This window comes from Caballeronia sp. A2-2 (assembly GCF_057612605.2).
This window is the reverse complement of record NZ_CM172587.1, coordinates 2,736,525-2,851,867: the sequence shown is the minus strand read 5'-3', so window position 1 is coordinate 2,851,867 and position 115,343 is coordinate 2,736,525. Positions and strand designations below refer to the sequence as shown.

General features: G+C 61.7%; 103 protein-coding genes and 1 tRNA gene (1 of these 104 only partly in view). 61 read left to right on the top strand and 43 right to left on the bottom strand.

The window, feature by feature from the left end; translation table 11 throughout:
* Nucleotides 1–605, bottom strand: the 5' portion of a protein-coding gene (locus ACZCWR_RS13530) for a sugar ABC transporter substrate-binding protein (protein ID WP_487301253.1). Its footprint begins 448 nt before the window's first position; only the first 605 of its 1,053 coding nucleotides appear in the window; its start codon is at nt 603–605; the stop codon falls past the left edge of the window.
* Nucleotides 606–836: 231 nt separating this feature from the next.
* Here ACZCWR_RS13530 and ACZCWR_RS13525 point away from each other — a divergent pair, with 231 nt between their 5' ends.
* From ACZCWR_RS13525 to ACZCWR_RS13510, 4 genes are all read left to right on the top strand, one after another.
* Nucleotides 837–1,712 (top strand): MurR/RpiR family transcriptional regulator, encoded by an 876-nt coding sequence (locus tag ACZCWR_RS13525; RefSeq protein ID WP_487301252.1) that lies wholly within the window; start codon nt 837–839, stop codon nt 1,710–1,712.
* Nucleotides 1,702–2,706, top strand: coding sequence for an inositol 2-dehydrogenase (iolG, locus tag ACZCWR_RS13520; RefSeq protein WP_487301251.1), 1,005 nt, complete (start codon nt 1,702–1,704; stop codon nt 2,704–2,706). Before ACZCWR_RS13525 ends, iolG begins: the two co-directional genes overlap by 11 nt.
* On the top strand, nt 2,703–3,719 hold the full coding sequence (locus tag ACZCWR_RS13515) for a Gfo/Idh/MocA family oxidoreductase (RefSeq protein ID WP_487301250.1): 1,017 nt from the start codon (nt 2,703–2,705) through the stop codon (nt 3,717–3,719). Before iolG ends, ACZCWR_RS13515 begins: the two co-directional genes overlap by 4 nt.
* Before the next feature lie 926 nt (nt 3,720–4,645).
* On the top strand, nt 4,646–4,873 hold the full coding sequence (locus tag ACZCWR_RS13510) for a sulfurtransferase TusA family protein (RefSeq protein ID WP_487301249.1): 228 nt from the start codon (nt 4,646–4,648) through the stop codon (nt 4,871–4,873).
* A 62-nt stretch (nt 4,874–4,935) separates the two neighbouring features.
* Here ACZCWR_RS13510 and galU read toward each other — a convergent pair whose 3' ends face one another.
* A complete protein-coding gene (gene galU, locus ACZCWR_RS13505; RefSeq protein WP_487301248.1) occupies nt 4,936–5,817 on the bottom strand; it encodes a UTP--glucose-1-phosphate uridylyltransferase GalU in 882 nt (293 codons plus the stop codon).
* A 118-nt stretch (nt 5,818–5,935) separates the two neighbouring features.
* Nucleotides 5,936–8,803, bottom strand: a complete 2,868-nt coding sequence (locus ACZCWR_RS13500; protein ID WP_487301247.1) for a valine--tRNA ligase — start codon at nt 8,801–8,803, stop codon at nt 5,936–5,938.
* Between the two features lie 207 nt (nt 8,804–9,010).
* Here ACZCWR_RS13500 and ACZCWR_RS13495 point away from each other — a divergent pair, with 207 nt between their 5' ends.
* The 9 genes from ACZCWR_RS13495 to ACZCWR_RS13455 all read left to right on the top strand — a co-directional run bounded on the left by ACZCWR_RS13495 (nt 9,011) and on the right by ACZCWR_RS13455 (nt 17,333).
* Entirely contained in the window at nt 9,011–11,383 is a 2,373-nt protein-coding gene (locus ACZCWR_RS13495; RefSeq protein ID WP_487301246.1) for a UvrD-helicase domain-containing protein, read from the top strand.
* On the top strand, nt 11,380–12,123 hold the full coding sequence (locus ACZCWR_RS13490; protein ID WP_487301245.1) for a 5'-methylthioadenosine/adenosylhomocysteine nucleosidase: 744 nt from the start codon (nt 11,380–11,382) through the stop codon (nt 12,121–12,123). Before ACZCWR_RS13495 ends, ACZCWR_RS13490 begins: the two co-directional genes overlap by 4 nt.
* Before the next feature lie 86 nt (nt 12,124–12,209).
* Nucleotides 12,210–12,461: a hypothetical protein gene (locus ACZCWR_RS13485; RefSeq protein WP_487301244.1), complete on the top strand. Its 252-nt coding sequence runs from the start codon at nt 12,210–12,212 to the stop codon at nt 12,459–12,461.
* Nucleotides 12,458–12,952 (top strand): hypothetical protein, encoded by a 495-nt coding sequence (locus ACZCWR_RS13480; protein ID WP_487301243.1) that lies wholly within the window; start codon nt 12,458–12,460, stop codon nt 12,950–12,952. Before ACZCWR_RS13485 ends, ACZCWR_RS13480 begins: the two co-directional genes overlap by 4 nt.
* A 79-nt stretch (nt 12,953–13,031) precedes the next feature.
* Nucleotides 13,032–14,975: a propionate--CoA ligase gene (locus tag ACZCWR_RS13475; protein WP_487303325.1), complete on the top strand. Its 1,944-nt coding sequence runs from the start codon at nt 13,032–13,034 to the stop codon at nt 14,973–14,975.
* 177 nt (nt 14,976–15,152) lie between these two features.
* Nucleotides 15,153–15,692, top strand: a complete 540-nt coding sequence (locus ACZCWR_RS13470; RefSeq protein ID WP_487301242.1) for an STY0301 family protein — start codon at nt 15,153–15,155, stop codon at nt 15,690–15,692.
* Between the two features lie 298 nt (nt 15,693–15,990).
* Entirely contained in the window at nt 15,991–16,464 is a 474-nt protein-coding gene (locus ACZCWR_RS13465; protein ID WP_487301241.1) for an Hcp family type VI secretion system effector, read from the top strand.
* A gap of 16 nt (nt 16,465–16,480) precedes the next feature.
* Complete coding sequence (locus tag ACZCWR_RS13460; RefSeq protein ID WP_487301240.1) at nt 16,481–16,984, top strand: STM2901 family protein; 504 nt, start codon at nt 16,481–16,483, stop codon at nt 16,982–16,984.
* A complete protein-coding gene (locus ACZCWR_RS13455; protein WP_487301239.1) occupies nt 16,956–17,333 on the top strand; it encodes a DUF1493 family protein in 378 nt (125 codons plus the stop codon). Before ACZCWR_RS13460 ends, ACZCWR_RS13455 begins: the two co-directional genes overlap by 29 nt.
* A 38-nt stretch (nt 17,334–17,371) precedes the next feature.
* Here the strand turns inward: ACZCWR_RS13455 and ACZCWR_RS13450 are convergent, their stop codons facing one another.
* The gene (locus tag ACZCWR_RS13450) at nt 17,372–18,592 is read right to left on the bottom strand and encodes an MFS transporter (protein ID WP_487301238.1); all 1,221 of its coding nucleotides are present in this window, start codon (nt 18,590–18,592) and stop codon (nt 17,372–17,374) included.
* A gap of 238 nt (nt 18,593–18,830) precedes the next feature.
* On the opposite strand from ACZCWR_RS13450, the gene ACZCWR_RS13445 reads away from it, so the two are divergent.
* Nucleotides 18,831–20,489: a methyl-accepting chemotaxis protein gene (locus ACZCWR_RS13445; RefSeq protein WP_487301237.1), complete on the top strand. Its 1,659-nt coding sequence runs from the start codon at nt 18,831–18,833 to the stop codon at nt 20,487–20,489.
* A 168-nt stretch (nt 20,490–20,657) separates the two neighbouring features.
* Entirely contained in the window at nt 20,658–21,116 is a 459-nt protein-coding gene (locus ACZCWR_RS13440; protein ID WP_487301236.1) for a hypothetical protein, read from the top strand.
* Between the two features lie 830 nt (nt 21,117–21,946).
* Here the strand turns inward: ACZCWR_RS13440 and ACZCWR_RS13435 are convergent.
* Both ACZCWR_RS13435 and ACZCWR_RS13430 read right to left on the bottom strand, forming a co-directional pair.
* A complete protein-coding gene (locus ACZCWR_RS13435) occupies nt 21,947–23,419 on the bottom strand; it encodes an HDOD domain-containing protein (protein WP_487301235.1) in 1,473 nt (490 codons plus the stop codon).
* Nucleotides 23,420–23,527: 108 nt separating this feature from the next.
* Entirely contained in the window at nt 23,528–25,414 is a 1,887-nt protein-coding gene (locus ACZCWR_RS13430) for a putative bifunctional diguanylate cyclase/phosphodiesterase (protein WP_487301234.1), read from the bottom strand.
* A gap of 461 nt (nt 25,415–25,875) precedes the next feature.
* Here ACZCWR_RS13430 and ACZCWR_RS13425 point away from each other — a divergent pair, with 461 nt between their 5' ends.
* The 4 genes from ACZCWR_RS13425 (at nt 25,876) to ACZCWR_RS13410 (ending at nt 29,489) form a co-directional block, all read left to right on the top strand.
* The gene (locus tag ACZCWR_RS13425; protein WP_487301233.1) at nt 25,876–27,168 is read left to right on the top strand and encodes an EAL and HDOD domain-containing protein; all 1,293 of its coding nucleotides are present in this window, start codon (nt 25,876–25,878) and stop codon (nt 27,166–27,168) included.
* A 35-nt stretch (nt 27,169–27,203) separates the two neighbouring features.
* A complete protein-coding gene (locus ACZCWR_RS13420) occupies nt 27,204–27,764 on the top strand; it encodes a peroxiredoxin (RefSeq protein ID WP_487301232.1) in 561 nt (186 codons plus the stop codon).
* 31 nt (nt 27,765–27,795) lie between these two features.
* Nucleotides 27,796–28,269 (top strand): hypothetical protein, encoded by a 474-nt coding sequence (locus tag ACZCWR_RS13415; RefSeq protein ID WP_487301231.1) that lies wholly within the window; start codon nt 27,796–27,798, stop codon nt 28,267–28,269.
* A 377-nt stretch (nt 28,270–28,646) separates the two neighbouring features.
* Entirely contained in the window at nt 28,647–29,489 is an 843-nt protein-coding gene (locus ACZCWR_RS13410; protein ID WP_487301230.1) for a TIR domain-containing protein, read from the top strand.
* Nucleotides 29,490–29,610: 121 nt separating this feature from the next.
* Here the strand turns inward: ACZCWR_RS13410 and cydB are convergent, their stop codons facing one another.
* Nucleotides 29,611–30,618: a cytochrome d ubiquinol oxidase subunit II gene (gene cydB / locus ACZCWR_RS13405; protein ID WP_487301229.1), complete on the bottom strand. Its 1,008-nt coding sequence runs from the start codon at nt 30,616–30,618 to the stop codon at nt 29,611–29,613.
* A 28-nt stretch (nt 30,619–30,646) separates the two neighbouring features.
* Nucleotides 30,647–32,095: a cytochrome ubiquinol oxidase subunit I gene (locus ACZCWR_RS13400; protein WP_487301228.1), complete on the bottom strand. Its 1,449-nt coding sequence runs from the start codon at nt 32,093–32,095 to the stop codon at nt 30,647–30,649.
* 256 nt (nt 32,096–32,351) lie between these two features.
* Here ACZCWR_RS13400 and sugE point away from each other — a divergent pair, with 256 nt between their 5' ends.
* The 6 genes from sugE to ACZCWR_RS13370 all read left to right on the top strand — a co-directional run bounded on the left by sugE (nt 32,352) and on the right by ACZCWR_RS13370 (nt 38,009).
* On the top strand, nt 32,352–32,672 hold the full coding sequence (gene sugE, locus ACZCWR_RS13395; RefSeq protein WP_487301227.1) for a quaternary ammonium compound efflux SMR transporter SugE: 321 nt from the start codon (nt 32,352–32,354) through the stop codon (nt 32,670–32,672).
* A 285-nt stretch (nt 32,673–32,957) separates the two neighbouring features.
* Entirely contained in the window at nt 32,958–33,584 is a 627-nt protein-coding gene (locus ACZCWR_RS13390; RefSeq protein ID WP_487301226.1) for a DUF4126 domain-containing protein, read from the top strand.
* Nucleotides 33,581–36,172: an ABC transporter permease gene (locus tag ACZCWR_RS13385; protein ID WP_487301225.1), complete on the top strand. Its 2,592-nt coding sequence runs from the start codon at nt 33,581–33,583 to the stop codon at nt 36,170–36,172. The genes ACZCWR_RS13390 and ACZCWR_RS13385 overlap by 4 nt, the downstream gene beginning before the upstream one ends.
* A gap of 19 nt (nt 36,173–36,191) precedes the next feature.
* Nucleotides 36,192–36,599, top strand: coding sequence for a group II truncated hemoglobin (locus ACZCWR_RS13380; RefSeq protein WP_487301224.1), 408 nt, complete (start codon nt 36,192–36,194; stop codon nt 36,597–36,599).
* An 82-nt stretch (nt 36,600–36,681) separates the two neighbouring features.
* The gene (locus ACZCWR_RS13375) at nt 36,682–37,413 is read left to right on the top strand and encodes an alanyl-tRNA editing protein (protein WP_487301223.1); all 732 of its coding nucleotides are present in this window, start codon (nt 36,682–36,684) and stop codon (nt 37,411–37,413) included.
* Nucleotides 37,410–38,009: a DUF924 family protein gene (locus ACZCWR_RS13370; protein ID WP_487301222.1), complete on the top strand. Its 600-nt coding sequence runs from the start codon at nt 37,410–37,412 to the stop codon at nt 38,007–38,009. The genes ACZCWR_RS13375 and ACZCWR_RS13370 overlap by 4 nt, the downstream gene beginning before the upstream one ends.
* Nucleotide 38,010: 1 nt before the next feature.
* Here ACZCWR_RS13370 and ACZCWR_RS13365 read toward each other — a convergent pair whose 3' ends face one another.
* The 10 genes from ACZCWR_RS13365 to ACZCWR_RS13320 all read right to left on the bottom strand — a co-directional run bounded on the left by ACZCWR_RS13365 (nt 38,011) and on the right by ACZCWR_RS13320 (nt 45,340).
* Complete coding sequence (locus ACZCWR_RS13365; protein ID WP_487301221.1) at nt 38,011–38,757, bottom strand: SDR family oxidoreductase; 747 nt, start codon at nt 38,755–38,757, stop codon at nt 38,011–38,013.
* Between the two features lie 13 nt (nt 38,758–38,770).
* Nucleotides 38,771–39,355, bottom strand: a complete 585-nt coding sequence (locus ACZCWR_RS13360) for an LOG family protein (RefSeq protein WP_487301220.1) — start codon at nt 39,353–39,355, stop codon at nt 38,771–38,773.
* Nucleotides 39,356–39,357: 2 nt separating this feature from the next.
* Nucleotides 39,358–40,086 carry a TetR/AcrR family transcriptional regulator gene (locus ACZCWR_RS13355; RefSeq protein ID WP_487301219.1) on the bottom strand — a complete coding sequence of 243 codons (729 nt, stop codon included), beginning with the start codon at nt 40,084–40,086 and terminating at the stop codon, nt 39,358–39,360.
* 140 nt (nt 40,087–40,226) lie between these two features.
* Nucleotides 40,227–40,793: a diacylglycerol kinase gene (locus tag ACZCWR_RS13350; RefSeq protein WP_487301218.1), complete on the bottom strand. Its 567-nt coding sequence runs from the start codon at nt 40,791–40,793 to the stop codon at nt 40,227–40,229.
* A complete protein-coding gene (locus ACZCWR_RS13345) occupies nt 40,790–41,821 on the bottom strand; it encodes a glycosyltransferase family 4 protein (protein WP_487301217.1) in 1,032 nt (343 codons plus the stop codon). Before ACZCWR_RS13345 ends, ACZCWR_RS13350 begins: the two co-directional genes overlap by 4 nt.
* A gap of 59 nt (nt 41,822–41,880) precedes the next feature.
* Entirely contained in the window at nt 41,881–42,888 is a 1,008-nt protein-coding gene (locus ACZCWR_RS13340; protein WP_487301216.1) for a UDP-2,3-diacylglucosamine diphosphatase, read from the bottom strand.
* A 96-nt stretch (nt 42,889–42,984) separates the two neighbouring features.
* Nucleotides 42,985–43,497, bottom strand: a complete 513-nt coding sequence (locus ACZCWR_RS13335) for an RDD family protein (RefSeq protein ID WP_487301215.1) — start codon at nt 43,495–43,497, stop codon at nt 42,985–42,987.
* A 16-nt stretch (nt 43,498–43,513) separates the two neighbouring features.
* Nucleotides 43,514–44,272, bottom strand: a complete 759-nt coding sequence (locus tag ACZCWR_RS13330; protein WP_487301214.1) for a DUF3106 domain-containing protein — start codon at nt 44,270–44,272, stop codon at nt 43,514–43,516.
* Nucleotides 44,273–44,333: 61 nt separating this feature from the next.
* On the bottom strand, nt 44,334–44,780 hold the full coding sequence (locus ACZCWR_RS13325; protein ID WP_487301213.1) for a DUF3619 family protein: 447 nt from the start codon (nt 44,778–44,780) through the stop codon (nt 44,334–44,336).
* The gene (locus ACZCWR_RS13320) at nt 44,777–45,340 is read right to left on the bottom strand and encodes an RNA polymerase sigma factor (protein WP_487301212.1); all 564 of its coding nucleotides are present in this window, start codon (nt 45,338–45,340) and stop codon (nt 44,777–44,779) included. The genes ACZCWR_RS13325 and ACZCWR_RS13320 overlap by 4 nt, the downstream gene beginning before the upstream one ends.
* 406 nt (nt 45,341–45,746) lie before the next feature.
* Between ACZCWR_RS13320 and ACZCWR_RS13315 the strand changes: the two genes are divergently transcribed.
* The 5 genes from ACZCWR_RS13315 (at nt 45,747) to pssA (ending at nt 50,858) form a co-directional block, all read left to right on the top strand.
* Nucleotides 45,747–47,510, top strand: a complete 1,764-nt coding sequence (locus tag ACZCWR_RS13315) for an acetolactate synthase 3 catalytic subunit (RefSeq protein ID WP_487301211.1) — start codon at nt 45,747–45,749, stop codon at nt 47,508–47,510.
* A 106-nt stretch (nt 47,511–47,616) separates the two neighbouring features.
* Complete coding sequence (gene ilvN, locus ACZCWR_RS13310; RefSeq protein WP_035939651.1) at nt 47,617–48,108, top strand: acetolactate synthase small subunit; 492 nt, start codon at nt 47,617–47,619, stop codon at nt 48,106–48,108.
* Between the two features lie 28 nt (nt 48,109–48,136).
* Nucleotides 48,137–49,192, top strand: a complete 1,056-nt coding sequence (gene ilvC / locus ACZCWR_RS13305) for a ketol-acid reductoisomerase (RefSeq protein WP_487301210.1) — start codon at nt 48,137–48,139, stop codon at nt 49,190–49,192.
* 115 nt (nt 49,193–49,307) lie between these two features.
* Complete coding sequence (locus ACZCWR_RS13300) at nt 49,308–49,952, top strand: phosphatidylserine decarboxylase (RefSeq protein ID WP_487301209.1); 645 nt, start codon at nt 49,308–49,310, stop codon at nt 49,950–49,952.
* Between the two features lie 39 nt (nt 49,953–49,991).
* Nucleotides 49,992–50,858 carry a CDP-diacylglycerol--serine O-phosphatidyltransferase gene (gene pssA / locus ACZCWR_RS13295; RefSeq protein ID WP_487301208.1) on the top strand — a complete coding sequence of 289 codons (867 nt, stop codon included), beginning with the start codon at nt 49,992–49,994 and terminating at the stop codon, nt 50,856–50,858.
* A 71-nt stretch (nt 50,859–50,929) separates the two neighbouring features.
* Here the strand turns inward: pssA and ACZCWR_RS13290 are convergent, their stop codons facing one another.
* The 3 genes from ACZCWR_RS13290 to prfB form a co-directional block, all read right to left on the bottom strand.
* Nucleotides 50,930–51,691 (bottom strand): glycine zipper 2TM domain-containing protein, encoded by a 762-nt coding sequence (locus ACZCWR_RS13290; protein ID WP_487301207.1) that lies wholly within the window; start codon nt 51,689–51,691, stop codon nt 50,930–50,932.
* 277 nt (nt 51,692–51,968) lie between these two features.
* On the bottom strand, nt 51,969–53,495 hold the full coding sequence (gene lysS / locus ACZCWR_RS13285) for a lysine--tRNA ligase (protein ID WP_487301206.1): 1,527 nt from the start codon (nt 53,493–53,495) through the stop codon (nt 51,969–51,971).
* An 88-nt stretch (nt 53,496–53,583) separates the two neighbouring features.
* Nucleotides 53,584–54,688 (bottom strand): peptide chain release factor 2 gene (prfB, locus tag ACZCWR_RS13280; protein ID WP_487301205.1). Its coding sequence is split into 2 segments (ribosomal slippage): nt 53,584–54,606 and nt 54,608–54,688, totalling 1,104 coding nucleotides; the frame shifts between segments, so codons are not numbered across the junction.
* 253 nt (nt 54,689–54,941) lie between these two features.
* Between prfB and ACZCWR_RS13275 the strand changes: the two genes are divergently transcribed.
* Nucleotides 54,942–56,072: an IS481 family transposase gene (locus tag ACZCWR_RS13275; protein WP_487301204.1), complete on the top strand. Its 1,131-nt coding sequence runs from the start codon at nt 54,942–54,944 to the stop codon at nt 56,070–56,072.
* Between the two features lie 865 nt (nt 56,073–56,937).
* Here ACZCWR_RS13275 and recJ read toward each other — a convergent pair.
* Together recJ and ACZCWR_RS13265 are read right to left on the bottom strand one after the other, a co-directional pair.
* Nucleotides 56,938–58,644: a single-stranded-DNA-specific exonuclease RecJ gene (gene recJ, locus ACZCWR_RS13270; RefSeq protein WP_487301203.1), complete on the bottom strand. Its 1,707-nt coding sequence runs from the start codon at nt 58,642–58,644 to the stop codon at nt 56,938–56,940.
* 14 nt (nt 58,645–58,658) lie between these two features.
* Nucleotides 58,659–59,741: a regulator gene (locus ACZCWR_RS13265; RefSeq protein WP_487303324.1), complete on the bottom strand. Its 1,083-nt coding sequence runs from the start codon at nt 59,739–59,741 to the stop codon at nt 58,659–58,661.
* Nucleotides 59,742–60,064: 323 nt separating this feature from the next.
* On the opposite strand from ACZCWR_RS13265, the gene ACZCWR_RS13260 reads away from it, so the two are divergent.
* The 9 genes from ACZCWR_RS13260 to ftsB all read left to right on the top strand — a co-directional run bounded on the left by ACZCWR_RS13260 (nt 60,065) and on the right by ftsB (nt 71,088).
* Nucleotides 60,065–61,318: a lipoprotein-releasing ABC transporter permease subunit gene (locus ACZCWR_RS13260; protein WP_487301202.1), complete on the top strand. Its 1,254-nt coding sequence runs from the start codon at nt 60,065–60,067 to the stop codon at nt 61,316–61,318.
* Nucleotides 61,311–62,024, top strand: a complete 714-nt coding sequence (gene lolD, locus ACZCWR_RS13255) for a lipoprotein-releasing ABC transporter ATP-binding protein LolD (protein WP_487301201.1) — start codon at nt 61,311–61,313, stop codon at nt 62,022–62,024. The genes ACZCWR_RS13260 and lolD overlap by 8 nt, the downstream gene beginning before the upstream one ends.
* Before the next feature lie 21 nt (nt 62,025–62,045).
* Nucleotides 62,046–62,834, top strand: a complete 789-nt coding sequence (locus tag ACZCWR_RS13250; protein WP_487301200.1) for a TatD family hydrolase — start codon at nt 62,046–62,048, stop codon at nt 62,832–62,834.
* 69 nt (nt 62,835–62,903) lie between these two features.
* Nucleotides 62,904–65,420, top strand: coding sequence for a DNA internalization-related competence protein ComEC/Rec2 (locus ACZCWR_RS13245; RefSeq protein WP_487301199.1), 2,517 nt, complete (start codon nt 62,904–62,906; stop codon nt 65,418–65,420).
* A gap of 39 nt (nt 65,421–65,459) precedes the next feature.
* Nucleotides 65,460–66,281, top strand: coding sequence for an alpha/beta fold hydrolase (locus tag ACZCWR_RS13240; protein ID WP_487301198.1), 822 nt, complete (start codon nt 65,460–65,462; stop codon nt 66,279–66,281).
* A 106-nt stretch (nt 66,282–66,387) separates the two neighbouring features.
* Nucleotides 66,388–68,085 carry a CTP synthase gene (gene pyrG / locus ACZCWR_RS13235; protein WP_487301197.1) on the top strand — a complete coding sequence of 566 codons (1,698 nt, stop codon included), beginning with the start codon at nt 66,388–66,390 and terminating at the stop codon, nt 68,083–68,085.
* Nucleotides 68,082–68,936 (top strand): 3-deoxy-8-phosphooctulonate synthase, encoded by an 855-nt coding sequence (kdsA, locus tag ACZCWR_RS13230; RefSeq protein ID WP_487301196.1) that lies wholly within the window; start codon nt 68,082–68,084, stop codon nt 68,934–68,936. Before pyrG ends, kdsA begins: the two co-directional genes overlap by 4 nt.
* Before the next feature lie 304 nt (nt 68,937–69,240).
* Nucleotides 69,241–70,524: a phosphopyruvate hydratase gene (gene eno / locus ACZCWR_RS13225; protein WP_487301195.1), complete on the top strand. Its 1,284-nt coding sequence runs from the start codon at nt 69,241–69,243 to the stop codon at nt 70,522–70,524.
* A 111-nt stretch (nt 70,525–70,635) separates the two neighbouring features.
* A complete protein-coding gene (ftsB, locus tag ACZCWR_RS13220) occupies nt 70,636–71,088 on the top strand; it encodes a cell division protein FtsB (RefSeq protein WP_487301194.1) in 453 nt (150 codons plus the stop codon).
* Nucleotides 71,089–71,166: 78 nt separating this feature from the next.
* Here the strand turns inward: ftsB and ACZCWR_RS13215 are convergent, their stop codons facing one another.
* The 3 genes from ACZCWR_RS13215 to ACZCWR_RS13205 form a co-directional block, all read right to left on the bottom strand.
* Nucleotides 71,167–71,529: a hypothetical protein gene (locus ACZCWR_RS13215; protein WP_487301193.1), complete on the bottom strand. Its 363-nt coding sequence runs from the start codon at nt 71,527–71,529 to the stop codon at nt 71,167–71,169.
* A gap of 115 nt (nt 71,530–71,644) precedes the next feature.
* Nucleotides 71,645–72,595 (bottom strand): Hsp33 family molecular chaperone HslO, encoded by a 951-nt coding sequence (gene hslO / locus ACZCWR_RS13210; RefSeq protein ID WP_487301192.1) that lies wholly within the window; start codon nt 72,593–72,595, stop codon nt 71,645–71,647.
* A gap of 48 nt (nt 72,596–72,643) precedes the next feature.
* Nucleotides 72,644–73,168 carry a gamma carbonic anhydrase family protein gene (locus tag ACZCWR_RS13205; protein WP_487301191.1) on the bottom strand — a complete coding sequence of 175 codons (525 nt, stop codon included), beginning with the start codon at nt 73,166–73,168 and terminating at the stop codon, nt 72,644–72,646.
* A gap of 116 nt (nt 73,169–73,284) precedes the next feature.
* On the opposite strand from ACZCWR_RS13205, the gene ACZCWR_RS13200 reads away from it, so the two are divergent.
* The 10 genes from ACZCWR_RS13200 (at nt 73,285) to ACZCWR_RS13155 (ending at nt 82,346) form a co-directional block, all read left to right on the top strand.
* The gene (locus tag ACZCWR_RS13200) at nt 73,285–74,112 is read left to right on the top strand and encodes a ferritin-like domain-containing protein (protein WP_487301190.1); all 828 of its coding nucleotides are present in this window, start codon (nt 73,285–73,287) and stop codon (nt 74,110–74,112) included.
* Nucleotides 74,113–74,130: 18 nt separating this feature from the next.
* Nucleotides 74,131–75,015, top strand: coding sequence for an alpha/beta fold hydrolase (locus ACZCWR_RS13195; RefSeq protein ID WP_487301189.1), 885 nt, complete (start codon nt 74,131–74,133; stop codon nt 75,013–75,015).
* 79 nt (nt 75,016–75,094) lie between these two features.
* Nucleotides 75,095–75,925, top strand: a complete 831-nt coding sequence (locus tag ACZCWR_RS13190) for a 3',5'-nucleoside bisphosphate phosphatase (protein ID WP_487301188.1) — start codon at nt 75,095–75,097, stop codon at nt 75,923–75,925.
* A gap of 141 nt (nt 75,926–76,066) precedes the next feature.
* On the top strand, nt 76,067–76,705 hold the full coding sequence (locus ACZCWR_RS13185; protein WP_487301187.1) for an L-threonylcarbamoyladenylate synthase: 639 nt from the start codon (nt 76,067–76,069) through the stop codon (nt 76,703–76,705).
* A 109-nt stretch (nt 76,706–76,814) separates the two neighbouring features.
* The gene (locus ACZCWR_RS13180) at nt 76,815–77,480 is read left to right on the top strand and encodes a site-2 protease family protein (RefSeq protein ID WP_487301186.1); all 666 of its coding nucleotides are present in this window, start codon (nt 76,815–76,817) and stop codon (nt 77,478–77,480) included.
* A 4-nt stretch (nt 77,481–77,484) separates the two neighbouring features.
* Nucleotides 77,485–78,687, top strand: a complete 1,203-nt coding sequence (locus tag ACZCWR_RS13175; RefSeq protein WP_487301185.1) for a tryptophan--tRNA ligase — start codon at nt 77,485–77,487, stop codon at nt 78,685–78,687.
* Entirely contained in the window at nt 78,687–79,280 is a 594-nt protein-coding gene (locus ACZCWR_RS13170) for a class I SAM-dependent methyltransferase (protein ID WP_487301184.1), read from the top strand. The genes ACZCWR_RS13175 and ACZCWR_RS13170 overlap by 1 nt, the downstream gene beginning before the upstream one ends.
* Nucleotides 79,281–79,343: 63 nt before the next feature.
* Nucleotides 79,344–80,261: a 4-hydroxy-tetrahydrodipicolinate synthase gene (gene dapA, locus ACZCWR_RS13165; RefSeq protein ID WP_487301183.1), complete on the top strand. Its 918-nt coding sequence runs from the start codon at nt 79,344–79,346 to the stop codon at nt 80,259–80,261.
* 150 nt (nt 80,262–80,411) lie between these two features.
* Nucleotides 80,412–81,554 carry an NlpB/DapX family lipoprotein gene (gene bamC, locus ACZCWR_RS13160; RefSeq protein ID WP_487301182.1) on the top strand — a complete coding sequence of 381 codons (1,143 nt, stop codon included), beginning with the start codon at nt 80,412–80,414 and terminating at the stop codon, nt 81,552–81,554.
* An 18-nt stretch (nt 81,555–81,572) separates the two neighbouring features.
* On the top strand, nt 81,573–82,346 hold the full coding sequence (locus ACZCWR_RS13155) for an MBL fold metallo-hydrolase (RefSeq protein ID WP_487301181.1): 774 nt from the start codon (nt 81,573–81,575) through the stop codon (nt 82,344–82,346).
* 667 nt (nt 82,347–83,013) lie between these two features.
* On the opposite strand, the gene ACZCWR_RS13150 is transcribed toward ACZCWR_RS13155, so the two are convergent.
* Entirely contained in the window at nt 83,014–84,246 is a 1,233-nt protein-coding gene (locus ACZCWR_RS13150; protein WP_487301180.1) for a JmjC domain-containing protein, read from the bottom strand.
* A gap of 33 nt (nt 84,247–84,279) precedes the next feature.
* On the opposite strand from ACZCWR_RS13150, the gene ACZCWR_RS13145 reads away from it, so the two are divergent.
* A complete protein-coding gene (locus ACZCWR_RS13145; RefSeq protein ID WP_487301179.1) occupies nt 84,280–84,831 on the top strand; it encodes an FKBP-type peptidyl-prolyl cis-trans isomerase in 552 nt (183 codons plus the stop codon).
* Between the two features lie 50 nt (nt 84,832–84,881).
* On the opposite strand, the gene ACZCWR_RS13140 is transcribed toward ACZCWR_RS13145, so the two are convergent.
* From ACZCWR_RS13140 to ACZCWR_RS13120, 5 genes are all read right to left on the bottom strand, one after another.
* Entirely contained in the window at nt 84,882–86,162 is a 1,281-nt protein-coding gene (locus ACZCWR_RS13140) for a hypothetical protein (RefSeq protein WP_487301178.1), read from the bottom strand.
* Nucleotides 86,149–88,851: a DNA mismatch repair protein MutS gene (gene mutS, locus ACZCWR_RS13135; RefSeq protein ID WP_487301177.1), complete on the bottom strand. Its 2,703-nt coding sequence runs from the start codon at nt 88,849–88,851 to the stop codon at nt 86,149–86,151. Before mutS ends, ACZCWR_RS13140 begins: the two co-directional genes overlap by 14 nt.
* Nucleotides 88,852–89,058: 207 nt before the next feature.
* Entirely contained in the window at nt 89,059–89,427 is a 369-nt protein-coding gene (locus tag ACZCWR_RS13130) for an ElaB/YgaM/YqjD family protein (protein ID WP_487301176.1), read from the bottom strand.
* 190 nt (nt 89,428–89,617) lie between these two features.
* Entirely contained in the window at nt 89,618–90,916 is a 1,299-nt protein-coding gene (gene lplT, locus ACZCWR_RS13125; RefSeq protein WP_487301175.1) for a lysophospholipid transporter LplT, read from the bottom strand.
* A gap of 168 nt (nt 90,917–91,084) precedes the next feature.
* The gene (locus ACZCWR_RS13120; protein ID WP_487301174.1) at nt 91,085–91,888 is read right to left on the bottom strand and encodes an inositol monophosphatase family protein; all 804 of its coding nucleotides are present in this window, start codon (nt 91,886–91,888) and stop codon (nt 91,085–91,087) included.
* 243 nt (nt 91,889–92,131) lie between these two features.
* Between ACZCWR_RS13120 and ACZCWR_RS13115 the strand changes: the two genes are divergently transcribed.
* Nucleotides 92,132–92,902 (top strand): RNA methyltransferase, encoded by a 771-nt coding sequence (locus tag ACZCWR_RS13115; protein ID WP_487301173.1) that lies wholly within the window; start codon nt 92,132–92,134, stop codon nt 92,900–92,902.
* A gap of 120 nt (nt 92,903–93,022) precedes the next feature.
* Entirely contained in the window at nt 93,023–93,805 is a 783-nt protein-coding gene (cysE, locus tag ACZCWR_RS13110) for a serine O-acetyltransferase (RefSeq protein ID WP_487301172.1), read from the top strand.
* Between the two features lies 1 nt (nt 93,806).
* Here cysE and ACZCWR_RS13105 read toward each other — a convergent pair whose 3' ends face one another.
* The 4 genes from ACZCWR_RS13105 to ACZCWR_RS13090 all read right to left on the bottom strand — a co-directional run bounded on the left by ACZCWR_RS13105 (nt 93,807) and on the right by ACZCWR_RS13090 (nt 96,520).
* On the bottom strand, nt 93,807–94,604 hold the full coding sequence (locus ACZCWR_RS13105; RefSeq protein WP_487301171.1) for a UDP-2,3-diacylglucosamine diphosphatase: 798 nt from the start codon (nt 94,602–94,604) through the stop codon (nt 93,807–93,809).
* Between the two features lie 9 nt (nt 94,605–94,613).
* Nucleotides 94,614–95,105, bottom strand: a complete 492-nt coding sequence (locus ACZCWR_RS13100) for a peptidylprolyl isomerase (protein WP_487301170.1) — start codon at nt 95,103–95,105, stop codon at nt 94,614–94,616.
* 69 nt (nt 95,106–95,174) lie between these two features.
* Complete coding sequence (locus ACZCWR_RS13095; protein ID WP_487301169.1) at nt 95,175–95,762, bottom strand: peptidylprolyl isomerase; 588 nt, start codon at nt 95,760–95,762, stop codon at nt 95,175–95,177.
* A gap of 47 nt (nt 95,763–95,809) precedes the next feature.
* Nucleotides 95,810–96,520 carry a tetratricopeptide repeat protein gene (locus ACZCWR_RS13090; protein ID WP_487303323.1) on the bottom strand — a complete coding sequence of 237 codons (711 nt, stop codon included), beginning with the start codon at nt 96,518–96,520 and terminating at the stop codon, nt 95,810–95,812.
* A gap of 540 nt (nt 96,521–97,060) precedes the next feature.
* On the opposite strand from ACZCWR_RS13090, the gene cysS reads away from it, so the two are divergent.
* From cysS to ACZCWR_RS13060, 6 genes are all read left to right on the top strand, one after another.
* The gene (gene cysS / locus ACZCWR_RS13085) at nt 97,061–98,458 is read left to right on the top strand and encodes a cysteine--tRNA ligase (RefSeq protein ID WP_487301168.1); all 1,398 of its coding nucleotides are present in this window, start codon (nt 97,061–97,063) and stop codon (nt 98,456–98,458) included.
* A gap of 47 nt (nt 98,459–98,505) precedes the next feature.
* The gene (locus ACZCWR_RS13080) at nt 98,506–99,501 is read left to right on the top strand and encodes a DNA-3-methyladenine glycosylase family protein (protein ID WP_487301167.1); all 996 of its coding nucleotides are present in this window, start codon (nt 98,506–98,508) and stop codon (nt 99,499–99,501) included.
* A gap of 117 nt (nt 99,502–99,618) precedes the next feature.
* Nucleotides 99,619–100,590 (top strand): acetyl-CoA carboxylase carboxyltransferase subunit alpha, encoded by a 972-nt coding sequence (locus ACZCWR_RS13075; RefSeq protein ID WP_487301166.1) that lies wholly within the window; start codon nt 99,619–99,621, stop codon nt 100,588–100,590.
* A 25-nt stretch (nt 100,591–100,615) separates the two neighbouring features.
* A complete protein-coding gene (gene tilS, locus ACZCWR_RS13070; RefSeq protein WP_487301165.1) occupies nt 100,616–102,046 on the top strand; it encodes a tRNA lysidine(34) synthetase TilS in 1,431 nt (476 codons plus the stop codon).
* Between the two features lie 284 nt (nt 102,047–102,330).
* Nucleotides 102,331–103,581 (top strand): aspartate kinase, encoded by a 1,251-nt coding sequence (locus ACZCWR_RS13065; RefSeq protein ID WP_487301164.1) that lies wholly within the window; start codon nt 102,331–102,333, stop codon nt 103,579–103,581.
* A gap of 163 nt (nt 103,582–103,744) precedes the next feature.
* Nucleotides 103,745–103,837: transfer RNA gene (locus ACZCWR_RS13060), tRNA-Ser, on the top strand.
* A 934-nt stretch (nt 103,838–104,771) separates the two neighbouring features.
* On the opposite strand, the gene ACZCWR_RS13055 is transcribed toward ACZCWR_RS13060, so the two are convergent.
* Together ACZCWR_RS13055 and ACZCWR_RS13050 are read right to left on the bottom strand one after the other, a co-directional pair.
* On the bottom strand, nt 104,772–105,983 hold the full coding sequence (locus tag ACZCWR_RS13055) for an MFS transporter (RefSeq protein ID WP_487301163.1): 1,212 nt from the start codon (nt 105,981–105,983) through the stop codon (nt 104,772–104,774).
* A gap of 31 nt (nt 105,984–106,014) precedes the next feature.
* Nucleotides 106,015–107,124: an alkene reductase gene (locus tag ACZCWR_RS13050; RefSeq protein ID WP_487301162.1), complete on the bottom strand. Its 1,110-nt coding sequence runs from the start codon at nt 107,122–107,124 to the stop codon at nt 106,015–106,017.
* A 282-nt stretch (nt 107,125–107,406) separates the two neighbouring features.
* Here ACZCWR_RS13050 and ACZCWR_RS13045 point away from each other — a divergent pair, with 282 nt between their 5' ends.
* The gene (locus ACZCWR_RS13045) at nt 107,407–108,507 is read left to right on the top strand and encodes a Gfo/Idh/MocA family protein (RefSeq protein ID WP_487301161.1); all 1,101 of its coding nucleotides are present in this window, start codon (nt 107,407–107,409) and stop codon (nt 108,505–108,507) included.
* Nucleotides 108,508–108,589: 82 nt separating this feature from the next.
* A complete protein-coding gene (locus tag ACZCWR_RS13040) occupies nt 108,590–109,516 on the top strand; it encodes a LysR family transcriptional regulator (protein ID WP_487303322.1) in 927 nt (308 codons plus the stop codon).
* Here the strand turns inward: ACZCWR_RS13040 and ACZCWR_RS13035 are convergent.
* The 5 genes from ACZCWR_RS13035 to ACZCWR_RS13015 all read right to left on the bottom strand — a co-directional run bounded on the left by ACZCWR_RS13035 (nt 109,494) and on the right by ACZCWR_RS13015 (nt 115,242).
* On the bottom strand, nt 109,494–110,711 hold the full coding sequence (locus tag ACZCWR_RS13035) for a c-type cytochrome (RefSeq protein WP_487301160.1): 1,218 nt from the start codon (nt 110,709–110,711) through the stop codon (nt 109,494–109,496). The two genes, ACZCWR_RS13040 and ACZCWR_RS13035, sit on opposite strands and share 23 nt — an antisense overlap.
* 46 nt (nt 110,712–110,757) lie before the next feature.
* Nucleotides 110,758–112,494 carry a methanol/ethanol family PQQ-dependent dehydrogenase gene (locus tag ACZCWR_RS13030; protein ID WP_487301159.1) on the bottom strand — a complete coding sequence of 579 codons (1,737 nt, stop codon included), beginning with the start codon at nt 112,492–112,494 and terminating at the stop codon, nt 110,758–110,760.
* 209 nt (nt 112,495–112,703) lie between these two features.
* A complete protein-coding gene (gene pqqD, locus ACZCWR_RS13025) occupies nt 112,704–112,967 on the bottom strand; it encodes a pyrroloquinoline quinone biosynthesis peptide chaperone PqqD (protein ID WP_487301158.1) in 264 nt (87 codons plus the stop codon).
* 67 nt (nt 112,968–113,034) lie between these two features.
* Nucleotides 113,035–113,109 (bottom strand): pyrroloquinoline quinone precursor peptide PqqA, encoded by a 75-nt coding sequence (pqqA, locus tag ACZCWR_RS13020; protein WP_087655517.1) that lies wholly within the window; start codon nt 113,107–113,109, stop codon nt 113,035–113,037.
* Nucleotides 113,110–113,286: 177 nt separating this feature from the next.
* On the bottom strand, nt 113,287–115,242 hold the full coding sequence (locus tag ACZCWR_RS13015) for a sigma-54-dependent Fis family transcriptional regulator (protein WP_487301157.1): 1,956 nt from the start codon (nt 115,240–115,242) through the stop codon (nt 113,287–113,289).
* Between the last annotated feature and the right edge of the window lie 101 nt (nt 115,243–115,343).

Sequence of the window (115,343 nt, the reverse complement as noted above, 5' to 3'; positions counted from 1 at the left end):
GGGTCCTGTCCCGAGTCGATGGTCGAGGCCTTGTAGTCGATGCCTAATGCATCCGCGAAACCCTTGCAGCGGTCGAACGACACCGTGTTCGTCGCAATGTGGTTCACGCACAGGAACGACTTCACGCCCGCGGCCTTGGCTTTCTTGCCGGCCTCGTTGCCCGCCACGTATTCCGGCTGGCCGATATGCATGATCGCGCCCAACTGCGCGCTTTGTTCTTCCGTGCCCGAGTTGATCGTCACGAGCGGAATCTTCTTCGCGGTGACCTTGGTGAGCGAGCTTTTCAGCACGTCGAAATCGGCGATGGTGGTGATGACGCCATCGTAATTGCGCGCGGCGGCCTGCTCGATCAGACGCGACATATCCGCGATATCGCCGTTGGGCGGATTGCGGTAATCGGTCTGCACGTTGAAGTCTTCATCCGCCTGCTTGATGGCGTTCTTGATGGTGTTCCACCACGAGTCCGAGTCCGGCGCGTGGCTGATCAACACGAACTTGGCATCCGGCGCCGCCTGAGCGGGACTCGCCGTCATCAATGCCGCGCCGCACAGGGCGGCTGCCGCCACGAGCGCGCGCAAGGCGCCCCGACCGTTGTAAAGGGTCATTGTCTCCACCTATCTCGGTTGTTGTCTGGTGTGATGTTTTGGTGAGCCTGCGGCGGATTGGAAAATTCCCCGGCGCTGACTCAGGACCAAGATTAGGTCAGTTTTCGGCGCTCTGCAATAGGAATTTCACGCATACGAAAAATGGAAAATACATTCCATTTTGCTTGCCGCCTTCCTATAATCGCTTCCACGGCGACCCGCTCGCGGACGCATCACGACACAGGCATTGGAATGGATGAAAGCAGCACGGACGTGCAGAGCGTGGACGAACTCATGCAGCGGATCACCGATGCCTACGATTCCCTGCCGCGCCAGTTGAAGAACGTGGCGACGTATATCGAGCAGCATCGTCCGAGCGTGATGATGGACCGCACGAGCGATATCGCGACGGCGTGCGGCGTGCATCCGTCGGCGGTGGTGCGCTTTGCGCAGCGCTTCGGGTTTTCGGGCTTCTCGGACTTGCAGGCGGTGTTCCGGCAGGCGTACACGGGCGCGGGTGCATCGCAGAGTTATCAGCAGCGCATTCGACGGTTGATCGATGAGAAGGCGGGCGACCCGTCGGGCGTTTCTGTGGCGCGTGAGTTCATCGCGGCGAGCCGCACCGGGCTCGACGAACTCGAAGCCGGTCTGGATGACGAACAATTCGAAGCCGCCGTGGACATGCTTTCGCAGGCGGAAAACATCTATGTGATCGGCGTGCGCCGCTCGTTCGCGGTGGCGAGTTACATCGTGTATGCGTTGCAGCATACGAGAAAGCGCGTGCATCTCATCTCGGGCTTTGGCGGCATGTTCCGCGAGCAGGTCCGAAGCGTGAAGAAGGGCGATGTGGTCGTCGCCATCAGCTTCGCGCCCTATGGCAAGGAGACGCAGTATTGCGCGCGCGCCGCGCAGCATCACGGCGCGAAGACGCTGGTGATTACCGATAGTCAGCTTTCGCCGCTCGCGCGACATGCGAGCGCCAGTTTGTTCGTGAAGGAGGGGAGCGCGTTCGCGTTTCGCTCGCTCACGAGCACCATCTGCCTGTGCCAGGCGTTGTTTATCGCGCTTGCGTACCGGCTGGAATTGAACGTCGAAGAATCCAAGGAGACAGGCGGCTATGACGATTGATGTGGCGGTGTTTGGTGCGGGTCGCATCGGCAAGATCCATGCGGCGAATCTGGCGCGGCAGCCGGGCGTGCGGCTCAAATACGTGGTCGATGTGAACCGCGAGGCGGCCGCCGCGCTCGCGGGCCAATACGGCGCGCAGGTCGCGGATGTCGATGGCGCGATGGGCGATGCATCGGTCGGTGCGACGGTCGTGTGTTCGAGCACGGATACGCATGCGGATCTGATCGTGGCATCCGCCGCGCAGAAGAAGCATGTGTTCTGCGAGAAGCCGGTCGATCTCGCGCTGGATCGTGCGCGCGCCTGCGCGGACGCGGTGGCGAAGGCGGGCGTGGTCTGCATGATCGGCTTTCAGCGGCGCTTCGATCCCACGTTCTCCGCGTTGAAGGCGCGCATTGTCGCGGGCGAGATTGGCGAGCCGGAGATGCTGATCGTCACGAGCCGCGATCCAGGCGCGCCGCCGGTGGAGTACATCAAGCATTCGGGTGGCATCTTCAAGGACATGCTGATTCACGATTTCGACATCTTCCGCTGGATTCTCGACGATGACGCCGACACGCTGCACGCCACGGGCGGTTGCCTGGGCGATCCGGCCATCGGCGAGGCGGGCGATATCGATTCGACGGCGGTCACCATTCGCACGAAGCGCGGGCGGCTGTGCCAGATCAACACGTCGCGGCATGCGGCGTATGGCTACGATCAACGTTTCGAACTCCTTGGCAGTCTTGGCATGTTGCAGGCGGGCAATGTGCGGCCCACCGAAGTCACGGCGTACTCGAAGACCGCTGTGTCGAACGATGTGCCCGAAGCGTTTTTCCTCGAACGCTATCGCGCGGCGTATGCACTCGAAATCGCGCATTTCTTCGATGCGGTCAATACCGGCAAGCCGGTGCGCACCACCGTCGCCGATGGTTTGAAGGCACTGGAGCTGGCCGAAGCGGCCACCGTGTCGTGGCGTGAGAAGCGCATCGTCAAGCTGGGGGAGAACGCTGCATGAATACGATTCGCTTCGGTATCGTGGGGCTGGGACGGCTCGGTCGCCGGCATGCGGAGAATCTTGCGTGGCATGTGCCGGGGGCGCGGCTGGTTGCGGCTTGCAGCCCTGTGCAGGAGGAGCGTGAGTGGGCGCGGTCTCGGTTTCAGGAAGTCGATCTTCATTCGGATTACTTGCAATTGCTCGCTGATCCTCTTGTCGATGCGGTGTGGCTTGTCACGCCGACGTCGCTGCACGCGCAGCAGATCATCGCCGCGTTGCGGGCGGGGAAGCATGTGTTTTGCGAGAAGCCGCTTTCCTTGAGTCTCGACGAATGCGATGCGGTGATTGAGGAGCATGCGCGGTATCCGCATCTCAAGGTGATGATTGGATTCGTGCGTCGCTTCGATGCGAGTTATCGGGATGCGTTCGAAAGAGTTTCTTCCGGGTCGGTGGGGCGGCCGTTCATGGTGCGCTCGCAGACTTGCGACAAGAATGATCCGGATGGGTTTTTTGTGCGGTTTGCGCCGACTTCAGGCGGGTTGTTTTTGGATTGCAGCGTGCATGATATTGATCTTGCGCGGTGGCTGTTGGGGAATCCTAAAGCTAAGCGGGTCTATGCCAGTGGGGTTATCGCTATTCACGAAGGGCTGAAGGAGTGCGGCGATATCGATAACGGTGTGGGGACGATCGAGTTTGAAGACGGGAGGATTGCGGTGTTGTATGCGTCGAGGACGATGGCGCATGGGCATGATACGCAGACCGAGGTTATCGGGACGGAAGGGGTGGTTGCTGTGGGGCGGAATCCGCGGGCTAATCGGGTGGAGGTTTTTGATGAGCATGGGGTTCGGAATCTTTGTACGCCTACTTTCTTCGAGCGCTTCGAGGATGCGTTTTTGCGGGAAGCGCAGGCTTTTGTGGGTGCGCTTTTAGCGGGGGAGGAGACCGGGTTGACGCTCGCGGATGCGAGAGAGGCTACGAGGATTGGGATTGCGTTGAGGGAGGCTTTGCGGCTGGGGCGCTCGGTTGAGTTGTGAGGTCTTTCTTGTCGTGCCATGGTCTGCTGTTGTTTGTTTTGTTGATTCAGTAGCCGCCTCCCCGGCGGGGGGATCACTTTCTTTGCTGCTGCAAAGAAAGTAATCAAAGAAAGCAGCTTTTTCAACCAGACAGTGCAGCTTGAAAGGGCAAGTGGATTAAGGCTTGCCCTTGGTGACAATAGTTACCGGCCTCGGAGGCCTGCCCGGCCTGTACGGGGCTTGGTACGCAACGAGTACTGACCTCTCTTGGTCAAACGAAGTGGTCCGCAGTCATACGCGCGGCGTTTTTGGCGCTCACGCGCCTTCGCCGTAGGGGTCTGCATGTGAACCCGGCAGGTTAGCAAGGCTCGCGACTCATCAAATGTCGTCGCTCTAACGCTATTCGGCCCTACCGTTACTTTGAGGTGGTCAGTTAAGAAGCGCCAAACACCTTTGGTCAATAAATCTTCGGCCTCAACATTGCATTAAGATCGTCAGCAAAGAAGCGCTAAACATGGTTGGGCCGAATAGCATTAAAGCGAGGACATTTGATGAGTCTTGAGCCTTGCTGATCTGCCGGGTTCCTTTGCAGACCCCTACGGCGAAGGCGCGTGAGCGCCAAAAACGCCGCGCGTATGACTGCGGACCACTTTGCTTCACGGATGGAGGTGCGTAATCTTTGCATACCAAGCCCCGTGCAGGCCGGGCAGGCCTCCGAGGCGGATAACTATTGTCACCAAGAGCGACCATTAATCCCCTTGCCGCCTCAAGCTGCAGTGTCTGGTTGAGAAAGCTGCTTTCTTTGATTACTTTCTTTGCAGCAGCAAAGAAAGTGATCCCCCCGCCGGGGAGGCGGCTACTGAATCAACAAAACAAACAACAGAAGCCCTTTCCACGAACCCGCTAAAATCCCACAATCAAGAACCCCAGACAAAGAACCCCAAAAAATGGAAGTCCACAAAGAAGTCGACGCCCGCGGCCTGAACTGCCCGCTCCCCATCCTACGAGCGAAAAAGGCCCTCTCCGACATGACCTCAGGTCAGATCCTGAAAGTCTTAGCCACCGACCCCGGCTCCCAACGCGACTTCGCCGCTTTCGCCAAACAAACCGGCAACGAGATCGTAGAAGTCACCACACACGAAAAAGTCTTCACCTTCCTCATGCGCCGGCGATAAAAAAAGGCCCGTCACATCCGCAACGGGCCTTTCCAAACAGCAAAACCAAAAACCAAAAAACTTCAACCCTCAAGAATCGGCGCCCGCGTCCGAAGATATTCCTCGAACTCATCCTTAACCTCAGGATGCCGCAGCGCAAACTCGACAGTAGCCTTCAAATACCCGAGCTTGCTGCCGCAGTCAAACCGCGTCCCGTGATACTTATAGGCAAGAACCTGCTCATCGGAAAGCAAGGACTGGATAGCATCCGTGAGTTGCAACTCACCGCCCGCACCCGGCTTGAGCGCACGAATGTGGTCGAAAACTCGCGGCTTGAGCACATAACGCCCGACCACACCGAGATTAGAGGGAGCCACAGCCGGCTCCGGCTTCTCGACAATCCCCGACAGCTTGAAAATATTGTCTTCCCATTCCTTGCCGTCGATCACCCCGTAGGACTTCGAATCCTGCGGCGGAATTTCTTCCACACCGATAACCGACGAATGGTAATGATCGAACACCTCGATCATCTGCGACATCACGGGCGGCTTGCCGTACAGCAAATCGTCCGCGAGGATGACCGCGAACGGGTTGTCGCCGACGAGCTTTTCAGCGCACAACACCGCGTGGCCGAGACCCAGCGCTTCAGCCTGACGCACGTAGAAACAATCCACATGACTCGGCTTGATGCTGCGCACGAGTTCGAGCAGTTTGTCCTTGCCGCGCGCTTCCAGCTCCGCTTCGATCTCATAGGACTTGTCGAAGTGATCCTCGATGGCTCGCTTGCTGCGGCCCGTCACGAAAATCATCTCGGTGATGCCGGCCGCCATCGCTTCTTCGACCGCGTATTGAATCAGCGGCTTGTCCACGACTGGCAGCATTTCCTTCGGGCTGGCCTTGGTCGCGGGCAAAAACCGCGTGCCAAGACCGGCGACCGGGAATACCGCTTTGGTAACTTTTAGCATGTGATAACCCTGATCCTCTTCATCATTTAGAACATCGAGTCTTTGGGGTTTCAGCAGCACCGGCACGACAGGCGTCATGCCGGTGAACGCGTCGAAAAAATTGCTTCGACGCCCCAAATCAAGCCGGCAGGCGCAAGATTTGCGCCTGGAGCTTCTCGATCGTGGTTTCGTATTCTGCCAGCCTTTTGCGCTCCTGTTCAACGACGGCCGGCGGCGCTTTTGAAACAAAGCTTTCGTTTCCGAGCTTCGCGTTACATTTGGAAATTTCGGTGGTCAAACGGTCCACTTCCTTGGTAAGACGCTCGCGCTCGGCCCCCACATCGATTTCAACCTTCAGCACCAGCTTGCTGCCGCCGACGATCGCCACGGGCGCGCCTTCTGCCTGCGCGTCGAGTGCGGCTTCGTCATCGATGATCGTTACATCCGAAAGTCGTGCGAGCGCGGCGACGTACGGCGCGAACGTCGAGAGACGCGCTGCATCGCCATGTGCGAGCAAAGGCACCTTCGTCGCGGGCGACAGATTCATTTCGCCACGCAGATTACGGCACGCATCGACCACGGATTTCAATTCGGCGGCCCACTGCTCGGCGGACTCGTCGATCTTTTTCGGCTCGGCGCGCGGGTAGGGCTGCGTCATGACGGATGCTTCGCCGTCCTGCGCACCCAACGGGTACGCGTCCGTCAGCGGCGCGACCTTCTGCCAGAGCGCTTCCGTGATGAACGGAATGACCGGGTGCGCCAGCCGCAACACGGTTTCCAGCACGCGCAGCAAGGTGCGGCGCGTGGCCGTCTGCTGTTCCGGCGTGCCGGTCTGAATCTGCACCTTGGCGAGTTCGAGATACCAGTCGCAGTACTCGTCCCACACGAACTTGTAAATGGCGCTCGCGATGTTGTCGAAACGGTAATCCGCGAAACCTTTCTCGACTTCCGCTTCCACGCGCTGCAAGAGCGAGACGATCCAGCGATCCGCCTGCGAGTAATCCGTGTAGCCGCCGGGACCGCAATCGCCCGGCTTGCACACGCCGGGATTCGCGAAACCGCAATCGTGGCCTTCGCAGTTCATCAACACGAAACGCGTGGCATTCCAGAGCTTGTTGCAGAAGTTCCGGTATCCCTCGCAGCGTGCCAGATCAAAATTAACATTGCGACCGAGCGTGGCCATCGAGGCCATCGTGAAGCGCAATGCATCCGTGCCGAACGCGGTGATGCCTTCGGGAAACTCGCGGCGCGTCTTCTTTTCGATCTGCGCGGCCGCCTTCGGATTCATGAGGCCGGTCGTGCGCTTGGCGACCAGCGCTTCGAGGTCGATGCCATCCACGATATCGATCGGGTCGAGCGTGTTGCCCTTGCTCTTCGACATCTTCTGGCCTTCGGCGTCGCGCACGAGACCGTGCACGTAGACCGTGTGGAACGGCACCTTGCCGGTGAAATGCGTGGTCATCATCACCATCCGGGCGACCCAGAAGAAGATGATGTCGAAGCCGGTCACGAGCACCGTGGAGGGCAGAAACGCTTTCAGTTCCTTCGTTTCGTTCGGCCAGCCGAGCGAGGAGAAGGGCACCAGCGCGGACGAGAACCACGTGTCGAGCACGTCCGCGTCGCGCCTGAGCGCGCCCTTGTAGCCTTGCGAATCGGCTTCCGCGCGGGCTTCGTCTTCCGTCTTCGCGACGAAAATCTCGCCATTCTCGCCATACCACGCGGGAATCTGATGCCCCCACCACAACTGGCGCGAAATACACCAGTCCTGAATGTTTTCGAGCCACTGGTAGTAGGTCGTCTGCCAGTTCTCCGGCACGAACTTGATCTGCCCGCTGCGCACGACATCGAGCGAGGTTTCGGTGATCGACTTGCCCGGATTGAACGTGCCTTCGGGCGCGGCCTTCGTCATGGCGACGAACCACTGATCCGTCAGCATCGGCTCGATGACCACGTTGGTGCGGTCGCCGCGCGGCACCATCAGCTTGTGCGGCTTGACGGATTCGAGCAGGCCGAGCGCTTCGAGGTCCTTCACGACGGCCTTGCGCGCATCGAAACGATCCATGCCGCGATACTTTTCGGGCGCGTTGTCGTTGATCTTCGCATCCAGCGTGAGGATTTCGATCTGCGGCAGCTTGTGGCGCTGGCCGACGGCGTAGTCGTTGAAGTCGTGCGCGGGCGTGACCTTCACCACGCCGGTGCCGAATTCGCGGTCCACGTAGTCGTCCGCGATCACCGGAATTTCGCGGTCGCCCAGCGGCAGCACCACCGTCTTGCCGATCAGATGCCGATACCGCTCGTCCTCCGGATGCACCATCACCGCGACATCGCCGAGCATGGTTTCCGGGCGCGTGGTCGCAACCGTCAGATGCCCCGAGCCGTCCGGCAGCGGATAGCGGATATGCCACAGGCTGCCGTCTTCTTCCTCGCTCACCACTTCCAGGTCCGACACGGCCGTGCCGAGCACCGGGTCCCAGTTCACGAGCCGCTTGCCGCGATAGATCAGCCCTTGTTTGTAGAGCGTGACGAAGACATCGCGCACGGCGGCGGACATCTTGTCGTCCATCGTGAAATATTCGCGCGACCAGTCGATCGACGCGCCCAGCCGCCGCACCTGACCCGTGATGGTGTTGCCCGACTGCTGCTTCCATTCCCACACGCGCTTGAGGAACTCCTCGCGGCCGAGATCATGGCGCGAGACGCCTTTCGCATCCAACTGACGTTCGACGACGATCTGCGTGGCAATGCCCGCGTGGTCCGTGCCCGGCACCCACAGCGTGTTCTCGCCGAGCATGCGGTGATAGCGCGTGAGGCCATCCATGATGGTCTGGTTGAACGCGTGCCCCATGTGCAGCGTGCCGGTGACGTTCGGCGGCGGCAACTGGATGGAGAAATTCTTCGCGCCGTCCTTGAATACGGGGGCGGCATAGCCGCGTTTTTCCCATTCGGGGCCCCATTGGGACTCGATATTCTGAGGCTCGAAGCTCTTCGCAAGCGTGTTGTCGCTCATTGTTGAATCTGCCGAAAAATGCGTGAAAAGATGCGGGGAATCCCCAATTATAAGGTTCGGCGCGCCCGTCGGAGGAATTCGGCCGGGTTCGCAGCCAAGGCGCGCCGAACGCCGCCATCGGCGCGGTCTTATAATGACCGGCCGGTCTTTGCCGCTTTTTCGCCGCATCTTCGCCGCCGTCCTTCATTGCCGTCCGACCGACTTCTCATGCCCGACCTGCTCGCGAACCTGAACCCCGAACAACTCGCCGCCGTGACCTTGCCCGACGAACCCGCGATGATTCTCGCGGGCGCGGGCAGCGGCAAGACGCGCGTGCTGATCACGCGCATCGCGTGGCTGATCCAGAAGGGTTACGCGTCGCCGCCGACCGTGCTGGCCGTGACCTTCACCAACAAGGCCGCGCGCGAGATGATGTCGCGTCTCTCCGCGCTCCTGCCGATCGACACGCGCGGCATGTGGATCGGCACCTTCCACGGCCTCTGCAACCGCATGCTGCGCGCGCATTACCGCGACGCGGGCCTGCCGCAGACCTTCCAGATTCTCGATACCGCGGACCAGCTTTCCGCCATCAAGCGGCTGATGAAGGGCCTGAATATCGACGACGAGAAATATCCGCCGAAGAACCTTCAGTACTTCATCAACAACGCGAAGGAACAAGGCCTGCGCCCGAAAGATGTCGATGCCACCGACGACTTCAACCGCAAGTTCGTCGAGCTTTATCTGGCTTACGACCAGCAATGTCAGCGCGAGGGCGTGGTCGATTTTCCCGAGCTGTTGCTACGCTGTCATGAACTGCTCGCGCACAATCCGCCGCTGCGCGCGCACTATCAGGCGCGCTTCCGCAATATCCTCGTCGATGAGTTTCAGGACACCAACAAGCTGCAATACGCGTGGCTCAAGCAACTGGCGGGCGAGCACAACGCCATCTTCGCGGTCGGCGACGACGATCAGTCCATCTACGCTTTCCGTGGCGCGAACGTCGGCAACATGCATGATTTCGAGCGCGAATTCCGCGTGCGCAATCTCATCAAGCTGGAGCAGAACTACCGCTCGCACGGCCATATTCTCGATGCCGCGAATTACCTGATCGCCAATAACGCGCGGCGGCTGGGCAAGAATCTGCGCACCGATGCCGGCCACGGCGAGCAAGTGCGCGTGTATGAAGCCGCGACGGATTCGCAGGAAGCGGGCTGGATCGTCGAGGAAATCAAGGCGCTGATTCATACCGGCACCGCGCGCGGCGAAGTGGCCGTGCTGTACCGGAGCAACGCGCAGTCGCGGACCATCGAACATACGCTGGTGAACGCGGGCATTCCGTATCGCGTGTATGGCGGGCTGCGGTTCTTCGAGCGGCAGGAAGTGAAGCATGCGTTGGCGTATCTGCGGCTGATCGACAATCCGAACGACGACACCGCCTTCGCGCGCGTGGTGAATTTTCCGACGCGGGGCATCGGTGCGCGTTCCATCGAGCAAGTCGCGGATGCCGCGCGTCTCTACAACTGTTCGATGGCCGCCGCCGTGCCTTATGTCACCGGCAAGGCGGGATCGAGCTTAGGCGCGTTTGCCACGCTCGTCGCGAAGATGCGCGCCGAAACGCAGCAGATGAGCTTGCCGGAAACGGTCGAGTATGTCGTGCGCGCGAGCGGTCTCGCTGCGTTCTATGAAACCGAGCGCGAAGGTCAGGACCGGCTGGAGAACTTGCAAGAACTCGTGAACGCGGCGGCGGCTTTCGTCAGCGAAGAAGGCTACGGCCTCGACACGCCCGCGCGTTCCATTCCGCTTCGGCCGGGCGCGAGCGCCGCGCCCGAAATCGCGGCGGTCAGCGAGGACGGCGAAATCGAAGTGCTCGATGCACCGGGCGTCACTGATCCCGCGCAGAATCCGGACACCATGACGCCGCTGGCGGGCTTTCTGTCGCATGCCTCGCTCGAAGCCGGCGACAATCAGGCGCAAGCCGGTCAGGATGCCGTGCAGCTCATGACCGTGCACGCGGCGAAGGGATTGGAATTCACGGCGGTGTTCATCACCGGGCTGGAAGAAGGGCTGTTTCCGCACGAGAACAGCGCGCAGGAAACGGACGGACTGGAGGAAGAACGGCGGCTGATGTACGTGGCGATCACGCGCGCGAAGGAGCGCTTGTATCTCTCGTTCGCGCAAAGCCGCATGCTGCATGGCCAGACGCGCTACAACATCCGCTCGCGCTTTTTCGATGAACTGCCCGAGGGCACGCTCAAGTGGCTCACGCCGAAGATGGAAGCGGGCGCGCGCTGGGGTGGCCGTTCGGACAACGCGGGCTGGGGCCGCGACTGGTTCGCGCGTCCGGGTCAGGAGCGCGGCACCTACTTCGAAAACGGTCAGACGGCGACGCCCGCGCCCGCCTTGCCTTCGTTCGCCAACGATCAGCGCGCGGCGGAAGCGGGCTTCAAGGTCGGACAAGCCGTGTTCCACACGAAGTTCGGCGAAGGCACCGTGACCGCGCTCGAAGGTTCCGGCGGCGATGCCCGCGCGCAGGTCCGCTTCAAGCGGCACGGCGAGAAGTGGCTGGCGCTTGCGGTGGCGAAACTTCAGGCGGTGGAATGAAGCGTCTGGGCATCATGGCGGCGCTGCCGCAGGAACTGGGCGATCTGATCGCGCAGATGCGGGACGTGCAAACCATCGCGCTCGGTCAGCGCGAGTATCACGTCGGCGTGGCGCATGGCGTGCCGGTCGTGGTGACGCTTGCGCGCATCGGCAAGGTCGCGGCGGCGGCCACGGCCAGCGCGCTCATCCACGTGTTCAAGGTCGATGCCATCGTGTTCAGCGGCGTCGCGGGCGGCGTGCATGCGGGCGTGCGCGTGGGCGATGTCGTCGTCGCGAATACGCTTTTGCAACACGATCTCGATGCCTCGCCGCTGTTTCCGCGCTACGAAGTGCCGCTGCTCGGCCGCGCACGTTTCGATGCCGACACCGCCTTGTCCGGTGCACTCGCCCGCGCCGCCGATGCCTTCCTTGCGCAGGAGCGCGACACGCTCGCCGCGCGATTCGCGCTCGATGCGCCGCGTGTGCATCGCGGCATGGTGGTGAGTGGCGATCGGTTCATCGCGAGCGGTGAAGCCGTGCAAGCCCTGCGCGATGCCTTGCCGGATGCGCTCGCCGTCGAAATGGAAGGCGCGGCGCTCGCGCAAGTCTGCTACGAACATAGCGTGCCATGCGCCGTCGTGCGCACGATCTCCGATACCGCGGATGCCACCGCGCCCGAGTCCTTCACCGATTTCCTGACCTCCATCGCTGGCACGTATTCGTCCGGCATTCTGCTGCGTTTGCTCGAAGCGCTGGCCTGAGCGCATCAACCCTCCATCCGTCGAAACCCCGCTTGTAATTGAGAATGATTCTCAATACAATGAGTTCGCACGTAGGGAGGGATGACATGACGACCGATTTCATCGCGGCCGCGCCGCGCGCCGAGACGGAGCTAAAGTCAAAAAACGTAATCGCCGTAAATGCAGAAAAGGTGCTGGAAACGACGCGCCACGCGTGGAGCGAGGCCCGTGTTCAAGCGCCCGAACCGGCGACGCGCCGCTCACCGCGCGCCGCGCAGAAGAAACGTGTCGTGGCGCGGCGGTCCCGCTGGCCGAGTCTCATCGCCGCGTTGAATTACTGGAGCCCGAAACCGCTGTGAATGCCGCCAACCTGATCCTCACGCCCGACACGCTTGCGAAATCCGCCATCGATATCGAAATCGATGTGGACGAGCGCATCTTCGACGCCAGCCGTTTTCCGCTCGTGCGCCTGCGCCGGCGCGCCGTGACGCCGGGCTATGCCTTCGGCTGGAGCGCGCAGATGCGCCGTCTCTTGAAGCTGGCGACGCCGTTCGTCATCGTCGCGGAGCATGCGGCGGAGGAAACCGCCGACGATCTGCGTCTGCGGACCGCGTGGTTTCGCACGCATCGCGCGCAACTGGCGGCGCATTGCCGGGGCGTCATCGTGATCGAACCGCGTATCGAGGCGCGCGCGACGACGCGTGAATCCCTGCGCGCGTTGACAGAAGGAAGCGGCGTGCGGACGGTGGTCGTGTCGAGCATGCGCGTGGCGGGTGAACTCGCGCCGGTGCTGCTCAAGCACGCAGCAGCCGTTCCCGCCGAGCCTGCGGTACGAACGCGGGCCATTTGAAGGATCGATCAGGGCGCGCCCTGTCTGGCAGGGGGCGGCAGGCTGTTCTATGCTGTGAGGCCGATATTCATTTCGGTTCATTGCATACCAGCCACCCGCCACCTTCCCCAGAGGACAGAGGACGCGCATGCCGACTTACCGAGAAGCGTATCGCCGGTCGATCGAGGAACCCGAAGCGTTCTGGGCCGAACAGGCGCGCCGCATCCACTGGCAGACGCCTTTCGGGCAAGTGCTCGACCGCAGCAATCCGCCGTTCGCGCGGTGGTTCATCGGCGGAAAGACGAACCTGTGTCATAACGCGGTGGATCGTCATCTCGCTTCGCGGGCGCAACAGGATGCGCTCGTGTATGTCTCGACGGAAACCGGCATCGAGCGTCGTTACACCTACGCCGAACTGCATGCGGAAGTGAACCGCATGGCCGCCGTCATGCGCTCGCTGCATGTGAAGAAGGGCGACCGTGTGCTGATCTATCTGCCGATGATCCCCGAAGCGCTGTTCGCCATGCTCGCGTGTGCGCGCATCGGCGCGGTGCATTCGGTCGTGTTCGGCGGCTTCGCCGCGCCCAATCTCGCTGCGCGCATCGACGATGCCGAGCCTGCGCTGATCGTCACCGCCGATGCCGGTGCGCGCGCGGGCAAGGTGATCGACTACACGCCGCTCGTCGACGAAGCGTTGTCGCGTGCCGAATACAAGGTGCCGCAAGTGCTGCTGATCGACCGGCAGCTTGCCCCGGAACGCTTGCAGGCCAACTATCTGGTCTCCTACGAACCGCTGCGCGAGCAATTTTTCGATGCGCATGTGCCGTGCGAATGGCTCGAATCGAACGAGCCGTCTTACGTGCTTTATACGTCCGGCACGACTGGCAAGCCGAAGGGCGTGCAGCGCGATGTCGGTGGTTATGCGGTGGCGCTGGCTGCATCGATGGAACATATTTTCGAGGGCAAGCCGGGCGACACGATGTTTACCGCGTCGGACGTCGGCTGGGTGGTCGGTCATAGCTACATCATCTATGCGCCGTTGATCGCCGGACTCACGACCGTGATGTACGAAGGCACGCCGGTGCGGCCCGATGGCGGCGTCTGGTGGCGGCTCGTGCAGCAATACAAGATCGATTTGATGTTCACCGCGCCGACCGCGATCCGCGTGTTGAAGAAGCAAGACCCGGCGCTGATGGAGAAGTACGACCTGTCGAGCCTGCGCACGCTGTTTTTGGCGGGCGAACCGCTCGATGAGCCGACCGCGCAGTGGATTCAGAGCGCGCTGAAGCGGCCGGTCATCGACAACTATTGGCAGACGGAGACTGGCTGGCCGATGATCGCGATTCCGCGCGGCATCGAGGAATTGCCGTCGAAGCTGGGCTCGCCGGGCGTGCCGTCGATGGGCTTCAACCTCACGCTGCGCAACGAAGCGACCGGCGAGATTTGCGCGCCGGGCGAGAAGGGCGTGGTGGCACTGGATTACCCGCTTCCGCCGGGCTGCATGCAGACGGTTTGGCGTGACGACAAACGGTTCGTCGAGACTTATTGGAAAAGCGTGCCGGGGCACATGCTCTATTCGACGTTCGATTGGGGCGTGCAGGACGAGGACGACTACGTGTCGATTCTCGGCCGCACCGATGACGTCATCAACGTGGCGGGGCATCGGCTGGGCACGCGCGAGATCGAGGAAGCGTTGTCGGCGCATCCGGCGGTGGCGGAAGTGGCTGTCGTCGGGATTGCGGATAGCGTGAAGGGTCAGGCGGCGGCTGCGTTCGTCGTGCTGCGGGATGCGGATCGGATCAATGCGCCCGGTGCGCGTGAGGGGATGGAGGCGGAGTTGTGCCACGCGGTCGATTCGCAGCTTGGCGCGATTGCGCGGCCGGCGCGCGTGCATTTTGTTTCGATGCTGCCGAAGACACGGTCGGGGAAGTTGCTTCGGCGCGCGATTGCGGCGCTGGCGGAAGGGCGTGATCCGGGGGAATTGCCGACGATTGAAGATCCGGGGGCGTTGATGCAGGTTCGGGAGGCGTTGGGGGAGGGGTGATTGCGCGAATGCATGGACTTTCGGTCGTTGGCTGATTATTGCCGCTCGATTACTTTAAAAGGCGTTCTATTGGCATTCGTTAAGCGCGCGAGCGTTGAAAACTTATTAGCTCGCGAATGCCCCGGCGCGTGCCACTGAATTATCATCTGGATCCCTAAGTCAATCCCGATGATATTCATGTCTTATCGCTATGCAGATGTTCTATTACTTGAAGAAGCGCCGCTCATCGCTTCAGGACAACGCGTAGATTTAGGCAAACATCGCGCAAAAAGCCTCTGCCAGAGTAAGTCGCATATGAAGCATCTGATCCTAACCACTTTGGTCCTGTGTGCATTTTCTGCGAAATCCAGCCTTGCGGTAAAAATCCAGTGCCCCGCCCGGATCGATATGCAACGGGTGCAACTGAACGACATTCCCGATGGTTGGCTTTCCGCCCAGACAGCGACCTCTCTTCCAGTCTGGAGCGTGGACATTTCGGTCGGGCCGCCAGTCGAGCGCGCGGTTTTGAAGCCGCAAGTCGTAAATGAACAGGGCGAAAAAGTGCTTAGGTGGACATTCGTTGAGACCGAGAACGAAGAAGGTCTATGGCTTTCGTGCTCATACGGCGGTTCGCCCGTCTTATTAACCACAAGGCTGCCGAAGAGACTTTCGAATTGTGAGGCGCGCGAACCCGTCCTACAAAATCACGCTCGGAAATTAATAGTGACCTGCCGGTGATCGACGCTGCGCGACTGCGCCCGACCACACGTCGGAGGACATGATCCGCAACACGAGCAAAGAATCTGGCGCGGCCTGCATTGAAGGTCCGAACTTGCTGACAGACAAAACGCGAATTCGGTCTTTTAGTTCGGTCCTGCGCATCGACGCGCCAGACGTTTGAGAATATGTCAGAGTCCCACGCATGTATTTGATAATCGGCAGACATTCGTGATTGCTGTCTTTGGTTTCACCTTCTTTTGCAAATTTAAATGAGGAATTCGAAGTATGATTTTCTACTAATTTCCAGAGAGACGAAATGAGCAGTGCTTTCATGAAAATTGATGGTGTCTCCGGTGAGTCCGGAGACTTAGCTCATCCGGGCGAAATCGAAGTTTTAAACTGGGAATGGGCTGTTGAAAGAAAATACGACGCGCGTAGCGGGTCGTGGGACAACACGGACTCAACCACGATAGCAGACCTTAACTTTACTCACCGAATTGACCGCGCAAGTCCAAATCTATTGATCTGCGCACTACGAGGGCAACATATTCCGACAGCCAAACTAACCGTGCGCAGAGCCGACGGTGCTCGGCCTGAACATCTGACGATCGCGCTTTATAACGTGAAAGTTACGCATATCGAGTTGGCGGCGGGTGGAAATATCGCCTTGGAGCATGCGAGGCTATCCTTCACGCGTTTGAGACTGGAATACACCGTGCAAAATGTGCCTGGGAGTAGTCAAGGCGCGGTGACGTCAATTTTTGACGTAGATAAGAAACAGACAATATAACTGCGGAGCATGGCTAGTGAATGTATATGAAACTCTGATCGGCAACGTACCGACCTCGGCGAAGCGATACGCGTACGGCGGTCGGGCCAACTTAACTACTCAAGAGTTGCTTTTCTGTGTGACATTGGAAGAAGCCCTCAAACACTTCGGTGTTAAAGGGTATAGCGGCGTGGTGGCTGTGGCTTTAATTTTGATCGGCCAGCCTTTGATCCCAACTCGAGTCAAGCCAATGGGAGCTACGGAAGGTACGTCGCTAGCATCTCTCGCCCTTCGCGCACTTATTGACGTTAATTTCGAAAGAGCAGTACTTCCAACGTTGACCAATCAATCGATGTTGCGTTTTCGCTTTGCGATGACCCGGAGTTTAGGTGGATTTATAGGACGGTGGGTTCCTCAGATTGGCGTCGTGATTGGTGTTTATGATGTTGTGCAAATAGCGGCGCGGTCAATCATGCGTTACAACCAAATGGTCATTCCCGAGGATCGATTAAATGACGCAACAAGCGGAAGTTTCGGCTGAACTCGAAACATTCATTCGGACCGAGGCAGGTCTCCATAAAAAATCAAAAATCTCGGGATCGACCACCCTCGAAGCCGACTTGGGCATCACCGGCGACGACGCCAGTAACCTGATGATCGCCTATTTCGAGCGCTTCAAAGTCGAAGGTGGAGACTTCGATTTCCATCGATACTTCGCCATGGAAGGCTTCAGCGTGTGGCCGTTCTCGATCCTGACGAATTGGCTTCATCGACGTTGGGGTATAAGACAATACGAACATCGAGAACCGCTAACCATTGGAATGCTTCAACACGCCATCGAGCTTGGGCAATGGGAAAGCGAGCGTTTAAGCGCATCAGCGAAAGAATGAAAAACAAGGCCCGCACAAACGCGGGCCTCTGTCCAACCTCAAACCCTCTCCTGCCCCTTAGGCAAAAACACCGTCAACACCCCAATCAGCGGCAAGAACGCACAAACCTTATAAACATAATCAATGCTCGTAGCATCCGCGAGATGCCCTAAAACCGCGGCTCCGACACCCCCCATCCCAAACGCGAAGCCAAAGAACAACCCCGCCACCATCCCAACCTTCCCCGGAATGAGTTCCGTGGCATAAACCAGAATCGCGGAAAACGCGGACGCCAGCACCAAACCGATAATCACCGACAACACGCCAGTCCAGAACAGATTCGCATAAGGCATCAACAAGGTGAACGGCGCGACGCCGAGAATCGACACCCAGATCACCGCCTTGCGCCCGACACGATCGCCCACCGGCCCGCCGATGATCGTCCCCGCCGCGACCGCCGCCAGAAACACGAACAGATGAATCTGCGCGGCCTGCACCGACAGCCCGAATTTGCTGATCAGATAAAACGTGAAATAGCTCGTGATGCTCGCCAGATAAAAGTACTTCGAGAACACGAGCAGCACGAGCACGCTCATCGCCATGAGAACGGTATTGCGCGGCAACGTGGCATGCGCGACCGTCGCGCGTCCCTTCTTAGTCGCGGGATGCCGCTTGTACCAGCGTCCGATATTCGCGAGCACGAACATGGCGACCAACGCCGCCGCCGAAAACCACGCAATGCTGCGCTGTCCATGCGGAATCACGATCAACGCCGCAAGCAACGGCCCGAGCGACGACCCCGCATTCCCACCGACCTGAAACAGCGATTGCGCCAGCCCATGCTTGCCGCCCGATGCCATGCGCGCCACCCGCGAGGACTCCGGATGAAACACCGACGACCCGCATCCCACCAGCGCAGCGGCGATCAGCAGCACGCCGAAACTACCCGCCACCGACATCAGCAAAAGCCCGCACAACGTGAATCCCATGCCGACCGGCAACGAATACGGCTTCGGATGCTTATCCGTGTAGAGCCCGACCAGCGGCTGCAACAGCGATGCGGTGACCTGATAAGTCAGCGTGATCAGCCCGATCTGCCCGAAGCTCAGCGCGAATTCGCTCTTGAACATGGGATAGATCGCCAGGATCAGCGACTGGATCATATCGTTGAGCAAGTGCGAAAAACTGATCGCGCCCAACACGGAATACACGGTGCGTTGCGCGCCGGTCTTGGGCGCGGCGGCGGGCGACAGGGCGCCCTCGGTCGTACTCGTCTGCATGATGAATTCGAAGTTGGCTGAAAGAAACGGTGTCCCGATTATCTTGTTCAGTACGCGATTCATGCGCGAACCGAATTTCAGAAAGTTTAGGCTGTCCGCGTTGCGTTGTCCTGCCAAGGTTTGTCGCGAATCGGACACGACGATTCAAGTATCGGCCGATGCCTGCCGTAAGCAACGAGATGCGGTGTAACGCGCGAAAGACGCGTCACCGATGACTCATCCATTCGGGGATCGATCGATGAAACTGTTCTCGCCGCGCGCATCGAGCGACGCGGGTTTTCTTCCGCAAGCCGGCGCTGCATCGGCGCATGGAAAGGGCGCGCATACGGCGCATGGCCCGAGCGTCAAGACTTCGCTGCGCATCGCGTTTGGCGTGCTGGTGGCGGGCACGCTCGTCATCGGCGCGATTTCGCTCACGCAGATCACGCGTCTGAAGGGCACCACCGAATCCATCTACACGCAAGGCGTGGTCGCGAGCCGCGCGGCGGAAGAAGCGCGCGCCGACCTGCTGCGCGCGAGCCGTTCGCAGAAAATGCTGCTGACCGCATCGACAGCGAAGGAGCGCGACGAACTCGGCAGCCAGATCGAACAGGCGCTCACGGCGATCGCGAACGATCAGACACAGCTTGCGCATTTCGTCGATGCCACCGACACCGAAGCCCTCACGCAACAAAAGCGTTTCGCCGATGCCCTCGCCAAGTGGAGCGACAACCTGCGCGCGTTCGTGAAGCTCGTGAAGGAGCAGCCGCTCGATCTTTCGCAGATGAACTGGCAAGTCGGCACGCAGGACGTGTCGCTGCTGGTGGAAACCGGCAAGCTGGAAAAGACTGTCGATGACCTCGTCGCGCGCCGTGCGCAGGCCGCGAAGGCGACCATCGACGCGGCAGGTTTCATCTTCCATTCGTCGCTGGTGATGCTGACGGTGCTCACGCTGGCGCTGTTTGTACTTGCGACGGTGGTGTCCGAATGGGTCGTGCGGCGGCTTTCGCGGCAACTTGGCGGCGAGCCGGGTTATGCGAAGAACATCGCGCGGCGGATTGCTTCGGGCGATCTGTCGTACCGCATCAAATTGAAGAAGCGCGATGACGGCAGCGTGCTGCACGCGTTGTCCGTGATGCAGTCGGGTCTGTGCGTGACGGTCGGCGAAATCGCGGAGAGCGCGGGGGCGATTGCATCGGCATCGACGCAAATTTCGACGGGGAATATCGATCTGTCGCGCCGCACGGAGGAGCAGGCGAGCGCGCTGGAGAAGACTGCGGCGAGCATGGAAGAACTCACGTCCACCGTGCGTCAGAATGCCGACAACGCCGTGCAGGCCAGCAATCTCGCGCGCAATGCCTCGCAGATCGCGGAGAAGGGCGGCGCGGTGGTCGGCCGCGTGGTCGAAACCATGCAGCGTATCGATGCGAGCGCCAAGAGTATTGGCGACATCATTGGCGTGATCGAGGGCATCGCGTTTCAGACGAATATCTTGGCGCTGAACGCGGCGGTCGAAGCGGCGCGCGCGGGCGAGGAAGGGCGCGGTTTCGCGGTGGTCGCGGGCGAAGTGCGTGGACTCGCGCAACGATCGTCGGCGGCGGCGAAGGAGATCAAGCAGTTGATCGGTGCGTCTGTTGCGCGTGCATCGGATGGCTCGGCTTACGCGCAGGAAGCGGGTGCCACGATGGAGGAAGTCGTGCGCGCGGTGCGTCGTGTGACGGACATCATGAACGAGATTTCGGCGGCGTCGGCGGAGCAGAAGACGGGCATCGAGGAAATCGGCCACGCGGTTTCGCACATGGACGCGGGCACGCAGCAGAACGCGGCGCTTGTCGAGGAAGCGGCTGCTGCCGCGCAATCGCTTGACGATCAGGCGCGCGCGTTGAAGGATTTGGTTGGCAAGTTTCAGTTGTCTTGACGACTTGCATCGGTTTAGAATCGCGGTCGGGTGCGACAGGGCGCCCGTTCTCGCGAAAGCCTTCCGCATCTGTCGTGTTGTTCGAAGCGTGTCTTGATGTTCCGAAGGCGCGCATCAACTGGATCGAACCATAACGTCGAACCTTTTCAGCCGCAGCGAGAACGGCTCATGCAAAGGAACAACGTCATGTGGTCTACATCCTGTCCGATTTCTTCTTCCGTTTCCAATAGCGATTATTTGCGCGAGCATGCGAGGCGTTTGCTGCGTCTGGTGCGTGATGGGGATACTGCTGCTTCCATGCCTGTGTTGCGGAGGTTGCTTGCATCGCAGATCACGCCTTTGCGAAGGCTCGCTGATCTCAATGCGACACGCGGCGCGCTGCAACTGAAGCATCTTTTGGCGATGCTCGCCGTCGAGCTTGGTTATGCGAATTGGGATGCCTGCAAGTCTGATATCGATATGCAACCGGTAGCGTGCATTGACCGTTATCGGCTGGATGCGGGTGCGTTTAATGACTTCGAGAAGAACTGGTTTGCTAGCGAGGTTGAGGCGCTGGCTTGGCAGCGGGGTAATGGGGGGTATGTTGTGCGGTATGGGGATCAGGCGGTGGCGATTTTGACTTGCTGATGTTTATTGGCTGTTTTGTCGTGCAAGGGGCTGCTGTTGTTTGTGTTTTTATTGCAGTAGCCGCCTCCCCGGCGGGGGGGTAACTTTCTTTGCTGCTGCAAAGAAAGTCACCAAAGAAAGCAGCTTTTTAACCCATGCACGATGGCTGGAAAGGGTTGGTCTGGATTAACGGATGCAGTGGCCGCAATAGGATGCCCTACGTTTCGTTAAGCGTGTGGGCAACCTTGCGATTTCGCGCTCGAATCCTTTGGTCTCAGTGGACCGCATTCATTCCTTCGGCCATGCGCTACGCGCGCCGAGAGCTTTAGAACGGAACCCCGCAGCCTATAAGCGCCCAGCCACATCACGCTTCCCCGCAAGATTGCTATTCGGTCCTACCTTGGTTAGTGCTCCGACTAAAGTGATTTGCGTTGGGAGGTGCACTTTGCCCAGAAGCGCTTACCAAGGTAGGGCCCAATGGGAGAGGTGCGATGCGGTGTGATGTGGCTGGGCGCTCATACGCTGCGGGATTCCGTTCTTAGGTTCTCGGCGCGCGCAGCGCATGGCCGAAAGAATGAATGCGGTCCACTAAGACTCAAGGATTCGAGCGCGAAATCGCGAGGTTGCCCATGTGCTTAGGCAAACGAAGGACGTCCTATTGCGACCACTGTCTCGTTAAACCAGACCACCCTTTCCAGCCAGCGTGCATGGGGGTAAAAGCTGCTTTCTTTGGTGACTTTCTTTGCAGCAGCAAAGAAAGTTACCCCCCCGCCGGGGAGGCGGCTACTGCAATAAAGACACAAACAACAGCAGCCCTTTGCACGAGAAACAAAACCAAAAACACCCGCGCTTCAAATAAGCGCCACTTCCTTCCAATCGGACCCAGCAAAAAACCGCCCAAGCTCCCGCGTCATTTCATTAAGCGAACTCATTTCAGGCGCAGAAATCTTCCGCACATTCTGAGGATTAGTCCAATCGCCATACACGAGCGCAACCGTGTTGTCGTTCATCTTCACGGGTAGCAGCACGAAGGCCTGCGCCTCCCCGAGCGTATCCTTGTACCACTTCGGCAAGCGCGCATCGATCCGCGCATCGTGTGCATTCTCGATGAAAATCCCCACCGGATGCGTGATGGCCAGATGAAACACATCCGGCCGGAAATCGCCGGAAAAGCGCAATTCCGATTGCATCGCTTCAAGGCCCGCACCAATGGCCACACGCGCCTGAAACTCATGATTCGGCTGACGCACAAACACCACCATGCGCGAAAGATGCAACCCCGCGAGCATCGCTTCCGACGCCAACGCGAGCGCGTTCGGCAACGCATTCTTCGATGGCATCGTCCGTAAATCCGCCGTGCTCGCGTTGATGCGCACCTCCGCCGAAATATCCACGCGCGCCATGGCGTCCGCGTTGGCCTTCAGTTCGGTGATCTCGTTCATCACGCCTTCCGCGCCTTCCTCGTTGGCGAGCGCGAGGCTCATCGAGGTCAGCACGTCGACATCGGTATTCAGCGCGCCGCTGTAGCGTTGCGCGATCTCGGAGAGCACCGGCTCGCGGCGTTCCTCGGTCGTGCTTTGCGCGATGAGCGCATCCGCGACTTCGGACGAATAGTTGGAAATGGCGCGCAGCCAGCGCACGTGCTTCGGCACGGATTCGTCTTCGGGCGCGGCCGGATCGGTCGCGCGCATGCCTTCGCGGATGGTCTCCGGCAAGCGCCAGCGCTCGGCGGCTTCGAGACCGATTTCATCGAACGTCACGCCCAGCAGTTCCGAACACGCGTGGCTGTCGCTGATGTTCTCGGCCGCAGCCTTGCGGCGCAACTGATCCCATTCGTGTTCCAGATAGAACGCGACCAGCAGCTTGCCGATCTGCCGCATCAACGTGCAGACGACCGCTTCCTCGGCGGAACGCATGTCCTTGTGTTCGGTCAGTTGCCGCGCGACCGCGCCCGAAAGCAACGTGCGGTTGAGTTCCAGTTTCGCGTCGATGCGGCGCGGCGCGCTCTGATGGAAGTGATCGACCAGTTTGAGGCCCACGACCAGATGACCGACCGCGTCCATGCCGAGCACCATGAGCGCCCGCGTGACGGTGGTGATGTCGCCGCCGAAGGCCACGTACATGGCCGAGTTGGCGAGGCGCAGCACCTTCTGCGTGAGACCGACGTCCGACAGCACGACCTGCACGAGGGACGTGAAGTCGAGGTCGTCGTCGTTCATCGCGGACACGGTCGTGCGCAGCGCCTGAGACAGCATGGGGAAATCCCCGCGCTCGCTCATGCGCCCCCACAACTTGTCCAGTAGTTCGGCCTTGGTGCGTGCCATGCGTGAAAAAGAACCTATCGTTGCGCGACGGTCGCCCGTCACGGCCCTGCTCAACCTGCTAATTCGGCATCCCGCGCCGGAACGCTACCGGCATCGGGACATGGCCGCTCATGATGTCTCGTGCAGCACCAGCGAGTGCGACTGGAACGACGACGCCAGTTCGTCCGACGGCAACGCCCGGCTGATCAGCCAGCCCTGAATGTATTCCGCGCCCATCGCGGCGAGCAGATCGCGCTGCTCCTCCGTCTCCACGCCTTCCGCCACGATCTCAAGCCCGAGCGACTGCGCCAGCCCCACGACGGCGCTCACGATCGCGCGATCGTTGTGGGACGTAATCAGGTTCACGACAAAGCTGCGGTCAATCTTGAGCTTTGAAAGCGGAAAGCGCTGCAAATAAGCGAGGCTCGAGTAACCCGTACCGAAATCGTCGATGGCGAAGCGAATGCCGAAGGCCGTCATTTCTTCCAGCAACCGCCGGGCTTCCTCCGGGTCGTGCATCAGCAAGCTTTCGGTGATTTCGAACACCAGCCGTTCCGCGCCGATGCCCGTCAACGCCAGCGCTTCCTTCACACCCGCGACGAAACGCTTGTCGCGGAACTGCTGCGGCGACACGTTGACCGACACGTAATCCAGCCGGATGCCGATCGAATCCCACTGCACGATCTGCATGCACGCGGCCTTCAGCACCCAGTTGCCCAGATAGTTGATGAGTCCGATGGCTTCCGCGAGCGGGATGAAGGTCGTCGGCGGCACCAGCCCGTGCACCGGATGATGCCAGCGCATCAGCGCTTCCACACCGACCACCGCGCTCGTATCCGTCTTCGTGATCGGCTGGAAGTGCAGCGAGAACTCGCCGTTGCGCACGGCTTCGTACAGGTCGGCTTCGAGCTTCAGGCGTTCGGCGTCGGCGGGGTCTTCGTCGGCGGTATGGAACACGAGCGTGTTGCCGCCCGCTTCCTTGGCCTGCGCCAGTGCGTGATCGGCCATGCGCAAGAGACTCGCGTCGATGCCGCGCCGCGCGCGCCCCGGCTTGTCGGCGGCGGCGTAGTCGGGATACAGCGCCACGCCCACGCTCGCCGACAAATGCGTGTGCTGGCCGCGAAAGCGGTACGGCTGCGCGATGGCCGTCAACAGCCGCCGCCCGAGTTGCTCCGCTGCTTCCGCCGATGCCCCGGCGGGCAGCAGCACCGCGAATTCATCGCCGGAAATGCGTGCCACGCGCTCGCCGTGTCCCGCCGCGTGCTGGATGCGCCGCGCGGTTTCGCGCAGCATGTCGTCGCCCGCGTCATAACCCAAGGCGCGGTTGATGCGTCGATATTCGTCGAGATCGAGCAGCACGAGCGCGGTCTGCGTGCGCGTGCGTTCGGCTTCGGCCTGTTCGTTTTCGATGTCCACGGTCAGCGCGGCGGCGTTGGGCAGACCCGTCAGCGCGTCGTGGTTGAGCGTGTGCAGCAGATTGGTTTCGCGCTCGCGCCAGTGCGTGACGTCGAACGCGGCGAGCGCGAAGCCGGGCGTGCCGGACGCGGCAGTCGAAACGAGCCGCAGCTCGACGCAGATCGGATAGGTCAGCGACTTGACCACATGCAGCGTCGCGGATTCGAGCTTGCCGCTGGCGCGTGCGCGCACGACCAGCGCATGCAGTTCGTCGGCTTCCTCGGACGGCACGAGATCGTGCAGCGTCAGCATGCTCAGATAGTCGCGGTGATAGCCGATAAACGCGATGCTCGCATCCGAGACGTGAACGAAGCGCAGGGCATCGTCGAGCTGGGCGAGGAAATCGACCGCGCCCAGGGCGGCGTCGAGTGCGGGCGCGGTTTTTTGAATGACGGCGGCGGGCGTGACTGGAAGCACCGGCGCTGGCGGCGCAACGCTTTCGGGCGCTGCCGCCGCTGCCGGACGCCGGTCACGCGCGGCGCTCAGCCAGACGCGACGCAGCGCATCGAGTGCGGTGCGCCAGTTCGGGCGGCGAGAGACAGTGATCCGGTTCGCTTGCATGGTCTGTTAGGTTCTGACGGCAACGCACGCCCCGGGTTGACCGAAGGCGGCGCGGCAAACCCCTTTACAGGGCTTGCAGGCCGGGACGCCACCGCAGTCATGCGGCGCGCTCTATCAGGCGGATTAACGGCGAACCGTGTGTTTTCTTTAGCGGGACAAAGCGCTCGTGCCGCTTTGCAGCATGACGTGTCGATAATTTGTCGATTTGACTTGCGTATGATGTCCGCTGTGAAATAGACGTTTAATCCACGCCTATTTCCGGATGCAGCGTCCAACCGGCCTTTTTGCGCGGAAAACCCTTAAGGAGCACGCATCGTCGTCCGATAAAGAGAAGCGTTCGGCTCGACTCAAGTCATGACAGCTCACCTCACATCGCCGGCCCGCGTGAAAGCGCCTGCGCCGGATTCTTCGCCCGATGCCGCATTCGCGCGCCGGTTGCCTGACCTTTTGCGCGTCATGTCATGCCTCACACTCAGTTGAAGCGCGCGGGCGCCGATCCGCAAGGCGAGCGCGTCTATGTCGGACGTCAGCCCATTCTCGATGTCAACGGCGCGCTGATCGCCTACGAACTGCTGTTCCGCGACAGCCCCGAAAACCGCGCGCAGTTTCATGACGACGTGCAGGCCACCGCCCATGTCGTCGCGCGCACGGTGGGCGAACTCGGCGTGTCGGCGGTGCTGGGCACGCATCTCGGCTACGTGAACATGAGCCGCGAACTGTTGTTCGACGACATCGTGCATCTCATGCAGCCGCAGCGCTTCGTGCTGGAACTGCTGGAAACCATCGAGTTCGACGATGCCTTGCTGCGTCGCCTCGAACAGTTGCGTGGCGCAGGCTTTAGTCTCGCGCTGGACGATGTGGTCGGTATCGATGCCACGTTTTTACGCGTGCTGCCGCTGGTGGACATCGTGAAGGTGGATCTGCTGGGTATCGACCGCGCGAAGCTGCCGGAACTGGCGCGTACCGTTAAGCGCGCGGGCAAGCGGCTGCTGGCGGAGAAGGTCGAGACCACCGAAGAATTCGCGCATGTCAAACGGCTGGGCTTCGATTACTTTCAGGGGTATTTCTTCGCGCGTCCGCAGGTGTTGTCGGCGCGTCGGGCGAGTCCTGCGCGCGGCGCGTTGATGCGCCTTTTGTCCGTGCTCGTCGCCGATCCCGGCATGCATGAACTGGAAGCCGAACTCAAGCGCAATCCGGATATCGTCGTGCAATTGATGCGTCTGGCCAATTCGAGCGCGTTCTCGCGCGGGCGGGTGATCTCGTCGTTGCGCGAGGCGATCGCGGCGACCGGCACGCGTCAGCTCACGCGCTGGACGCAGTTGTTGCTCTACGCCGAAGGCCGCAATCTGCCGTGGCGCTCGGACCCGCTGCTGCAACTGGTCGGCACGCGCGCGCGTTTCATGGAACTGCTGGCGCGCGCCTTGCGCGAAACCGATGACGCGTTCGCCGAAGCGGCCTTCATGACTGGCATCTTTTCATTGGTCCATGTCGTGCTGAACATGCAGCCGGCCGAAATTCTCGATAAGCTCCATCTGGCAGCGCCGATCCGCGCCGCGATTCTCGATGGCGAAGGTGAACTCGGCGCGCTGCTCAACATCGCGCAGGCAGCGGAGCGTGGCGATGCCGCCGCCATCGATGCGGTGCGTCTCGCGTATCCGGCGCTCGACACGGTCACGCCTGCGGCGTTGGCCAATCTTCAGGTCGATGCGGCCGAGTGGTTCGCGAAGCAGCAAGCGGAGCAGGATTCGGCCTGAGCATGCAAACGACATCGTAAGGAGTTCGGATGAACATGAAACTGGCAAAGGTTGGATCGGCCATCGCGGCGCTCGGTCTGGTTTGGGCGCTGTGTCCGCTCACGGCATCCGCCACGCTCAAGCCGGGCGATGCTGCACCGGCATTCAGCGCGCCGGCATCGCTCGGCGGCAATGTGTACGACTATTCGCTCGCCGATGCGCTCAAGAAAGGCCCGGTCGTTCTGTACTTTTACCCGGCGGCGTTCACCAAGGGCTGCACGATCGAGGCGCATGAATTTGCCGAGGCCGTCGATCAATACAAGGCTGAAGGTGCGACGGTGATCGGTGTATCGCATGATGACATCGACACGCTCAAGAAATTTTCCGTGAGCGAATGCCGCAGCAAATTCCCGGTCGCCGCCGATGCGGATTCGAAGATCATCAAGTCGTATGACGCTTCTTTGCCGATGAAAGCGTCGATGGCGAATCGCGTGTCGTATGTGATCGCGCCGGATGGGAAGATCATCTACGAATACACGAGTTTGTCGCCGGATCAGCACGTGGCGAACACGTTGCAGGCGTTGCGCGACTGGAATGCGAAACACAAGGCGCAGTAACGTTCGTGAAGATGTGACGGGGGATTGAGACATGCCGATCGTCGTCGGTCTGGTGGTCGTGGCGTTGGTGATTTACGGCGCGGTGTGGTCGTTCGATACGATCCACGCGCATTTCGGTTTGGGTGTGGCGGTGGGCGCGGCGGTCGTGGCGATTGCGATTGTCGCCGCCGCGATCATGCGGTGGCTGGCGAGCCGGCGGGAGATCGCGCCGAATGTGCCCAAAGGGAGCAACGGGGACTGGACGCATGAGTTGAAGCGCGAGTGGGGCGGGGTGCGGGTGGCATCGCAAAAGCGTCTCTGCGATGTGCGTCTGCGCGATGAAACCGGCAGCTATATCTTCGCGGATTTGCGCGGTGCGCGTGCGGAGGAAGCGGGTGGTGCTTGGCGCGTTTTGCTCGATGTTAAGGATGCGAAGCACGCTGAATGGGTGTTGCCGATGGAGGATCGCGGAGAGGCGCATAAGTGGGCGCGGATTTTGGGGCTGGCGGCGGCGGAGAGGCTTTGAGGATGTGCATCGCTTAGACCATGTCGCAGCGATTAGCATGATCGAGCGTTTTACGAGAGTTAAGACTTGGCGTGCAATGATAAAGAAATTGTTTAATGTTGGTGTCATCATTGCTTCTGGCCAAAGAAAAGTCCGCTTTCATCCTATTGGGACCGTGTGTCGACACGATAACTGCCTAGCTTAAGCGACCAGTCTTCTGAATCCGGTGACTTTGTTAAGAAATATTGCGTGAGTGATAGATCAATATAATCCTGCCCCTCAGCAGTATTGTTGAGGTTTGTCGTACGCGCTTGGTTCCGTTATAGTTACGCGGCGTAAGCATCTCGGTTGGACCGGCAGCATGCTTGCAATTTCCATAACGGACGAGTGCCTATCAGATGTATTACCACATAATTGTAGAAACGGATGAAAAAGATGGCAAAGGAAGATATGCTATTCGCTACGAGTTTGATGGTACGGATCTCGAAGAAATTAAAAAGTTGGTCGTCATTCCATACAAAAATGGTGGCCACATCTACATTGATGGACGTTATATAAAGCGCGATCAAATCCGATCGCTAAAGCTGAAGATGTCGGAAAAAAAGATGGACGATCTCCTTCGCGTGGCTCAGTCGAGGGTTTCGCCAGGCGTCCTGCTTGTTTATACGAAAGCACTCGTCGTAGCAAACGACAACTTTGTTTTCGATGTCACCAAAAAAGTTCTGAGTTCAGTTGGTGAAATCCTTGATTTCCCTGCTCAACTTGAAGTGCCCATCCGAGATAAGCCGGCTTCTCGAAGCGAGTTGAAAAACATATTTATCGTTCATGGCAGAGACGATTTTGCGAAAATTGAAACTGCGCGCTTTGTTGAAAAACTTGGATTTACTGCAATTATCTTGCATGAACAAGCGAGTGGCGGGAAGACGATCATCGAGAAAATTGAATCGTACACAAATGTTGGTTTTGCGATTGTTTTATATACACCGTGCGACGTCGGTGGACTATATGGTCAAAGCGATCAAAGGTCGCGTGCCAGACAAAACGTTGTTTTCGAACATGGGTTTCTTATAGGTAAACTCGGACGCGACCGCGTCTGTGCACTAGTCAAAGATGCTATCGAAACTCCGAACGATATTAGTGGTGTAGTCTATGTTCCGTTTGATACATTTGGTGCTTGGCGCTACCAACTGGCTAGGGAACTCCGTCAGGCTGGTTACTCGGTTGATTTGAACAGCATCTAAAAATGAAACCGGGGTAACGCGAAAACACTGAGACATAAAGCATTGACCTCATCAGTTCTCGCCGAAGCAACTAACATTTTACTGTTGACATCCGGCGAATAAGCTCTGAGCGCGTGCGGGTTTATTCGGCGTGATACCCCATATCCCCCCTTACTTTCCCCCGAAAAACCCAATACGACCAAATCACATAAATAATCAACACAGGCAGCAAAAACATCGTCCCAATCAACAAAAACTGATGCGACAACGGCGCCGCCGATGCCTCCCACAAAGTAACCGACGGCGGCGCGATAAACGGCCACAAGCTAATCACCAGCCCCGTGAACGCCAAAAAGAACAGCCCGATCGAACAAAGAAACGGCAGCACCTCACGACCCTTCGCCAGACTCGACCAAAGCGTCCACGCCAGCAAGGCAGTCAACACCGGCACCGGCGAAAACGCCAGACTTTGCGGAAACCCAAACCACCTCGCCGCGATACGCGCATCCTTCAACGGCGTCCAAAGGCTAATCAGCAAAACAAACGCAATCACCCCGAGCAACGCATAACGCGCCATCCCCCGCGCCCATTGCTGCAAATCGCCTTCGGTTTTGAGCACGAGCCACGTCGTGCCCTGCAGCGAATACCCAAAGATCAGCCCGACGCCCACCAGCAGCGGAAACGGCGCGACCCAATCCCAACTCGTCCCAACAAACGCACGCCCTTGAATCGGGAAACCCTGAATGAACATGCCGAGCACGCAACCCTGCGCAAAAGTCGCCAGCAGCGAGCCGACGCCGAACGCCGCGTCCCAGATCCACTTGCGCGCATCGATCACTTCGCGGAATTCGAAAGCCACGCCCCGGAAGATCAACCCGAGCAGCATGAACAGAATCGGAAAATAAACCGCCGGCACGATGATCGCGAACGCCAACGGAAACACCGCGAACAGCCCGCCGCCGCCAAGCACGAGCCACGTCTCGTTGAAGTCCCACACCGGCGCGACCGAGTTGATCATGAGATTGCGCGATTCGGGATCACGCCGCAGCAGGAACATCATGCCGACGCCCAGATCGAAGCCATCCAGCAACACGTACATGAACACCGCCAGCGCGAGAATGGCGGCCCACAACGGCACGAGATCGAGCATCGCGTTCTCCGGTTTTTGCGTTTGTGTTTTATGAGCGCGGCGGGACGATATCGTCGCTCGATGCCACCGCGCCCGCGCGGCCGCTGCCCGCCGAAACCGCAGACAATGGCCGCGCCGCCCGCGACTTCGGCTCCAGTTGCGCGCTTTCGTGCCCGTGCGCCGCTTCCGTCGGACCGATGCGAACGATCCGCCGCAACAAAATCAGCCCCGAACCGAAGATGACAAGGTACGCGAGCATGTAAAGAAGCCACGACAATCCGACATCGGCGGCGGTGAGCGAGGGCGTGACTGAATCGCGCGTGCGCAAGAGACCATAGACCGTCCACGGCTGACGGCCCGCCTCGGTAGTCGTCCATCCCGCCACCACGGCGATGAAACCGAGCGGCATGCACCACGTCGCGAAGCGCAGCCAGCGCGTGCTCGCCTCGAGCTTACCCCGTGCGAACAACACGATGCCCGACAGCACCAGCAAGAACATCAGCAGCGCAATGCCGACCATGATATGGAACGCGAAGAACACCACGGCCACGGGCGGCCGATCTTCACGCGGAAAGTCCTTGAGACCGCGCACGTAACCGTTCGGATCGTGCGTGAGATAGAGGCTGCCGAGTACCGGAATCGAAATCTCGAAGTGGTTGCGTTCTTCGTCCTGATCCGGAATGGAAAAGATATTGGCCGGAATGCGCGTGCCGGATTCCCACAAGCCTTCCATCGCCGCGAGCTTGGCGGGCTGATGCTGGAGCGTGTTGATGCCGTGCGAATCGCCGATCACCATCTGCACCGGCACCATGATGATGAGGAAGATCAGCGACATCTTCACCATCACGCGGCTTTCTTCGAGCGCGCGTTGCTGCCGCAAGTACATGGCGCCGACGCCGAGAATCACGAAACCCGCGGTGACCAGAAACGCGCTTACCGTATGGCCTAGCCGGAAGGGAAAGGAGGGCGTGAAGATGGCATCGAAGAAACTCGTTACTTCGAAGCGGCCATCGGGCAGGATCTTGTAGCCGCGCGGCGTCTGCATCCAGCTATTGACCGCGAGAATCCAGAACGACGAAATCACCGTGCCCGCCGCCACGAAAATGGCCGACATCACATGCGCCCATTGCGGCACGAGCTTGCGCCCGAACAGCAGCACGCCGAGAAACGCGGATTCGAGAAAGAACGCGGTGATGACCTCGTAACCCATCAACGGGCCGATGACGTTCGCCGTCATATCGGAAAACCGGCTCCAGTTGGTGCCGAACTGAAACGGCATGACGATGCCCGACACCACGCCCATGCCGAACGACACCGCGAAAATTTTCAGCCAGAACGCGGACAACCGGCGATAGACATCGCGCTTGGTGACCCACCAGTTGAATTCGAGCGTGGCGATAAAGCACGACAGCCCGACCGTGAAGGCGGGCAGCAAGATATGGAAGGCGACGACCCAGGCGAACTGAAAACGGGAGAGCAGGACTGCATCGACACCCATGAATGCTCCTTGAGTTCGGAACTTCGGAAATTCGGGCCATCTCGAGCGCAGCGTCGAAAACGTTCCGTGCACGGCGGTTCGTTTCACTTTAATACAGGTTTTCTACGAAAACGGCAGGAAGCGTGCGGCACCGCGTCACGGGATCGACCAAAAGTTGACGTTTTTTGTTAGAATTTCAGACTGCTTACAGCCACGCGGACGACCGCGTGTGCATCTTTTCTGTTGGGGACGGCCCCATTTTCACGGGAGTCTCTCCATGTCCTGGTTTCTGCTATTCATCGCCGGTTTGCTCGAAGTGGCGTGGGCCGCCGGTCTCAAGTCGTCCGATGGCTTCACGCGGCTCGGGCCATCCGTCTTTACCATCATCACCGCCATTGGCAGCTTCGTGCTGCTCGCCATCGCGATGAAACAACTGCCGCTCGGCACGGCCTATGCCGTCTGGACGGGCATCGGCGCGGTCGGCGCGTTCGTGTTCGGCATCGTGTTCATGGGCGAGGCGCTGTCGGCGGCGCGGATCATGAGCGCCGTGCTGATCGTGGCCGGACTGATCGGGCTCAAAATGTCTTCCGGCCACTGAAGCCGACTTTCCCCGCCGTTCCCTGTTGTTTCGATGCCGAAAACCATCGTGCGCCAGCCCACCGGGAACGGCAATCGCTTTTCTTCTTGCTGCACCGCCCGCTTTTGCGTGGATATAATGATCTGACATGCCCGTCCGGCGCGGTTTGTCAATAGGTGTACGCTTATCGTGCGCTGCATTTCCGGGCGGGTGATCTACCGAGTGGATTTTTAGCAAAAGGCCGCGGCAAGCGACCGATCTGGCTGGCGCAGCGAACGCCGGCATCTGGCGCACCAGGAGGCGGCAATGCTTGAATCACTTTCGCTCGCAGCGGGCCTTTCGTGGGCGAGCGGTCTGCGCCTGTATCTGACGGTGTTCATCGCCGGTCTGTTCGAGCGCATGGGTCTGATCCACCTGCCGGATTCGCTGGCGGTGCTGGGTTCGCCGTGGGTGATCGGCGCGGCGGCCGTGCTCGCCATCGTCGAATTTCTGGCCGACAAGATTCCCGCCTTCGATTCGCTCTGGGACGCCGTTCACACCTTCATCCGCATTCCGGCCGGCGCGGTGCTGGCCGCCGGTTCGCTCGGCCACGCCGATCCCGTCATGCTCACCATCGCCGCGCTCGCGGGCGGCACGCTCGCCGGGGCATCGCATTTTGCGAAGGCGGGGACGCGCGCGCTCATCAATCTGTCGCCGGAGCCGGTGTCGAACTGGGCGGCATCGGCGACCGAGGATGTCGGCGTGCTGGCGGGCATCGCGCTGGCGCTGTTCGTTCCGCTGCTGTTCCTCGTCATGTTGATCGTGTTTCTGGTCGCTGCTGGCTGGGCGTTGCCGCGTCTGGTGCGCGGCGTGCACGGCGGCGTTTCACGCATGGCCAAGCATATGTTGCCCTCGCATACGTCGATGAACCGGCTCGGGAGCAAGCACGATTGAGCACGGCTTCCCGTAACGACCCGGCGTCATTCAAGGCAGACCACGCTCATCCGGCCATCCGGCTAGGTTTCATGCAGATCGCGCGTCAGGCATGGCGGATGACCGCGCGCGACTGGCGCGCGGGCGAACTCACCATGCTGCTGCTCGCGCTGGTGCTGGCCGTGGCGGCGCTGGCGAGCGTCGGTTTTCTCGCTGACCGCATGCGCCAGGGATTGGCGCGCGATGGCCGTCAAATGATCGCGGCGGATTTCGTGGTGCGCGCCGATCATCCCGTCGATGCCATGTTCTCCGACGAAGCCCGCACGCTCGGCCTCGACACCGCCGGCACGACCATCTTCCCGAGCATGATCAGTTCGACCGCGCCGGAGCCGGTGTCGCGGCTCGCGGCGGTGAAGGGCGTCACGGCGGGTTATCCGTTGCGCGGCGCGTTGCGCATCGCGCCGGGCGTCGACAAGCCGGATGCGCCCGCGACAAGCATCCCCGCGCCGGGCACGGTCTGGGTCGATCCCGCGCTGCTCGACGCGCTCAAGACGCAGGTCGGCGGCACCGTGAAAGTCGGCACCAAGACGCTCACGGTGGCGGGCGTCATTACGCGGGAAATGGATCGTGGCTTCTCCTTCGTGAGCTTTTCGCCGCGTCTGATGATGCGCGCCGATGAAGTCGCGGGCACCGGCCTGATCGGCTACGGCAGCCGCGTGACTTATCGATTGTTGGTCGCCGGACCGGACGCGCAGGTCGCCAAGTTCGCCGATTTCGCGCGCGCGAAAACCGATGGCGGCAAGCTGCGCGGCGTCGGGCTGGAATCGCTGTCGGACGGGCAGCCGCAGGTACGGCAGACGATCGATCGCGCGAGCCACTTCCTTGTGCTCGTGTCGCTGTTGACGGCGCTGCTGGCGGCGGTCGCCATCGCGATGGCGGCGCATCGGTTCGCGCGGCGGCATCTCGACGGCTGCGCGCAGATGCGTTGTCTCGGCGTCAGTCAGCGCACGCTGCGCGCGTTGTTCTTCAACGAGTTCCTGGCGATCGGGCTGATCGGCAGCGTGGCGGGCGTGGCGCTCGGTTTCATCGGCCATCTCGTGCTGCTGAACTGGCTCGGTTCGCTCGTCGATGTCGAATTGCCGCAACCCACGGTCTGGCCCGCGCTGCAAGGTATCGCGATGGGTCTCGTGCTGCTGCTCGGCTTCGCGTTGCCGCCGCTCTTGCCGCTCACGCGCGTGCCACCGGTGCATGTGATCCGCCGCGAAATCGGCGATGCACAGCGCGTCGCGTATGCGGCTTACGGCGTCGGCGTGCTGCTGTTCGGCGCGCTGCTCGTGCTCGCGGCGGGCGAACTGAAGCTGGGCGGCATCGTCGCGGGCGGGTTTGCGGCGGGGCTAGTGCTGTTCGGCGCGATTGCGCGCGCGGCGCTGTGGGCGGCGGCGCGCTACGTGCGGCGTGAGCGCAGCCGCGCGGGCGTGGGCTGGCGTTATGCGCTTGCGTCGTTGGAGCGCCGCAGCGGGTCGAGCGCGTTGCAGATCACCGCGCTCGGCATCGGATTGATGTGTTTGTTGCTGATCGGCATGACGCGCAACGATCTCATCAAGGGATGGCGCGACGCCACGCCGCCCGATGCGCCGAACCAGTTTCTCATCGACATTCAGCCGGACCAGTCGAAGGGCGTGCTCGATTATCTGCACGCCCACGGTCAGCCCGACACCGTGCTCGCGCCGATGATACGCGGGCGGCTCGTCGCCATCGACGGCAAGCAGATCGATCCCGATACCTACGCCAACGCGGATGCCAAGCGCCTCGTCGATCGCGAATTCAATCTCTCGTACACGACGCAGCTTCCCGACGACAACCGCGTGACGCAAGGCGCGTGGTTCGGCACGGACAAGAAGCCGCAGGTGTCGATCGAAGAAGGCATTGCCAAAACGATTCGCGTGAAGATGGGCGATACGCTGCGCTTCGACGTGGCCGGCATTCCGGTGGAAGCGCCGGTCACGAGCGTGCGCAAGGTCGACTGGAATTCGTTCAAGGTGAATTTTTTCGTGCTGCTGCCACCTGAAACGCTCGCCGGATTGCCCGCCACCTTCATCACGAGCTTTCATCTGGCGAGCGACCAGCAACGCGTGATCGATGGCCTGATCGCGCAATATCCGAACATCACCGCCATCGACACCACGCCGATCCTCGCGCAGATTCAGCGCACGCTCGCGCAGGTGATCGGCGCGGTGCAGTTCCTGTTCCTGTTCACGCTCGCGGCGGGCGTGCTCGTGCTGTACGCGGCGCTTGCCGGCACGCGCGACGAGCGCATGCGTGAATCGGCGCTCCTGCGCGCGCTGGGCGCATCGCATTCGCAGGTGCGTTCGGTGCAGGTGGCGGAATTCGTCGCGGTGGGCGCGCTGTCTGGGCTGATGGCCGCGCTCGGGGCGCAGGGCATCGGTTACGTGCTGGCTTCGCGCGTGTTCGAATTCCATATCGATTTCAATCCGTGGCTCGTGCCGACGGGCATCGTCGCGGGCGTGGCCTGCGCGGCCCTGAGCGGCTGGTTCAGTCTGCGGCGCGTATTGGCGCGTCCGGCACTCCAGTCCTTGCGCGATGCCTGAGTTTTCCTAAGCGTTTTCAATGACCGAAGTGAATGACGAAGCAGCCAGGCCGACCGCGTTCGAACTGATCGGCGGCGAAGAACGCGTGCGTGCGATGGTGGACCGCTTCTACGATCTGATGGATCTGGAGCCGGAATTCGCGGGCATCCGCGCGCTGCATCCGCCGACGCTCGATAACTCGCGCGACAAGACTTTCTGGTTTCTGTGCGGCTGGATGGGCGGGCCGGATCACTACACCAGCCGCTTCGGGCATCCGCGTTTGCGGGCGCGGCATCTGCCGTTTGCCATTGCATCGAGCGAGCGCGATCAGTGGTTGCGCTGCATGGTTTGGGCGATGCAGGACGTCGGCATCGACGAAAATTTGCGCGAACGCCTGCTCACGTCCTTCTTCGATACCGCCGACTGGATGCGCAACCGTCCCGGTTGAATCGCGCGGATTTGTATCGGGCGAGCGGGGCGGGATCTGCTGCATCATCGCAAGAAACCCCACACAGCAAGGAATCGATGCAATGAGCACACGCGCACTCTTTCGCGAGGACGCCTATCAAACGCGCTGCGACGCGACGGTTATCGCCATCGACGAAACCGGCATCCGGCTGGATCAGACCGTGTTCTATCCGCTCGGCGGCGGTCAGGCGGGCGATGTTGGCACGTTCACCCTCTCGGACGGCACGCCGCTCGCGATTGCCGATACACGCAAAGCCAAGTTCGAAGGCGCGACGCCCGACGATGCCGTTCACGTCCCCGCGCCCGGTCAGGACGAAGCGCTTGCGAAACTCAAAGTGGGCGACCGCGTGAGCGCCGAAATCGACTGGACGCGCCGTTACCGGCACATGCGCCTGCACACGGCGAGCCATCTCATTTGCGCGGTGTTGCCGTTTCCGGTCGATGGTTGCAGCATCACGGCGGATTACGCGCGGCTGGATCTGGCGACCGTCGAGCCGATCGAGCGTGAAGCGGTGGAAGCGAAGCTCAACGCACTGACCGGCGCTTCGCACGCGGTGCGTACCGAATGGATCACCGATGACGAAATGGCCGCGCGTCCCGAACTCGTCCGCACGATGAGCGTGAAACCGCCGATGGGTCTGGGCCGCGTGCGTCTGCTGCGCATCGAGGATGTGGATTTGCAGCCGTGCGGCGGCACGCATGTGCGCAACACGGACGAGATCGGCGTGCTGCGTATCGCGAAGCTGGAGAAGAAAAGCGCGCGCACGCGTCGGCTGGTGCTGGAACTCGCGTGACGTTTCGAGCGCTCATCGATCCGCGTGCGCAGGCGGTGCTCGACTTCTGGTTCGGCGCGCCGGGTTCCGCGGAATCCGGCACGGAGCGAAAAGTTTGGTGGAAGAAAAAGCGCACCTTCGATGCCACGCTCACCGAACGATTCGGCGCATTGCTCGACGAAGCGCACGCGGGCAGCTTGCAATCGTGGGAACGCGAGCCGCTTTCGACGCTTGCGTTGATCGTCGTGCTCGATCAGTTCTCACGCAACTGCTACCGGAATACGCCGCGTGCGTTTGCATGCGATGCGCGTGCGTTGGCATTGGCGCGCAGGCTGGTTGAAGCGGACGACGATCTGCGCATGCCGGACGCTTACCATCGCGCGTTTCTCTACATGCCGTTCGAGCACGATGAAACCATCGAGAGTCAGCGCGAATCCGTGCGTTTGTTCGAGCGGCTTCAGGAAGAGACTGGCGTCGTCGAATCCATGCTGCGTTACGCGCGCGAACATGCCGATGTGATCGAACGCTTCGGGCGCTTTCCGCATCGGAACCGCATTCTCGGAAGGGAAACCACGCCCGACGAAGCGGCGTGGCTTCAACAGCGCGGCGGCTTTTGAATCAACGCCCGCCCGCCACATCCAGCAACGCGCCCGTCACATACGACGACGCATCCGACAGCAGCCACACGACCGATTCGCCGACTTCATCCGCCGTGCCCGGCCGGCCGATGGGCGTCGTCACGCCAAGCGTCTGTGCGCGGTCCGGCTTGCCGCCGCTCGCGTGAATATCCGTGTCGATCAGGCCCGGCCGGATGGCGTTGACACGCACGCCTTCACGGCCCAATTCCTTCGCAAGCCCGATGGTGAGCGTATCGATCGCGCCTTTCGATCCGGCGTAATCCACATACTCGCCCGGACCGCCGAGCCGCGCCGCCGCCGACGAAATGTTCACGAGCGATCCGCCCTTGCCGCCGCGCGCCGTGGACAGCCGCCGCGCTGCTTCCCGCGCGACGAGATACGCGCCGAGCACGTTGGTATCGAAGATGCGCTTCATCCGCGCGATATCCATATCCGCCAGCGCCGAACCGGGCGCGACGATACCCGCGTTGTTCACCACGCCATCGAGTTTGCCGAAGGCTTGCTCGGTGGCATCGAACATGGCGATGATCGCGGCTTCGTCACTGACATCGCCCTGAATGGCGATGGCGCGCCCGCCAGCCGCCTGCACGGCGGCGACGGTGTCGTTCGCGGCGTTCTGGTTGGCCGCGTAGTTCACGCCGACGGACCAGCCGCGCGCGCCCGCGAGAAGCGCCGCCGAGCGGCCGATGCCACGGCTCGCGCCGGTGATCAGGATGACTTTGGACATGCGTTTGTTTTCCTTAAACGGCGTTGCGTTTCTCGGACCACTTATCGTTGGCGGGCGGGATATAACGCGTGAGTTTGTCCAGCATCGCGTCAGGCTCCGCCGCCACCTGAATGATGTCCAGATACGGCGCGCGCATGAAGCCTTCCTCGACGGTGTGACGCAGCATCGCCATGAGCGGATCGTAGTAGCCGTTCACATCGAGCAAACCGACCGGCTTCTGGTGATAGCCCAGTTGCGCCCACGTATAGACCTCGAAAAACTCTTCGAACGTGCCGACTCCGCCGGGCATGGCGACGAACGCATCCGCGAGATCGGCCATTTTCTTTTTGCGCTCGTGCATGTCGGGCACGACGATCAGTTCCGTCAGATCGGTGTGGCCCACTTCCTTGGCGAGCAGCAATTCGGGAATCACGCCGATGGCGCGTCCGCCCGCGGCCAGCACTTCATCGGCGATCAGGCCCATGAGGCCCACGCGACCGCCGCCATAGACCAGCGTGAGATCGCGCGCGACGAGTGCGCGGCCGAAGGCTTTCGCCGCTTCGGCATAGACAGGGCGCGCTCCGTTGGAGGAGCCGCAATAAACGCAGACAGCTTTCATGCTCAGGAATCCTTGGGTGTTTCGTTCTTCGATGTATCTTCGCGCGGCGCGGACAGAAAATCCGCGAACTCGCGCTTCGGCAATTTACCGGAAACGAGGTCGTCGAAGATTTGTCGCGAACGTCCGCGCAGATAGGGCGCCATGATCGAGATGATATTCAGGCTCGCCTGATGCAGCTCCGCGCGGATCGCATCCTGATCGTTGTATTTGCGCGGGTTCATCACGTACTGATAGGACAGCCAGTACGTGGCGAGCAGCCCCATGTTGGTCGCGATGACTTCGATTTCCTCGGGCGTCGCGACCATCTCGGCATCGGCCACCAGGGCATCGCACAGTTGCCGCGCGAAGCGAACCTTGTGCGTGATGATCTGCTTGAAGTGCGTTTCCAGCGTGCGGTTGCGCGCGAGCAGGTCGTTCAGATCGCGATAAAGAAAGCGGTAGGCCCACAGAAAATCGGCCATGTATTGCAGATACGACCACATCTCGTCGATGGTCGGACGATGATCGTCCGGAAAGCGCAGGCGCTTTTGAATCTGCTGTTCGAACTGCGCGAAGATGCTGTTGATGATGTCGTCTTTGTTGCGGAAATGGTAGTACAGGTTGCCCGGACTGATTTCCATCTCCTCGGCGATCGTCGTCGTGGTGACGTTCGGCTCGCCGATATCGTTGAACAGCTTCAGCGATAGTTCGAGTATCCGTTCGCGGGTGCGGCGGGGTGGTTTGGCTTCCATGTCGTCCGGCCTTGGCATCGGCTGCGGTTGCTCAAATCAGCATGCGCGCGTCCGCTTGCGTGGGTAATTTTGAGAATGTCGGACGATTATAAACCGGTCGTTCGGCAGCACCCGCGCGGCTTGCGAGCCACGCGTCGCCTTTACAAGATACGCGAGACGAACGCGGATGCAAGTGGCCAGAGAATCAATGCCCACGTCAGCACGCACACGCCGAGCGCGACCATGACCGCCGCGCTGCCGAAATCCTTCGCGCGCTTGGAGAGTTCGTGCCGCTCCAGCGAGATACGATCGATGGCCGCTTCCACGCTCGTATTGAGCAATTCGACGATCAACACCAGCAGCACGGACGCAATCAGCGCGACGCGTTCGACCGGCGAGACCGGCACGAACAGACTGCACGGCAGGAGGATGGCCGCGAGCGTGAGTTCCTGACGGAACGCGCTTTCCTCGCGAATGGCGACGCGAAAGCCGTTGATCGAATTCTTCATCGCGTGCCAGGCGCGCGTGAAGCCGCGATTGCCCTTGTACGGGTTGAAGGGCAGATCGTCGGGGCCGAGCGGCTCGCGGGTCTCGGTACTCGTTTCGTCCATGTCTTCGAGGTCGTCGTCGAACGGGTCTTGCGCGCGCGGGCCTTGCGGTCTCATTCGTCCCGAGCCGCCGCGCGATTCCGAATCCGCGCGCTCCAGCGCCTGCGCGCGTCGCGTCATGCGGCCGCCCGGTCGGTGCTCGGCGCGGTCGGTCCGAACTGCCGCAAGTGCGATGCGAATTGTTCCGATGCCGCGCGCCATGAGAAACGTTCGGCCCATGCGCGGGCATCGGCGCGTTCGATTTTAAGCGCTTCGAGGCACGCTTCGCGCAGATCGTTGTTGAGCGCGCCGGGGCCGTCCGTGCCGAGCACGTCGATCGGGCCGGTCACCGGATAGGCCGCGACCGGCGTGCCGCAGGCCATGGCTTCGAGCAGGACGAGACCGAAGGTATCGGTGCGGCTCGGGAACACGAAGACATCGGCGGCGGCATAGACCTTCGCGAGTTCCGGCTGCGAGAGCACGCCGAGATAGTTCACGTTCGTGTAGCGCGATTTCAGTTCGGCCAGCGCCGGACCTTCGCCCGCGACCCATTTCGAGCCGGGCAGGTCGATCTTCAAAAACGCCTCGACGTTCTTTTCCACCGCCACACGTCCCACGTAAAGGAAGATGGGCCGCGCGGTGTTGAGCACTTTCGAATCCATTGGCTGGAAAATGTCGAGATCGACGCCGCGCGTCCACAGCACGACGTTGGTGAAGCCGTAGCTTTCGAGGTCGGTCTTGACGACGGGCGTGGGCGCCATCACCGCCTGCGAATGCTTGTGGAACCAGTGCAAAAAGCGATACGTCAGCGAAAGCGGAATGCCGAAACGCGCTTTCACGTACTCCGGAAAACGCGTGTGATACGCGGTCGTGAACGGCAGCTTGTGACGCAGCGCATACGAACGCGCGGCCATGCCGAGCGGTCCTTCGGTCGCAATATGCAGCGCGTCCGGCTCGAAGGCATCGATGCGCTCTTTCACGTGGCGGCCCGGCATCAGCGAGAGGCGAATCTCGGGATACGTCGGGCACGGAATGGTCTTGAATTCGAGCGGCGTGAGCAAATCCACCTGGTGTCCGAGCGCGGTGAGTTCGCGCGTGGTGTTCTTGAGCGTGCGCACGACGCCGTTCACTTGCGGCTCCCATGCGTCGGTAACGATCATGATTTTCATCAGCTTGTGGCCCGGTGTGGAGTTGTTGTTGCGATCAGTTGCGATGAGTTGCGGTGATTTCAGACGGTGGCGCGCGCTTTGGTCACGCGTTCCTGCGGCGAATGCATGACCGTCCAGTAGACGATCTTCAGTTCTCCGTCGTAAGTTTCGACGAGCGCCGAAAGGCTTTCGACCCAATCGCCGTCGTTGCAATAGAGCACGCCGTCGATGTCGCGAATCTCCGCCTTGTGGATGTGTCCGCAGACCACGCCATCGCAGCCGCGGCGGCGCGCTTCGTCGGTCATCACGCGCTCGAACTGCGAGATGAAGTTGACCGCGTTCTTCACCTGATGCTTGAGATACTGCGAGAGCGACCAGTAGTTCAGCCCGAGCCGCGTGCGCACGCGATTGAACCAGCGGTTGAGCAGCAGGATCATGGTGTAGGCGGTGTCGCCGAGATAGGCGAGCCATTTGGCGTGCTGGATCACGCCATCGAACAGATCGCCGTGCACGATCCACAGGCGCTTGCCCGCGAGCGTGGTGTGGAACGCTTCGCCGCGCACGTGGATATCACCGAACGCGAGATCGCAGAACTGGCGCGCGGCTTCATCGTGATTACCGGGGATGAACACGACCTGCGTGCCCTTGCGCGCCTTGCGCAAAATTTTCTGCACCACGTCGTTGTGCGCCTGCGGCCAGAACCAGCCTTTGCGCAACTGCCATCCATCGATGATGTCGCCCACCAGATACAGATATTCCGACTCGTTGTGACGCAGGAAATCCAGCAGATACGGCGCCTGGCATCCGCCCGAACCGAGATGGATATCGGACAGCCAGATGGTGCGATAGCGCTGCGGTTCGTCGCTTGTATCGGTGTCCTGATCGGGTGCGTTCAGGCGCGCGTCCGCGAGTTCGGGTTCGTTCGCCGATGCGCTTGCTTCCGCGCTATCGGGCCAGTCGGAGGGTTTGAGTGCGAAAGGCGCGGCGCGGAAGTCGGGAAGGCTGGAATGGCTGGAATGGCTGGAGTGCCGTGAGCGTGGGGTCGTGGTCGGCTCGATTGCCGGAGTGACTGTCGAGTTCAAGGCCATTGGCTCGCGCGTCGGGTTGCGGTAAGCGCATTGCGCCACGCGGCCGTGACCGAGCCATGACAGTCATGAGAAGTTCTTATTAACGGCGTCGATCCGTTATTTTTTGACGACAGGTTCCACGGCGACGATACGCGTGCCCGCTAATCTGTCATGCAGGAACTGACGCGCCGGATCGAGATAGATGGTGAGCGCCCACAACACGGCCCATATCACGAAGATGATGAGCGTTTGCGGCACGGCAAGCGAGAACAACGGATGCAGCGCGAGCGGCGGCAGGAACCACAACCATGCGAGCACGTAACGCACGAGTGCGCGCAGCGGCTTGATGGGCTGGGCGCGGCTATCGACGATCTTGAGCCGCCATGTTTTCATCGGCAATGTCTGGCCGCCGTGCGTCCAGAACCACACGAAATACGCGGCGAGCACGAGACCGACCCACGACATCAGCCAGTTGTGATGCGTGAGGCCATTGCGTTGCTGCGTGAGCGTGCTGAAGAGATAAGCCGCGATGAACACGACGCCGAACAGAATGACGGCTTCGTAGAGCATCGTCGCGAGACGGCGGCGCAGGGACGGGGCGCGCATCGGCGCATCGACGAGGGCGCTCATGCGGTGGCGGCGCGGCTCAGGAGCCGTTGTACATCGACGGCGCCTGCTGCGGCGACACCGGAATCGGCGTGGCCGGCACGATGCTCGCCGCATTCGGCACCGCAGGCGTGGTCGCCGCCGACGAAGGCGCGAGCGCGGCGGGTGCAGCCGAGCCGGCCTGCGCATGCGAACCATGCCCTTGTTCGCGCTGCGCCACGAGCCGGTTGATGTCCTTCACTTCCGTCTTGCCCGTGGGCGGCGCGGAAACCACGGTCGGCCGCCGCGTATGTTCGCTCGCGGCGAGTTTCTTCTTCTGTTCTTCGGGCAGCTTTTGATACGCGTCCCATGCCTTCTCGCGCTTGTCGAGCGGCACGGACTTGGACACCTGATAATTTTCGCGCGCGACTTTGCGCTCGTCGGGCGTCATGCGCGCCCATTCTTCCATCCGATGATGCAGCCGCTCCTGCGCTTCCGGCGACATCTTGTGATAGCGCGATGCGATCTTGAGCCACTTCTGCTTGCGTTCATCGCTGAAGGAATCCCACAGCTTGGCGAAGGGCGCGAGCGCGATGTGTTGCGCTTCGCTGAGTCGATTCCACGCCAGCGGACTTTCAGACGTGAGCGCGCCAAGCGGCGAGGTGCTTGCATCCGCGCCGGCACTCGCGCCACCGGGCGCGGCAGCCACGACCGAGGGCGCGGCGGAAGGGGAATAAAAGCGCGGATATGTGGCGGCGAACGCGACCAGACCGGCAATCGCACTACCAAAGACAATCGCGAGGCCGCGCTTGTAACTCACCCGAACTTTCTCCCGCCCGACTGGCGTAATTTGACTGTGACCGAACTGAAAGCTTTGCAGCTTAATGATTGCGTGTGAGATACGCGTTGAAACCGTGATCGAGATAGGCATCGAGCGGCAGGCTGTCGGAGAGCATGGCGGCGTCGATATCGGCGAGTTCCGCCTTGCGCTGCTGATCTTCCCAATACGCGATGCCCGCAATGCCGATCGCCAATGCCGCCAACGGCCACACGAGACCCAGACCGCCGAGCTTGCCGAACAGACCACGACGCGCGTTTCGATCCCCACCGCCCATTGCAACGGATGCACCGCCCGCACCGGCAAGCACCGGCGTGAAAGCGGGCGCGGCAACCGCCACTGTCTCCGGCTTTTTCCGCGCGATGGCGCTCCGGCGCGCTTGCGCCAGACGATCGACCGCGGCGGCCGGAATGTTCGACGAGCTTTCGTCCAGCGCACGGACGATTTTTAGCGCGAACTCGTTTTCCTTCGATTCAAGACTTGAACTCATAGCGTGATCCCCTTCGCTTTCAGGGCTTGGGCGAGTGAGTGCGTTGCGCGAGAGCAGTGCGTTTTCACACTGCCCTCGGAGCAGCCCATCGCGGCGGCCGTCTCTGCGACATCCATATCTTCCCAGTAACGCATGAGAAAAGCTTCTCGTTGACGCGCCGGCAACTTCTGGATTTCCGCGTCGATCAGATTGAGGACCTGTTCGCGCTCCAGTTGATTTTCGCTGCTTTCGACGCGCGTGGCGCCATCTGCCGATTCGAAAGTTTCGAGCGGATCGAATTCGTCGTCGTCGGCATTGCCGAACGAGGAAAAGAGGGTGATCCAGGTATTGCGAACCTTCTGGCGACGGAAATAGTCGTGCGTCGCGTTCTGAAGGATACGCTGGAACAAAAGAGGGAGTTCGGACGCCGGACGGTCGCCGTACTTTTCGGCCAGCTTGATCATCGCGTCCTGCACGATGTCGAGCGCCGAGTCGTCGTCGCGCACGGTGTAGACGGTTTGCTTGAACGCGCGTCGCTCGACGCCCGCCAGGAAATCGGCAAGTTCCTTGTCTGAAGCCATCCGTGGGGAGCCGGCGCAACAGGGTTGCGTCGAAAGAGATCGTGAAGTTCTGAGGAAACCTGCGGATGCTAGCAAATTTTCGCCACTGCCGGGACTTTTGAGCAGATTTCTTGCATTTCGAGGGTGCGTGCTGATTGCTTGTAAAGCGTTGTTGCTGCTGAAAGTCAGGCGTTATTCGCCCCGAAACAGTGCGCAGAAAGCCGCTCGGAGCTTTCCTACACTTTTTGCTTGACCCTTCGAGCGCCAGACTGTTACATTTTCTGACTCGCATCATCCAGTGAAATGTCTGCTTTGAGGCGAGCCCAAGAAGCACGCCTGTAAACCTAGACGCGCCGCTTGAACCCGAGCCATAAGCCCGGCAGAGAGCACCCGATCAATTTTTTGCCGAAAATTCGAAAGGTGATGAATGAACATGCCCAGCGCGGAATTCTCCACGTCGGATACGACTCCCTCTCCTGAAGCCGACTCCATCGGCGGCACCGTGCTCATGCGCGCACTGGCCGATGAAAACGTCGAATTCATCTGGGGCTATCCCGGCGGCTCGGTACTCTACATCTACGACGAGTTGTACAAGCAGGACGAGATTCAGCACATCCTCGTGCGCCACGAACAGGCCGCCGTCCACGCCGCCGACGCCTACGCGCGTTCCACCGGCAAGACGGGCGTGTGCCTCGTGACTTCCGGCCCCGGCGTCACCAATGCGGTGACGGGCATCGCCACGGCGTATATGGATTCCATCCCGCTCGTCATCATCAGCGGGCAGGTTCCGACCGCGGCCATCGGGCTCGATGCCTTCCAGGAGTGCGACACCGTTGGCATCACGCGGCCTTGCGTGAAGCACAACTTCCTCGTGAAGGACGTGCGCGATCTCGCCGCCACCGTCAAGAAAGCGTTCTACATTGCCCGTACCGGACGTCCCGGCCCGGTGCTGATCGACATTCCCAAGGATGTGTCGAAGGCCCCGTGCAAGTACGAGCCGCTCAAGAGCGTGTCGCTGCGTTCGTACAATCCGGTGACCAAGGGCCACTCTGGCCAGATTCGCAAGGCGGTGCAACTGCTGCTGTCGGCCAAGCGCCCGTATATCTACACGGGCGGCGGCATCATTCTGGCCGATGCCTCGCGCGAGCTGAATCAGTTCGCCGATCTGCTGGGCTATCCCGTCACCAACACGCTGATGGGCCTCGGCGGCTATCGCGCGTCCGACAAGAAATTCCTCGGCATGCTCGGCATGCACGGCACGTACGAAGCCAACATGGCGATGCAGCACTGCGACGTGCTGATCGCCATCGGCGCGCGCTTCGACGACCGCGTGATCGGCGACCCGAAGCACTTCGCGTCCTCGCCGCGCAAGATCATCCATATCGACATCGATCCGTCCTCCATCTCTAAGCGCGTGAAGGTGGATATTCCGATCGTCGGCGACGTGAAGGAAGTGCTCAAGGATCTGATCGAGCAGCTTCAGCACGCCGAGCACGGTCCGGACACGCAGGCGCTCGCCAAGTGGTGGGACGAGATCGAAACGTGGCGCGCGAAGGATTGCCTGGCGTACGACCGCAAGAGCGAGATCATCAAGCCGCAGTACGTGGTGCAGAAGCTTCACGAACTGACCGATGGCGAAGCCTTCGTGTGCTCGGATGTCGGCCAGCATCAGATGTGGGCGGCGCAGTTCTATCCGTTCAACAAGCCGCGCCGCTGGATCAACTCGGGCGGTCTCGGCACGATGGGCTTCGGCCTGCCCGCCGCGATGGGCGTGAAGATGGCCTATCCCGATGAAGAAGTGGTCTGCATCACCGGCGAAGGCTCCATCCAGATGTGCATTCAGGAGCTCTCGACGTGCAAGCAGTACAACACGCCCGTCAAGATCATCTCGCTGAACAACCGCTATCTGGGCATGGTGCGCCAGTGGCAGCAGATCGAATACAAGAAGCGCTATTCCAGTTCGTACATGGACGCGCTGCCCGACTTCGTGAAGCTCGCCGAAGCGTATGGCCACGTTGGCATTCGTGTCGAAAAGACCGCGGACGTCGAACCGGCGCTGAAGGAAGCGCTGCGTTTGAAGGATCGCACCGTATTTCTCGACTTCCAGACCGATCCGACCGAAAACGTATTTCCGATGGTGCAGGCAGGTAAAGGCATCACGGAAATGCTGCTCGGTTCTGAGGATCTATAACGCGGGTTTGTCTCGCGAGGCTCGCGCGCGCCTGTCTTCACAAAGGACATGTGTCGCGCGCGGGTTTTAAAGACTTGCTCATCTGGATATTCATCGGGAAAAGACAATGAAACACATCATCTCCGTGTTGCTGGAAAACGAGCCGGGCGCGTTATCGCGCGTCGTCGGCCTGTTTTCGGCGCGCGGCTATAACATCGAAACGCTGACGGTGGCGCCGACCGAAGACAGTTCGCTGTCGCGGCTGACCATCGTCTCGATTGGCTCGGACGACGTGATCGAACAGATCACGAAGCACCTGAACCGCCTGATCGAGGTGGTGAAAGTGGTCGACCTGACAGAGGGCGCCCACATCGAGCGCGAGCTGATGCTCATCAAGGTAAGGGCGGTCGGCAAGGAACGCGAAGAGATGAAGCGCATGGCGGATATCTTCCGCGGCCGCATCATCGACGTGACCGAGAAGACCTACACGATGGAACTGACGGGCGCGTCCGACAAGCTCGACGCGTTCATTCAGGGGCTCGACGCCACCGCGATCCTCGAAACGGTTCGCACGGGCAGCTCCGGCATCGGCCGGGGCGAGCGCATCCTCAAGGTCTGACGGCCTTTCCACCAAGTTAGCAGCGCAAGTGGCACACCATATTCACGCATCTGGACAAGGAACCAACATGAAAGTTTTCTACGACAAAGACGCCGACCTCTCCCTCATCAAGGGCAAGCAAGTCACCATCATCGGTTATGGCTCGCAAGGCCATGCACACGCGCTGAACCTGAAGGAAAGCGGCGTGAACGTGACGGTCGGCCTGCGGAAAGGCGGCGCTTCGTGGAGCAAGGCCGAGAACGCCGGCCTCAAGGTCAAAGAAGTGGCCGAAGCCGTGAAGGGCGCGGACGTCGTCATGATGCTGCTGCCCGACGAGCAGATCGCCGAAGTCTACAAGAACGAAGTGCACGGCAACGCCAAGCAGGGCGCGGCGCTGGCGTTCGCGCACGGCTTCAACATCCACTACGGTCAGGTCATCCCGCGTGCGGATCTGGATGTCATCATGATCGCGCCGAAGGCGCCGGGCCACACGGTGCGCAACACGTATCAGAACGGCGGCGGCGTGCCGCATCTGATCGCGGTGGCGGCCGACAAGTCGGGTTCGGCACGCGATGTCGCGTTGTCGTATGCCGTCGCCAACGGCGGCGGGCGTGCGGGCATCATCGAAACCAACTTCCGTGAAGAAACGGAAACCGATCTGTTCGGCGAACAAGCCGTGCTGTGCGGCGGTACGGTCGATCTGATCAAGGCCGGCTTCGAAACGCTGGTGGAAGCGGGTTACGCGCCGGAAATGGCGTACTTCGAGTGCCTGCACGAACTCAAGCTGATCGTCGATCTGATCTACGAAGGCGGCATCGCCAACATGAATTACTCGATCTCGAACAACGCCGAGTTCGGTGAGTACGTGACGGGCCCGCGCGTCATCACGGATGAGACCAAGAAGGTCATGAAGGAAGTCCTGAAGGACATCCAGACCGGCGAATACGCGAAGAACTTCATTCTGGAAAACCGCGCCGGTGCGCCGACGCTGCAATCGCGCCGCCGCATCACGGCGGAACACGAGATCGAAGTCGTCGGCGCGAAGCTGCGCGCGATGATGCCGTGGATCGCCGCGAACAAGCTCGTCGACCAGTCGAAGAATTAATTCGAAGCATTAATTCGCTGCGTCACGCTTTTTGCTGGAATAAAGCCGCCCTGAAGCCCAGTGCTTCGGGCGGCTTTTGCTATCCTACGGTTTTCATAATAGGCCGAACCCGTACATGAACTATCCCCATCCGATCATTGCCCGCGAAGGCTGGCCGTTTATCGCCATCGCGGCTGTCGTGGCCATCCTCGTGCAAGCGCTGGGCGGCTTCGGCTTCGCCTGGATTTTCTGGCTGATCGTGATCTTCGTCGTGCAGTTTTTCCGCGATCCGCCGCGTCCCATTCCGAGCCAGCCGAACGCGGTGCTGTGTCCCGCCGATGGCCGCATCGTGGCGATCGAAACCACGCAGGACCCCTACGCGGGCCGCGAGGCGCTCAAGATCAGCGTGTTCATGAACGTGTTCAACGTGCATTCGCAACGCTCGCCGGTGGATGGCGCGATCAGCAAGGTTCAGTACTTTCCGGGCGCGTATCTGAACGCGGCGGTGGACAAGGCGTCTACCGAGAACGAGCGCAATGCGATCGTCATTCAGACGGCGGCGGGGCATACGGTGACGTCGGTGCAGATTGCCGGGCTCATCGCGCGGCGCATTCTGTGTTACGTGCATGTGGGCGAGCCGCTCACGCGCGGTCAGCGTTATGGTTTCATCCGCTTCGGGTCGCGTGTGGATGTGTATCTGCCGGTGGGAAGCCGGCCGCGCGTGTCGATCGGCGAGAAGGTCTCCGCATCGTCGACGATTCTGGCCGAGTTCGCGGAATAACCACTGACGTCGTCAGTCGCGCAGGACTCGGAGGAATCGATGGCGGCATTCAAACCGCGCCGTAACCGGATGAACGGAACGCCACCGCGCGCGTTCCGCCGCAACAAAGCCGCGCAGGACGTGGGCGCGGTGGAAACGCGGCGCACACGGCGGCAGCAGTTTCTCAGGAAGCGCGGCATCTATTTGCTGCCCAATGCGTTCACCACGGCCGCGTTGTTCTGCGGCTTCTTCGCCGTCGTTCAGGCGATGAACGTGCGCTTCGAGATCGCGGCCATCGCCATTTTCGTGGCGATGGTGCTCGATGGCATGGATGGCCGCGTCGCGCGCATGACGAATACGCAGAGCGCGTTCGGCGAGCAGTTCGATAGTTTGTCGGACATGGTGTCGTTCGGCGTCGCGCCTGCGCTTGTGATGTACGAGTGGGTGTTGAAGGATCTCGGGCGCTGGGGCTGGCTCGCGGCGTTCGTGTATTGCTCGGGCGCGGCTTTGCGGCTGGCGCGCTTCAATACGAATGTCGGCGTGGTCGATAAGCGGTATTTTCAGGGCTTGCCTTCGCCTGCGGCGGCTGCGTTGATCGCTGGTTTCGTGTGGCTCGCGACGGATAATCGCGTGCCTTTGAAGCTGGTCTGGTTGCCGTGGGTGGCGTTTGCGTTGACGGTTTATGCGGGCGTCACCATGGTGTCCAACGCGCCGTTTTATAGCGGCAAGGCGCTCGATGTGCGGTATCGCGTGCCGTTTGCTGGCGTGCTGCTGGTGGTGGTGGCGTTCGTGCTGGTGTCGTCCGATCCGCCCGTCATGCTGTTCTGCTTGTTCGTGCTGTATGGCTTTTCAGGTTACTTCTGGTGGGCGTATATGGCGGTGCGCGGGCGGCCGAATCCGGCAAGGAGTTCGCAGCGGGATCATTGAGTTTCTGAGCAAAATAAAAAGGCGGTGGACTGTGAGGTCCACCGTCTTTTTATTCAAAGGTCCGAATTGGTTTAACCGGAAACCAACGTTCCGTTCGAGATATGCACGCGTTCGCCTTGCTGGAACGGCGGCGGATTCTTGTACGTGAAGTAGCGCGTATGGCCGTTTTCCATGTGCACGCGTACCGAATAATCGGTCTCGCTGCGCAGATTCTTTTCGACCGAGTTGCCTGCCAGACCGCCGCCGAGTGCGCCGAGCAGCGTCATCGCGGTGCGACCGCCGCCGCGTCCAAACTGATTACCGACGACACCGCCCGCTACCGCGCCACCGACCGCACCGATACCCGTTCCATGTCCTTGTTGCCTGACGGCGGAAATAGCTTCAACGGTGCCGCAAGTGGAGCAGACGGCTGCGTGTTGCGGCGGCGGCTGTTGCGCATAGGCTTGCTGCTGCGCTGCCCGTTGTTGCGCTGCTGCCTGTTGCGCTGCTGCCTGTTGAGCGGCGGCTTGCTGTGCTGCGGCCTGTTGCTGTGCCTGCGCCGCAGCCTGCTGCTGTTGAGCCGCTTGCTGCTGCGCCTGCGCCGCACTCGGCGCGGCCGAATCGACCACCGGCTGCGGCGTCACCGCGGCGCTCTGCGTCTGCGGGCCCTGCGCGCCAGTGCTGGATGCTTTCGGGAACAGTCCCGTCATCGCGGCCGTGGCCACCAGACTTGCGACGATCACCGCGCCCGCCGCCGTCGCGACAAGCGGATGAAGGCGCCGCTGCGGCTGCCCGCCGCTTGCGTTGTTGGCCGATGCCGGCGAAGTGCTGAATTTATTGGTCCCGTTGTCCATTTTTCGAATCTCCGTGTCGGGGCGACCCGTGCTGCCTGATCCCGGGTCGTTCCAACTTATTTTGAGGGAAACCCGGATTTCTCGCTTTTTCCGCTTGTAACAATTCCCAGGAAATCGCGCGTATGGGCTCGAGCAGGATTGATGCCATGCTTGTCAAGGCTTGCCGCAGCGCCGTCACGCTTCGGAGCGGCTTGAAACATTTACCAGCAGTTACAACAAAACCGACAGACGAAAAAAAAGCGCGCCTCGAAGGGCGCGCTTTCAACATTCACAACGCTCAATCTTCCCGACGCAAATGCGGGAACAAAATCACATCGCGGATGCTCGGGCTATCGGTCAGCAACATCACCAGCCGATCGACGCCGATGCCGCACCCACCCGTCGGCGGCATGCCGTATTCGAGCGCGCGGATATAGTCGGCATCGAAGTACATCGCTTCTTCGTCGCCTGCATCTTTCTGATCGACCTGCTTCTGAAAACGCGCGGCCTGATCTTCCGGATCGTTCAACTCCGAGAAGCCGTTCGCGATCTCGCGGCCTGTGATGAACAACTCGAAGCGCTCCGTGATACCCGGCAACGAATCCGACGCACGCGCGAGCGGCGACACTTCGACCGGATAATCGACGATATACGTTGGCTCCCACAACTGCGATTCCGCCGTTTCCTCGAACAGCGCGAGTTGCAGCGAACCCACGCCAGCGTTCAGAAACGCGGGCTGATTCGTGTCCACCCCGAACTTCTTCAGTTCCGTGCGCAGGAACGCGGCGTCCGTGAGTTGCGCGTCGGTGTAGTGCGGCGCGTACTTCTGAATAGCCTGCGTGATCGTCAGCCGATGAAACGGCCTGGAGAAATCCAGTTCACGGCCCTGATACGTGATGGTCGCGGTGCCGAGCGCATCGACGGCGGCCTGGCGAATCAACTGCTCGGTGAAGTCCATGAGCCACTGATAATCCGTGTACGCGGCGTAGAACTCCATCATCGTGAATTCCGGGTTGTGACGTGGCGATACGCCTTCGTTCCGGAAATTGCGATTGATCTCGAACACGCGCTCGAAGCCGCCGACGATCAGCCGCTTGAGATACAACTCGGGCGCGATGCGCAGGAACATCTGCATGTCGAGCGCGTTGTGATGCGTGGTGAAAGGCTTGGCCGCCGCGCCCCCCGGAATCGGGTGCAGCATCGGCGTTTCGACTTCCATGAAGTTCGCCTTCGCCATGAAATTGCGGATGGACGTGACGGCCTTCGTGCGCGCCATGAACGTCTTGCGCGATTCGGGCGTGACGATCAGATCGACATAACGCTGGCGATAGCGCATTTCCTGATCGGCCAGACCGTGGAACTTGTCCGGCAGCGGACGCAGCGCCTTCGACAGCAGACGCAGTTCCGTGCAGCGCACCGATAGTTCGCCCTTGTTCGTTCGAAACAGCACGCCCTTCGCCGCGATGATGTCGCCCAGATCCCACTTCTTGAAGGCGTCGTACGTTTCGGTGCCGACATCGGCGGGCGTCACGAAGAACTGAATCTGGCCGCTGCCGTCCTGCACCGTCGCGAAGCTGGCCTTGCCCATCACGCGCTTGAGCATCATGCGCCCGGCGAGCGCGACGGGCAGGGCGCTGGCTTCGAGCGCTTCCTTGTCGGTCTCGGCGTATTCGCTTTGCAGCGTGGCGGCCTGATGCGTCGGACGAAAGTCGTTCGGATACGCGACGCCTTGCTCGCGCAGCGCGCGCAGCTTGTCGCGGCGCTCGGCCATGATCTGGTTTTCTTCCAGTTCGGGAGCGGCGCTGGGTTGAGTCGGTTCGGTCATGGTGTGTGGCTTTCGGGATGGATGCGGCGACTGGCCGCGCGTGAGATCGAAACGGCGCGACCGATTGGCCGCGCCGCGCACAGGACGCTCAGACGCCCTGTTTCAGACTCGCGCTGATGAAATCGTCGAGATCGCCGTCGAGCACGGCGCGCGTGTTGCTCATTTCCACGCTGGTGCGCAGATCCTTCACCCGGCTCTGATCGAGCACGTACGAGCGGATTTGGTGCCCCCAGCCCACATCGGTCTTGCTCGATTCGAGCTTGTCCTGTTCGGCCTGACGCTTGCGCATTTCGAACTCATAGAGCCGGGCTTTCAGCATTTGCATGGCTTCCGCGCGGTTGCGGTGCTGCGAGCGGTCGTTCTGACATTGCACGACGATGCCGGTCGGGGCGTGCGTGAGCCGCACCGCCGAATCCGTCTTGTTGATGTGCTGCCCGCCTGCGCCCGATGCGCGATACGTGTCCGTGCGGACATCGGCGGGATTGATTTCGATCTCGATGGAATCGTCGATTTCCGGGTACACGAATACCGAGGAGAACGACGTATGGCGGCCGCCCGAGGAATCGAACGGCGACTTGCGCACGAGGCGGTGAATGCCGGTTTCCGTGCGCAGATAGCCGTAGGCGTATTCGCCTTCGACCTTGATCGTCGCGCTCTTGATGCCGGCGACATCGCCTTCCGATTCTTCGAGGATTTCGGTCTTGAAGCCTTTGCGTTCGCAGTAGCGCAGATATTGACGCAACAGCATGGAGGCCCAGTCGCACGCTTCGGTGCCGCCGGCGCCAGCCTGAATATCGATGAAGCAGTTGTTCGGGTCGGCCGGGTTGGAGAACATCCGGCGGAATTCCATGTCTTCGACGCGCGCCTTGAGCGCTTCTGCGTCGGTTTCCGAGGCGACGAGCGTGTCTTCGTCGTTTTCCTCGTGCGCCATGTCGAACAGATCGTTGGCGTCGCGCAGGTCGTTGTCGAGGGCGGTGAGCTTGCTGACCACGCCGTCGAGCAGCTTTTTCTCACGGCCGAGCGCCTGGGCGTTTTTCGAATCGTTCCAGACGTTGGGGTCTTCCAGTTCCTTGTTGACTTCCGTCAGACGCGCGGACTTGGCGTCGTAGTCAAAGATACCCCCGGAGCTCGCCTGCGCGGCGGCGCAGGTCGGAGAGGAGGGCTTCGATCGCGTTTAGGCGTTCCGCTTCCATTTTTTGTCGGTCTTTTTGCTTTGTAAAAGAGGGGTATTGTAGCTGATCCGGGGCGTATCTTTGGGGTTTGGGCGGGTTTTGCGCGGGTTGGTTGTCGTGCAAGGGGCCGCTGTTGGTTGTGCTTTTTATTCAGTAGCCGCCTCCCCGGCGGGGGGATCACTTTCTTTGCTGCTGTGTATAGACGGGAGACATCGCTGACAAACGTACGAGGACATGGTTGACACTTTCGGGTACTGAAACCCCGGTGCCGACCATGACTTGGAACATAAAAGACACGATGAGCCTGCGACAAGAATTCGTTCATTTGGCCACTCAACACACCCTCACGATGACGGAGTTGTGCGAGCGCTTCAACATCAGCCGGCAGACCGGCTACAAATGGCTCAAGCGGGGCGAACAGGCGCTGGCCGATCGCTCGCGCCGTCCCGCCAGCAGTCCTTCGAAGAGTTCTGAGGCTATCGAGCAGGAAGTGGTTCGACTGCGTCTGGCCCATCCGTGCTGGGGCGGACGCAAAATCAGCCGACGCCTTCAGGATCTGGGCTTTGAAGGGGTGCCGCACCCCAGCACCGTGACTTCGATCCTGCATCGGCACCAACTCATCCTGCCGGCCGAGTCGGCGCGGAGCGAGCCCTGGAAGCGCTTTGAGCACGCGCAGCCCAACGCGCTCTGGCAGATGGATTTCAAGGGACACTTCGAGACGCTGGACAAGCAGCGCTGCAGTCCGCTGACCGTGCTCGATGACCATTCGCGCTTCAATATTCTGCTGCGTGCCTGTGGTCCGACCGACACCGCAGCCGTGCAGGCGGGGCTGTGCGAGGCGTTCGCACGGTATGGCTTGCCTGCGCGCATCAACACCGACAATGGTGCGCCGTGGGGCTCGCCCAGCAGTCCGGGGCAACTTACTGAACTGGCGGTGTGGCTGATCCGGCTGGACATCGGCATCAGCTACAGCCGGCCCTATCACCCGCAGACCAATGGCAAGGAGGAACGGTTTCACCGCACCCTGAAGGCCGAAGTCCTGAACGGGCGATGCTATGAGAACCTGGAGCGCGTGCAGACGGTGTTTGAGCGCTGGCGCATCGTCTATAACTGCGAGCGGCCGCACGAGGCAATCGGCATGGCCACCCCCGAGAGCCGTTATCGGGCAAGCTCGCGCGCGTATCCCTCCGTCCTGCCGGAGATCGAGTACAGCCCGGACGACGTGGTGATGAAGGTCAGATCGGGTGGGCGCGTGGACTTCGAAGGACGACGCATCAAGCTATCCAACGCGCTTTATGGGCTGCCGGTTGCGGCTCGTGCAAAGCCCGGTGAAGACGGGGTATTCGACTTCTGGTTTGCCCATCATCGGATACTGACACTTGACCTGAGGGACCCAAAAGCCTGACCATAAAACTGTCAACGATGTCCTCGTACATCTGTCAACCATGTCTCCGGTCTATACACTGCTGCAAAGAAAGTAATCAAAGAAAGCAGCTTTCTCAACCAGACAGTGCAGCTTGAAAGGGCAAGGGGATTAAGACTTGCTCTTGGTGACAATAGTTACCCGCCTCGGAGGCTTGCACGGGGCTTGGTACGCAAAGATTTCGCACCTCTAGTGGTTAAACGAAGTGGTCCGCAGTCATCCGCGCGGCGTTTTTGGCGCTCACGCGCCTTCGCCGTAGGGGTCTGCATGTGAATCCGGCAGATCGCCGAGGCTCACGACTCATCAAAGCTCCCCGCTTTAACGCTATTCGGCCCAAGCTTGTTTAGCGCTTCTTTGCTGATGATCTCAAAGCCATGCTGAGGCCGAATGGAAGCGTCAGTTTTAACTACTGGCCAACGGTGTTTGGCGCTTCATGACTGACCACCTCAAAGTAACGGTTGGGCCGAATAGCATCAAAGCGGGGAGATTTGATGAGTCTTGAGCCTTGCTGATCTGCCGGGTTCCCTTGCAGACCCCTACGGCGAAGGCGCGTGAGCGCCAAAAACGCCGCGCGGATGACTGCGGACCACTTCGTTTGACAAAGAGCGGTGCGTAAGCTTTGTGTACCAAGCCCCGTGCAGGCCGGGCAGGCCTCCGAGGCGGGTAACTATTGTCACCAAGGGCAAGCCTTAATCCCCTTGCCCTTTCAAGCTGCACTGTCTGGTTGCGAAAGCTGCTTTCTTTGATTACTTTCTTTGCAGCAGCAAAGAAAGTGATCCCCCCGCCGGGGAGGCGGTTACTGCATAAAAAGCACAACCAACAGCAGCCCCTTGCACGACAAAAACCCTCAACCCGCAAACTCAACAATCATCTGCACCCTCGCCACCCCATTCCAAGAATCCGCCACAAGCCGATAAGCGACCAAAGCCCGCGAGGGCAACGGCTCCACATGATTAAACCAAATAGCATTAAACCGCTGCCTTCCGCGCAGCAAAGAAAGCTTGAGATGCTTCTCTTTAACCAGCGCCTGCGACGCCACCTCAAACTCCCCTGAAAAAGTCGGCGCCGGAAACCCTTGCCCCCAAACCGCCGCATCGAGCATCTCGACGAACGCGGGCGTGAAGTAAGCATCCTCGAGCTCCCCATCCGTCTCGATGGTCCGAGACAACGCCTCGGCACTGAGCCACTCGCGCCCAACCGTTTCAAACGCAGCAGTAAAGCGAGGAATATCCGCAGTAGAAAGCGTCAACCCGGCAGCCATCGCATGCCCGCCGAACCTATGAATCAAGCCCGGTTCCCGCTTGGAAATGAGATCGACCGCATCGCGCAGATGAAAACCGGGAATCGACCGCCCGGAGCCTTTGCATAAAGCCCCACTTTCATCCGCGTGAGCAAAGGTAAAAGAAGGCCGATGAAACTTCTCCTTCAACCGCCCGGCGACAATCCCGATCACCCCCTGATGCCATCCCGGATCAAACAGAGTCAGCGTGGCCCGCTCGCCGCAATCGAGCGTCTGCAACTCGGCAAGCGCCTGCTGCTGCATCCCCGCCTCGATCTCCCGACGCTCGCGATTCATCGAATCCAACTGCTGTGCAAGCTCCCACGCGCGCCCCACATCGTCCGTGGTAAGGCATTCGATGCCAAGCGACATATCCGACAACCGTCCCGCCGCATTCAACCTCGGCCCGAGCGCAAAGCCGAGATCGAAGCCCGAAGCGATCCGCGCATCGCGCGCGGCGGCGCGAAACAACGCCGCGATCCCCGGCTGCATGCGTCCCGAACGAATCCGCTTCAACCCTTGCGCGACGAGAATGCGATTGTTGCCATCCAACTTGACGACATCGGCGACCGTGCCGAGCGCCACGAGATCGAGCAGACCATCCAGCCGCGGCTCGGGCGCATTCTCCGAGGAATACGCCCCACGCCGACGCAACTCCGCCCGCAACGCGAGCAGCACGTAAAACATCACGCCCACGCCCGCGATGCACTTGCTCGGAAACTCACACCCCGGCTGATTCGGATTGACGATCGCGCGCGCCGCTGGCAACACATCGCCGGGCAAATGGTGATCCGTGACAAGCACGTCGATGCCAAGCGCATTCGCCGCCTCCACGCCCTCGACACTCGCGATGCCGTTATCCACCGTCACCAGCAACTCCGGCACGCCGAGCGGCGAACGCGCGGCCAGTTCCACGATCTCAGGCGTCAGCCCATAGCCATACTCGAAGCGATTCGGCACAAGATATTCGATACGCGCCCCGAACATCCGCAAGCCGCGCACGGCGACCGCGCAGGCCGTCGCGCCATCGCAATCGTAATCGGCGACCACGAGCATGCGCTTGTTCGCGGCGAGCGCATCCGCGAGCACGACGGCTGCATCCTCGCAACCCTTGAGACCGGCGGGCGCATGCAAGCGCTTGAACTCCGTCTCGATCTCGACGGGCGACGTGACGCCGCGCGCCGCATACAAACGCGCGATCACGGGATGCAGACCGTGACGCGCGAGCGCTTTGGCATCGGCGGGAGAAACAGCGCGGGTAACGATTCGCGTCATGCTGGTATCAGAACTCATTCGATGAACAAGGCAGCGATCGGACGACGCCGCCAGAATTTGCGCAAGTCCGCGCGCGTGACGGAGAGCGTGACCGAGCCGGTGTCGCCGCACAACGTGAGGCCAAGACGGCGCAGCGAGCCGTTATTGAGCGCATCGAGCGCGGGCGCGAACCACGCGGTTTCGAGCGCGCCGAGCGCCGCGTTCCAGCGCGCCCAGTCCTGTTCGATGAACGGCGCGGAAAACGGGTCGAGCTCGACGAGCGTGCTGCCTTCCACGTTGGTTTTCATCAGCGCATGGAAGGATTCGAAAGGCGATGCGGGCGTGACGCCGGAAGCCAGCGCGAGGCCGCGCGTGGCGGCGGCATCGGACAGAACGTGGGTGAAGGTGCCGGTGACGGGACGCATGGCGCCCTGAGCGTGCAGCCAGATGGAATTGATCGCAGGCAGCCCGCGCGATTCGCGCTCGTCGTTCAGCGGATGCTCGAACCACGCCATCTGCACTTCGTTCTGCAGCTTCATCCACGCGCGCGAGCGTTCGCCCGTGCGCGCTTCGTGCGGCAGCCAAATTTCGATGTTGCGCCCCGTCGCGCGCAACGGCGATGCGCCCGCTAGCGCGCCCAGCGCATCGCCGGAAACGTACCAGCGCAAGGGCGAGGGTGCCTGCACCACGATGCCCATGTCCTCCATCACCGGACGCGCCACGTCGAGCAACGCGCGCGCTTCCTCGGTGCGCACGCCGAGCGTGGCGGGATCGATCAGCACGAGATGATCGTGCGCGATCCGCACATGCACCGGCTCGATGCAGGCCCACGTCGCCGCGCCGGGATCGCCGCCATCGGCGAGCAGCATGTACGGAGCGAGCGGCGCGTCATCGGCTTTCGGCGATGCGACGCCGAAGCGCTGCGCGATCCAGCGCTCGTGCGGCAAGGTGCGCTGAAAATCCTCGCCGATCACGCGTTCTTCCAGCGTCGCGCGCGCCAGCAGCCGGTCGAGCGCGGCGCTCTCCAGTCCGTGCAGCGCGGTGGTGGAATCGGCGGCGGAAGGCAGGGAAAACGGAAGCAGGAGATGAAGGTCGGGTGCGGGCATGATGGTCGGGATTGTAGGGCATTGTGTCCGGCGGCATCGGCGCGCGCGTCATCTGAGTGCGCACAAAAATTCACGTCGCGCGATGCCGGAACGATCGAACCCCGTGACGCATAATCCCCGCCTTTCACGTACCGGCGAAATGCGCGCGCGGTCCCGTTTCCCCGACCTGTGGCAAACTTTCGCAAAATTTTGAGATTGGACAGGTCCGCGCGACGTCGCATCGTTCCGGTTATTGCATCCGGAGCACGCATCGCCGCGTATCGACCGATGCCATCCCGCTTCGGCTTCAAGTCAACCGAAGCACGGCCACGCAGCAACCGCAGAAAAGGATTCGCTTGAAACTCCCGTATGAATGGCAGATCGGCTGGCGCTACACGCGCGCCAGCAAACGCACGACAGGCAACGGCTTCATCTCCTTCATCGCGCTCGTATCGATGGCCGGCATCGCGCTCGGCGTCGCGGCGCTGATCGTGGTGCTCTCCGTGATGAACGGCTTCCAGAAGGAAGTGCGCGACCGCATGCTGTCGGTGCTCGCGCACGTCGAAATCTTCTCGCCGACCGGTTCCATGCCCAACTGGCAGCTCACGGCGCAGGAAGCGCGGCGCAATCCCGAAGTGATCGGCGCGGCGCCGTATGTGGAAGCGCAGGCGCTGCTCACGCGGCAAGGCGCGGTGAGCGGCGTGGCGTTGCGCGGCGTGGAACCGTCGCTGGAGCCGCAGGTGTCGGACATCGGCAAGGAAATGCGCGTGGGCACGCTCAACGCGCTCAAGCCGGGCGAATTCGGCATCGTGCTCGGCGCGGACTTGGCGACCAATCTCGGCGTGATGAATGGCGACAAGATCACGCTCGTCGCGCCCGAAGGCACCATCACCCCGGCCGGGATGATGCCGCGCCTCAAGCAGTTCACGGTGGTGGGCATCTTCGAGTCGGGACACTACGAATACGATTCCACGCTCGCGCTCATCTCGATACAGGACGCGCAGGCGCTGTTCCGTCTGCCCGCGCCGACTGGTGTGCGGCTGCGCCTGAAGGACATGCAGCGCGCGCCGGAAGTCGCGCGGCAACTCGCGCACACGCTCTCCGGCGATCTTTATATCCGCGACTGGACGCAGCAGAACAAGACGTGGTTCTCCGCCGTGCAGATTGAAAAACGCATGATGTTCATCATCCTGACGCTCATCATCGCGGTGGCGGCGTTCAACCTCGTGTCGTCGCTGGTGATGACCGTGACCGACAAGCAGGCCGACATCGCCATTCTGCGCACGCTTGGCGCGCAGCCCGGCTCCATCATGAAAATTTTCGTGGTGCAGGGCGTGACGATCGGGTTCATCGGCACGGCGCTGGGGGTGACGCTCGGCTGTCTGATCGCGTGGAGCATTCCGTGGCTGGTGCCGATGATCGAGCAGCTATTCCATGTGCAGTTTCTTCCGCCATCGGTGTATTTCATCAGCGAACTGCCGTCCGAACTCGTGCCGGCGGATGTCGCGCGCATCGGCGTGATCGCGTTCCTGTTGTCGTCGCTGGCGACGCTCTATCCGAGCTGGCGCGGCGCGAAGGTGCGTCCGGCGGAGGCACTGCGCTATGAGTGATCTGATCCCGGAAAACAATATCGTGCTGCATGCGTCGGCGGTGTCGAAGACGTTCGTGCAGGGCGGCTTCAACGTGCAGGTGTTGAACAACGCGCAACTCGAAGTGCGGCGCGGCGAGAAGCTCGCCATCGTGGGCGCGTCGGGTTCGGGCAAGAGCACGCTCTTGCATGTGCTCGGCGGACTCGACGAACCGAGCGCGGGCAAGGTCTCGCTGCTCGGCAAGCCGTTCACGGAACTGAAGGAAAAGGAACGCAACGAGTTGCGCAATCGCGCGCTCGGCTTCGTGTATCAGTTCCATCATCTGCTGCCGGAATTCACGGCGCTCGATAACGTGGCGATGCCGCTGCGCATCCGCCGCATGCCGGAGGAAGACGCGCGCAAGCAGGCGTTGGCTATCTTGGAGCGTGTGGGCATCGGGCATCGGGCGAAGCATCGGCCGGGCGAACTGTCGGGCGGCGAGCGGCAGCGCGTGGCGATCGCGCGGGCGCTGGTCACGCATCCGGCCTGCGTGCTCGCCGATGAACCCACGGGCAATCTCGACGGCGGCACGGCGGACACGGTGTTCAACCTGATGCTGGAGTTGTCGCAGACGCTGAACACGAGCTTTGTGATCGTCACGCACGATCCCGATCTCGCCGCGCGATGCGACCGCATCATGCGACTGCGCGACGGCGTGCTGCACGAAGAGCCGTCCGTGCCGGTGTAAAGCTACGGCGCGGAGGCCGCCATGTGGATCGACACGCACTGTCATCTCGATGCCTCGGAATTCGACGCCGACCGCGATGCCGTGGCAAGCGGCGCGCTGCAATCAGGTGTCGCGCGCATCGTGATTCCGGGCGTGGAGCGCGGCAACTTCGATACGGTGCGGCAACTCGCGCATCGCATCGAGGGCGGGGCGTATGCGCTCGGCATCCATCCACTTTTCACGCCGCGCGCCACCGACGACGATCTGCGCGTGTTGCGTGAGGAAATAGAAGCGAGTCTGGACGATCCGCGTTTCGTGGGCATCGGCGAAATCGGGCTGGACTATTTCGTGCCGACGCTCGACGATGCGCGCCAGCAATTCTTCTATAACGAACAGCTAAAGCTCGCGCGACAGTTCGGACTGCCGGTGATCTGTCACGTGCGCAAATCGCAGGACAAAGTGCTCAAGGGATTGCGCGTGCACGATGTTCATTGCGGCATCGCGCATGCGTTCAACGGCAGCTTTCAGCAGGCCGAGGCGTTCATCGCGCACGGCATGCGGCTGGGCTTCGGCGGCAATCTCACGTTCGAGCGCGCGCGGCAGATACGCCGTCTGGCCGCGGACTTGCCGCTCGATTCGATCGTGCTCGAAACGGATGCGCCGGATATCGCGCCATCGTGGCGCTATAAAGGGCGCAACACGCCGGATCAGGTCCCGGCGATTGCAACCGTGCTGGCCGAGTTGCGCGGCATCGATGAGCACGCGCTTGCCATCGGCACAACGGCCAATGCGCTTGCGGCGCTGCCACGACTGGCGTTGGCGTCTTCATAATCGCTTGCGGTGCTGCTTGCGTTTTTTTAAGCGCAAGCGGTGGTGTTTCCGTGAGACGAGCGAGGATGTGTGCGTGCGGGTTTGCTGGCGTTTGCATTAGGCGTGTGGTGTCTTCAGCAGCAGGCGACGTTGCCGGGGTGGGGCGTTGTCGTCTTTTCCTGCGCGTTAATCTTCGGCGCGATGCGTTGGCGCACAGTCGCGTTATGCGTGCTCGCCGCGATGTCGCTCGGTTTCTCCTATGCCGCGTTGCGCGCCGAATGGCGGCTTGCGGAGCAACTTCCGGCAAGCTACGAGCAACGCGACATCACGCTCACCGGCATCGTGCGCGGCCTGCCCGAACCGGGCGATGAAGGCACGCGGTTTCTGTTCGACGTGCAGACCAATGACTTAGGCATCGATCACTTTCCGCGCATCGTCAGACTGACTTGGATGAGCGATGCATCGCAAACCGCGCCGATGCTCGAAGCAGGTCAGCGTTGGACGCTGAAAGCGCGCCTCAAGCGCCCGCACAGCGAAGCCAACTTCGGCTTGCGCGACATGGAAGCATCGATGCTCGAACGCGGCATTCGCGCGACGGGTTATGTGTCGGATGCGCGCTCGGCACATCGACTTTCCGATGCGCATGGTCCGTTGATCGCGCTCGATCGGATGCGATCTCGTATTCGCGCCCGTATCGAATCCGTGCTGGGTGATGCGCCGCATCGCGGTATCGTCATCGCGCTCGCGGTAGGCGCGCAAAACGCCGTCAGCGATGCCGACTGGACGCTCATGCGTGCAACCGGCACGAGTCATCTCGTGGCGATTTCCGGGCTGCATATCGGCTTCGTCGCGGGATTGGCTGCGTTTGTTTGCGGCTTCGTGTGGAAACGTTTGAGCGTGCGTGCGCCTTTGCTTGTTAGCGCGCCGAAGATTGCGGCTGCAAGCGCGGCAATCTTCGCGGCATTCTATGCAGCGCTTGCAGGCTTGAACGTGCCAGCACAACGCGCGTTGTGGATGCTGTGTTTCATCGCGGTGGCGTACTTGCGTGGACGCAGGCCGGCCTCGTCGCTCGTGCTGTGCTGGGCGCTTGCCGCGGTGTTGATTGCGGACCCGTGGGCGGTGACATCGCCGGGATTCTGGCTATCGTTTTGCGCGGTCGCCGCGATTCTCCATGCGATGACATCGGCGGGACGTCAGGCAAAAAGGGCGCGCGTGGAAGGTGATTTGCAGATCGACTGGAACGATCGCGATATCGCTATTCAAGCCGCATTGACGGACGACTTTGCCGCGTCAGTCGATGAAGCCGAACGCGCGTTCCATCGCTCGCGGTTCGCGTCGATTCGCATCGTTCCAGCACGCGTAACGAGCGTGATCGCCGCGCGCTTGATGCATCGTCTACGTTCCGCCGCGCGCGTTCAATACGCCGTGACGCTCGCACTCGCGCCGCTGACCGTCTACTGGTTCTCGCAGATTCCGCTGCTCGGACCGCTCGCCAACGCGTTCGCGATTCCGTGGGTCAGTCTCGTCGTGACGCCCGCCGTGCTGGCTGGCGTGATCCTTCCCGCACCGCTCGATGCCGTCGCGTTTCAAACGGCGCACGCAGCGCTCTCTTTGTTGTGCGACGCGCTCGCCATGCTTGGCCGATATACAAACGGCGTGTCTGTCTGGCATCTCCCACGTCCCGATGCCTTCGCACTTGCTGCGTCTGTCGCAGGCGTCGCATGGGCACTCGCGCCTCGCGGATGGCCATTGCGTTTCGCCGTGCCGCTCACGTTCTTGCCACTGCTCGCACCAACGCCCAACGCCACGCCAACGGGCGAATTCCGCGTGACCGCGCTCGATGTCGGCCAAGGCTCATCGCTCGTCATCGAGACCGCGCATCACGCATTGCTGTTCGATGCCGGTCCCGGCCCGGAATCCACGCACGCGGGCGAGCGGATCGTCGCGCCGTATTTGCTCGCGGCAGGCGTGCATACGCTCGATGCGTTCATCGTGAGTCATGCCGATTCGGATCACGCGGGCGGCGCGCCTGCCGTCTTGCAAACCGTGGCGGTGCGTCAACTGCTCGCCTCGCTCCCCGACGATCATCCGCTCTGGTCCGATGCACGCGCACGCGGCACGCAGACGTTGCGCTGCATCGCCGGTCAGACGTGGCATTGGGATGGCGTCGAATTCCGCATGCTGTGGCCCATCGAAGACGCGCTCGGCGGCAAGCCGAACCGCACATCCTGCGTGCTGAAAGCGACCAACGCGTCAGGACGTTCCGCACTCCTCGCCGCCGATATCGAAGCCGACGTCGAACGCGAACTCATCGCGCGTGATTCCGCCTTGCTTCACGCCGATGTCCTGATCGTGCCGCACCACGGCAGTCGCACGTCATCGACCGAGCCGTTCCTCGATGCCGTCGGGCCGCGCGCCGCGATATTTCAGGTAGGCTATCGCAACCGCTTTCACCATCCGAACCCGACCGTGTACGCGCGTTACGGCATGCGTTCCATCGCGCTTGCACGTAGCGATGAAAACGGCGCGGCGCGTATCGACATCGGCACAGAGATCGTGCTCGAACGCTTTCGGGACGCGCACGCGCGCTACTGGATGGATCGCTGAAAACAAAGCAATGAAACCAGCCACGGAGACAGAAAGCGCTTGAAGGACAAAATTCATTTCTCGCACGCGAACGGCTTTCCGGCGTCCACCTATCGCACGATCTTCGCCGAACTCGCGGACGACTACGAGATTCGCAGCATCGAGCGTTACGGGCATGACGCGCGCTTTCCCGTCACGCAGGACTGGCCGCATCTCGTCGATGAACTGCTCGCGGACATGAACCGTCATCGCGAACGCGCGGAGCCCGTGCCGGTCTGGCTCGTCGGGCATTCGCTGGGCGGCTATCTTTCGTTGCTGGCGGCGCTCAGGCGTCCGCAATGGGTGAAGGGCGTGATCATGCTGGATTCGCCGGTGATCGCGGGATGGAAAAGCCGCCTGCTGCGCTTCACGCAATGGACGGGACTCGACGAGCGCCTGTCGCCCGCCGCCGCCACGAAACGCCGCCGCACGCATTGGGCGAGCCGCGACGAAGCATGGCGGCATTTCCACGCGAAACCGGCCTTCGCGCGCTGGGACGAACGCATGCTCTCCGACTACATCGATCATGCGATTCCGCAGACGCAAGCCGACGGCACGCGCACGCTGGCGTTCGATCGCGGCGTCGAATACACGATTTACCGCACGCTGCCGCACACGCTCGGCGCGCGGCTTGCGCATGGCGCGCCGGTGCCGGTCGGGTTCATCGCGGGGACGCATTCGCCGGAAGTGCGGCACGTGGGACTTTCGATGACGCAGCGCATCGCCGGAAACCGCCTCGAATGGATGGAAGGCAGTCACCTTTTTCCGATGGAGCGTCCCATCGAAACGGCGCGCGCGGTGCGGCGTCTTCTCGGTCAGATGCCGGACGCGCATTCGGCGTAGTTACAAGGGCGCGAGCAGCATCCTTCATGACGCATTTCGACCGTCCGCGCGCCTCAGGAGACCGGGCCTTTACGGTATAATCCGTTTTTCCCGCGAGCATCTAGCGATGACCAAATATGTATTCGTCACCGGCGGCGTAGTTTCTTCCCTTGGCAAGGGTATTGCTGCCGCCTCCCTCGCCGCGATCCTCGAATCGCGCGGTCTCAAAGTCACTCTCCTCAAGCTCGATCCCTACATCAACGTCGACCCCGGCACCATGAGCCCGTTTCAGCACGGCGAAGTGTTCGTGACGGAAGACGGCGCGGAAACCGACCTCGACCTCGGCCACTACGAGCGCTTCATCAGCACGAAGATGCGCAAGGCCAATAACTTCACCACGGGTCAGATTTACGAATCGGTCATCCGCAAGGAACGGCGCGGCGAATATCTCGGCAAGACGGTGCAGGTCATTCCGCACATCACCAATGAAATTCAGGCGTTCGTCGAGCGCGGCGCGGCGGCGGCCACCTGCGGCGAGCCGGATGTGGCGATCGTCGAAATCGGCGGCACGGTGGGCGATATCGAATCGCTGCCGTTCCTCGAAGCCGCGCGTCAGATGAGCTTGCGCCGGGGCCGCAACAGCGCGTGCTTCGTGCACCTGACGCTGGTGCCGTACATCGCCACCGCGGGCGAACTGAAGACCAAGCCCACGCAGCACAGCGTGCAGAAGCTGCGCGAAATCGGTATCTATCCGAACGTGCTCTTGTGCCGCGCCGACCGCCCGATTCCCGACGACGAACGCCAGAAGATTTCGCTGTTCTCGAACGTGCACGAAGAAGCGGTCATTTCCGTGTGGGACGCGGACAGCATCTACAAGATTCCGCAGATGCTCAACGATCAGCATCTGGACGACATCGTCTGCGAGGAACTCAAGCTCTCGGCACAACCGGCCGATTTGTCCATGTGGTCGGACCTCGTGCAGAAGCTCGAGAATCCCAAGAGCGAAGTGACCATCGGCATGGTCGGCAAGTACATCGAACTTACCGAGTCGTACAAGTCGCTGATTGAGGCGCTGCGTCATGCGTCCATTCACACGTCGACCAAGGTCAACATCGAATATATCGATTCCGAGCAGATCGACGCCGAAGGCACGGATGCGCTCAAGCATCTCGACGCTGTGCTCGTGCCGGGCGGTTTCGGCCGTCGCGGCACGGAAGGCAAGATCAAGGCGATTCAATACGCTCGCGAATCGAAGACGCCGTATCTCGGCATTTGCCTCGGCATGCAGCTCGCGGTGATCGAATTCGCGCGCGATGTCGCGGGCCTCACGGACGCCAACAGCACCGAGTTCAATCAAGACACGAACAACCCGGTGGTCGCGCTGATTACCGAGTGGTACGACCGTGCGGGCCGCGTCGAGAAGCGCAGCGAGGAATCGGATCTCGGCGGCACCATGCGCCTCGGTTCGCAGAAGTGCCCGATCAAGCCCGGCACCATGGCCGAGCGCATTTATGGCACGGATGTGAACGAGCGTCATCGTCACCGTTATGAAGTCAATAACCGTTTCGTGCCCCAGCTCGAAGCGGGCGGACTTATCATCAGCGCGCGCACGCCGAGCGAGGACTTGCCCGAGATGATGGAGTTGCCGCAGTCGCTGCACCCGTGGTTCGTCGGCGTGCAGTTCCACCCCGAATTCACTTCGACGCCGCGTGACGGGCATCCGCTCTTCAAGGCGTTCGTCGAAGCCGCGCGTGCGCATACGCAAGGCACCGGCGCGAATGCGTCGGCAGCGGCGAGCCACGCGACCGCAGGAGCGCAGGCATGAAGCTTTGTCACTTCGAAGCCGGTCTCGACAAGCCGTTCTTCCTGATCGCGGGCACGTGCGTGGTCGAGTCCGAACAGATGACGATCGACGTTGCCGGACGCCTGAAGGAAATCACGCAGAAGCTCGGTATTCCGTTCATCTACAAGTCGTCATTCGACAAGGCGAACCGTAGTTCGGGCAAGTCGTATCGCGGGCCGGGCATGGATGAAGGCTTGCGCATTCTCGGCGAAGTGAAGAAGCAGCTTGGCGTGCCGGTTCTCACGGACGTGCATGCCGAGGAAGAAATCGAAGCGGTGGCCTCGGTCGTCGATGTGTTGCAAACGCCCGCGTTCCTGTGCCGTCAGACGGATTTCATCCACGCTTGCGCGCGTTCGGGCAAGCCGGTGAACATCAAGAAGGGCCAGTTTCTCGCGCCGCACGACATGAAGAACGTGATCGACAAGGCGCGCGACGCGGCGCGTGATGCGGGGCTTTCGGACGACCGCTTCATGGCGTGCGAGCGTGGCGTGTCGTTCGGTTATAACAACCTCGTGTCGGACATGCGTTCGCTTGCGATCATGCGGGAAACCGGCGCGCCGGTCGTGTTCGATGCCACCCACTCGGTGCAGTTGCCGGGCGGGCAGGGCACGAGTTCGGGCGGTCAACGCGAGTTCGTGCCGGTGCTGGCGCGCGCGGCGGTGGCGACAGGCATCGCCGGGCTGTTCATGGAGACGCATCCCGACCCGGCGTGCGCGAAGTCGGACGGACCGAACGCGGTGCCGTTGCATCGCATGGAAGCGCTGCTCGAAACGCTGATCGCGCTGGATCGCGCGGTGAAGAGCGGCCCCTTCCTCGAAAACGATTTCAACTGAAATAGCGCGAAGAGTTGAAGCGAGTTGGTACGATAGCGGGCGTTTCGTCGGAGCGTCCCTATCGCGAAAATAGGTCATATGCAGTGACCAGCGGCGCGGAGGAGCAGGCAGGACATCGGCGCGACGCCATCCGTACACCGGACGAGGCGCGCCCGCTCCCCATGAATGCGAGATGCACCGGAAGGACCGGACGTGCCGGATGAACCGGAGGTTCATCGAACGGTCTGAGCGAAGCCATGAAGCGCCAGGCGTCAACGCGCTTCGTTGTGACTGACAGAATTCATCGTCATTTCTTGAGGAAACCATGAGTGCTATCGTAGATATCATCGGCCGCGAGATTCTCGATTCGCGAGGCAATCCCACCGTCGAATGCGACGTGTTGCTCGAATCGGGCACGATGGGCCGCGCGGCGGTGCCGTCGGGCGCGTCCACGGGTTCGCGCGAAGCCATCGAACTGCGCGACGGCGAAACCGGCCGTTACGGCGGCAAGGGCGTGCTGAAGGCCGTCGAACACATCAACACCGAGATTTCCGAAGCCATCATGGGCCTCGACGCCTCGGAACAGGCTTTCCTCGACAAGACGCTGCTCGAACTGGACGGCACGGACAACAAGTCGCGTCTGGGCGCGAACGCCATGCTGGCGGTGTCGATGGCCGTCGCCAAGGCCGCCGCCGAGGAAGCCGGCCTGCCGCTGTACCGCTACTTCGGCGGCTCGGGCGCCATGCAACTGCCGGTGCCGATGATGAACATCGTCAACGGCGGCGCGCACGCCAACAACAGCCTGGACATCCAGGAATTCATGATCGTGCCGGTGAGCCAGCCGACCTTCCGCGAAGCGCTGCGTTGCGGTGCGGAAGTGTTCCACGCGCTCAAGAAGATTCTGGCCGATCGCGGCATGAGCACGGCCGTGGGCGACGAAGGCGGTTTCGCGCCGAACTTCGGCAGCAACGACGAGTGTCTTTCCACGGTGCTTCAGGCTATCGAGAAGGCCGGTTATCGCGCGGGCGAAGACGTGCTGCTCGCGCTCGATTGCGCGGCGAGCGAGTTCTATCACGATGGCAAGTACCAGTTGGCGGGCGAAGGCCTGCAACTGTCGTCAGCCGAATTCACGGACTATCTGGCGGCGCTCGCCGACAAGTTCCCGATCGTTTCCATCGAAGACGGCATGCACGAAAGCGACTGGGATGGCTGGAAGATCCTGACCGATCGCCTCGGCAAGAAAATTCAACTCGTGGGCGACGATCTGTTCGTGACGAACACGCGCATCCTGAAGGAAGGTATCGAGAAGGGTATCGCCAATTCGATCCTCATCAAGATCAATCAGATCGGCACGCTGACGGAAACCTTCGCGGCCATCGAAATGGCCAAGCGCGCGGGTTACACGGCGGTGATTTCGCACCGCTCGGGCGAGACCGAAGATTCGACCATCGCGGATATCGCCGTGGGGTTGAACGCCGGTCAGATCAAGACCGGTTCGCTGTCGCGCAGCGATCGCATCTCGAAGTACAACCAACTGCTGCGTATCGAGGAAGACCTCGGCGATATCGCAAGCTATCCGGGCAAATCGGCGTTCTACAACCTGCGCTAAAGCTTTTCTCGCTTTGGCCGATAAGGACGACGTTATCTCATCTTCAGCCCGCCGCCCACGGCGCTCGCCTTCGCGCGAGGCCGCCGGGCGGCGCTCATTTCGGCTCCTCGAATGCGGCTTGTAACTGTCGTTCTAGTCTTGTTGCTGGCGGTGATTCAGTATCCGCTGTGGTGGGGTCATGGCGGCTGGCTGCGCGTGCACGAATTGCAGCAGCAGCTCGTGCAACAGACGGACAAAAACACCACGCTCAAATTGCGCAACGAGCGCGTGCAAGGCGAAGTGCAGGACCTGCAAAGCGGGACCAGCGCCGTCGAGGAACGCGCGCGCTACGAGATGGGCATGGTGAAGGACAGCGAGGTGTTCGTGCAGTTCGTCGCGCCCAATTCGACCGCGCCCGTCAACTCGGCCAATGTGCCGGGGATGAACGGGTCGACGCGCGGGCAGGTTTCGTCCGCGCCGTTGCGGGTGGTGCCCAATCCGGTGTCGCGCTCGAAGCAGGAATTGCGCGATCTGGATAAAAAAGCGCAGAAGGAAAAGGCGGCTGAGGCAAAGAAGAAGCCGTAAAGACACACGTTGCAGGCATTAAAAAAGGCGCAGCCGGGAAACCGGTTGCGCCTTTTGTTTGGGCGTTGCCTTCGAGACTTACCAGGCGTAACCCGTGCCGACACTCCAACCCGAACCCCAGCCGGGATAGCCCCAGCCACCGCTCGAATAGCCGCCGTAGATGGAAACCGGCTGCGGCGTGTAGTAGTTCGACATCATCTTGGCGTCGTTGCCCATTTGCGCGGCCTTTTGCGATTCCGCCAGCGCTTGTTTGTCGATGGCGTTATAGCGGTCCATCTGCTGCTGCGGCGTGAGCGCCTGTTGCTGCTGCACGGGCGTATTCGGCAGACGGCTATAAATGGGCGACGGGCCGGGCGGGTCCATCGCGCAGCCGGCGGCCGTTGCCGCGAGGCCGGCGCACATGGAAAGTTTCAGGGTAGCGATTGCAGTTGCGGTGTTCATTTTTTTCGACCTCCAGCGGGCCGGACAAACTCATCAGGAATCCAATCATACCGCGCCGTTCAAGCCTCACCGGAGGGGGAACGATGCGTGGATTGGAACCCCGATCGGAACCCCTTCAATGCCGCTGGCCGGACGCCGGGCTTACTCCCTGTAAGATTCCCGACGACACGAAAAGTTGCTCCACATCCACCGGATCGAACTCGTAGCGCTGATTGCAGAACTCACAGTGCACTTCCACGCTGCCGCGCTCCGCGATCACGCTGTCCACTTCCTCACGCCCGAGCATCTTGAGCATGCCGCCCACTTTTTCGCGCGAGCACGAGCACTGAAAACGCGCGGGCGCGGGCTCGAAGTGCTGCACGTTCTCCTGCCAGAACAGACGGCGGAACAACGTTTCCGGTTCTTCCTTCAGCAATTCTTCAGTGGAAAGCGTGCTGCCCAAGTGGCAGACGCGCGTCCACGTATCGGCATCGTGTTCGCCTGGGTGCGGGACGATACCGCCATCGCCCGGCAGCTTTTGCAGCAGCATGCCCACCGCGCGATCCGTATCCGCTGCGAGCCACATGCGCGTGTCGAGCTGCTCGGAATGATGCATGTACTGTTCCAGAACCTCCGCCATCGACGACAACGGCCCATGCTCGCCCGACAGCGGCACGATGCCCTGATACGGCTGCTGCCCCGGCTTCTTGTTCGCCGGGTCCAGCGTGATGACGCAGCGCCCGTGGCCGTGCCGGTTCAGCAGGTCGGTGAGCGACACACCGGCGTCGAGCGTGCCTTCGGCGCCGTCAGCGAGCTTCGCAGTGGCGCGTAGCGAAAGGTTCGAACTGCACTGCACGACCAGCATTTTCACGGGACCGTCGCCGTAGATCTGCATGATGAGCGTACCGTCGAACTTGAGATTCGCCGACAGAAGCGCGCACGCGGCCATCATCTCGCCGAGCACATTGCGCACGGCGGGCGGATAGGAACGGCGCGTGAGCACTTCCTGCCACGTATTGCGCAGCGAGACGATCTCGCCGCGCACGGGCGCCGCGTTGAACATGAATTTCTGCAACTGGTCGTTCACAACTCTTCCTTGGGTGTCGAGGCGCGTCTGCATCGATTGGATGCAACGTCAGCCTATGCGCACTAGCTGCGCCTTGTAAAATTCGCGCCGGTCCGTGTAGCTCGCCGCGGACCCGCGCATGCGGGCGATGTCGGCGTCCGTCGCCTGACGTATCACGCGTGCAGGCGAGCCCAAAATCACGCTGTTGTCCGGAAACACCTTGCCTTCGGTGACGAGGGCGCCCGCGCCAACCAGACAGTTGCGGCCGATCACCGCGCCATTCAAGACCACGGCCTGAATCGCGATCAGCGAGCCATCGCCGATGGTGCAGCCGTGCAGCATGGCCTGATGGCCGACCGTGACGCCTTCGCCAATCGTCAGCGGAAAGCCGGGGTCCGCATGCAGCACCGCGCCTTCCTGAATATTGCTGTTCCGGCCGACGACGATCGGCTCGTTGTCGCCGCGCAAAGTCGCGCCGAACCAGACGCTCGCGTTTTCTTCCAGCGTGACTTGGCCGATGATGGTCGCGGTATCCGCGAGAAACACGCTTTCGTGGATGGTCGGGGCGTTTTCGCCGAGCTTGTAGATGGCCACTGGGTCTCCTGAACGTGCCGGGCGTTGTTTCAAATCCTGCGTCGCGTTTAACATTTTAGCCGTTTGCGGTGCCATGACGCCGCGCCCGTCCACGCCTTCCCCGTCGAGAAAGTCTTATGCAGGATGCCTTTTTTCCTTCCGATGCCCGCGCCGCCGCGCTCCAAGTCCTTCGCCTGCGCGATCCCGCGGAGAAGGCTGCGCAGGCTCAGGCGCTGTTCAAGAGTGCCGCGCGCATTGTGCCGGAGGCCGTTTTCGCCGAGCCGGACGATCTGCCGGGGCGTCCGGAGAAACCATTGCTCGTCGAGCCATCGTCGCTCAAGCGGCGCAGCATGCAGTCGGATGCGGGTCGCGCGGTGCTGCTGCACGCGCTCGCGCATATCGAATTCAACGCGATCAATCTCGCGCTCGATGCCGTGTGGCGGTTTCCATCGATGCCGCATGATTTTTATCTTGATTGGTTGAAAGTCGCAGCGGAGGAAGCGCATCACTTTTCGCTGCTGAGTGCGCGATTGGCAGAGTTCGGCCACACATACGGCGACTTTCCCGCGCACGACGGGCTCTGGGACATGGCGCAACGCACGCGCGCCGACGTGCTCGCGCGCATGGCGCTGGTGCCGCGCACGCTGGAGGCGCGCGGGCTCGATGCATCGCCGCCCATCCGGCGACGGCTTGCGCAGGCGGGCGATCACGCATCGGCGGCCATCCTCGACGTTATCCTTCGCGATGAAATCGGCCACGTGCTGATCGGCAATCGCTGGTTCCGTCATCTCTGCGATGCCGCGAATCTCGACCCGCATCCAACGTACGCGCGGCTTGCAGCGCAGTACCACGCGCCCAAACTACGCGGCCCGTTCAACTTCGAAGCGCGCCGCGACGCAGGTTTCGACGAGGCAGAACTTCGCGCGCTCGCCGGTCTCGACGACAACGAACAATCGCAAATTTAAACTAAACAGGATAAAAATATGAAGGCGTCATGCTCCGATTTTGTCGATGCGCCCGGCGCGCGTTTGCACGTCCGGCGCTGGGGCGACCCGTCCGCGCCGATGATCTTCATGCTTCACGGCTGGATGGACGTGGCCGCTTCCTTCCAGTTCGTGGTCGATGAGCTCGCCGGAAACTGGCAAGTGCTCGCGCCGGACGCACGCGGCTTCGGCCTGTCCGACTGGCCGATCGCGCAAAAGGGCGGCGGCCACTACTACTTCCCGGACTATCTCGCCGATCTGGACGCGATCCTCGATCACTACGCGCCGACAGGCGAAGTCAATCTCGCCGGCCACAGCATGGGCGCGAACGTCGTGCTGATGTACGCGGGCGTGCGCCCCGAACGCGTGCGGCGCGTGGTCGATCTGGAAGGCTTCGGCTTGCCAGCGGCGCATCCGGGACAAGCGCCGGGACGCATCGCGCATTGGCTCGACGAGCTTCGCGCGCCGCCGGACCTGCGCAGCTACGCCACGCTCGATGAAGTCGCGGAGCGGCTCATCAAGACGAATCCGCGTCTGGCGTTAACGCGCGCGCAATTTCTCGCGCAACACTGGTCGCGGCAGGAAGCGGACGGGCGCTTCCACTTGCTCGCCGATCCGGCGCACAAGCTGCGCGGCCCGACGCTGTATCGACTCGATGAAGTCACGGCGATGTGGTCCCGCGTGCGCGCAAAAGTGCTGCACGTCGAAGCCGAAAATTCCCCGACGCTCAAATGGCTCGCAGGCGAAACGCCGATTCCCGAATACAAGGCGCGTTTCGCCGCGATCCCCGACTGGCGCGAAGCGTTCATCAGCGATGCGGGCCACATGATTCATCACGATCAGCCCGAGCGCGTCGCCGCGATGATCGAAGACTTCTGTGCGTGAACGCTTCTTGCGGACATCTCTGCATGAGCCGCATGTCATCCCATTAAAGTAGAATGTCAGGGAACGCTTAGAAACCAAGATGAACGCCGATCTGCATTGCCATTCCACCGTTTCCGACGGCCAGTATTCGCCCTCCGAGGTCGCTCGGCGCGCGCATGAGGGCGGCGTCACGCTGTGGTCGCTCACGGATCACGATCAACTCGGCGGTCAGCGTGAAGCGCGCGCGGCGGCGGAAGCGCTCGGCATGCGCTATCTGCCGGGCGTCGAGATTTCGGTGACGTGGGCGGGCAAGACGCTGCATGTGGTCGGCATGAATGTCGATCCCGACAACGCGGAACTGGAGAAGGGGCTGGAATCCACGCGCAACGGGCGTGCGGCGCGCGGTGCGGCCATCGGCGAGGCGCTTGCGGCGGTCGGTATTCCGAATGCCCACGAAGGCGCGCTGCGCTACACCGACGATCCCGACATGATCTCGCGCACGCATTTCGCGCGATTTCTCGTCGATCAGGGTTATGCGAAGAATACGTCGGAAGTGTTCGCGCGTTATCTCGGCGAGGGCAAGCCGGGCTTCGTCGGGCATCGCTGGGCGAAGCTGGAAGATTGCATGAAGTGGATTCGCGGCGCGGGCGGGGAGCCTGTGATCGCGCATCCGGGACGCTACGATTACACGCCGGTGCAGTTCTCCGCGCTGTTCGATGAATTCATCCAGATGGGCGGGCATGCCATCGAAGTCATCACGGGCAGTCATACGCCGGATCAGTACCGCGAATATGCCGATGTCGCGCGCCGCTACGGCTTCGAAGCCTCGCGCGGCTCGGACTTCCACGGTGCGGGCGAAGGGCGCGTCGAGCTTGGCCAGTTGCCGATGCTGCCGGACGATCTGAAGCCGGTCTGGGAGCGCTGGCTCTGACGGCTGCCGGTGGCGCGTGACATTGCGCACGCTCCTTGCATCGCGGTCACTTTTCGCGAAGGCGTTTCGTCGATGCAAGCGAGCGTCGGCGCGGTCACACCATTCCTCACGCGAACACGAACGAAACAAGAAGGCGTCGCCATGTCTCAATTCTTTCGCATTCATCCGGACAATCCGCAGCCGCGGCTGATCAATCAGGCGGTGCAGATCATCAAGGATGGCGGGCTCGTCGCCTTGCCGACGGATTCGAGCTACGCGCTCGCTTGCCATCTCGACGACAAGGACGCGGTCGAGCGCTTGCGCCGGATTCGCGGCATCGACGACAAGCAGCATTTGTCGCTGCTGGTGCGCGATTTGTCCGAGCTGTCCAACTTTGCGATGGTCGATAACCAGCAATACCGGCTCATCAAATCGGTGACGCCGGGGCCTTACGTGTTCGTGATGAAGGCGACCAAGGAAGTGCCGCGGCGTTTGTCGCATCCGTCGCGCAAGACCATCGGACTGCGCGTGCCGGATCATCAGATCACGCTGGCGCTGCTCGAAGCGCTGGGCGAACCGCTGCTCGCCACGACGCTGATCTTGCCGCCCGACACCGAGCCGCTCAACGATGCCGAGGAAATCCGCGAGCGGCTCGAAAAGCAGATCGAACTCGTGATCGATGCGGGCGCGTGCGCGGCGGAACCTTCCACGGTGATCGATTTGTCGGGTGGGGAACCGGTGCTCGTGCGCGCCGGACGCGGCAGTCTGGAACCTTTCGGCCTGACGGCGGAAGCCTCCTGAAAGCGCTTTCCGCTCTTTAAAGACGGACTTGAGCGATTCGCGCCATCATGCATGCAGAAGGCGCCGCAAGCGCCTGTCCGACACGGCCTGCTTGTTACAATACCGCCCCATGGATCCCTCTCTGATACAAACCATCGCGGTCTACGCGCTCCCGGTGATTTTCGCGATCACGCTGCACGAGGCCGCGCATGGCTACGCCGCGCGTCTGCTCGGCGACAACACGGCTTACGTGCTCGGCCGCGTGTCGATGAACCCGATGCGCCATATCGATCCCATCGGCACCATCGTCATGCCGCTCGTGCTGTATTTCGTCACCAGCGGCGCGTTCATGTTCGGCTATGCCAAGCCCGTCCCGGTCGCGTTCGGCAACCTGCGCAATCCGCGCTGGGGTAGTCTGTGGGTCGCGGCGGCAGGCCCGGCCAGCAACTTCGTGCAGGCATTGTTGTGGGGCGTGCTGCTCGTGCTCATGACCGCCTTTCATGTCGATGAAGCGTTCTTCACGCGCATGGCGCAGGCCGGCATCAGCGTGAATCTCGTGCTCGGCGTGCTGAATCTTTTCCCGCTGCCGCCGCTCGATGGCGGACGCGTTTTGATGGCGCTGCTGCCCGTGCGCGCCGCCGTCACGCTCCAGAAGATCGAGCCGTACGGCGTCTGGATCGTCATGGCGCTCATCATGACGAGCGTATTCACGCGGTTCTGGCTCAGTCCGCTGGTGAGCGTCGGTTACGCGGCGGTATCGGCCATCCTGAATCCTTTCGCATCACTCTTTCCATAACATCATGTTCCCTGACCGTATCTTCTCCGGCATGCGGCCCACCGGGTCGCTGCATCTCGGCCACTATCACGGCGTGCTGAAAAACTGGGTGCGGCTGCAGTCCGAATATCCGTGCTTCTTCGCGGTGGTCGACTGGCACGCGCTCACGACGCACTACGAAACGCCCGAGGTCATCGAGAAAAACGTCTGGGAAGTGCTGATCGACTGGCTCGCGTCCGGCATCGATCCGGCGCAGGCCACGCTTTTCATTCAAAGCCGCGTGCCGGAGCATGCGGAGTTGTCGCTGCTGCTCGGCATGGGCACGCCGCTTGGCTGGCTCGAACGCGTGCCGACCTACAAGGAACAGATCGAAAAGCTGCGCGAAAAGGATCTTTCGACGTACGGTTTTCTCGGCTATCCGGTGCTGATGGCAGCGGACATTTTGTTGTATCGCGCGTCGCTGGTGCCGGTCGGTGAAGATCAGGTGCCGCACGTGGAGATGACGCGCGAGATCGCGCGGCGCTTCAACTATCTCTACGGCAAGGAGCCGGATTTCGAGGAGAAGGCGCTCGACGCGGCGAAGAAGCTCGGCGGCAAGCGCGCGAAGCTGTATCACGAACTGCGCGTCGCCTATCAGCAGGAAGGCGATGACGAAGCGCTCGAACAAGCCCGCGCCATGCTGCAGGAATCGCAGAGCCTGTCGATGAGCGACCGCGAGCGTCTGTTCGGCTATCTGGAAGGCGCGCGCAAGCTCATTCTGGTCGAGCCGCAGGTGTTGCTGACCGAAGCGTCGCGCATGCCGGGTCTCGATGGCCAGAAGATGTCGAAGTCGTACGGCAACACCATCGGCTTGCGTGAAGATGCGGCGACCATCGAGCAGAAGGTTCGCAGGATGCCGACCGACCCCGCCCGCGTGCGCCGCACCGATCCGGGCGATCCTGACAAATGTCCGGTGTGGAAGCTGCACGAGGTCTACACGGACGAGGCCACGCACGAATGGGTGCAGAAGGGCTGCCGCAGCGCGGGCATCGGCTGTCTGGACTGCAAGCAGCCGGTGATCGAAGGCATTCTGCGTGAACAACAGCCGATGCTCGAACGCGCGCAGAAGTACATGGACGATCCTTCGCTGCTGCGCGCGATCGTCGCGGACGGCTGCGACAAGGCGCGCAAGTTCGCCACCGAAACCATGCGCGATGTGCGCGAAGCAATGGGCCTGTCCTACAACTGATGGCGACTGACGCCGGCACGCCGAGCGATTGGGTCACGCGCTGGGCGCATCTCATCGCGCCCGGCGCGAGCGTGCTCGATGTCGCATCGGGTCATGGCCGTCACGCACGATGGTTCGGCTCGCGCGGTAACACGGTGCTCGCCGTTGACCGCGACCCGCAAGCATTGGAATCGATGTCCGCATGCGAAAACATCGACACCTTGCAGGCCGATCTCGAAGGCGCACCGTGGCCGTTCAAGCACGACCGAACGTTCGATGCCGTGATCGTCACGCGCTATCTGCATCGGCCGCTGTTCGGTCATCTGTTCGATGCGCTCGCGCCGGGCGGCGTCTTGATCTACGAAACGTTCGCGGTAGGGAACGAGACCGTCGGCAAGCCGTCCAATCCGGCGTTCTTGCTCGATGCGGGCGAATTGCTCGAAGCCGTGCGTGGCCGCCTGCGCGTGATCGCCTTCGAAGATGGCTTTCTCGACGCGCCGCATCCTGCCTTCGTGCAACGGATTTGCGCAGTTCGCAGCGAACCGGGCTCTCGCGACACGCTCACGTTTCGTAACACGCCTCCGGGTCCGCCACGTTACGTGTTGCCCGGCTAATCCGCTACAATCGCGGTAGATCGCCTTTTTGCGATTAAATTCACGATTAAATTCAAGAGTTTCATGACAAACGGAACCAACGGCGGAACCAACGGCGGCATCACGATCCGCGGCAGCATTCCTGCCATCGTCACACCGATGCACGAGGACGGTAGTCTCGATCTGCCGGCGTTTCGAAAGCTGATCGACTGGCATATCGAGCAAGGCTCGAACGGTCTCGTCGTGGTCGGCACGAGCGGCGAATCGGCCACGCTGTCGGTCGAGGAACACGTCCTCATGATCCAGACCGCCGTCGAGCACACGGCGAAGCGTTTCCCGATCATCGCGGGCGCGGGCGGCAATTCGACGGCCGAGGCCATCGAACTGTCGAAGCAAGCCAGAAAGGTTGGCGCCGACGCCACGCTGCAAGTGGTTCCGTATTACAACAAGCCGACGCAGGAAGGCATCTATCGCCACTTTCGCGCGATTGCGGAAGCCGTCGATCTGCCGGTGATTCTCTATAACGTGCCGGGCCGGACCGTTGCCGACATGAGCAACGAGACCATCCTGCGTTGCGCGGAAGTGCCGGGCATCATCGGCGTGAAGGAAGCGACGGGCAACATCGACCGCGCGGCGCATCTCATCAAGCACGCACCGGCGCACTTCGGCATCTATAGCGGCGACGATCCCACGGCCATCGCGCTCATGCTGCTCGGCGGCCACGGCAATATTTCGGTGACGGCCAATGTCGCGCCGAAGGAAATGAGCCAGTTGTGCCGCGCGGCTATCGAGGGCGATGCCATCACCGCGCGCCGTATTCATCTAAAGCTGTTGTCGCTGCACAAGAATCTGTTCTGCGAATCGAATCCGATCCCGGCCAAATGGGCGCTACAAGCGCTCGGCCGCATGGAAGGCGGCATTCGTCTTCCGCTCACGCCGCTCGATGCGCGCTATCACGACATCGTGCGTGATGCATTGCGCGACGCCGGGCTGCTAGCCTGACCTCGGCGGCATGCGGCGCGAACACGGTGCCGCGATCCACCATCGTCATGTGCTCTCTTACTCATCCTTAATCGCCGCCCGCGCGCGCCGTTCCCTGCAAGTCCAGGGCCGGCGCACGGCCCAAGCGTTATCGCAGCAAAGAAGGACCTCATGAAACGTTCCGCTCTTCACATTCAAGCCAGGCGTCTGGGCATGCTGTCGCTCACCGCGGGCGCCGTTTTCGCGTTGGCCGGTTGCGACACGCTCAATGACTGGCTCGCGCCGGACCGCGTCAATTACAAGCAGGCCGAAACCGCGCCGAATCTGGCGGTGCCGTCGGACTTGTCCACGGCCGATATCAGCCAGCGCTATGCCGCACCGCCGCCGGTGAACACGCTGGGCGGAACGGCCTCGCGTCAGCCAACGCCGCAAGGCAACCTGACGCTCGGCGTGCCGAATACGCAGGACCCCTACGGCATGCACGTCGAGAAGGACGGCGATCGCCGCTGGCTCGTCATCGACGGTCGCACGCCGGATCAGGTCTGGCCGCAGTTGCAAGAGTTCTGGGCGGACACGGGCCTCACGCTCAAGACCGACTCGCCGCAGAGCGGCATCATGGCGACGGACTGGGCGGAGAATCGCGCGAACATTCCGAGCGACTGGTTCCGCAACAGTGTCGGCAAGCTGTTCGATTTCGCGTATTCGTCCGGCACGCGCGATATGTTCCGCACGCAAGTGGACCGTGCATCGGATGGATCGACGGATATTTCCGTCACGCACAGCGCGATGGAAGAAGTGTTGACCGGTCAGGACAAGACATCTTCACGTTGGGAAATTCGTCCGCGCAATCCGGCGCTCGAAGCCGTCATTCTGCAAAAGATGATGCAGAAGTTCGGCCTGACCGAAGACCAGAGCAAGCAATTGATTGCGAAGGCGCGTCCGGCGGGCGCGAAGGTCGCGGTGGAGCAGAACGGCGGCGCGTCCGCGCTCGACCTCGCCGAGCCATTCGATCGTGCGTGGCTGCGTGTGGGGCTCGCGCTCGATCGCACGAACTTCACGGTCGATAATCGCGACCGCGAGAAAGGCATCTATTACGTGCATTATTCGGACTCCATGCAGGATCTGAAGAAGGAAGGGCTGTTCGGCAAGTGGTTCTCGAGCGATTCGAAACTGCCGACGCGCCAGTTCCTCGTCAACGTGAAGCCGAAGGCGGATGCAGTGACGCAAGTCGTCGTGGTCGATGCGAACGGTCAGCCCGACACGTCCTCCGATGCGCAGCGCATCGTGTCGTTGCTGCACGCGCAGTTGAACTAAGCACGGGGCGACGAGACCGTGAGATTCGCCAGCCTCGGCAGCGGTAGCGAAGGCAACGCGCTGCTGGTCGAGGCATCGAGCGGCACCACGACCACGCGCATCCTGCTCGATTGCGGCTTCTCCGCGAAGGAGGCGCAGCGGCGTTTGCTGCGTTTGGGCTGCAGCGTCGACACGCTCGATGCCATCGTCATCACGCATGAGCATACGGATCACATCGGCAGCGCGCTGACGCTGGCGCGCAAGTGGTCCATTCCGCTGTACATGAGTTGGGGCACCGCGCGCGCGGTGGGCGCGGATGAAGCCAACGTCGATCTGCGCGTGCTGTGGGGCGATGAGAGCGTCGTCATCGGCGATCTGAGCGTGTTGCCCTACACCGTTCCGCACGATGCCCGCGAGCCGCTTCAATTCGTGTTCTCGAATGGCGCCAGCCGGCTTGGCGTGCTCACGGATGTGGGCGTGTCCACACCGCATATCACGAGCGTGCTAAGCGGCTGTGATGCCCTTGTGCTCGAATCCAATCACGATCTCGACATGCTGGCCGCGAGCCGTTATCCGCCTTCACTGAAGGCGCGCATTCGCGGGACGCACGGACACCTTAATAATGATGCAGCCGCCGCCATTCTCGCGGCGCTCGATCGTTCCAGGTTGCGGCATCTGGTCGCCGCGCATCTCAGTCAGCAAAACAATTTGCCGCATCTGGCGCAGGCGGCGCTTGCCGGTGCGCTTGGCGCGTCCTTGCCGGATGTCGTGGTGGCATCGCAGGACGAAGGCTTCGACTGGCTCTCGCTCTAAGCTAAAGCGCTAAAGCGTAGGAATGCAGAGACAAAAAAACCGGCTCGAAAGCCGGTTTTTTCGTTTGTTCGGACCGCTTGCGCGGCCCGTGGCGAAACGCCAAGCCTTACTGGCTTGCGCCCGAAGCCGGAGCAGCAGCCGAAGCTGCAGCGTCCGCGCCCGAAGCAGCAGCGTCCGAAGCAGCGCCAGCAGCCGAAGCTGCGTCGCTTGCCGCGGCCGAAGCGCTCGATGCAGCTGCGTTAGCGTCCGAAGCGGCAGCGGCAGGAGCCGAAGCAGCCGACGAATCGCTTGCAGCGCTCGGAGCAGCCGAATCGCTAGACTTGTTGCATGCAGCAAGAGCAACAGCAGCCAACAGGGATGCTACGAGGAGGGATTTCTTCATGATCACGTCCTTTTATGGTTAAAGGTAAGCAACAGCGCAAAGTACCGGTAATGTGTGCTCCAACACCGACCTGGGCCGCTGTGGAGCCTCACAATCTTTTATTGGTGTGAGACAACCTACGGCTTGGCCGGAAATTATAGGCACTTTCGCAACGACCGTGTATAAATCGGGGGCCGATACGTTGTCTTTCTCATACAAACTTTCATATTGCGGAACAGCAAAACCATCGTTTCATGCATGTGCTGAGATGCTTTTTAACACTCGCATTTCAGGCATGCATCAAGCTCAAAGGTCCGTCTGAATCCAGCCCGCACAATACCATTCGTGAAGCAGCGATGTCATTGCTGAATCGCCTGTAAGTGTTACAAAGCGTTTCCCCTCCAAGCGTCGTGAATCGGCTAATTCAGGCAGCCATTTTCTGGCTTTCGCAGTTAAGGCCGCTGCCTCTCCATTAACAAAATACGAGTTAGCGTCATAGAGCAAGCTCGTCTTTCGGTCTAGCTTCACGCCGGTCTTTTTCGCACGCTCAACGAATCTTTGCAAATTCAATGGACGCGCAGGCGGATCGAATACGACATTGGATTTCGGTTCGCTCAAATAGCTGCCCAAAAACGCTGCCACATCCTTCTCATTCCATTTGATCTGCGCAAGGATCGCGCCAACCCGTTCGGTGAGTAAGACGGGCAAAGCAGCGGGTGTATCGACCGGCGGCTGATTCGGATCGCGATAACGCGCGCCGGACTTCGCATGCTCGGGCGGCTCGCCCATGTTCTCGGCCAGATGATAGAGAAACTGCGCCGTCAGTTCGTGTACGGAAGGCGAGCGAAAGCCGATGGAGCAGGTCATGCATTCGCCTTCCGCGATCCCGTCATGCGCGATATGCGGCGGCAGATAAAGCATGTCGCCCGGCTCCAGCACCCACTCTTCTTCAGGCTCGAAGTTCTGTAAAACTTTCAACGGCAGGCCGGGTTTTAGCGAGAGATCGCGCTGCGCGCCGATGCGCCAGCGCCGCTTGCCATGCACCTGAAGCAGAAAGACATCGTAGGAGTCGAAGTGCGCGCCGACGCCGCCGCCGTCGGTTGCATAGGAGATCATGAGATCGTCCAGACGCGCATCCGGGATGAAGCGGAAGCGGTTCATCAGCGCATGAGCGCGCTCGTCATGCAGGTTCGCGCCTTGCACGAGCAAGGTCCATTCGCGCTTTCGGACCGAGGGCAGTTCATCGGGCGCGAAAGGGCCGTGTTCGAGATCCCATGTGTTTCGAAAATGCGTGATGAGCCGCGATTCGACATCGTCGAGATCGGCGAGCGCGAAGAGTTCATCACGCGGCAAAGGAGCGGCGATACCGGGAATCGCCTGCCGGATCAGCAGCGGTTTTTTCTGCCAGTAACGCCGCATGAACTGATTAGGCGTGCGATTGCCCAACAGCGGCGTGAGTTCATCGGGAGAAGGCGCGCCGGTGTTTTCGGTTTCGCTGGGAAGGGTTGTACGCGTTGCGTGGAGTGGCCGCTTGGGCATCGTATAATCGAGGCTTGTGTCTTGGAGGATCCAATGAAAATTGCTAGAAATACCGTCGTCTCGGTCGCGTACAAGCTATCGGATGCGCAAGGCAATCTGATCGAGGAAAGCGACGAGCCGATGGTCTATCTGCACGGCGGCTATGATGGCACGTTCCCCAAGATCGAGGAAGCGCTCGACGGTCAGGAGCCGGGTTATCAAACGTCCATTCAGCTCGAACCGCAGGATGCCTTCGGCGAATACGATCCCGAACTCGTGAAGGTCGAGGAGCGCAAGCGCTTTCCCGAACCGCTCGAAGTCGGCATGCAGTTCGAAGGCACGCCCGAAGATGGCGATGACGACATCGACGCGCTCATCTACACGGTGACGGACGTGGCCGAAGACAAGGTGGTGCTGGACGGCAATCATCCGCTGGCGGGCATGGCGCTGCGTTTCGCGCTGTCGGTGCAGGAAGTGCGCGACGCGACGGAAGATGAAATCGAACATCAGCACGCGCATGGTGCGGACGGCCTCTCCGTCGAAGGCGAAGACGAGGACGACGAAGACGACGAACCGCGCAAGGATTCCGGGCCGACGATTCATTGAACGTAGGCGCGTCGCATGATCAGGAGAGCGCAGCTTCGGCTGCGCTTTTTTCATGGGTTGCCGGTTTTCGCGCCGGATGCGGGCAGGGGATAGATCGGCGGAAGCGTGGTCGGCGGATTGAGCATCGGCGGCGGCGGTTCCGAGGCCGCTTCGGGCTCCGCGGGCGGTGGCAACGGCGTGGCGTCCTGCGGCTCGCTGCGTGGCTGCGCCGGTGGCGTCGATGACGGCGCAAGGTAAGCAGGCGGCGCGTTCGACTGTGCCGGAATCTGCTCCTGATAATCGGATGCATCGCGGCGGCGCACGTCGCTTACGTTGCGCACGCGCAGGCGAAATGGCGGATGCCACGCGGCATCGCTCTGCACATCGAGCCATTGCGATTGCGGTTTGCGCAATGAAATGGCAACGCGCGTGAGATTCGATACCGTGAGCCCGCGATCGTTATGCAAGGGCTGATCGATATGAAAGCCGTTCGGCTCTGGCGTCTCCGTGCTGTGAATCACGATGACCGGCCCGCGAAACGTTTCGGCCGCCTTCACGAGACTGCGCTTAAGTTCGAGAAACCCGTCACGCGGTTGGCTCGCACGCGAGAAACGCAGCCATGCGAAGCGATCGCGGCGTTCGTAACGCGCGAAGTCCGGGTCGCCCTGAAGGATCACGACGAGCGCACGCATCTCGGAACGACGCGCCGTTTCCGCCGCGTGTTCGAGCCAGAAGGACATGGCCACCGCGCGATCCTCGAACTCGCCATTACGCCCGCCCGCGGTCAGATAGTGATTGTTCGGACTCGGCGCATTCAGTCCGATGAACGCCACGCCGTTCTGCTGCCAGCGCACGAATTCGCGGAATGTCCTGAAGCGCGCGACATCGCTTTCGCGCGCGAGTTGCAGCGGGCTTTGACCGAGCGAATTGGCATCCGCGAAAAAGAGCTGACGCACGAAATCGAGCCGTTCGACGGGATCGTAACCGCCCGCATGCGCGAGGCTGCAATCGGCCCAGTCGCGCTGACCCGGCAACAGAATGAGCGGCAGGCGCGATGCATCGAGCAGATCGTGACGCGACTGATACACGCTATCGCGGCACGGCTCGTTCACGCCCTTGAGATTGCCGTCGTAGACGATGAACGAGATATCACGATCGCGCGCGATGGCATCGAGCATCTGACGCACGGGCGCTTCGTCGGCGGGGCGCGTGAGTGCGTTGGCGATGACGGCGAAGCGCAGCGGGGCATCGCCCTGAGCGAACGCGGGCGCGACGTGCGCACACGCGAGCGTCAATAGCGCACAGCGCGCCCAGCGCGCGAACGCGGCGACGATGCGCTCAACGCGAGGCATCCGGCGCCGGTTTCGCCAGTTCATGTAGTTCGTAGAGCAGATCGAGCGCTTCGCGGGGACGAAGATCGTTCGGATCGAGCGCACGCAGTTTGTCCAGCGCGGGATGCGGCGTTTCAACGACAGGCGTGTCGTTGTCCACATCGTCCGTGCTGTACGCGGGGCTCGCGAACAGATCGAACTGCGCGCTCGCCTGACCGATCGATTGCTGCTCCAGATGCGCGAGATGCTTGCGCGCCGCGCGGATGACCGCGTTCGGCACGCCCGCGAGTTGCGCGACCTGAAGCCCGTAGCTTTGATTGGCCGGGCCTTCGTTGACCGCATGCAGAAACACGATGCCATGATCGTGCTCGACCGCCGACAGGTGCACGTTCGCCGCCTGCGCGAATTCGGCGGGCAATTGCGTGAGTTCGAAGTAGTGCGTGGCGAACAGCGTGTAGCAGCCGTTATGCGAGAGCAGATGCCGCGCGATGGCCCAGGCCAGCGCGAGACCATCGAACGTCGAGGTGCCGCGCCCGATCTCATCCATCAGCACAAGGCTGGAGGCGCTTGCATCGTTGAGAATGGCGGCGGCTTCGGTCATCTCGACCATGAACGTCGAACGCCCGCCCGCGAGATCATCCGCCGCGCCGATGCGCGTGAAAATGCGATCCAGCGCGCCGAAGCGCGCACGCTTCGCAGGCACATAACTCCCGACATACGCCATCAACGCGATGAGCGCGGTCTGCCGCATGAAGGTCGATTTACCGCCCATGTTCGGACCGGTAATCAACAACAGTTTGCGATCCTGACTCAGACAACAATCGTTGGCGATGAACTGCTCGACCTGCGCCTCGACCACCGGATGCCGTCCATGCTCGATATCGATGCCCGCATCGGCGGTGAATTCTGGCGCGACCCAATCGAGCGCCCGCGCCCGTTCGGCAAACGCGCCCAGCAGATCGAGTTCCGCCAGCGCACTCGCCACCCGCTGACAATCCGCGATGAACGGCAACAAACTTTGCAGCAGCGCGTCGTACAGCGCACGCTCACGCGCGAGCGCGCGTTCCTGCGCGGACAGCGCCTTGTCCTCGAACGTCTTCAGTTCGGGCGTGATGTAACGCTCGGCGTTCTTGAGCGTCTGACGGCGGCGATAATCGTCCGGCACCTTGTCCGTCTGACCGCGCGTGACTTCGATATAAAAGCCATGCACCTTGTTGTACTCGACCCGCAAATTCGCGATGCCGGTGCGCGTGCGCTCGCGCGTTTCCAGATCGATGAGGAACTGATCGCAGTTCTCCGAAATATCGCGCAGTTCGTCGAGGTCGGAATCGTAGCCGCGCGCGATCACGCCGCTATCGCGGATCAGCGCGGCGGGTTCGGGCGCAATGGCCTGCGTCAACAGATCGAGACACTCAGCGGGCGGTTCGAGCGCGGCATCGATGCGAGTCAGCGCGGCGGCGTGCGAGGACATGGCCTGAACACGCGTGCGCAGTTCGGGCAATGCGGCGAAGGTATCGCGCAGGCTGGAAAGATCGCGTGGACGCGCGGACAACAACGCCAGCCGCCCGGTGATGCGCTCGATGTCCGAGATCCCGCGCAGCGTGGTGCGCAAGGCATCGAGACCGCTTGCCGTGCCTGCGTCGAGCAGCGCGCCGATGGCCTGCTGACGCCCTTGCGCAATCGATGCATCGCGCGGCGGATGATGCAGCCAATGCCGCAGCAGGCGGCTGCCCATCGTCGTGCAACACGTATCGAGCAATGAAAACAGCGTGGGCGATTCCGTGCCGCGCAGCGTTTCCGTGAGTTCGAGGTTACGGCGCGTGGCCGGATCGAGCCCGATGTACTCCGATTCGTACTCGACCTTGAGACTGCGCACGTGGCGCAATTGCTGGCCTTGCGTGGCCGCTGCATAGATCAGCAGCGCGCCCGCCGCGCCGCACGCACAGGTCAGCGTGTGCGCGCCGAAGCCATCGAGGCTCGCCACATCCAGTTGTTCACGCAGACGCTTGGTGCCGGAATTGACATCGAAATGCCAGGCGGGCACGCGCGTCGTCGCATTGAGATTCGGCACACCGAACGATGCCTGCATATCCGTGATCGAATCCGCGACCAGCGTTTCCGCCGGACGAATGCGTTCGAGCGCCGCGCCGACTTGCGCGGGCGTGACTTCCGCCAGCCGCAGCGCGCCGCTCGCGAGATTGAGCCACGCGAGGCCCACGCTCGTCACGAGGCCGCGACGGTTGTGCATGGGGCACAGCGCCATCAGATAGACATCGTTCTTGTCGGAGAGCAGGGCGGCATCCGTGAGCGTGCCCGGCGTGACCACGCGCACGACCTTGCGTTCGACCGGTCCCTTCGCCGTGGCCGGATCGCCGATCTGTTCGCAAATGGCAACCGATTCCCCGAGCTTCACCAGTTTCGCGAGATATTGCTCGCACGCGTGATGCGGCACGCCCGCCATGCGAATGGGATTGCCGCCCGACGCGCCGCGCTGCGTGAGCGTGAGATCGAGCAGGCGCGCGGCTTTCTCGGCATCGTCGAAGAAGAGCTCGTAGAAATCGCCCATGCGATAGAAAACGAGCGTATCCGGATGCTCCGACTTGATGCGCAGGTATTGCTGCATCATCGGCGTGTGCTGTGAAAAGTCCGCCGGAAGTGCTGGCGTGGCCGCGTCGGGAGGTGTGTCGGGGAGTGCCGTTTGAATGCCCATCTTGCGTGCGTGAGAAGCGAAGGGACCGGCGCCATGCGCCAGCCGCAAATCATCCGATAGGGCAAGAGTTTAACCTGTCGGGCGCACGGGAACGAGTTGGCCAATCCGGCCTACGACCGATACTTTTTTCAAAGGCTCGAACGCAAACAGGGCCACCGGAAGGTGACCCTGCGCTGACGACATCAGGCAAATTCGTCAGTCAATTCATCAGGTACGGCCAGCCAGAAAGCCGACCAGCAGGGCGAGTCCCGCCACCGCGCCGAGCGTGTGCCACGGCTTGTCGTGCACGAATTCATCGGCGTAACCGGCGGCATCGTTCAGACGGCCGGCGATCACGTTGCTCGCGCCGTTCATCTGCGTGCGCGCGGTCTTGAGCCGCGATTGCAGCTCCTTGCGCAACTTGTCCGCATCGAAGTCACGGCCGTTTTGCAGCGAGCCTTCGAGATCGTCGAGCAGGCTACGCAGTTGATCGCTGGCGGTATCGACCGCGTCGCTCGCACCGCGCACCGCGCGCTGGCCGATGTCGGCCGCGCCATTGATCTTGCTGTCGAGCGTCGAACGTGTGAACAGTCCCATTTTCATTGCTCCTCTATTTGACGTGCCGAAAAGAATGGGGCGCGCCCGGCCGGACATCGGATGCGCGTCTGACGCGCGATCGCGGTCCGCGCATCGGGCAGCGCCTCCCTGTGTTCTGCATCCTGTGCTGTCGCGGCTCTTTAAACATGCCGAAGAGCCGGACGACCCGGAACACAGCATCAAGCAAGGTTCATTCCTCGACCAGCGCGCCCAAATCGACCTCTCGTTCGTTTTGCGCGTGACGGCGCATGGCGAGCGCCATCAACGCGCAGACGAACAGCCCGAAGATCACGATGATCCACTCCACCGGCACCTTGCTCGTCAGCAGCAACGCGTAAGCGCCGAGCATCGCCAGCACGGCGATGTTCTGGTTGAAGTTCTGCACGGCGATGGAATGCCCGGCGGACAGCAGCGTCGCGCCGCGATGCTGGAGAATCGCGTTCATCGGCACGATGAAAAAGCCCGACAGTCCGCCGAGCAGGATCATCAGCGGATAGGCCATCAAAATGTACGCGGGGGCGAAAACCGGCCCGATATGCACGCCTGCATTCGGCGGAAACATGTCCTTGTTGTAGAACGCCATGGCAATCGATACCGCGCCGATCAGCACGCCGACCGGCAGCACCTTGAGCGATTGCCGCAGCGAGATCCACGCGGACGCCGCCGCCGCGCCCAGCGCGATACCGACGCCCGTCACGCCCTGCAAGACCGCCGCCTTCGAGAGCGACAGTCCGAGATTGGCGTCCGCCCATTTGAGCACGAGCAGTTGCAGCGTGACCGCCGCGCCCCACAGCAACGTGGTGACCCACAGCGCGATCTGCGCGAGCTTGTCTTTCCACAGGACCTTGAAGCAGTGCGAGAAGTCGTGGACGAGGCGCGTGGGCTGCGTGAGCAGGTTCGGATAGCGCGCGCCGGTATCGGGGATGAACGCGTTGATGACGGCCGCCGACGCGTAGATCACCATCACCGTGAACAAGGCGGCGTGCGCGGCCGTCTGCACGAACGGAATATGCGCCTGCCCGATCCATTGCCCGACGACCTGACTCACGAGCGCGCCGCCGATCACCGTGCCGAGAATCGTCGAGCCGACCGTCGCCGATTCGAGCCACGCGTTCGCGGCGATCAGCTTTTGCGGCGGCAGCAATTCAGTCAGGATGCCGTACTTCGCGGGCGAATAGGCCGCCGCACCAAGGCCGACCACGCCATACGCGATCATCGGATGCACGCCCGCGATCATCAGCGCGCAGCCGCCTGCCTTGAGCGCGTTCGAGACGAACATGACGTGGCGTTTCTGCATGGCATCGGCGAATGCGCCGACGAAGGGCGCGAGCACGACATACGAAATCGTGAAGAAGATCTGCAACAGCGGCGTCACCCACGGCGCGGAATGCACCACGGCAAGCATGGCGATGGCGGCAATGAGCAGCGCGTTATCCGCCAGCGATGAAACGAACTGCGCGGCGATGATCGTGTAAAAGCCTTTTTTCATGACGGAGCCGGCAATGGCGCGGCACGCCGGACAAGGTTCCGGCGGCGCATCCTTTTGGAACGGGAAAGCTGGGCGAAAGACTGCACTGTAGCGGAGCGCCGCGTTCGGTGCAGGACGAACGCGGACCGGAATAAATCGAGGATGCGTTGCGCGTCCTCGATCAAGCGCTTACTCGCCCGTCAGACGCGTGCGCGAATGCGGATCGAGAATCTTGATGAGTTGCGCGTAGACCTTCGGATTCGCCGCGACGATCTCGTTTTGAAACAGGAAATCCGATTCGCCCGTGTAATTGCCGACCAGCCCGCCCGCTTCGGTCACGATCAGGCTGCCCGCCGCCACATCCCACGGATGAATGCCTTGCTCGAAGAAACCGTCGAGCCGTCCCGCCGCGACGTTCGCCAGATCGAGCGCCGCCGCGCCCGGACGGCGCAGCCCCGCGCACGACAGTGTCATTTCGCTGAACAAACGCATGTAGCCGTTCAGGCCTTGTCCATCGCGGAAAGGGAAGCCGGTGCCGATCAGCGCATCCGACAGACGGTCCAGCTTGCCCACGCGGATGCGCCGTTCGTTCAGATAAGCGCCGCGTCCGCGCGAGGCGGTGAACAGGTCGTTGCGGGTCGGATCGTAGACGACGGCCTGCTGCACCACGCCCTTGTGCGCGAGCGCAATGGCGACGCAGTAATACTGGAAACCGTGGATGAAGTTGGTAGTGCCGTCGAGCGGATCGATGATCCACTGATATTCCGAGTTGCGGTCCGTCGCGCCGGATTCTTCGGCGAGGATGGAGTGATCGGGATAAGCGGCGGTGAGCGTCTCGATGATGGCGGCTTCGGACGCTTTATCGACTTCCGTCACGAAGTCGTTGTGCTGTTTCTTGCTGACCTCGATGCGGTCCAGGTCCAGCGACGCGCGGTTGATGATCTGTCCGGCGCGGCGGGCGGCCTTGACAGCGATATTGAGCATCGGATGCATGAGCGTGATCCTTTGAGCCGTCGACGGGCTTTGAAAGCGCGCGCGGACGGAAAAGTTGAGCGACAACGACGAATGTCGACGAAAGACGAATTGGATAAGAGCGGGGCGCATGCATCGGCTGAAAACCGGCTACGCGAAGGCGCTATTTTAACCGAACTCGATGCCTCTTAGCCCGCTCATCACACGGAATGCCACGCAAAGCGCGATAACATAGCGCGTTAATCACTGAGCACCGATCGCGCCTTGGAATCCACCGACTTTCTCGCCGCCCCCGCAGGCGGCTTCACGTCCACGCGTTTCATCCTCGTCGAGCCGAGCCATCCCGGCAACGTCGGTGCGGCGGCGCGTGCGCTCAAGACCATGGGTTTCGCGCGGCTCGTGCTGGTGGCCCCGCGCATCGCCGATGTGAAGAATGAACCGGAAGCCATCGCGATGGCCTCGGGCGCGGACGATGTGCTCGCAGGCGCCCATGTCGTGGACACGCTCGCCGATTCGCTCGTCGGCGTGCGCTGGTCGGTCGCGCTGACCGCACGCATGCGCGAATACGGCCCGCCGCAGATGCCGCCGCGCGCGCTCGCCGAACGCGCGCACGAATTCGTGCGGCACGGTGACATCGCACTCGTGTTCGGCAACGAGCGCACCGGTCTGTCCAATGCCGATGTCGAACGATGCAGCGCGCTCGCGCATATTCCCGCCAATCCGGCGTATAGCTCGCTCAATCTCGCGCAGGCGGTTCAGGTGCTCGCCTACGAATTGCGCCTCGCGTTTCAGGCGCCCGCGTCCGAACTCACGCTGGTGGAAACGGTGGAGCATGCTTCGAGCGATGAAATCGAAGGCATGTACGCGCATCTTCAGGAAGCGCTCGTCGCGCTGGAATTTCTCGATCCCGATAATCCGAAGAAACTCATGTCGCGCATCCGAAGTTTGTTCGCACGGTCGGGGTTGGAGCATGAAGAAGTGAATATCCTGCGCGGCATCGCGAAGCACGCGCTGCTGAAAAGCAAGAAGGACTGACCGCGCGGCCAACGTGGGCATCTCGGCGGACTTGGCGCGCGCGTCCTACAATCGCAGCGCATAAGCATTGCGCATTCCGTGATAAGGACAGCGCCGCACTTTCCCCACCGAGATAACGACATGTTCGACCGACTCCGCGAAGACATCGCCGCCATCCGCGAGCGCGATCCCGCCGCCCGCAGCGCATGGGAAGTCGTGACGTGTTATCCGGGTCTGCATGCCATCGTCATGCACCGGTTCGCGCATGCGTGCTGGCTTGCGCAGTGGCGCTGGCTTGCGCGCTTCGTTTCTCAGATGGCGCGCTTTCTCACCGGCATCGAGATTCATCCGGGCGCGACGCTCGGACGGCGCGTGTTTATCGATCACGGCATGGGCGTGGTGATCGGCGAGACGGCTGAAGTCGGCGACGACTGCACGATCTATCAGGGCGTGACGCTTGGCGGTACATCGCTTGCGCGCGGGGCGAAACGGCATCCGACGCTGGAACGCGGCGTGATCGTCGGCGCGGGTGCGAAGGTGCTGGGCGGGTTCGTCGTCGGGGCGGAAGCGAAGATCGGTTCGAACGCGGTGGTGGTCAAGCCCGTTCCGGCGGGTGGCACGGCCGTGGGCAATCCGGCGCGCATTGTTATGCCAGCAGTCGCGAAGCCTAAAGAGCAAACGCGCGATGGTTTCTGTGCCTACGGCATCACGCCGAATGCGGACGATCCGGTGTCGCTCGCCATTCACGGTTTGATCGATCACGCGTCCACGCAGACGCAGCGGATCGATGACATCGTGGCGGCGTTGGAACGCATCGGCGCGCGCGTGGAAGCGATGAACGGCATCGATGGCGCGTCGCTCGTCGATCTGAAACGGCTGTGTTCGTCGATGGACGGCAAGCGCGAGGAATCCGCCACGCGTTGATTCAGAGCGGCAGCGCGTGCATGCCGTTTTCATCTATACGCAGATAACCGCCGCGCGTTTCCGCGTGATCCAGTTCCCAGTCCGGCAGCACCCAACGCGTGCCTTCCACTTCATGATGCATGGCCGGGCGATGCGTATGCCCGTGGATCATCGTATCGGTGCGGCTATCGATGAATAGCTGCGACACGGCCTTGCGCGTGACATCGTATTTTGCCGACATGCCGTAAGTGCGCGCGCCCTGGCTATTGCTGCGCATGCGCTGGCCGATGCCCAGCCGTGTCTTCAGCGGCAACGATAGAAACAAGCGCTGCGCCACGCGATTGCGCGCGAATCGCCGGAAATATTGGTAGCCACGGTCCGCCGTACACAACGCATCGCCGTGCGCGACGATCACGCGTTTTCCATACGCGGTCACGATGTACGGATCGGGCAGCGACATCGCGCCGGCTTCTCTCATGAAGCGCTTGCCGAGCAGAAAGTCGCGATTTCCGCGCATCACATACAGCGCGATGCCGCGTTCGCTCAGCGTGTGCAGCCGCTTCGTCATGCGCCGCGCGAATTCCGCGCGCGGGTCCGTCACGGACGGATCGAGCATGTCGTCGCCGATCCAGAATTCGAACAGATCGCCGAGGATGAAAACGGAGTCCGCCTCGTTCGCCGTCACGTCGATGAAATGCTCGAAGGCCGCGACCGTCTTCGGAATGGCTTCGCTCAAATGCAGGTCGGCAAGAAAAAACAGCGGGCGCGCGTCATGTGCGCTGCCCGCCGTTTCACGACCGAACGTGTTCGTTTCGATCATGCGTGCCGCTTAGACTTCCACGGCCTTTTCGATCACGACGTCATCCACCGGCACGTCCTGATGAAAACCCTTCGAGCCGGTGCGGACCTTCTTGATCTTCTCGACCACGTCCATGCCTTCGACGACACGGCCGAACACCGTGTAGCCCCAGCCTTGCGGCGTCGGCGACGAATGGTTCAGGAAGTCGTTGTCCTTCACGTTGATGAAGAACTGCGCCGTGGCCGAATGCGGGTCGTTCGTGCGCGCCATCGCAACCGTGCCGTTCTCGTTCGACAGGCCGTTGTTGGCCTCGTTCTGGATCGGCTTGTCGGTGGGCTTTTGCGTCATGCCCGGCTCGAAGCCGCCGCCCTGAATCATGAAGCCGTCGATCACGCGGTGGAACACCGTGTTGTCGTAGTGACCTTTCTTCACGTAGTTGAGGAAGTTTTCAACCGACTTCGGTGCCTTCTCGGCGTCCAGTTCGATCTTGATGATGCCGTGATTCGTATGCAGTTCGACCATGATGTTTTCTCCGTGTGTTGATGACGGCGCGATGAGTGACGAGCGCTGCGCCGTCCGGTAATTCGGGTTTTACTGCTGCACCACAGTCGCCGATTCGATGACCGGCGGCTTCTGCGGCACGTCCTGCATGGGTCCGCGCGTGGTGGTCGGGCTTCCTTCGATCTTCTTCACGACATCCATGCCGGACACGACCTTGCCGAACACGGCGTAACCGTTGCCATCCGGGCTCGGATAGTCGAGACCCGCATTATCGACCGTATTGATGAAGAACTGGGCCGTGGCGGAATCCGGGTCGCCCGTGCGCGCCATCGCGAGCGTGCCCGTGACGTTCTTCAGGCCGCTGCGGCTTTCGAGCGGAATGGGCGCGCGCGTGGGCTTCTCGGCGAAGCTCGTGTTATAGCCGCCGCCCTGAATCATGAAGCCCGGAATCACGCGATGAAAAATCGTGCCGCTGTACTGTCCGGACTTCACATAGCCGAGAAAGTTCTCGACGGTCTTCGGCGCTTTCTCCGGATACAGCTCGACCTTGATGTCGCCTTGCGACGTCTTGATCAGCACGATCGGATGCGCCTGCGCCGACGGCGTCTGCGGTTGCGCAAAGGCGGGCGCGGCCGCGATCAGGGCGGCGCCGGACAGCGCCAACATCAGCAATTTCATGAAGGATCGATCCTCGGGTGATGAATGCAAAGAGTCAGCGCTAAACGTCACGGCTGCTGCGTGGCGGGCGCGGTATAGGGCGTGGTGGGCAGCGAACCGTTCGATCCGCCGAACGGCGAGAACGTATCGGGCGAGGGCATGTTGCCGGTGTTACCGGTGTTACGTGTAGGAGCCCATTCGTCCGATGCAGCACGCGGTATGGCAGCCGCGTTCGTGCCCGACGCCGCGCCCGCGAACTTGCGATTGACCGGCGGCGGCGTGATGATCTTCGCGATATCGCCGACGCGTTGCCGCGTGAGCGGACTGGTCGAGCCGAGCGACTGCGCGCGTTTGTACGATTCGCTCGCGAGCCGCAGATACAGATCGCCGAGATTGTCATACGCGAGCGCGTAGCCGGGGTTCGCCTTGGTGGCCGTTTCGAGCGCGGCGCGCGCATCTTCGTAACGGCCTTTCTTCGCGTACAGCGCGGCGAGATTGTTGTACGGCTCGGGTAGTTCGGGATAGGCCTGCGTGAGTTCGGTGAACGCGGTGATGGCGTCGTCGTCGCGGTTCATGCGTGCGAGCACGACGGCGCGCTTGAACTTCGCCTGCACATCGCGCGGATTGCTCGCGATACGCGCATCGAGTTGTTTGAGCGCGGTCGCCCAGTTCTTGTCGGCGATGGACGCATCGATCTGCGGCGTGCCATCGAACGTGGCCGTGGACGTTTGCGCGTGCGCGGGCAGGGCGGCGCCGAGACTCGCGGCTACGCCGAGCATCGCTATGACGAACGCCGACACGGCGAACTTGCGCGTGGCGCGGGGCGTCTTCGGGCGAGACTTCGGGCAGGACATTTGCAGAGGCATGCGCACCTTGTCGTGAGCGTCTTGGTGGATCACGTGGAATGAAATCAATGAACGATGCTGCCTGATATTCGAAATGAGATCCGAACTGAAACATGCGGCATGCATGGGGCTTTTTTCGCCTCTTCGAACGTGCGCGGCATGATGCTCGGGCAAGCCTCTTGCATGGCTCGCAGACCGGCTGACGAGACCCGTCGCGCGGCGGCCTTGAGGTTTCATGGGCAGAGGTCCGAGTGTTATACTCCGACCCATTCTAACAAAAGGTCCGCACGTTTCGCGCACGAGCCTCGGAGCTCGAAGCCAACGCCGGATCTTCTTATCGCCACTCGTGGCCGTCTCCGTCTTGGGTCGTCTGACCGTCGTACCGCGGGCGCGTGTGAGCATCACCGTTCCTGTCCGCATCGGCGCGTCGCGCAACTCCACACACGGTTGGTTCCGGACCACGCACTGTCTTCTATGAATTCGCTGCGCATCTACAACACGCTTGCACGTGAGAAGCAAACCTTCACGCCCCTTCGCGATGGCGAAGTGAAGATGTATGTCTGCGGAATGACCGTGTACGACTACTGTCACATCGGTCATGCCCGCGTGATGGTCGTGTTCGATATCGTGCAGCGGTGGCTGCGCGCGATCGGCTACAAGGTCACGTATGTCCGCAACATCACGGACATCGACGACAAGATCATCCGGCGTGCGGTAGAGAACGGCGAGCCGATCAAGGCGCTCACGCATCGCTTCATCACCGCCATGCACGAAGACGCGGATGCGCTCGGCGTCGCGCGCCCGGACCTCGAGCCGCGCGCGACCGACTTCATCCCGCAGATGCTCGGCATGATCGATACCCTGCACGCCAACGGCTACGCCTATCAAGGCAAGGACGGCGACGTGAACTACGCGGTGCGCAAGTTCGCGGGCTACGGCAAATTGTCCGGCAAGTCCATCGAAGACTTGCGCGCGGGCGAGCGCGTGGCCGCCAACGACGCCAAGCAGGACCCGCTCGATTTCGTGTTGTGGAAGCAAGGCAAAACCGGCGAGCCGGAAGATTCCGGCTGGGACTCGAAGTGGGGCCGCGGGCGCCCGGGCTGGCATATCGAATGTTCGGCCATGGGCTGCACCTTGCTCGGCGAACAGTTCGACATTCACGGCGGCGGCATGGATCTTCAGTTCCCGCATCATGAGAACGAGATCGCGCAAAGCGAGGGCGCGACGGGCAAGCGCTTCGTGAACTACTGGATGCACAACGGCTTCGTGCAGATCGATAGTGAGAAGATGTCGAAGTCGCTCGGCAACTTCTTCACCATCCGCGAAGTGCTTGAAAAATTTGATGCCGAGGTGGTGCGCTTCTTTATTGCACGGGCACACTATCGGTCGCCGCTGAATTACAGCGACGTGCATATCGACGATGCAAGGAACGGACTCACGCGCCTATATACCGCGTTGAAGGATGTCGAGCCGGACAATCAGCAGCTTGACTGGAACGAGTCGAACGCGCAGCGTTTCGAGGCTGCGATGAACGACGACTTCAACACGCCGGTGGCCGTGTCCGTGTTGTTCGATCTTGCGGGTGAAGTCAACCGCACACGCGATGCCGCGCTCGCGCGTCAGCTCAGGCAACTGGGCGGCGTGCTCGGCCTGCTTCAGCGCGAACCGCGCGCCTTCCTTCAGCAGGCAGGCGGCACGGGCGCCGAAGCCGGGCTCGCGCCGCAGGAGATCGAAGCCAAAATCGCCGATCGCATCGCCGCGAAGCAGGCAAGGAACTACGCCGAAGCAGACCGGATTCGCGCCGAATTGCTCGAAGCCGGAATTGCGCTTGAAGACAAACCGGGTGGGTCGACCGAATGGCGTCGCGTGTGAGCGCGGACCTTCGAACCCTCTGATCGACTCACCAGGCAGGAGGCACGATGGCAACGGCCAGGAAGACGCCGGTCAAACGACTCGCGTCTGCACGAAGCAACGCGTCGCCCGCATCGAAGAAAACGCGCGGCGCGCCCACGAAGGCGAGCACGCAAAATTCCGATGACACAACGACGACGGCACGCAAGGCAACGGTCAAACGCAGCGCAGGCGCGAAGCTGAACGGCGAGGCCGCGCCTGCCTCGCTGACGCAAGAGGCCGAGGCCGCGCCGCAAAAAGGCAATGGCCGCGCGGTCGCCGCCGATGGCGTGAGCGCGCACAAGCTCGTGCCCGATTCGAAGCAGGGCGAGATCGTGCGCAAGTCGCGCGTGGTCACGGCCGATGCCACGGTGCCGGTGCAGATCGGCGGCCTCACGCGTGAAGTCGCGCGGCCCGACTATTGGGATCGCGCGTGCGCGGACCTCATGCGGCGCGATCGCATCCTCAAGAAACTGATCCCCAAGTTCGGCGAGATTCATCTCGTCAATCTCGGCGATCCGTTCTCCACGCTCGCGCGTTCCGTGGCCGGCCAGCAGATTTCGACCAAGGCCGCGCAAGCCATTTGGGAGCGCGTGAAGGGCGCGTGTCCGGAAGTGCATCCGGCGCATTTCATCAAGCTCGGTCACGAGAAGTTGCAGGCGTGCGGACTATCGAAGCGCAAGGCCGAGTACATCCTCGATCTCGCGCAGCACTTCGAGAACGGCGCGTTGCATGTGGATACCTGGGCGTCGATGGACGACGAAACCGTGATCGCCGAACTCACGCAGATTCGCGGCATCGGACGATGGACGGCGGAGATGTTCCTCATCTTCAATCTCTCGCGCCCGGACGTGCTTCCGCTCGACGACCTTGGTCTCATTCAGGCCATCAGCGTCAATTACTTCAGCGGCGAACCCGTCACACGAAGCGAAGCGCGCGAAGTCGCGGCGAACTGGGAGCCGTGGCGCACGGTCGCCACGTGGTACATGTGGCGCAGCCTCAATCCCATTCCCGCGGACCACTGAACGTTGCAAGACAATTGCGGAACTATCGTTGATTTATAATCGATAGTTCCCGCGCGCATTTATCAGGGACGGACGCGGTTAAAATACGCCCTGCCCGTTGTTCTAGGACTCGAACACATGAAGACCACGTTTCTGGATTTCGAGCAGCCGATCGCTGAACTCGAAGCGAAGATCGAAGAACTCCGCTTCGTTCAGGACGATTCCGCTGTCGATATTTCGGAAGAAATCGACCGGCTTTCGAAAAAGAGCCAACAGCTCACGAAAGACCTCTACGCCAACCTGTCGCCCTGGCAGGTGTCGCAGATCGCGCGTCATCCGCAGCGTCCCTACACGCTCGACTACGTCAACGAACTTTTCACCGACTTCCACGAACTGCACGGCGACCGTTCCTACGCGGACGACCTCGCGATCGTCGGCGGCTTTGCGCGTTTCAACGGGCAGGCGTGCATGGTGATCGGTCATCAGAAAGGGCGCGACACGAAAGAGCGCGCACTGCGCAACTTCGGCATGCCGCGCCCGGAAGGGTATCGCAAGGCCGAGCGTTTGATGCGTACCGCCGAGAAGTTTTCGCTGCCCATTTTCACCTTTGTCGATACGCCGGGCGCCTATCCGGGCATCGGCGCGGAAGAGCGCGGGCAGTCGGAGGCCATCGGCCACAATCTGTATGTCATGGCGGAACTGAAGACGCCGATCATCACCACGATCATCGGTGAAGGCGGTTCGGGCGGCGCGCTCGCGGTCGCGGTGGCCGACACGGTCATGATGCTGCAGTTCTCCACGTATTCGGTCATCTCGCCGGAAGGCTGCGCGTCCATTCTGTGGAAGAGCGCGGCGAAGGCGCCGGAAGCGGCGGAAGCGCTCGGCCTCACCGCGCATCGGCTGAAGGCGCTGGGGTTGATCGACAAGATCATCAACGAGCCGCTGGGCGGCGCGCATCGCGATCCGAAGGGCATGGCGGCGCTGCTGCGTCGTGGTCTGGCCGATTCGCTGCGCCAGTTCCAGGGCATGAGCGTGCCCGACTTGCGCGAACGCCGCTTCGAAAAGCTCATGGCGTACGGCAAGTTCAAGGAAACCATGCCGGGCGCGTGATCTTCGCGTCTGCGTTCATCGACTCGTGACATCCACGGATAACGAAACCCCGGCCAGCCGCCTCGTGCTCGATGCGGTGCGCGCCGCGGTTTCGAACGCCGCGTTTCCCGCCGATTCCCTTCTCGCCGTCGCATTCAGCGGCGGTCTCGATTCCACCGTTCTGCTCGATGCCGCCGTGCGCGCGTTCGGCGCATCGCGCGTGATCGCGCTGCATATTCATCACGGTCTGAGCCCGAACGCGAACGCGTGGGCCGATCAGTGCGATGCCTTCGCGGCATCGCTCGATGTGCGGTATGCCTCGCGTCATGTCGATGTCGCGCGCGCCGGTGGCGAAAGCCTGGAGGCCGCCGCCCGCGATGCCCGTTATCGCGCGCTCGACGAACTGTGCGCCGAGCAAAGCGCGCAAGCCTTGCTGATCGCGCATCACGCTGACGATCAGGCGGAAACGGTGCTGCTGCAATTGCTGCGCGGCGCGGGCGTCGCGGGGCTTGCCGCGATGGCGCCCGAACGGCGCGAGGCGGATTCGGTGCCGCGTTTGCGTCCGCTGTTGCGACTGTTGCGCGCGCAACTCGAACAGTACGCGCACGAGCGCGACCTGAGTTGGATCGACGACGAATCCAACGCCGACACACGCTACTCGCGCAATGCCTTGCGTCACGACGTGCTGCCCGTGCTCGCGGTCCACTTTCCGGGTTTTCGCGATGCGCTGGCTCGCACGGCATCGCATGCGGCATCGGCGCAACGTCTGCTCGACGATCTCGCGCGGCTCGATCTGGCGAGTGCGGCGAGCATCGACGAAGAAGGCGCGCTGCGGCTCGATGCGCTACTCGCACTCGACGACGAACGCGCGCTCAATCTCATGCGCTTCTGGATTCGTTCGCGCGGTTTGCTGGCGGCATCGACGGCGCGCATCGCGGATATGCTGCGGCAGTTGCGCGATATCGCCGATGGCCCGAGCGGCCACGCCTTGCGCGTCGATCATGCGGGGCATGCTCTGCGCGTTTATCGCAACGCGTTGTTCTGGGAGCCCGGCGATAGCAGCGATGCGCCCGACCTCGACGGCGCAGGCGCGCAGAAGCCGGTCGTCGAATTGAATTGGCAGGGCGAAGAAGTCTGGCGTCTGCCGCAATGGCGCGGTTCCTTCGTGTTCGAACCGGCCGATTCACCGGCGGACGATGTCGTCGGCGAAGGCGTGCTGCGCGCCGTGCCGCTGATCGCGCGTTCGCGTGCGGGCGGCGAGCGCATGCGAGTGGCGGGCATCGCGCCGAACCGCACGTTAAAGAATCTCTTTCAGGAGCGCGGCGTGCCCGCGTGGAAACGCGATGTGCCCTTGCTTTATGCCGGCGGCGCGCTGCTGTTCGTGCCGCTCGTCGGCGTGAACCGGGAAGCCGCGCCCGATGCCGCGCACGGTCCGCTGCGCCGCATTTCATGGCGTCCGGACTTGCTGCTGGCCTGAGCAAAAGTTCAGGAGTACCGACACGCTATCTTGTAATTTTGTCGTCGATCGCGTACCCTAATCCGTTTTCGCGCCAGCGGTTTCGCGCGGCATCTCCGTTCAAAAGACGCGATTTTCGCCGGCAATCCGCGGAGTTGCGCATGCTGTATCAAGCGTGAATCAAGTGTGTATCAAGCGATCCGTTGCCGCGCTCATCCATCCCCGAAGCGGTCTGGCACGGCGCTGAAACAAGCGCCACGCATCCACGCGTGAAGCGCGGTTTTCCTTCCAGTTCAAGAACGACAATGGCACTCATCGTACACAAATACGGCGGCACTTCGATGGGCTCGGTCGAGCGCATCAGGAACGTCGCCAAACGCGTCGCCAAGTGGCACCGGGCAGGGCACAAGATGGTCGTCGTGCCCTCGGCGATGTCCGGCGAAACCAACCGTCTGCTCGGTCTCGCGCGAGAAATCAAGGCGGATGCGGACCCGCGCGAACTCGACGTGATCGCCTCCACCGGCGAACAGGTGAGCGTCGGGCTGCTCGCCATCGCGCTGCATGCCGAAGGCATCGACGCGGTGAGCTACGCCGGCTGGCAAGTGCCCATCCGCACGGACAGCGCGTTCACGAAGGCGCGCATCAGCGAGATCGACGGCGAACGCGTGCTGAAGGACCTCGACGCGGGCAAGGTGGTGGTCATCACCGGCTTTCAGGGCGTCGATCCCGAAGGCCATATCGCGACGCTCGGGCGCGGCGGTTCGGACACTTCGGCGGTGGCGATCGCGGCCGCGATGAAGGCCGACGAATGCCTCATCTATACCGATGTCGATGGCGTCTACACGACCGACCCGCGCGTGGTGGAAGAAGCGCGCCGGCTGGACCGCGTGACCTTCGAGGAAATGCTGGAGATGGCGAGCTTAGGCTCCAAGGTGCTGCAGATCCGTTCGGTGGAATTCGCCGGCAAGTATCAGGTCAAGACGCGCGTGCTTTCCAGCCTGACCGACCCGTTCATGCCGCTCGCCGACGAGATGCACTCCGGCACCCTGATTACTTTTGAAGAAGACGAGACCATGGAAAAAGCAGTGATTTCTGGCATCGCGTTCCAGCGCGACGAAGCGCGCATCGCGGTCATGGGCGTGCCGGACAAGCCGGGCGTCGCGTATCAGATTCTTGGGCCGGTGGCGGATGCGAACATCGACATCGACATGATCATCCAGAATCAGAGCGTGAACGGGAAGACCGACTTCACCTTCACGGTCGGCCGTGGCGACTACAACCGCGCGCTCGACATTCTGAACAACACGGTGAAGGGCCACGTGCAGGCCGAAACCGTGCTGGGCGACCCGAAGGTGTCGAAGGTGTCGGTGGTGGGCGTGGGCATGCGCTCGCACGTGGGCATTGCGAGCACCATGTTCCGCACGCTGTCGGAAGAGGGCATCAACATCCAGATGATCTCGACTTCCGAAATCAAGATCTCCGTGCTGATCGACGAGAAGTACACCGAGCTTGCCGTGCGCGCGTTGCACAAGGCGTTCGAGCTGGATCGCGCTTGAATCGCGCATGAGACTGTGACGTGACTTCGTTGCGGTTTGTGGGGAGTTTGTTCCTGTAATTCGCTCGAATGGAAAAAATCGTCATGCGAATTTGACCGACGCCCGCGGAATTGCTATTATCTCGATCTCGTTGCAGTGCGTTCCCGCCGCAACGAAAAGTTTGGGAGACGTGGCCGAGTGGTCGAAGGCACTCCCCTGCTAAGGGAGCATCTGGCTAAAAACTGGATCGAGGGTTCGAATCCCTCCGTCTCCGCCAGTAGTAGGAAGGAAGCCCCGTAAGTCGAAAGACTTACGGGGCTTTTTGTTTTGGGCGATGAAAGGGTTTGATTGAGCGGGTATTGGGGTTATGCCCTTCGTGCAAGGGGCTGCTGTTTTATGTGTTTTTATTGCAGTAGCCGCCTCCCCGGCGGGGGGATCACTTTCTTTGCTGCTGCAAAGAAAGTAATCAAAGAAAGCAGCTTTTTACACCATGCACGATGGCTGGAAAGGGTTGGTCTGGATTAACGATACAGTGGCCGCAATAGGACTTGCCACGCATATCGAGTCGCTTAGGCAACCTACCGATTTCGTGCTCGAAAATCAAGTCTTAGTGGACCGCGCTCATTCTTTCGGCCATGCGCTTCGCGCGCCGAGAGCTTGAGAATGGAATCCCGCAGCGTATCAGCGCCCAGCCACATCACACAGCATCGCACCTCTCCCATTGGGCCCTACCTTGGTAAGCGCTTCTGGGCAAAGCGCACACACCAAGCAAGTCACCTTTTAGTCGGAGCACTAAGCAAGGTAGGACCGAATAGCAATCTTGCGGGGAAGTGTGAGGTGGCTGGGCGCTTATAGGCTGCGGGGTTCCGTTCTTACGCTCTCGGCGCGCGCAGCGCATGGCCGAAAGAATGAGCGCGGTCCACTTAGACTAGAGAATTCGAGCGCGCAATCGCTAGGTTGCCTAAGCGGCTTGTTATGCGTGGATAGTCCTATTGCGGCCACTGCACCCGTTAATCCAGACCAACACTTTCCAGCCAGCGTGCATGGGGGTAAAAGCTGCTTTCTTTGGTGACTTTCTTTGCAGCAGCAAAGAAAGTTACCCCCCCGCCGGGGAGGCGGCTACTGCAATAAAAACACAACCAGCAGCAGCCCCTTGCACGAAGAAAAAACATCAAACCCAAGCTCCGCAGCCAAATCAAGGCTAACAAACTTCACCTGAGCATGCTTCCTCGAAACCCAAACGTCCCCAGCACGCCAACGCCGACTGCACCGAGCATGACCCCAAGATGCATCGCGCCAACCGCGCCCGCATGATCGAACGCCACGCCACCCGCCAGCGATCCCACCGCGATCGCCGTCTGCACCGCGCTCACGAACAACGCCGATGCCGCTTCCGGCCGCTCCGGCGATGTCATCTGCATCCACACGCTGAGCGCGAGCGGAATCGCGCCATAAGCGACGCCCCACGCAAGCACACCCGCAACAACGCCAGCAGGCCAGTGAGCCACCACCGGTAACACCAGCAACGAACCCATCACCAGCACACTCATCGCGAACAGCGACACACGCGGATGCGACGTCACAAACCGCGCCGCCACGAAGTTCGACAGAAACCCCACGACGCCGAAGCCGAGCAACAGCGCCGTCACCCACGATGCATCGAGCGCAGCGTTCGTCTCCAGATAAGGCGCGATATACGTATAAGCGCTGAAATGCGCACCGAACAGAAGCGCCACCAGCACAAGACTGCGCAGCACCGTCCCACGCGAAAGCATCTGCGCGAAATCCATCACACGCGCGGCCGTGCGTGGCGGCAAATCGGGCAGCAATAAAGCCTGCGACACCAGCGCGACGAACGCAAGCGCCGCCGTCGCGTAGAACGACACGCGCCACGACGTCATCTCCGCGATGAACGTCCCCAACGGCACGCCGACGACCGTCGCCAGCGTGATCCCCATGAAGATGATCGCGCTCGCCCGCGCGCTCTCACGCTCCGAGACGATCTGCCCGGACACGCCGAGCGCTACCGTCCAGAAGCCGCCAAGACTTAAACCGAGCAACGCGCGCCCGGCGAGCATCACGGTGAAATCAGTCGAAAACGCACTGACGAGATTCGACGCGACAAGCGCGCCCGACAGCATCAGCAGAATCAGCCGCCGGTTCAGACGCCCCGCTGCGAGCAGCAACAACGGCGCGGATAACGCTGCGATGATGCCCGGCGTCGTCGTCATCAGACCGGCGGTGCCGGGCGTCACCGCGAGGTCGGATGCGATCTTCGGCAACACGCCCACCGGCATGTATTCGGTCGTCACGAAAGCGAACGAACCGAGCGCGATGGACAGTACCGCGAGCCACGACCGCGCGCGTCCAGCGGAGGAGGGAATCATCGCGCCACGAACGGGCGCGGTCTGATCGGCATTCATGGAAAGCTCCGAAGAAAGTCAGGAAACCGTATCAAGCCGCCACCGCTTCCGCGCTATAAAACGGATAGTCGATATAGCCCTTGTCCGTGCCACCGAAGAACGTCTCACGGTCATACTTGTTCAACGGCAGATGCTTGCGCAGCCGCTCCGGCAAATCCGGATTCGCGATGAAATGCCGCCCGAACGCGACGAGATCGGCATCGCCCGCCTGGAGAATTGCTTCTGCGCTGTCGCCATCGAAACCGCCCGCCGCGATGATCGGCCCATGAAAATGCGGACGCAGCGACTGTGCGGCAAGCGGGCGCTGATCGCGCGATTCATCCTCGATATTGCCGACGATGCGCGGTTCGATCAGATGCAGATACGCAATGCCGAGCTTGTCGAGTTCGTCGGTCACGTAGGTAAAGAGCGCTTCGGGATTGCTGTCCGACATATCGCCGAACGCGCCGCTCGGCCCGATGCGCACCGCGACCTTGTCCGCGCCCCACACGCCGATCACGGCGCGCGTGGTGTCGAGCAACAGACGCGCGCGGTTGGCGATCGAGCCGCCGTATGCATCGGTGCGCTTGTTGCTGCCGTCCTGAAGGAACTGGTCGAAGAGGTAACCGTTCGCTGCGTGCAGTTCGACGCCATCGAAACCGGCCTTCACGCCACGCGCCGCAGCATCACGAAAACCTTCCACGATGCCCGCGATTTCCGCCGTCTCGAGCGCGCGATTCGGCGTGTTCGGCACCCAGCCGGATTCTGTATAAGCCACGCCGCCATGCTCGATTTCCGACGGCCCAACCGGACGACCGCCGTCAGGCTGCAACTGCGCGTTCGACTGACGCCCCGCGTGATAAAGCTGCAGGAAGATGCGGCCACCGCGCGCATGCACGGCATCGGTGACGAGCTTCCATCCTTCAATCTGGCTGTCGTCGTAAAGACCGGGCGCACCGAGATAACCATTGCCGTTTGCCGCAGCGATGGTCGCCTCGCCGATCAGCAGCGCGCCGGGCGAAGTGCGTTGCGCGTAGTATTCGGCCATCAACGGGCCGGGACGTGCGCCGCTCTCGGCACGCATGCGGGTGAGCGGTGCCAACACCACGCGGTGAGCAAACTCATACGAACCGATCTTGACGCTGGAAAAGAGGCTGGACATGACGATCTCCACATTCGGGTTAGCTGTTGTGTCGCGCCGTCTGGCTGCGACTCTGGACCGAACTGTAGACATCGATGACCGCGCGAAAAACGCTCCGCGCGTTCGGTCACACCGGACGCGCGTGTCCGCAATCCGCGCAAGCCTGTCGCAGCGGGGCTTCAGCGATTATTCGAATGCGGCGAACAGTTCATTTGCCTTGCCCGCATTTATTGCGTCGAGGCGCGTTCCGATAATCCGATCCATCTCGAAGGCGCTTTGCCTTTCGATTCCCCGGAGATTCGAATGATGGAAACGAACCAGAATGTGCCCTTGCGTGTTGGTGTGATCGGCGTGGGTAATTGGGCGCGGCATGGGCATTTGCGTGTGCTCGATCTGTTGCCGCAGTACACGTTGCAGGCGGTCTTTAGCCAACGTCGCGAGGCGGCGGAAGCGGCGGCGCGGGAATATCGCATTGCGCGGGTGGCTTCATCGGTGGAGGAGTTGATCGACGGCGCGGACATCGATTTGGTCGTCGTCCTGAATACCGCGCCTCAGCACGCGCAGACCGTGAGGCGCGTGATCGAAGCGGGTAAGGACGTGTATTGCGAATGGCCGTTGACGACAACACTCGCTGAATCGGAAGAATTGCTTGAACTCGCCCGCGCGCGTGGCGTGCGTCATGTCGTCGGGCTGCAGCGACGGCTCGCGCCGCATAACCGCTATGTGCGCGATCTGATCGCTCAAGGGTATGTCGGCGAATTGCGCTCGGTGCGTCTGCACGTGAGCATGAATTACTTTCAGGCGCTGCGTTCGCGTGCGCTCGAATGGACCGTGCCGCCGGAAAACTTCTCGTCGGTGGTGGCGATCTACGGCGGCCACTTCATGGACATGGTGTTCGCGGCCACCGGCTGGCCGGTGTCGATCGCCGCGCTCACGCCGAATCAGTTTCCCTCGGTGACCATCAAGGAAACCGGTGTGTCGATGAACACCACCACGCCCGATCAGCTCGTGCTCATGGGCATGCTGAACGAGCGCGCGGTGCTGTCGGTGCATATCGAAGGCGGCAAGCGTAATGGCTCGGGTGTGCAGATCGATATCACCGGCACGGAAGGCGACTTGCGCATCACGAACGAATCGGCTTTCGGCGATGTCGGCGACGACTACGTGATCCTCGGCGCGCATGGCGACAAGCAACCGCTCGCACGGCTCGACGTGCCGCAGGGTTATCATCGTCTGCCTGCGTCGGACTTGCCTTCCGCCGTGCTCGAACTGGGCGAACTGTATTGGGCGCACGCGCACAACACGCCTGATACACCCGATTTCGCCGATGCCGTGCGCATGCATCGTCTGATCGATGGCGCGCTTGAATCGTTCGCGACGCGCCGCTTCGTATCCACCGAATAGACGCGCAACCACGGAGACACGCGCGATGGCCAAGTCCGAACCGGCGAGCGCATCGAACGCATCGAACGCATCCAACGGCGCGATGGATCACCTGAGCGGCATGGCGATCTTCACGCGCGCGGCCGAAACGCTGAGCTTCGCGGAAGCGGGGCGGCAACTCGGGCTGTCGGCGTCTGCAATCGGCAAGGCTATCGCGCGGCTCGAAGCGCGCTTGAGCGTGCGGCTGTTTCATCGCAGCACGCGCAGCGTTCGGCTCACGAACGAAGGTGAATTGTTTCTCATGCGCTGTCAGCGCATTCTCGGCGAGATCGAGGAAGCCGAATCGGAACTCGCCTTGTCGCGCGCAACACCCACGGGCCGTTTGCGCGTGAGCATTCCGCTGGTCGGCACGTTGCTGATGCCGGTGATCTCCGCGTTCATGCTTCGTTATCCCGATGTTCAGATCGATATCGATTTCAGCGACCGTATCGTGGACGTGATCGACGATCGGCTCGATGTCGTGTTGCGCACCGGCGATGCTTTGGATTCCCAACTCACCACGCGGCTGCTCGGGCATTATGCGCATCTGATCGTGGCATCGCCTGCTTATTTGAAGGAGCGCGGCGTGCCCGAGACGCCTGAGCAACTCACAACGCACGCGTGTCTGCAACATCGTCTGTCGCGCAGTGGCCGTTTGCGTCGATGGAACTTCGTGCGCGATGGCGCGCCCGTGGACATCGAGCTTCCGGCGACGGCCATCGCGAGCGCGGTGGAGCCGCTCATCGCGATGGCCGAGCATGGACTAGGGTTGACCAACGCGCCCGATTATCTGGTGCGCGCGCAACTGGCCGATGGCAGGCTCGTCACCGTGCTGGATGCGTTTCTCGAAGACCGCATTCCGTTTCGCGCGTTGTGGCCTTCGGGACGCATGACGCCGCCCAAGGTGCGCGTGTTCGTCGATTTCCTGAGCGAGCATCTTTTCCCCGACGAAGATCACGCGCATCGGATCAATGCGACGTCCCCGCGTTGAGCGGCAATGTCGATGCCCGCGCGGAGTCTGCCGTCAGCTTTCCCGTGCCCGGCTTGTAGCCGTTCGAGTAGAGCAAAAACGCCATGATGTCCGCGTAATCCTGATCCTTGAGCTTGCCCGGACGGTCCGCCGGCATGTTCGTCGCCATGTAGCCAAAGATGCCGCCCACGGTCAGATGCGCATTCGACGCAGGCGCGAACGACGGTCCTTGCAACGCGGGCGCGCTCACGCCCTGAAGCTGCGCGCCGTGACACTTGGCGCACGAGCTCGAGTAGAGCGTCTTGCCGCGCACCGTTTGCGCCTGCTCGAAGGAGGGCGGTCCGGCGGCGGAATCATTGGCGATCCTGATGATATGGCCCATGCGCGCGGCGTTGGCATCCGCAAGCATGATGCCGCCTTCGCGCGATGCGTTCACCGGCACCGGCCTAGGCGCCTGCGATGCCTCGATATCCGCTGGCAACGCCCATTCCTGCGTGAGCTTTTGCAAGCGGCCATCGGCGCTCATGCGGGCGAGCGTGGCATCGACACGATCACGCAATGACGCCGCCTTAGGTCCGAAAGCGAACGTGAGCTGCCAGTCCGCATAAGCCGAGCGCGCGGCCGCTACCGAGAACTTGTGTTCGGGATGATCGAGCTTATAGGCCACCACCGCCGGATACCACACGATTGCGCGTCCCGCGTGACCATTCGCGACCGCTTCGACAGTTGCCGCCGACGTGTTCTCCAGATCGAGCGTCACGTCCTTTTGCTGCACGGCGATCAACTGCGCGGGGCTGGCATAAGTCGCGGCGACGGTACGGCTCGCCGCGCCCTGCAACACGGCATCGGGCGATTCGATGCTCACATACCCCGCACGCAGATAACCCCGCGAGAAACGCATCTTGCCGCCGGATGCATCCGCGACGCTCGAACGCGGAAAGCCCGCGATCACGTCGCATTCGCGGGCGAGCGTCTTGTCGAGTTCCTTGAGCGAGACGCCGTCGTCGTCGCCGTCGCCGATTCCGTGCGTGGCGATATGCACGGCGATATGCGCATCGGCGAACACGGCTTTTGCGACCGCACGATCGAGCGATGCGGATGGGCTGCTCGGAAACGTACAAACAGTCGTGGTGGCGGCGCGCGAAGCCGCAGGCGCGAGCGCCGCGCACGCCGCGATCAGGCACGCGGCGCGAATGGGTGTGATGGAAAGATTCATGATTTCGGATGACGAAGCAAGTCGAAAGAGGACATGGGCATGAAGATCACGAACGGTTCAGCGCGAACACATAGAGCGTGCCGCCTTTGGGAATCTTGTCCGCGGCCTTGGCCATCGGGCCGCCCCAGATCGGATTCGCGCCGCCGTAACCGGCCAGCACCGCGACGTACTCCTTGCCATCGATCTCGAATACCGAAGGCTGCGCGATGACACCGCTCGCGAGTTTCGGGCTTTGCCACAGTACCTTGCCGCTGGTTTCATCGAAGGCATAGAGATGTCCGTCGAGCGAGCCGCTGAACGCGAGACCGCCTGCCGTCGTCGCGACGCCGCCGTTCCACGGCAGCTTGGTCCAGTGGCTCCACAACTTCTTGCCGGTATCCACGTCGATGGCCTGCAATTCGCCATAACCCTTGCTGTTAGGCTCCGGCTTGATCTCGAAGCTCTCGCCGAGATAGGGCAAGCCTTCCATGTAAGTGATCGACTTGCCCGACAGCGACATGCACGCATGCAGCGTCGGCACCACCGCGATGCGCTTTTCTTCATCGTAGGACACGGACCACCAGTTCTTGCCGCCGAGGAAGCTCGGACACGTATCGATCGTCGTGCCAGCCTTCGGATACTTCGCCGGGTCCTGCACGGGCGCGCCTTGCTCGTTATAGCCCGTCACCGAGGTCGCGGTGACGAAGGGCTTCGCATAGATCAGTTTGCCGTTACTGCGATCGATCGCGTGGAAGAAGCCATTGCGGTCCGCGTGGATGATCGCATCGTAATCCTTACCTTGATACTTGATGTTCGCGAGAATCGGCGTGTTCACGCCGTCGTAGTCCCACGTGTCATGCGTGGTGTATTGATAGTGCCACTTGAGATCGCCGTTCTTCGGATCGAGTGCGAGCAGCGAGTCGGAGTAGAGGTTGTCGCCCGGACGCAGATCGGCGAGCCACGGTCCGGGATTGCCCACGCCCCAGTAGAGCGTCTTGCTGGCTGCATCGTAGGTGCCGGTGAGCCAGGCGGGCGCGCCGCCATGATCCTGCATGCCATCGGGCCAGGTGTTGCCGCCCGCTTCCTTCGCGCCCGGCACGGTGAAGCGCTTCCAGAGCGTCTTGCCATCGGCGGGATCGAGTGCTGCGATGAAACCGCGTGCGCCGTATTCGCCGCCCGAACTGCCGACCACGATCGACCCGTCGAGCGCGAGCGGCGCCAACGAGAACGCGTAGCCGATGCCCGGTTCGAACATCGACTTCTTCCACACGACTGCGCCGGTCTGCGCATCGAGAGCGGCGATTTCGCCGCTCAGCATCGCGACATAGACGTTCTTGCCGTAGAGCGCGACGCCGCGATTCACGACATCGCAGCAAGCCGTTTTCAAGGATTCGGGACCGAGCTTCGGCTCGAATTTCCAAAGCTGCTTGCCGGTCGCGGCATCGAACGCGTAGACGTTGTCCTTGGGCGTCGTCACGAAGAGAAAGCGGCCGTTGACGATAGGCGTGGCTTCGAAACCTTGTTGAAGATCGGCGGGAAACTTGTAGGCCCACACCTGCTTCAAGCCCTTCACGTTGGACGTGTCGATCTGCTTGAGCGGCGAATGCGCGTGGCCGTTATAGGTGCGGTAGTAGGTGAGCCAGCCGGGGTCGCTCTGCGCGTTCGTGAGGCGGTCATACGTGACTTCGGGATACGCACCCGATGCGTCCGTCGCGGCATGCGAAGCGGCGCAACTCAGACCGAAGGCCGTCACGGCAGCGGCCGTGAGTGTCGAGAGGCGCCACGTCGTGGGGGATGTCTTCATCGTTGTCTCCTTGAACTTGTATGAGGGCGAACGGTGCATCAACGGCTGTGTAGGCATGCGAAACAGCGGTGTGCCCTTCAAGGCAAGTCGTATGCCATCGGGTGTTTGCCTTGATGCATGCGGCGATGAGGTCGAGCGACGTTGTTATGTCTGTTCCAGCGTGGAGCAATGGGACGGCGCAGTGTTGCTGCGCGTGACAGCGAAGGTGGTTATTCGAGCCATCCGAGCATGCGCGCTTCATCGATGAAGCGGCATACGTCAGCAGCCAGTCCCGAGGTATGAAAGCGCGCTTCGAGTTCGCCGATGATCGTATCGAGTTCGCGCGTGCCATCGCAGAGCGTGAGGATCGCGCCTGCGCTGCGGTTCAACTCCGTGCTGCCGTACGCGTTCACGAGTTCGCACGCGCGCATGTCCGCTTGCCACTCGACGCGGTAAGCGGCGCGCAGACGCGGGCGCGCATCGGCTCTGTTCATGATTGGACGTTGGGGGAGTCGATGCCGCTCACATCGTCATGCGATGGATGCGAGCGGCGTAATGCTTCTAGCGCACGGCGATATACATCGTGATTTCAAAGCCGAAGCGAAGATCGGTGAAGGCGGGGGTGGTCCATTGCATGGCTGTCTCCTGTTTCGAAGGGTTGAATGAAGCACCGCTGGCGATCCAGCGGCGCGGCCCTCGAAATGCAAGCTCCATGCCTTCGAATGCTTCCTTTCAAAGAGATTTCGTGTGCGGCACGCGCGTTGTCCCGTTATGCAACAACCTTGTTGCACAGCGGAACAACCATGCAACAGTTCAGTGTTCGACAGGCGCGAGAACCGGCATCTTTCGATAGATCGTGTTGCGTGAGATGCCGAGCGCGCGCGCCGCCGCCGACACATTGCCGTGATGCCGCGCAAGCGTTTCCGCGATCAAAGAGGCCGTCACATCCTGCAGCTTCGACGAACCTGCATCCATGGAGACTGACAAACGCGCGTGATGGCCGAAGCTATCCACGTCGTCGAAGAAATCGTCCGGCAGATGTTCGCGGCGGATGCAGCCGTCTTCATCCACCATCGCGGCGGCGGTGCGCAGAAGGCTTGCCAGTTGCCGGCAGTTGCCCGGCCACGAATAACGCTCGAACAGAGTCATGACGTCTTCATCGACGGTAAGCGGCGTGGTGCGCGGTTCGTCGGCGCTCACGAGGCGCAGCATGTTGCGCACGACCGCCGCGAGGTCTGTGCGTTCGCGCAGCGGCGGCAGCTTCACGACCAGCCCGTTCAGCCGGTAGTAGAGGTCTTCGCGGAAGCGGTTCTGCGCGATCATCTCGCGCAGGTTGCGGTGCGTCGCGCAGATGATCGCGACATCGACGGGAATCGATTTGCTGGAGCCGAGCGGATCGACCAGCCGTTCCTGTAGTACGCGCAACAGACGGACTTGCAGCGGATAGGGCATGTCGCCGATTTCATCGAGAAAGAGCGTGCCGCCGTTCGCCTGCAAGAGCTTGCCCGCCGCGCCCTTGCGCCGTGCGCCGGTGAACGCGCCTTCCTCGTAGCCGAACAGTTCCGACTCGATCAGATTCTCCGGAATCGATGCACAGTTCACCGCGATGAACGGCGCGGCCGAGCGCGGCGAATCGTTGTGGATGGCTTGCGCGAGCAGTTCCTTGCCCGTGCCGGTTTCGCCGGTGACGAGAATGGGAATGTCCTTGCCGATCACTTTTCGAACCTTGCCGATGACGGCGGACATCGCGGCATCGCCCGTATCGAGCATGTCGAGTTTCGAGCCTTGACGGTTCGCCACCGGCACCCTGCTGCGCGACGGTTCGACGCTGACCGGACGCGTGCCCGAAGCACCCGGCATATCCGCGAACGATCCGCGATCCAGCCGCACGCGCGCGCACACCACGGTGCCATTGCTCAGGTCCAGCGTGATCGGGCCACCGCGTCCTGCGTGCGAACGATCGATCACTTCGGCGCTCGTCAGTCCGAACAACGACGACAGCGTATGCGCACGCAACGACGCCAGCGGCATGCCGAACTGGAACTGCGCGCTGCGGTTCGCGGAGAGGAAACGTCCATCGCCGGTGAACGCGACGATGCCTTCCATCAGCGTGCCCAGAAACTCCACGCGGCTGTGGAAAGCAATCTGCATCATCCCCTGAAAAGTGCTGGAAAACAGATGGTTTTCGATCATCTGCACCGACATCTTGGCGAGCGCCATGGTGTGACGGTGATAGCTGCGATGGTCGCCCGTCACATCGAGCACGCCGATCAGATCGCCGTACGGATCGAGGATCGGCACGCACGAGCAGGTGAGGAAATGATTGGCGGCGAGATAGTGTTGATCGCCATGCACGACGGTCGCGACACGCTCCGCGATGGCCGTGCCGATGGCATTCGTGCCCTGACGTTCCTCGGCCCAGTTCGCGCCCGCCCGCAGCGCGACCTTCGCCGCGCGCGCGAGGAAGTCATCGTCGCCGGTCGAGTGGAGAATGAGGCCTTGCGCATCGGTCAACACGATCATGCTCTGCGTGTTGACGATTTGTTCGCGCAGCGTTTCCATCACGGGCGTCGCATGGGCGCACAGCACGCGGTTCTGTTCGAGCTTGAGCATCAACTCGCCGCGCGTGAGGACGTCGTAGTCCGGGCGCGTCGTCGATGAAAGCCCGAAGGTTTCGGAGCGTTCGTGCGCTTTCTGAATCGTGGGGACCAGCCAGCCGTCATCCGGCTGCGAGCAGGGAACTGCGATGGCTTGCGGGTTTGCGTGCATCGTCTCCTCCTTGTGCACTTGCTTGCACGGCCGGTCGAATCGCCGGGGTGTCGGAGGAGGGTAAAAGCAAGTCCTGCGCCATTGGGTCGCGTTATCCGATT

Bases quoted from the DNA above. Each gene is read 5' to 3' on its own strand.
- ACZCWR_RS13360 (WP_487301220.1), bottom strand. From the start codon at position 39,355: ATGAAAGCTGTCTGCGTTTATTGCGGCTCCTCCAACGGAGCGCGCCCT.
- ACZCWR_RS13425 (WP_487301233.1), top strand. From the start codon at position 25,876: ATGCCTCACACTCAGTTGAAGCGCGCGGGCGCCGATCCGCAAGGCGAG.
- sugE (WP_487301227.1), top strand. From the start codon at position 32,352: ATGTCCTGGTTTCTGCTATTCATCGCCGGTTTGCTCGAAGTGGCGTGG.
- ACZCWR_RS13500 (WP_487301247.1), bottom strand. From the start codon at position 8,803: ATGAGCGACAACACGCTTGCGAAGAGCTTCGAGCCTCAGAATATCGAG.
- ACZCWR_RS13440 (WP_487301236.1), top strand. From the start codon at position 20,658: ATGCAAAGGAACAACGTCATGTGGTCTACATCCTGTCCGATTTCTTCT.
- ACZCWR_RS13495 (WP_487301246.1), top strand. From the start codon at position 9,011: ATGCCCGACCTGCTCGCGAACCTGAACCCCGAACAACTCGCCGCCGTG.
- ACZCWR_RS13090 (WP_487303323.1), bottom strand. From the start codon at position 96,520: ATGCTCGGCGTAGCCGCGAGTCTCGGCGCCGCCCTGCCCGCGCACGCG.
- ACZCWR_RS13340 (WP_487301216.1), bottom strand. From the start codon at position 42,888: ATGGCCTTGAACTCGACAGTCACTCCGGCAATCGAGCCGACCACGACC.
- lolD (WP_487301201.1), top strand. From the start codon at position 61,311: ATGAGTGATCTGATCCCGGAAAACAATATCGTGCTGCATGCGTCGGCG.
- ACZCWR_RS13350 (WP_487301218.1), bottom strand. From the start codon at position 40,793: ATGACGCGACGCGCGCAGGCGCTGGAGCGCGCGGATTCGGAATCGCGC.
- ACZCWR_RS13170 (WP_487301184.1), top strand. From the start codon at position 78,687: ATGGCGACTGACGCCGGCACGCCGAGCGATTGGGTCACGCGCTGGGCG.
- ACZCWR_RS13035 (WP_487301160.1), bottom strand. From the start codon at position 110,711: ATGAATCTTTCCATCACACCCATTCGCGCCGCGTGCCTGATCGCGGCG.
- cydB (WP_487301229.1), bottom strand. From the start codon at position 30,618: ATGCTCGATCTCGTGCCGTTGTGGGCCGCCATTCTCGCGCTGGCGGTG.
- eno (WP_487301195.1), top strand. From the start codon at position 69,241: ATGAGTGCTATCGTAGATATCATCGGCCGCGAGATTCTCGATTCGCGA.
- lysS (WP_487301206.1), bottom strand. From the start codon at position 53,495: ATGACCGAACCGACTCAACCCAGCGCCGCTCCCGAACTGGAAGAAAAC.
- ACZCWR_RS13100 (WP_487301170.1), bottom strand. From the start codon at position 95,105: ATGGTCGAACTGCATACGAATCACGGCATCATCAAGATCGAACTGGAC.
- ACZCWR_RS13080 (WP_487301167.1), top strand. From the start codon at position 98,506: ATGGCAACGGCCAGGAAGACGCCGGTCAAACGACTCGCGTCTGCACGA.
- cysS (WP_487301168.1), top strand. From the start codon at position 97,061: ATGAATTCGCTGCGCATCTACAACACGCTTGCACGTGAGAAGCAAACC.
- ACZCWR_RS13045 (WP_487301161.1), top strand. From the start codon at position 107,407: ATGATGGAAACGAACCAGAATGTGCCCTTGCGTGTTGGTGTGATCGGC.
- ACZCWR_RS13275 (WP_487301204.1), top strand. From the start codon at position 54,942: ATGACTTGGAACATAAAAGACACGATGAGCCTGCGACAAGAATTCGTT.
- ACZCWR_RS13325 (WP_487301213.1), bottom strand. From the start codon at position 44,780: ATGAGTTCAAGTCTTGAATCGAAGGAAAACGAGTTCGCGCTAAAAATC.
- ACZCWR_RS13415 (WP_487301231.1), top strand. From the start codon at position 27,796: ATGCCGATCGTCGTCGGTCTGGTGGTCGTGGCGTTGGTGATTTACGGC.
- ACZCWR_RS13390 (WP_487301226.1), top strand. From the start codon at position 32,958: ATGCTTGAATCACTTTCGCTCGCAGCGGGCCTTTCGTGGGCGAGCGGT.
- ACZCWR_RS13410 (WP_487301230.1), top strand. From the start codon at position 28,647: ATGTATTACCACATAATTGTAGAAACGGATGAAAAAGATGGCAAAGGA.
- ACZCWR_RS13375 (WP_487301223.1), top strand. From the start codon at position 36,682: ATGAGCACACGCGCACTCTTTCGCGAGGACGCCTATCAAACGCGCTGC.
- ACZCWR_RS13345 (WP_487301217.1), bottom strand. From the start codon at position 41,821: ATGAAAATCATGATCGTTACCGACGCATGGGAGCCGCAAGTGAACGGC.
- ACZCWR_RS13195 (WP_487301189.1), top strand. From the start codon at position 74,131: ATGAAGGCGTCATGCTCCGATTTTGTCGATGCGCCCGGCGCGCGTTTG.
- ACZCWR_RS13200 (WP_487301190.1), top strand. From the start codon at position 73,285: ATGCAGGATGCCTTTTTTCCTTCCGATGCCCGCGCCGCCGCGCTCCAA.
- ACZCWR_RS13290 (WP_487301207.1), bottom strand. From the start codon at position 51,691: ATGGACAACGGGACCAATAAATTCAGCACTTCGCCGGCATCGGCCAAC.
- ACZCWR_RS13380 (WP_487301224.1), top strand. From the start codon at position 36,192: ATGACCGAAGTGAATGACGAAGCAGCCAGGCCGACCGCGTTCGAACTG.
- ACZCWR_RS13435 (WP_487301235.1), bottom strand. From the start codon at position 23,419: ATGGCACGCACCAAGGCCGAACTACTGGACAAGTTGTGGGGGCGCATG.
- ACZCWR_RS13355 (WP_487301219.1), bottom strand. From the start codon at position 40,086: ATGGAAGCCAAACCACCCCGCCGCACCCGCGAACGGATACTCGAACTA.
- ACZCWR_RS13430 (WP_487301234.1), bottom strand. From the start codon at position 25,414: ATGCAAGCGAACCGGATCACTGTCTCTCGCCGCCCGAACTGGCGCACC.
- pssA (WP_487301208.1), top strand. From the start codon at position 49,992: ATGGCGGCATTCAAACCGCGCCGTAACCGGATGAACGGAACGCCACCG.
- ACZCWR_RS13055 (WP_487301163.1), bottom strand. From the start codon at position 105,983: ATGAATGCCGATCAGACCGCGCCCGTTCGTGGCGCGATGATTCCCTCC.
- ACZCWR_RS13030 (WP_487301159.1), bottom strand. From the start codon at position 112,494: ATGAAGACATCCCCCACGACGTGGCGCCTCTCGACACTCACGGCCGCT.
- ACZCWR_RS13525 (WP_487301252.1), top strand. From the start codon at position 837: ATGGATGAAAGCAGCACGGACGTGCAGAGCGTGGACGAACTCATGCAG.
- ACZCWR_RS13320 (WP_487301212.1), bottom strand. From the start codon at position 45,340: ATGGCTTCAGACAAGGAACTTGCCGATTTCCTGGCGGGCGTCGAGCGA.
- ACZCWR_RS13365 (WP_487301221.1), bottom strand. From the start codon at position 38,757: ATGTCCAAAGTCATCCTGATCACCGGCGCGAGCCGTGGCATCGGCCGC.
- ACZCWR_RS13065 (WP_487301164.1), top strand. From the start codon at position 102,331: ATGGCACTCATCGTACACAAATACGGCGGCACTTCGATGGGCTCGGTC.
- ilvN (WP_035939651.1), top strand. From the start codon at position 47,617: ATGAAACACATCATCTCCGTGTTGCTGGAAAACGAGCCGGGCGCGTTA.
- ACZCWR_RS13470 (WP_487301242.1), top strand. From the start codon at position 15,153: ATGTCTTATCGCTATGCAGATGTTCTATTACTTGAAGAAGCGCCGCTC.
- ACZCWR_RS13175 (WP_487301185.1), top strand. From the start codon at position 77,485: ATGTTCCCTGACCGTATCTTCTCCGGCATGCGGCCCACCGGGTCGCTG.
- iolG (WP_487301251.1), top strand. From the start codon at position 1,702: ATGACGATTGATGTGGCGGTGTTTGGTGCGGGTCGCATCGGCAAGATC.
- ACZCWR_RS13450 (WP_487301238.1), bottom strand. From the start codon at position 18,592: ATGCAGACGAGTACGACCGAGGGCGCCCTGTCGCCCGCCGCCGCGCCC.
- ACZCWR_RS13465 (WP_487301241.1), top strand. From the start codon at position 15,991: ATGAGCAGTGCTTTCATGAAAATTGATGGTGTCTCCGGTGAGTCCGGA.
- ACZCWR_RS13145 (WP_487301179.1), top strand. From the start codon at position 84,280: ATGAAAATTGCTAGAAATACCGTCGTCTCGGTCGCGTACAAGCTATCG.
- lplT (WP_487301175.1), bottom strand. From the start codon at position 90,916: ATGAAAAAAGGCTTTTACACGATCATCGCCGCGCAGTTCGTTTCATCG.
- mutS (WP_487301177.1), bottom strand. From the start codon at position 88,851: ATGGGCATTCAAACGGCACTCCCCGACACACCTCCCGACGCGGCCACG.
- cysE (WP_487301172.1), top strand. From the start codon at position 93,023: ATGTTCGACCGACTCCGCGAAGACATCGCCGCCATCCGCGAGCGCGAT.
- ACZCWR_RS13075 (WP_487301166.1), top strand. From the start codon at position 99,619: ATGAAGACCACGTTTCTGGATTTCGAGCAGCCGATCGCTGAACTCGAA.
- ACZCWR_RS13250 (WP_487301200.1), top strand. From the start codon at position 62,046: ATGTGGATCGACACGCACTGTCATCTCGATGCCTCGGAATTCGACGCC.
- ACZCWR_RS13150 (WP_487301180.1), bottom strand. From the start codon at position 84,246: ATGCCCAAGCGGCCACTCCACGCAACGCGTACAACCCTTCCCAGCGAA.
- ACZCWR_RS13300 (WP_487301209.1), top strand. From the start codon at position 49,308: ATGAACTATCCCCATCCGATCATTGCCCGCGAAGGCTGGCCGTTTATC.
- ACZCWR_RS13335 (WP_487301215.1), bottom strand. From the start codon at position 43,497: ATGAGCGCCCTCGTCGATGCGCCGATGCGCGCCCCGTCCCTGCGCCGC.
- ACZCWR_RS13510 (WP_487301249.1), top strand. From the start codon at position 4,646: ATGGAAGTCCACAAAGAAGTCGACGCCCGCGGCCTGAACTGCCCGCTC.
- ACZCWR_RS13315 (WP_487301211.1), top strand. From the start codon at position 45,747: ATGAACATGCCCAGCGCGGAATTCTCCACGTCGGATACGACTCCCTCT.
- ACZCWR_RS13215 (WP_487301193.1), bottom strand. From the start codon at position 71,529: ATGAACACCGCAACTGCAATCGCTACCCTGAAACTTTCCATGTGCGCC.
- ACZCWR_RS13445 (WP_487301237.1), top strand. From the start codon at position 18,831: ATGAAACTGTTCTCGCCGCGCGCATCGAGCGACGCGGGTTTTCTTCCG.
- ACZCWR_RS13015 (WP_487301157.1), bottom strand. From the start codon at position 115,242: ATGCACGCAAACCCGCAAGCCATCGCAGTTCCCTGCTCGCAGCCGGAT.
- ACZCWR_RS13400 (WP_487301228.1), bottom strand. From the start codon at position 32,095: ATGGGTGTCGATGCAGTCCTGCTCTCCCGTTTTCAGTTCGCCTGGGTC.
- ACZCWR_RS13130 (WP_487301176.1), bottom strand. From the start codon at position 89,427: ATGGGACTGTTCACACGTTCGACGCTCGACAGCAAGATCAATGGCGCG.
- dapA (WP_487301183.1), top strand. From the start codon at position 79,344: ATGACAAACGGAACCAACGGCGGAACCAACGGCGGCATCACGATCCGC.
- ACZCWR_RS13515 (WP_487301250.1), top strand. From the start codon at position 2,703: ATGAATACGATTCGCTTCGGTATCGTGGGGCTGGGACGGCTCGGTCGC.
- ftsB (WP_487301194.1), top strand. From the start codon at position 70,636: ATGCGGCTTGTAACTGTCGTTCTAGTCTTGTTGCTGGCGGTGATTCAG.
- recJ (WP_487301203.1), bottom strand. From the start codon at position 58,644: ATGACGCGAATCGTTACCCGCGCTGTTTCTCCCGCCGATGCCAAAGCG.
- kdsA (WP_487301196.1), top strand. From the start codon at position 68,082: ATGAAGCTTTGTCACTTCGAAGCCGGTCTCGACAAGCCGTTCTTCCTG.
- bamC (WP_487301182.1), top strand. From the start codon at position 80,412: ATGAAACGTTCCGCTCTTCACATTCAAGCCAGGCGTCTGGGCATGCTG.
- pyrG (WP_487301197.1), top strand. From the start codon at position 66,388: ATGACCAAATATGTATTCGTCACCGGCGGCGTAGTTTCTTCCCTTGGC.
- pqqD (WP_487301158.1), bottom strand. From the start codon at position 112,967: ATGAACAGAGCCGATGCGCGCCCGCGTCTGCGCGCCGCTTACCGCGTC.
- ACZCWR_RS13120 (WP_487301174.1), bottom strand. From the start codon at position 91,888: ATGCATCCGATGCTCAATATCGCTGTCAAGGCCGCCCGCCGCGCCGGA.
- ACZCWR_RS13185 (WP_487301187.1), top strand. From the start codon at position 76,067: ATGTCTCAATTCTTTCGCATTCATCCGGACAATCCGCAGCCGCGGCTG.
- ACZCWR_RS13050 (WP_487301162.1), bottom strand. From the start codon at position 107,124: ATGTCCAGCCTCTTTTCCAGCGTCAAGATCGGTTCGTATGAGTTTGCT.
- ACZCWR_RS13180 (WP_487301186.1), top strand. From the start codon at position 76,815: ATGGATCCCTCTCTGATACAAACCATCGCGGTCTACGCGCTCCCGGTG.
- ACZCWR_RS13140 (WP_487301178.1), bottom strand. From the start codon at position 86,162: ATGCCTCGCGTTGAGCGCATCGTCGCCGCGTTCGCGCGCTGGGCGCGC.
- ACZCWR_RS13490 (WP_487301245.1), top strand. From the start codon at position 11,380: ATGAAGCGTCTGGGCATCATGGCGGCGCTGCCGCAGGAACTGGGCGAT.
- ACZCWR_RS13105 (WP_487301171.1), bottom strand. From the start codon at position 94,604: ATGATCGAAACGAACACGTTCGGTCGTGAAACGGCGGGCAGCGCACAT.
- ACZCWR_RS13040 (WP_487303322.1), top strand. From the start codon at position 108,590: ATGGATCACCTGAGCGGCATGGCGATCTTCACGCGCGCGGCCGAAACG.
- galU (WP_487301248.1), bottom strand. From the start codon at position 5,817: ATGCTAAAAGTTACCAAAGCGGTATTCCCGGTCGCCGGTCTTGGCACG.
- ACZCWR_RS13095 (WP_487301169.1), bottom strand. From the start codon at position 95,762: ATGAAATTGCTGATGTTGGCGCTGTCCGGCGCCGCCCTGATCGCGGCC.
- ACZCWR_RS13420 (WP_487301232.1), top strand. From the start codon at position 27,204: ATGAAACTGGCAAAGGTTGGATCGGCCATCGCGGCGCTCGGTCTGGTT.
- ACZCWR_RS13190 (WP_487301188.1), top strand. From the start codon at position 75,095: ATGAACGCCGATCTGCATTGCCATTCCACCGTTTCCGACGGCCAGTAT.
- ACZCWR_RS13455 (WP_487301239.1), top strand. From the start codon at position 16,956: ATGACGCAACAAGCGGAAGTTTCGGCTGAACTCGAAACATTCATTCGG.
- ACZCWR_RS13485 (WP_487301244.1), top strand. From the start codon at position 12,210: ATGACGACCGATTTCATCGCGGCCGCGCCGCGCGCCGAGACGGAGCTA.